This is a genomic window from Desulfuromonas sp. (assembly GCF_002868845.1).
In the GTDB taxonomy this organism is placed as follows: domain Bacteria; phylum Desulfobacterota; class Desulfuromonadia; order Desulfuromonadales; family BM501; genus BM501.
Genome location: NZ_PKUB01000038.1, coordinates 1 through 106,328, shown reverse-complemented (window position 1 = coordinate 106,328; position 106,328 = coordinate 1). Strand labels below are relative to the sequence as shown.

Below are 106,328 nucleotides of genomic sequence, written 5' to 3'. Positions count from 1 at the left end.
AATCCCCCTGAAGGGATCATCTTGACATGATTACCCAGCCCTTCATCGGCCTGCTCAACAACGCCGCCCTGCTCCTGGTTCTGGGCGTCCTCTACGGCACCCTGTACCACCGCTCCGACAGCACATGGTGGCGACTGCTCCGCGGCTTCTTCCTCGGCGCCATCGCCGTCGGGGTGATGATGAACCCGTGGCAGCTGGCACCGGGGATGATCTTCGACACCCGCACGATCGTGCTCAGCACCGGCGGGATGTTCCTGGGCTCCGTTCCGACCGCCATCGCCGTCGTCATGGCCGGCCTCTACCGGTATCATGTCGGCGGCGTCGGCACCCTGACCGGGATCATCTGGGTCGTCGTCTCGGGCGCCTCTGGACTGGCATGGGCCAGGGCCCGCAAGCGGCCGCCCGTCCAGTTGTCCTGGCGGGAGTTCTACCTCCTGGGCCTCGTCGTGCACCTGGTCCTGCTGGCACTCATGTTCACCATGCCCGACGGGCTGGCCCTGCCCATTCTCGAGAAGATCACCCTGCCGGTTCTCCTCATCTTCCCAGTGGCCACCGTCCTCCTGGCCAAGCTCCTCTCCAGCCAGGAGATTCAGGCCCGCGACAAGGCGGCCCTCGATGCCAGCGAACGCAAGTACAAGGAACTGGTGCAAAACGCCCGGGCGGTCTTGCTGCGTATCGACACCCGCGGCGACATCACCTTCTTCAACGAGTATGCCCAGGAATTCTTCGGCTACAGCGAAGAGGAAATTCTCGGCGAAAACGTGGTCGGAACGATTGTCCCCGCCAGAGACACGGCGGGGAGGGACCTGAAGGAAAAGATCCAGTCGATTCTGAGAAATCCCGACCGGTTCTTCGAAAATGAAAACGAAAACCTCTGCCGTGACGGGCGACGGGTCCGGATTCTTTGGAAAAACACTCCCCTGTGCGACGATTCGGGGAAGGTCGTCGGCATCCAGGCCGTCGGGCATGACATCACCGAACTGAGAAGAGCGGAGGGCGTCCTGCTGGCCAGGGAAGAAGAGTTCCACCGCCTGGTCGAGATGTCCCCCCTCCCCCTGGTGATCGTAGAGCAGAATCACGACATCGTCTTCCTCAACCGCAAGTTCACCGAACTGTTCGGCTACACCCACGAGGACATCCCCACAATCGAGAAGTGGTGGCCCCTGGCCTACCCCGACCCCGAGTACCGGAAAACGGTCATGGACCGCTGGAACGCCGCCGCGGCAAAGGCCATAGAGGAGAAATCGGATATCGCGCCGCAGGAAGCTCGAGTGACCTGCAAGGACGGCTCGGTCCGCGACGTGGTCGGCAGACTTGCCTCCATCGGAGAGAAGGAAATCGTCGTGCTGACCGATATGAGCCGGGAGAGGGCGTTCGACCGGATAAAGAGCGAGTTCATCGCCACCGCCGCCCACGAACTGCGCACTCCTCTCACGGCCGTCAGGGGGTTCACCGAACTCCTGCTCAACGAAAAAGACCTGGACCAGGCCCAGCGGGACGAGTTCCTCTCCATCGTCAATGACAAGACCGAGGTTTTGGAACGGATTATCGACGACCTGCTCGATCTCGGCCGCGTGGAGTCGGGGCGGGTGATCCACCTGGAGACGGAACCTTCCGACGTCGGGGCCCTGGTCGCCTCCGCGGTCGCCTCCTACCGGAAGGCCTTCCCCAAGCGCCAGATCGACCTGGCCTGGCCCGAGGCGGGGCCGGGAAAGATTTCCGCAGATGCGGGAAAGGTCGGGCAGGTCATGGAGAACCTGCTCAGCAACGCGGTGAAGTTCTCCCCGGCCGACGCCCCGGTCAGGGTCAGCGCCACCACCGCGGAGGGCGAACTGCAGGTCGCGGTGCGGGACGAAGGGGCCGGCATGAGCCCGGAGCAGGCGGCCCGGATCTTCGACAAGTTCTACCGGGCCGACAGCTCGAACACGGCGGTCCCGGGACTCGGCCTGGGAATGGCCATCGTCAAGAACATCGTCGAGGCCCACGGCGGGCGCATCTGGGTCGAGAGCGAGAGGGGAAGGGGCACGACGGTCACCTTCACCCTCCCCCTGAAGGCGAAAGCCTCCTGACAGGAACTCTCGAGAGCCCCCCTCCCGAGAAGTCTCGCCCTGCCTGCCCCCCTAAAGAGAGCACTTGCTGTCGCACACGTTGAGCACCTGGCTGCGCCGGCTCCGATCCCGGTAGACCGTCAGGCCCTTGCACCCCAGCTCATAGGCGAGCAGGAAGGCCTCCTTGACCTCCTCCACCGTCCCTCCCGCGGGAAAATTGATGGTCTTGGAGACGGCGTTGTCCACGTACTTTTGAAAGGCCGCCTGCATTCTCACGTGCCACTTCGGGGCGATCTCCCGGGCGGTGACAAACACCTCGGGGTCGAGCTGCCGCCCCCCCTGTCGGCACCGGCTGTAGAGGGGGTGGACCTCCTGCAGGACGGTGCCGAGCACGTGGCGCTCGTATTCAAAGGCAAAGACAGGTTCGATACCGCTGGAGACCCCGGAGATGAGGCTCAAGGTCCCGGTGGGGGCGATGGTGTTGACCGTGGCGTTGCGCATCGGCGCCCCCCCCTCGCGCTGGCGAAGGCTTCCTCCGAACCCCGGATAAGGGCCGCGCTCCCGGGCCAGTTCCTCGGAGACGGCCACCGACTCCTGGCGAATGTAGGCCATGACCTCCTCGGCCGCCTCGAGGGCCGCATCGCTGCCGTAGGGCACTCCGCGGAGCAGGAGCAGGTCGGCAAATCCCATGACCCCGAGGCCGATCTTCCGGGTGCGGCGGGTCGTCTCAGCGATGGCCGGCAGGGGGTAGCGGTTAACCTCGATGACGTCGTCCAGAAAACGCACCGCCCAGCGCACCGCCTCGCCGAGGCGGTGAAAGTCGATTCGCCCCTTTGCATCCGCGAGCTTCACCAGGTTAAGGGAGCCGAGGTTGCACGACTCGCAGGGCAGCAGCGGCTCCTCGCCACAGGGGTTGGTGGCTTCGATCTGCCCGAGGTGGCTGGCCGGGTGGTCGGCGTTGACCGGGCCGAGGAAAATCACCCCGGGTTCGCCGTTTTTCCAGGCCTGCTCGGCGATCGCCCCGAACACCTCCTCCGCCTCCAGCCTCCCCGCCTCGAGGCCGGTTCTCGGGTTGACCAAGGGATAGTCCTCCCCTGCCGAGAGGGCTTCCATGAAGGCATCGCTGAGCGCCACCGAGATGTTAAAGTTGGCCAGCTCCCCCTCCCCGTCCTTGGCACAAATGAACTCCAGGATGTCGGGATGGTCGACCCGCAGAACCCCCATGTTGGCGCCGCGCCTCGCCCCCCCCTGCTTGACGGCCTCGGTGGCGGCGTTGTAGACGCGCATAAAGGAGACCGGCCCGGAGGAGATGCCCATGGTGCTGCGCACCTGGTCCCCTGCCGGGCGAAGCCGTGAGAAGGCAAAGCCGGTCCCGCCGCCGCTCTGCTGAATGAGGGCCGCGTCACGCAGGGTGTTGAAGATCTCGGGGAGGGAATCGCCCACCGGGAGAACGAAGCAGGCCGAGAGCTGTCCGAGGCCGTTGCCGGCGTTCATCAGGGTGGGGCTGTTGGGAAGGAAGGCCAGAGAGGCCATCAGGTCGTAGAAGCGCTTCTCGGCCCGCCGCACCCCCTCCTTGCCGGTCCAGCGCTCCTCGGCGGCGGCAATGCTGCGGGCCACGCGGCGCAGCATCCCCTCGGGGGTTTCGATCACCCGCCCTTCGGGGTCCTTGCGCAGGTAGCGGGCCTGAAGAGCGATGAGGGCGTTTGGGGAAAGGTCGAGAGACATGGCCACCTCGTCGGGAGAGGGTCTGTCACAAGCATAGCAAAACCTGGCCGACGGGCCTTCGGGGGGTTCTGAAAAATAAGCGGAGGAGTCCGACGATAACTTTTTTCAGTCCGAGCGTTTCAGAAAAGGGGGGACCTTGGGGGGGGGGGCGTCATGGGGGGGGCACGGCGCCACAAATAAAATCCAATAATTTCAAGCACTTCATCAGGAACCGCTAGGGGTAGCAGGCAGCGGCCCTGCTCTCGATTGATCCTGTTGCCGCAGGCCACGGGTGTCCCCGCCCGGCTGGCGGGCCGCCTCAGACCACCCGGATGATGAACTCGGGGCAGGCGGCGGCGCAGTAGCCGCAGAGGATGCACTTCTCCTCCAGCACCCGGGCCTTGCCATCCTCGATGACCAGGGCGTCGTTGGTGCAGGCCGGGACGCAGGCCCCGCACCCCTTGCAGAACCGGTCCATGATGCGCAGCCGGCGCCGCCTCTTGGAGAGTTCCTCCCAGAGCGCAACGTCCGGCTCTTGGTCCGCAAAGAGGGCGAGGTTGGCCTCGATTTCGGCCTCGGAAAGCATCCCCACCGCAACCCCGTCGACCCCGGGCAGACCGCGCACGTAATCGAGGCTGGCCAAGGCTTCGGAAATGAGATTGCCCCCGGCGAGGGCCTTCATTGCGTAGACCCCTTTGCCCGCCCGGGAGAGGGCGGCGATGGCCCCGGCCATCTCGGATGCGTCGCCGTCGAGAATCCCCATGCCTTTGCGGTTGATCAGAGGGTGGACGACGTCGATGTCGGGGTGAAGCGCCGCCTTGCGCACCGCGCAAATGTAGTGGGAGGAGAGCCCGACATGGAGGATTTTGCCCTCATCCCGGAGCCGCAGCAGTTCATCGAGAACCGCCCCGCGTTCGACGAAGGGGTCGGCCAAGCGGGCGCCGTGCAGAAGGACGATGTCGAGTCGGTCAACGGCCAGTTCGCGCAGGGCCCGCTCCACGTGGCTCCGGGCGGTTGGAGCGTCGGAGGCGTGGGTCTTGGTGGCAATGCGCACCTCGCCCCGGTAACCGTCAAGGCCGGCGCGGATATGGGGATAGGTCTCGTAGAGTTCCGCCGTGTCGAGCAGATCGACCCCGCGCTCGAGGGCGTGGCGGATCAGAGCCCCCCCCTGCGCCGGAGAAAAGTTGGCCTGCAGAGGCCCGAGCGGCAGGGTCCCGAAAACCAGTGGGCAGACCCGCATTTGCGTACTTCCCAAACTCACCTTTTTCATGCTATCGTCCCGCGGCTCGATACGGCCCCCGCCGGTTCGGCAACCCCGAAAATCCGGCCCGGACCACTTTCAAAGAGGGAATAACCCGCTAAAATTCTTAGCAGATACCCGCGGGTGGCGCAAGCATTTTCAATCCCGGCTGTTATAATGGGGACATCTTGGAGTTGCTATGAAAAAAGAATTCAAGGACCGAGTCAAGGAGCAGTTCGGCCGAAGCGCCGAGGGGTACGTCCGCGACCGGGGTTTTGCCGGGGGAGAGGACCTCGCCTACGCCGCACACCTGCTTCAGCCGACCCCCGAGGACCACCTCCTCGACGTGGCCTGTGGCGGCGGTCACACCGCCCTGTACTTCGCGCCGATGGTGCGAAGCGTAGTCGCCTCCTACCTGACCATGCAAATGCTCAATAAAGCCCAGGAGTACATCGCCGAAGAGGGGGGGGTTGACAACGTTACCTTCCGTGAGGCCGATGCAGAGGACCTTCCCGTTCCCGCCGGCTCCTTCACCCTCCTTACCTGCCGCATCGCCCCTCATCACTTCCCCGACGTTCCCCGCGCCCTGCGGGAATTCCACCGGGTCCTGCGGCGGGGCGGGCGCATGGTGATCATCGACACCCTTCGACCAGAGGACCCGGAAATCGCGGACTGGTCCCAAGAAATGGAAAAGATGCGTGACCCGACTAACGTCCGCTCCTTCAGCGAGAAGGAATGGGTCGACATGGTCAAGGAAGCGGGCTTCGACCTCCACGAGACAAAGGTTTTCCCAAAAACCCACGATTTCCGTGAATGGGCCCTGCGCGCAGGCCTGAACCAGAAGACCAGCCAGGAACTCATCCGTCATTTCCTCGAGGCTCCGGCCAAGATCCAAGACCACTTCCATGTGGAGACCTTCGCCGGTGAGATCGAAAGCTACACCGACCAGAAACTGCTCATCTACGCCACCCGGCCGGAAAAAAAGTAGGAAAATCCGACACCAACATCCTACGGGGCCGCCACGCGGCCCCTTTTTTTTTTCTCCGGCGGCTCGTTCACAGTCTTATACCCCAGCCCCGGTACCTGTCCTGCCCCTTCTTCAGGGTCCCTTAACCCCGGACAAATAAAAAAAGGGGGCACCCAATGGGTACCCCCGTAATCAAGATAAAAACGTGATGTAGCAGATGACTCTGTTTACTTGATGCCGGCAGCGTCTTCGAGCATGGCAGTGGTGACGGACTTGGGACGCTCGATGCCGTAGCCCAGAGCGCGGTCCCAGGTGATGTTGGCGAGGCAGCCGAGGGCGCGGCCAACACCGAACAGAACGGTGTAGAACTCGTACTGGGTGACGCCGTAGTACCACTGGATGACGCCGGACTGGGCATCGACGTTCGGCCAGGGGTTCTTGGCCTTGCCATGCTCGGTCAGGACGTCGGGGGCAACTTCGAAGATCATCTTGACGAGCTGGAAGAGCGGGTAGTCTTTGAGACCTTCGGTCTTCATGCAGAATTCACGCTGCGAGGTGTAGCGGGGGTCGGTCTTGCGCAGAACGGCGTGACCGTAACCGGGGATGACCTGACCGCTGTTGAGGGTGTCCCACAGGGCTTTCTTGAGACCTTCTTCGGTGGGCACTTCGCCGCCGAGCTTGGCCATGAAGTTCTGGGTCCAGCGCAGCACTTCCTCGTTGGCGAGGCCGTGCAGGGGGCCGGCGAGGCCGTTGATGCCGGCGCTGTAGGCGTAGTAGGCATCAGAAAGGGCCGAGGCGACCAGGTGAGTCGTGTGGGCAGAGACGTTGCCGGACTCGTGGTCGGAGTGGAGGATGAAGTACATCCGGGCGACATCGTCGTAGGGAGCGGGGATGCCCATCATGCGGGCGAAGTTGCCGCCCATGTCGAGGTTGGGATCGGCCTCGATGTGGGTGTCGCCCATGTACTTCATGCGGTAGATGTAGGCGCCGATCGGGCCGAGCTTGGCCATCAGGTTGTTGGCGTCCTCGTACATCTCTTCCCAGCAGGTCATTTTGTTGAACTTGCCGGAAGCGTATTTGGCGGCGAAGACGGAGTCGCGCTGCATGGCGACGATGGCGGCGGAGAACATGGCCATCGGGTGGCTGTCGCGGGGCAGGGCGCGCAGCACGTCGATGACGTACTGGGGAACCTGGGAGCGCTCTTTACAGTCTTCGACGACCTCGAGAGTCTGCTCCATGGTCGGCACGTCGCCGGTCAGCAGCATGTACCAGAAGCCTTCGACGTAGGGATAGTCAGAACCGGGAACCTTGGGCAGTGCAGCGAAGGTCTCGGGAATGGTCTTGCCGCGGAAGCGGATGCCTTCCATCGGGTCCAGGTAGGAGATATCGGTGACAAGGCACTTGATGCCACGGGCGCCGCCGATGGCCTGAGCCATGGTCACATCACCTAACTTCGTGTCGCCGAATTCTTTGACGAGGCGGGTGGTGCGGGGACGATGCTCTGCGATCTTCTGGGCCAGGACTTGCTTCAGTGTCGACATACTCTCTCTCCTTTAGTGAAATGAAAATAGGCGGAACGGGTGTCCCGCCAGCCGAAATACCATTTGCCCCCCGAAGGGAAAAATACACCGCCCCCTCTTCCGGCGGGCCCAAGGGCCCTCTTTATGGCTTTTTTACCGGACGGGTATCGGCGCTGGCCTACCGGGTAGAAGCTTCTGGAACGACCATGCCATACATGAAATATCAAATATTGTTCTAACAAAACGGGGGAAAAAGTCAAGTATTATTTTGTATACAGTATTCATCCAAAGGCCCTTATTTCCTTTTGCTTCTCGCCCTGCCCCATGCTAAAATGCGCAAAATTTATGCAACCCTGCCTCGAGTCATCGAAACCCGCTGGCGCCCCTTCGCTGCCACACATCACGGCTCGGGCAGTCCCGACTCCCGCCGGGACAGGACAATTGATTCCCCGGAAAATTCCGATGCGCATCGCCAATCTGACCATAGACAACAACGTGATCCTCGCCCCCATGGCGGGAATCACCGACCTGCCCTACCGCCGGCTCATGAAAGGGTTCGGAGCGGGCCTGGTCTTCACCGAGATGGTGAGCGCCAACGGCCTGATTCGGGCCGGCCGTCGCACCCGGGAACTGCTGCGTTCCCGGCCCGGCGAACGCCCCCTCGGCATCCAACTGTTCGGGGAGGACCCCGAAGTGCTCGCAGAGGCGGCCCAGCAGGTCAACGCCGACGGCGAACTGCTCGACCTGAACCTGGGATGCCCGGTCCCCAAAGTCGTGCGCAACGGCGCGGGCAGCGCCCTGCTGCGCGATCCCGTCAAGGCCGGCAAGGTCGTGGCGGCAGTGCGACGCGCCACAGACCTACCGCTGACGGTGAAGATCCGCTCCGGGTGGGACCACCAATCGGTCAACTTCCTCGAGGTCGGCCGCATCGCCGCCTCCGAGGGGGCCGACGCGGTCACCCTCCACCCGCGCACCCGCAGCCAGGGTTTCAGCGGGCAGGCCGACTGGGAGCACATCCGCCGCCTCAAAGAAACTCTGGCGGTCCCCGTGATCGGCAGCGGCGACATCTTCAACGCCGAAGACGCCCTGGCGATGCTTCGGCAGACGGGCTGCGACGCAGTTATGGTCGGCCGGGGCGCTTACGGCAACCCCTGGCTTATCCGGGACATCCTGGCCCTGCAAAGGGGCCTGAAGCCGGCGCCTCCCTCCCCGCCGGAACGGCTGCAGGCCGCCCTGCTGCACCTGAACCTCTTCCTGGAATCCTTCGACAGCAAAAAAGCGGTGCTGGACATGCGCAAACACCTGGCCTGGTACTCCCGCGGCCTGCCCGGAGCCACGGCCTTCCGCACCCTGATCAACCGACTGCAGACCGTCGAGGAGGTTCGTCAGGCCATGGAGGATTTCTTCTCCGGCGCGACCCCGCTGGCGGAGGAGCATCCGTGAAAAAAACCAGCATTGCCCCAGACCCCCAGGTCTACATCCGAGTCCTGGAAAGCCTCGATCGCGGAGTGGTGGCCATCGGCAGGGACGGGCGCATCGCCCTGTTCAACCCGGCGGCACAGTCGTACACGGGCCTCTCTGAGCGCCAGTGCCTCGAACGTCCCTACGAGGAGTTGTTCATCGGCCAGGAGGCCCTGCTCTACCTTGTCCGAACCGCCATCCGGGAGGGCCGCTCCATTTCCGGCCACGAGGACCTCCTGCTGAACCGCCCCGCCGCCCCGCCCCTGCCGGTGAACATCTCGGTTTCGCCGATTTTCACCGCCGAGGGCGAACAGGAAGGGGCGGTCCTGATCATTCGCGATCTGTCCCGGGTGCGGGAACTGGAATCCGCGGTGCGGCGAGCCGACCGCCTCTCCATGCTCGGGACCCTTGCGGCCGGTCTGGCCCACGAGATAAAAAACCCCCTCGGGGGCATCAAGGGTGCCGCCCAGCTTCTGGCCATGGAACTACCCGGACAAAGCGCTCTGCAGGAATACACCGAGGTGATGATCAAGGAGGTGGAGCGGGTCAACGGCATTATCGAGGAGCTTATGGATCTGGCCCGTCCGCGCCCTCCCGAGTGGACCGAAGTCAACCTGGCAAAAATCCTCGACGACATCGTCCTTTTCCAGCGAGAGGCCCACCGAGGCAAGGAGATCAGATTCCAGCTCAACCTGGATCCGAGCATTCCGCCCATCCACGGAGACGAGAACCTGCTCACCCGGCTCTTTCTCAACCTCATCAAGAACGCCGCCGATGCCATCGAGCAGAAGGGCGTGGTCGAGATCGTCACCAAGGTCGCCTCGGAACTCCATTTCAATCACCCGGGGGGACGCCCCGTTCCCCTTATCGTGGTGCAGGTCCGCGACACCGGGCGAGGGATACCGGCCGAGGAAATCGACCAGATCTTCACCCCCTTCTATACCTCCAAAACCAAGGGGAGCGGCCTGGGGCTGGCCACCTGCCAGAAAATCGTCAGCGAGCACCGCGGATTTCTCAAGGTCGAAAGTTCCCCGGGAAGGGGAACGGTTTTCGCCGTCTCCCTCCCCTTCCTGCGCCCCGGGTCGACCCCGGCCAAAAGCGCCGGGAAGACCAATACCTGAGCAAAAGGAAAGGCACACCCGAACATGTCCATTCGACGCATCTTGGTAGCAGACGACGAAGAGAGCATCCGCTGGGTCCTCTCCAAGGCCCTTTCGAAAAAAGGGTTCACCGTGGACCTGGCATCCAACGGCAACGAAGCCCTCGCCCTCTCCCGCCAGCACTCCTACGACCTGGCTGTGCTCGACATCAAGATGCCGGGCCTGACCGGGCTGGAACTCCTATCGCGCCTGCGCGAGGAGCGGCCCGACGTCCTCGTCGTCATCATGACCGCCGAATCCTCCATGAAGAACGCCGTGGAGGCAATGAAGCGGGGTGCCTACGACTACATCACCAAGCCCTTCGACCTGGACGCCCTCGATGCCATCATCCTCAAGGCCCAGCAGGCCTCGGAGATCACCCACGAGGTGCACCGCCTCAAGGATGAACTCAAAGAACACTACCAGCTCGACAGGACCATTATCGGCAAGAGCCAGCCGATGCAGGAGGTCTACAAGGTGCTCGGCAAGGTGGCCCCCTCTGACGTCACCGTCCTCATCACCGGCGAGAGCGGCACCGGCAAGGAACTGGTCGCCCGCGCCATCCACTTCAACAGCCCGCGCCTCGGCAAACCCTTTCTGGCCTTGAACTGCGCTGCCATCCCCCGGGAGCTTCTCGAGAGCGAACTGTTCGGCTACGAAAAAGGGGCCTTTACCGGTGCCACCGACCGCAAGGCCGGCAAGTTCGAGCACGCCAACGGCGGCACCCTGTTCCTGGACGAAATCGGCGACATGCCCCTGGAGCTTCAGGCCAAACTCCTTCGGGTCCTGCAGGAGAGAGAGATCACCCGCACGGGCGGGTCGAACACCATCGCCGTGGACGTGCGCATCGTCGCTGCCACCAACCAGGACCTCAAGGAGAAGGTGCGGGCCAAGGAGTTCCGGGAGGATCTTTTCTACCGCCTCAACGTTGTCCCCATCAACCTGCCCCCCCTCAGGGAGCGTCGTGAAGACATCCCCCTGCTGACGGAATTTTTCGTCCAGCGATCCCACGAGGAGTTGAAAGTCCCCGTCCAGGGGTGCACCGAGGATGCCATGGCCATGCTGAAGGCCTTTGAGTGGCCGGGCAATGTGCGAGAGCTTGAAAACGCCATTCAGCGCGCCGCCCTCCTGTCTCCGGACCAGCTGCTGACTCCGGGCGATTTTCCCGGCCTGATCGAGGAAGGGGCCCGGGAGGAGGGTGAGGATTCCCTGGAGGCTTTGATCGCCAGGAAGCTGAGCAGTTCCCTGGCCAAGATGGACGTGCAGGAACTGGACAATCTCTACGAGATCGTCCTGCACCAGATGGAGCGCCCCCTGATCAACATCATCCTGGAGAAGACCCGGGCCAACCAGGTTCGCGCCGCCGAGATTCTCGGCATCAACCGCAACACCTTGCGCAAAAAGATCCAGACCCTGGGCATCGAGGTCAAGAAGGACTGATTCCCGGCGGCACAACCGGTGTTCAAATGCACAGTCCCGCCTTGTCCCTTCGGCCCTCCATTGATACGGCGATCCACGTACCCCGGGAGGTCCGGGGGGGCTATGGTAGGAGCCGTAGACGGGACATTCTCGGGGCCTCCCCTGAGCCCCTGCATTTCCACCGGTCACGCCCGAAGTTCAAACATTCTATTCCCAAAGGCGGGTAGAGCATGCCAGAATCAAAATCCAGACGGAACCCAACCAGGGAACGCAGTTTCCTCGACTACCTCCTCTATGCCATGGCCGGAAGCGTCGTTGTCGCCCTCAGCTTCTCGGTCCTGCTCTGGCTGAGATTCTAGACAGCCCCATTGGGCGGACTGCAGCCGCCTTCCCTTTCCGCCGAACCCGCCGCCCCCTCCTTGCCTTGACCGAAAGCCCGATTATACTTGACCCCGGAGATCACCGAACCGGAGGAATCAATCATGATCGAGCCAACCCGTTCCCGTCGTGCCCCCCTGAGCGCCTTTCTGTTCGGGTGCCTCTTCCTGCTTCTCGGCGTCGCGCCCGGCTGCGCCCCCAAGGCCGAAAAGCACCCGACCTGGGACCCCATCGCATCCACCTGCCCCCACTGCTCCCTGCTGGAAGCCAAACCGGCCAGGGCCAGCCCCTGCGCCAACTGCACCCTGCGCCCCACGCCAAGCACAGAGAACCTGGAAGATCTTTTCCACTAGGCCCGCCCGAAACCTGCAGCACTGCTAAAAGCGAGAGGCCCCCGCGAACTGGTTCGCGGGGGCCTCTTTTATGCCTTCCCCCTTGGCATCAGGGAGAAATATCCTTAAAAGGCAGCCCACCCTGCCCGTATTATTGCGCCAAGACTTTCTTGTGGGTGATCTGAAGACAAGATGTCGGGAGAGGAAAGAAGGGGAGGGAATCGAGGGTTTTAATTTCACGCAGAGACGGCGGGCCCGGCATTTTTCCCAGGCCCGCCGCCTGACACATCAGAAGCTACTCGAAGCTGTCGCGGGACGGGATGCCAGGCAGAAAGCCGTTGTTGTACGCATCCAAGCACAAGTAGATATTCTCACCGTGGCTGAACTGCCACATTTCGCTATTGGCCCGGACATCCGTACCCACACCGTAAGCGGCGAGCCAAAGATTCGCTTGTTCGATAGGACGGCACTCCCCATTGGGCCAACATTGTGTTTCTGTGAGCGGCGGGCAATCAGGAGGAGAAGGAGGAGGAGGACAGTTGTTTTGAACATTCAGCATGGCAGCTACCACCGCAGGAAACAAGGTTAAGGACTTATCCCCTTTGACAGGTAGTTTCATAATGTCAATAGCCTCATTGACAGTATACGTTACACCTCCTACTGTGATATTCATAACTCCCCAGGCCTCAGGATGATTCTTCCAATAGCCCGGCGAACCTGTGCCGCACTCTTCCGCTGTCGCGGTTGTGATTCCAGCAAAAGTAAGTCCAAACAGTGCAATCATGGCCAAGACAAAAAGTTTCTTCATAAAACTCTCCTTCCCTGAACTTAGTTTACCCACAGTTCAAAAGCTCCAATGACCCTGAGACCCAAAACTCTCTTATTGCGTGGAAGCACCAAATACTTAGGCCCACCTCCTTTCGTCATCGTTTTTGATCGATAGACCACCAATATTAACTTCCAGACGACCATGGCCCAAGACATTGTTCTCTTACTCAAAGGGAAAGCAGTAACCCTTGAAAGGTTTACATTATCCTAATAATTAGACAGAGTTTGTCAATCTGCTCCTTTGCATTTTTTGACCGCCCCCTGAAATTCCACCATTTTTCTGCATCAGCATCAACCTTTGGCTTAATTTAAACCAATATCAAAGTCGGTTAAATTTAATCTACTCCAAAGGAAACTTCCCGTGCCATAAACAGACACCATTCCAGCTTTATCACGCTGCACGCTCTTATTAAAGGATTGCTGCCAGGGTAATATCTTAAAGAAAAGGAGGCCGAGGCCTGCAAGTGGGATAGATTCAAGCAATCAGCGTAAAAGATGCATACGATGGCCCTGAAAAAGCAACTCGAAGCTGGTCGATCTAAACACGTCAAGCCCCGGGAAGAGAAGATCCTCCCGGGGCTTGACGTGTTTCAATTAAGGATAGCGACTCGAGCGATCGTTACTCCAGCGCCTCGGCCACCACCTCGGCGACGTCCTTGACCCGCACGTTTTCGGCCCCCTCGTCCTTGAGTCCGTCCTCCAGCATGGTCATGCAATAGGGGCACGCCACGCAGACCGTGTCGGGCTGCTCCTGCAGAGCTTCCTTGACCCGCTCCAGGTTGATGCGGGTTCCGGTCAGCTCCTCCATCCACATGCGACCGCCCCCGGCGCCGCAGCAAAAGCCTTTCTCGCTGTTCCGGACGAACTCGCCGGGCTCCTTGCCGGTGGCCGCCGTCAGGGCCTCGCGCGGAGCGGCATAGGTGTCGTTGTGGCGCCCAAGGTAGCAGGAGTCGTGGAAGAGCAGCTTGCCCTGGGGGGCGGTCCCCTCAAGACGCAGCCGGCCGTCAGCGAGCAGGCTCTGGATCAATTCGCTGTGGTGCACCACTTCGACCTCCAGGCCGTACTGACGATAATCGTTCTTCAGGGTGCTGAAGCAGTGGGGACACTGGGTGATGATCTTCTTCACCCCCCGCTTCTGAAACAGCGTCACGTTCTGCTCGGCCAGACGGTCAAAAACATACTCATTGCCGAGCCGCCGCAGGCTGTCGCCGCAACACAGTTCATCCTTGCCGAGAATCCCCCAGGAGATCCCGGCGGCATCGAGGATCATGGCCACCGCGGCGGTGACATGCTTGCTGCGGTTGTCAAAGGCACCGGCGCAGCCTACGAAAAAAAGGTACTCTGTCTGGCCGGACTCGAAGGGGCGCTCGCCGAATGGGTCGCACCACTTGGCACGCTCGCCAGGGGCGATCCCCCAGGGATTGGAGCGCTGCTCGGTGTTCTCGAAGAGGTTGAGAAGTTCCTCCGGAAACCGGGCCTGCTCCTGGACGAGATAGCGGCGCATCTTGACGATCTTGGGCATCTGCTCGATGAGGACCGGGCACGCCTCAAGGCACGCCCCGCAGGTCGTGCAGTCCCAGATCGCCTCCTCGCTTGCAGCGCCCTCGACCTCCCCTTCGACGATAAGCGGCTTGCGGGGGGCCCCCGGAACTTTCAGGGCTGCGCCGTTATCCATCAGGTTGACCTTGATGTTGTGGACGATGCGACGGGGGTTGAGAGCCTTGCCGGTGTTGTGCGCCGGACACAGGTCCTGGCAACGGCCGCACTCGGTGCAGGTCAGGCTGTCCAGAAGGTCCTTCCAGGAGAGGCGCTCGACCTCGCCGGCACCGAAGCGCTCCCCCTTCTCGAAAGTCTCCCGGGGCTGGGTGTTCGGTTTTCCCAGGGTCGTCAGGTAGGTGTTGGGAATGGCGGTGAGGATGTGCATGTGCTTGCTGCGCGGCAGCAGGTTCATGAAAACGAGAAGGACGATGGCATGCACCCACCAGGCGGCGACCGCCACACCTTCCAGAGAGGCCGCCGAAAGCCCGGCGAGGGAGTTGCCGGTCAGGGCGGAGAGCGGCCGCCACGGCTCGGGGCCGTGCAGGGCGATGAGCGCCCCGTGCAGAACAAAGAAGGCGATCATGAGGACGGCGATCATCCCGAGAATCAGCAGCCCCTCGCCGCTACGGGGGGAAGTGTAGTCGGTTCCGAGGTAGTCGGGGGGGAAAAAGAGGCGCCGAGCGAGGGCCACGCCGACGCAGACCAGGGCGAGAAGTGAGACCGCGTCGAAGATGAAGCCAAGGCCGTGGTGCAGGGGGGTCGGGAGCTGGGCGAGGGTCAGGGCGGGGTGAAGCCCCTCGAGGAGGAACTCGCCATTGGCTCCGAGCAGGAAGAGAAAGGCCCAGAAAAGCACGAAATGATTCACTCCGAAGGGGCGCGCGAGCACCCGCTTCTGCCCAAAGGCGTAGGTTAACATCGCGGCGAGGCGCTCTCCGGGCCGGTCGAAGCGGTCCTCGGGCTGGCCGAGGGCGACCAGTTGCAGGCGCCGGTAGCAGCTGTAGCAGAAGAAGAGGATCGCGAAGAGAAAGATGGGGACGAAGAGCGTATGGTTGATCGGCATGTCAGACCTCGTTGCGTTTCATGTCAGGGGAGGCGTTCAAACGGCGGCCCGGGCAGCACCGGCCTTGCCGCGCTGCTGCTTCAGTTCACGGATGCGGCGGGTCAGCGCCGGCACGACCTGGAAGAGGTCGCCGACGATGCCGTAGGTGGCCACCTCGAAGATCGGCGCCTCCGGGTCGCGGTTGATGGCGATCACCACGTCCGAGTCCTGCATCCCGACCTTGTGCTGGATCGCCCCACTGATGCCGCAGGCGATGTAGATCTGGGGCCGCACTGTCTTGCCGGTCTGGCCGACCTGCCGGTTGTGCGCCATCCATCCGGCATCGACCGCGCTGCGCGAGGCGCCTACGATGGCGCCGAGCTCATCGGCCAACTCCCGAAGGATGGCGAAATTCTCCCCGTTCATCAGCCCCCGGCCCCCGGAGACGATGATCTCGGCCCCGGCAATATCGACCTGGTCCTTGCCGTCCTTGTCGCTGATCACCTCCAGGACCTTGACCAGGATATCCTCCTCGCGGGGAGCGAAATCCTCCCGGACGATCGTGCCCTCACGCCCTTCGCGCCTCTCGGGCATCGCCATGACATGCGGACGGACAGTTGCCATCTGCGGGCGGAAGCGATCGCACATGATGGTCGCCATGATGTTGCCGCCGAAAGCCGGCCGCGTCTGGGCGAGGTTGCCGTGCTCGTCGATGGCAAGCCCGGTGCAGTCGGCGGTCAGACCGGTCTTGACGACGGTCGCCACAGCCCCGGCGAGGTCGCGCCCCTGGCCGGTCGCGCCCATGAGGATGATCTCGGGCCGGTGCTTTTCGACGAGGTGGACGAGGGCCTCGGTAAAGGGCTCGGTGCGGTAGTTGGCATAGACCGGGGCGTCGAGAAGGTAGACCTTGTCCGCCCCGTGGGCGAAGGCCTCGGCGCAGAGGTGCTCCACGTCCTGGCCGATCACGACCGCGGCGAGTTCGACGCCGATGGCGTCGGCCAACTCGCGACCGCTGCCGAGCAGTTCCCAAGAAACCTTGGCCGTCTCTCCGGCGTATTGCTCGACGATGACCCAGACTCCCTTGTAGCGCGCGAGCATCTCCCGCCTCTGGCGCTCCTCGTCGTCGACCTCCTCCTCCGCGGAGCCGTGCTGCGCCTCCCACTGGCGGAGGAGTTCCTGTTCCTCGGGGGTGTAAAACATCTCCAGGGCCTCGGCCGGGCAAACCTTGATGCACTTGACGCAACCGATGCACTTTTCAGGGATGATCTCGGGCTCGCCGGCTGCGTTCATGCAAATGCCGTCGACGGGGCAGACTGACAGACAGCGCTCGCCGCAGGCGATGCAGCGCCCCTCGATGAGCCGGGCCTTGCCGCGGGGCTTTTTCAGTTTCTTCTTCTCTTCCATATCCATATCCCTTTGGAAACCGGGCCCTAAAGGGCCAGCAGGTCCTTGCTCAGAAGCTTGTCGATCAACAGTTGCGCCGTCCCCTCCGGGTCGTTCGCCCCGTCGCCGATAATCTCGCCCTGATCGCGCTCTGGGGAAAAAATCTTGCTCACCCATGTCGGCGAGCCCTTCAGACCGACCGTTTCGGGATCGAGTTGCAGGACGCCGTTGTCCCAGGTCTTCACATCGACATCCCGGGCGGTCAGGCGCATCGGCACGGTCGGGTACCGGGGGCGGTTCAGTTCCCGAACGACGGTGATCATCACCGGCAAGGGCGCCTCGACGACCTCGTGGCGCCCTTCGAGCTTGCGCCGCACCCGAATGGTCTTCTTCTCCAGATCGAGTTTCTCGATACGATCGACGAGGGTCAACTGGTGCAGCCCGAGACGCGAAGCGATGCCCGGGCCGACTTGGGCCGTGTCACCGTCGATCGTCTGCTTGCCGCAGAAGACAATGCCGAGGTCCTCCTCTGCCGCGAGGCGCTCGATAGCGGCGGAGAGAACCTTGCTCGTGGCGAGGGTATCCGCTCCACCGAAACAGCGATCGGAGAGGAGGATCGCCTCGTTCACCCCGAGGGCGCAGGCCTTGCGCAGGGTCGCCTCTGTATTGGGAGGGCCCATGGAAAGGGCGACCGACCGCAGGCCGAAGCGGTCCTGCAGGGCGAGGCTCTCCTCCAGGGCATGGGTGTCGTAAGGGTTGACGATAAAGGGGATTCCTTCCCGGATCAGGGTATTGGTTTCGGGGTCGATCTGAACCTGTGTGGTGTCGGGAACCTGCTTGATACAGGCAATGGCAAGCATAGGCATTCCTTCGTTTAAGGGCGGCGGCCGAAGGGGACGACCTGACAACGGACATTTAGTGACGAAATATTAAGCAATTTCTCAATTTTTTTCCACAAAAAAAGCCCCCGGGATAACAATCCCGCGGGCCGCCTCGCCCAAATCGGATTCACGCCGTCGTGTCCGATCTGTTTACATTTTGGTAGATTAGCAGGTTTCGTGCCGGTTCGGGGAGGCCCTATCGACCCCCCTTTCCCAACGGTTTCCCGGTCCATTGTGTTCCTCTCAACCCCGTGACTCGGACAATATTTGCCCACCATATAGGCACAATGTGATGAATCTTTAAACACACCATGCGGGCCACTGCCCCGAGAGGCTCCCCGTCCGAAAAAAGAAGGGCAGGCCAAGCCCGCAGACCTTCGAAAGGCGAAGCTCAGTCAAAAAAACCCCGGCGGCTGAAGAGACGAAGATCACGGTTGCTTTTGATTTCCGAATGCAGGCAGCCGATTCGTTGGCAAATCCCGATGCAATTGCCGAAGTCAACCTTGGGGGAGGAGAAAAACGCGACGAGGTCGGCCCCGCAGACGCACTCGTTGTAGACCGGCAACGGCTCGGAGCATGTGGGGCAGCAGATCTCGACGATCTCCCCGGCCTCACCCTCGAAATTGAAAAAGGACCGCCCCGTGTCGCCGATGAGGGGACTCAGGCAGAGGAGCCCCTCCTGCCGGCTGTTGCGCAACGTGATGGTAATCCCGTTGAACCCGTCGAAGGTCGCCAGGTCACTGGTGAGGTTGTGGCCATTGGCGCAGTAGCAATCGGTCACCAGGGTCAGCTCCTGACCCTCTTCCTTGGGCTTGTCGACACGTTTGCCCGCCCTGTTGTCCTTGCGACTAAAGACCCCCATGAGACACCCCCTTTTCGCCGGCCCTTTCAGGACCCGGCAACATCCCCACGACCCCTTGTCTGGGCCAGTCCTCTTTCGCCCCGGCAGACCTTCTCGGCATACCGGGCAGACTGAAACCCTGTCAACATTCTACTGGGGATCACCAGGTACACAACCCACCCGGGCCGCCGCAAGTCAAGTCAGTGAGCGAACCCCTGTTTCACAGATTTGCACATTATCCGATGCTTTTCAAACAAAAAGCCCCGCGGAAAAATCCACAGGGCCCTGGAGGGCGGCGGCATACACCACTCTGGCAAATCGCTTTCTCTAGAAATTATCTTCGCGGCGGGACTGGTTCTCGAAGCGAGTAAATTCGCCGCGAAAGGTCAGGTTTACGGTGCCGATGGGGCCGTTACGCTGTTTGCCGACGACGATCTCGGCGTCCTTTTCATGCCCCTTGTCGCATGAACCGTCCCGTTTTTTGCAGACCTCGCAGTAGACCGACTCGCGGTAAACAAACATGATGACGTCGGCGTCCTGTTCGATGGCGCCGGACTCACGCAGATCGGCCATGATCGGCCTTTTGTCGGTTCGATTCTCCAGGGAACGGTTGAGCTGAGAGAGAGCCACCACGGGGACACTCAACTCTTTGGCGAGGGCCTTGAGGGAACGGGAGATCTCGGATATCTCCTGCTGCCGGCTCTCGGGATTGCTGCCCTGCATCAACTGCAGGGAATCGACCACGATCAGGCCGAGGTTCTTTTCAGCCTTCAGCCGCCTCGATTTGGCACGGACCTCAAGGACCGAGATCGCGGGAGTGTCGTCGATGTAGATCGGCGCCTCGGAGAGAATGCCTGCTCCGTTGGTGAGCTTGGGCCAGTCAGAATCCCCGAGGTGCCCGGTGCGCAGACGACTGGCATCGACTCGGGAGACGGAGCAGAGCATGCGCTGCACCAGCTGCTCCTTCCCCATCTCCAAGGAGAAGACGAGCGTGGGCACCGGCGTCTCGGGATGAACCGCGGCATACTCCACCAGGTTGAGACAGAATGCGGTCTTGCCCATGGAGGGACGGCCGGCGAGGATCACCAGATCGCCAGGCTGGAGCCCGGCGGTCATGTGGTCCAGGTCGGTAAACCCGGTAGGCACCCCCGTCACCAACTCCTTGCGGTCAAAGAGCTTTTCGATGGTCTTGAAGGTGTCCTTGAGGATCTCTTTGGTGGAAAAGTAGGAGGGCCGGGTACGCATCCCGGTGATGTCGAAAATTGACTTCTCGGCCCAGTCGAGGGTCTGTTCGACCTCGCCGCCGCCGTAACCGCGCGAAGCGATCTCTGTGGCGACATTGATCAGGCGCCTGGAGACGGCCTTTTCCTTGACCATCTTGCAGTAGTAGACGATGTTGGCGGCGGTCGGAACGAAATCGACGAGGGTGGCCAGGTAGGTACTGCCGCCGACGGCCTCCAGCTCCCCCTGGCCCTTGAGGGCGGAGGTCAGAGTCACCAGATCGGCAGGCTCCCCCTTATCGGACAGCTCGATGAGGGCGGAGAAGATCTTGCGATGGCCTTCCCGGTAGAAATCCTCGGGACGCAGAATCTCAAGCGCCTTGTTGAGGGCCTCATTCTCCAGGAGAACCCCGCCAAGAACGGACATCTCCCCTTCAAGATTCTGGGGAGGCAGGCGGTGAGAGGGTGCTTCGATCATAGATTACATAACTGCTTTAATCGCTAACGATCGGGGAGCGGCGATTCCGCTCCCCGATCGAAGAGATTACTCTTCTGAGGCAACCACGGAAACCTTTATCGAGGCGGTCACCCCGGCATCGAGTTTGACCTCGACCTGGTGGTCGCCGAGGGTCTTGATCGCCTCGTCAAGCTGGATCTTCTTGCGGTCGATTTCGATGCCAGCTTCTGCGAGCTTGGAGGCGATCTCCATGGAAGTCACGGAGCCGAACAGTTTCCCCTCCTCGCCTGCACGATGGGCAAAGACACAGGTAGCCGCCTCGACCCGGCCCTTGAGAACCTCAGCGGCCTGCGTCACCCTTTGCAGCTTGCGCTCCATCTGGCGTTTCTGGTGCTCCATTTCCTTGAGATTGCGGGAATCGGCCGCTACGGCAAAGCCACGGGGAACCAGATAGTTGCGGGCGTAGCCCGGCTTGACTTTGACCTGGTCACCGATGTTTCCCAGGCCGTCCACGTTTTCGGTCAGAATGATATCCATTGATCTCCTCCACAAAAGATCTAGGTATTCCTGATACGGGGTTTCCGGAAATCAACCCACAGATCAAACACACCAAGCCCGGTAACAATCAAGGGCAGTGGGTTAAGTATTGCGATCAGCACATACCCCATGGCCCTGAGGGCCGGGGAAATGCCTTTCTTACGAAAGAAATAAGTTACGATCGCCAGTCCCTGCAGAAAATATATCGGCAGAAGAACGACCAGCACGTTCAGGGCGACATGTCCCGCCAGTCCGTCGCCAAAGGCGACGCCTAAACCGGCCGCGATAAGTGGCCAGACGAGAACCTCGGACGCCTTCCACCGAGCGAAGTCTGGGCCCGCCAGGACATATCTCCCCCTAGCGAACGCCGAGAGAAACAGGACCATGAGAAAAAGCAGACCGCCCGTCACCACCACAACCAAGCCGGGGTAGGCAACAAGCAGCAACTCGGCCATGCGCTGAGCCACTTCGGTCAGCTCCTGAATCTGGGCCTCGGGCAGATCGGCAGCCTCGTAGATAGCCAGAGCCCTGTCGACCTCCCCCTGCACATACTGGCTGGCCAGTTCGGAGACCGGGAGACCGCGCGATGCGGCATAACCTCCCACCGTCAGGGCAACAACACCGACCACCACCGCCAGGGTGGCGACCACCGCCCGATCCCATGACCAGCCCCTGCGCAACAAAGCGGGGAGCACCAAGGAGGCAAGACCGAACTGCAGCAGGTATGCCGTTGCCCCTGCGGCCTCGCCAAGGGCGAAGAGCGCCCCCGTTGTCAGCGCCACGACTCCGGCGCCGATCGCAGGACCGCCCCGCAACAGGGCGTAGGCAGCCGGCAGAGGGACAGACAGATTGACAAAGATCCCGGCGGGTCCGAGGCCCGCGGCGGCCCATTGCAGCAACAGGGTCAGGACTATCCCGACAACCAGGAAGCCAGACTGTTGCCGCACAGGAGCCTTTGACGACTGAACAGAGGAAGCGTCCACCGAGTACAGTTCTGCCCCTAGTCGACGGCGTGGCTGGCGGTGAAGGGCAGCAGCGCAATATTGCGCGCCCGCTTGATCGCTTCACAGACCTTGCGCTGGTGTTCGGCGCAGTTGCCGGAGATCCGGCGAGGGATAATCTTGCCCCGCTCGGAAACGAAGTAGCGCAGGTTCCTGATTTCCTTGTAGTCGATCTTCATCGTCTTGTCGGCACAGAAGCGGCAGCCCTTGCGACGGGTGAAACGGCGACGCTGGGGAGCACCACCCGATCTTCCAGCAGGTTTTCTTTGAAAAGCCATGGTGAATATCCTCCGTGAAAATGGTCGATTCGGTCTACGCGGTCTCTGCGGGAGTCTCTGCGGGAGTCTCTGCGGGAGTCTCTGCGGGAGTCTCTGCGGGAGCTACCACTTCGAAGCCCTGCTCGAGAAGCACGGTCTGGAACTTCATGATGCTCTCGTCCAGACGCAGCCGGCGCTCAAATTCGCCGATAATCTGCGGCTCGCCATCGAAGATCACCAGGACATAGCTGCCCCGGGTCTGCTTCTTGACCGGGTAGGCCAGCTTGCGGGTTCCCCATTCATCGACCTTGAGAACCTCGGCCCCCTGCTCGGTCAGGACCCCCTTGAACTTCTCGATCACGCCCGCGTACTCATCGCCGACCTTTTCAGGGTGGACAATGAAAATCGCTTCGTAGGTACGCATTGTCTTTCTCCTCTCGGGTTTTTAGCCCCGGAACAATCCGGAGCAAGGAGCGGGCCCTAGGCCCCGTCCAAATGAATTACACTTTTTAGCACGATTCACATTCAAATTCAATCGATTTTCCTGTCAGACGTTGAACCGGAAGTGCATGACGTCACCGTCACGGACCACGTAGTCCTTGCCCTCCAGGCGCATCAGACCCTTTTCCTTGGCAGCCGCCTCCCCTCCGACCCGGACAAAGTCCTCGTAACCGATGACATCGGCCCGAATGAACCCTTTTTCGAAATCGGTATGGATTACCCCGGCGGCCGCCGGAGCTTTGGCCCCGAGAGGAACGGTCCAGGCCCGCACCTCCTTGACCCCGGCCGTAAAGTAGGTGATCAGGCCGAGAAGGTGGTAGCCGGCATGGACCATCCGGTCCAGCCCGCTGGCTGAAAGGCCGAGCTCTGCCAAAAACTCCCCCTTTTCCTCGGCGGGAAGTTCGGCGACTTCCGCTTCGATCTTGCCGCAGATCACGACGATTTCGGAACCTTCCGCGGCGGCATGCTCCTTCAACAAGCCAACGAAGGGATGCTGGCCTTCGAGATCGTCCTCGGAGACATTGCCCACGTACAGAACCGGCTTGGAGGTGATCAGATGCAGGTCATCCAGGACCCGGCGCTCCTCGTCTGCAAGTTGGGCCGAGCGGGCGGGGCGCCCTTCGTTCAGACACTCGCGGACCTTGAGCAGCACCTCCACCTCAGCCTTCAGCTTCTTGTCGCCGCTTCGGGCCTGCTTTTCGGAACGGCTGATGCGCTTTTCCACCGTCTCCAGGTCGGACAGGTTCAACTCGGTCTGAATCACCTCCACGTCGCGCAGAGGATCGACCGAGCCGTCGACATGCACCACGTTGTCGTCCTCAAAGCAACGGACGATATGGGCGATGGCGTCGACCTGACGGATGTGGCCGAGAAACTGGTTGCCCAGCCCCTCTCCACGGCTCGCCCCCTTGACCAGCCCGGCAATGTCAACGAATTCCATGGTCGTGGGGAGGACCTGCTGAGGGTTGACGATCTCGGCCAGCGTGTCAAGGCGATTGTCGGGAACAGCGACCACCCCCACGTTCGGCTCGATGGTGCAAAAGGGGTAGTTGGCCGATTCAGCCCCCGCGGAGGTGATGGCGTTGAAGATGGTCGACTTGCCCACATTGGGCAACCCGACGATCCCGCATTTGAAACCCATAGGTCCTACTCTCTTGAAAAATGCGATAGCCGGGGACCAGCCCCGGCTATCACGTTCAGGTTGATTCAGCGGTATTTAAAACTCAGACCAGCAGAGGGGCGATGACCAGGGACACAACGCTCATCAGCTTGATGAGGATGTTCATGGCCGGGCCGGAGGTATCCTTGAAGGGGTCGCCGACGGTGTCGCCGATGACGGCCGCCGCGTGGGCGTCGCCACCCTTCTTCTCCCCGTCCAGTTGACCGCTTTCAATGTACTTCTTAGCGTTGTCCCAGGCGCCGCCGCCGTTGGACATCATCAGGGCCAGCAGAACACCGGCCAGGGTCGCGCCGGCAAGCATGCCGCCAATGGCCTCTTTGCCGAGCACGAAGCCAATCAGGACGGGGGCAATCACGGCGACCATGCCGGGCAGCACCATCTCCCGCAGGGCGGCGCGAGCAGAGATATCGACACACTTCTCCGGCTCGGGCTTGACCCCCGGCTTGCCTTCGAGAAGACCGGGAATTTCCCGGAACTGCCGACGGATCTCGTCGACCATTTTGCCGGCGGCGCGGCCGACGCTGGTCATGGTCAGGGCGCCGATGAAAAAGGGCAGAGCTCCACCGATCAGCAGACCGATGACGACCATCGGGTTGATCAGGTTGATCACCTCGAGCTTGACCGTCGTGGCGTAGGCGGAGAAGAGGGCCAGGGCGGTCAGCGCCGCGGAACCGATGGCGAAACCTTTGCCGATGGCGGCGGTGGTGTTGCCGATGGCGTCGAGGCCGTCGGTGATTTTGCGCACGTCGGGGCCGAGTCCGGCCATCTCGGAGATGCCGCCGGCGTTGTCGGCGATGGGGCCGTAGGCGTCGACGGTCATGGTGACCCCGACGGTGGCGAGCATGCCTACCGCGGCGATGCCGATGCCGTAGAGGCCGGCGCAGTAGTTGGCGACGAAGATGCCGACGCAGATGATCAGGATCGGCAGAGCGGTGGACTCGAGGCCGACCGCCAGGCCGTGAATGATGTTCGTGGCGGGGCCGGTTTTGCTCGCCTCGGCGATGCGGGCCACCGGGGAGTGTGCGGTATAGTACTCGGTAACCTGACCGATTGCGATGCCGGCGAGGGTTCCGGCGAGAATCGCCCAGAAGACACCGGTGTTGATACCGAGCGTCTGGATAACGAAGAAGGCCGCGACCAGGAAGCCGCCGGCGGCGACGAAGGTGGTGTAGTGAAGAGCCTTGGCAGGATCGAGCCCCTTGAGGACCTTCATCGAACCGATGCCGACAAAAGAGAAGAGCAGGCCAACAATGGCCAGAGCCAAAGGCAGCAGCATGGCGTTCGACTGAATATCGGTACCGGAGCCGAGCTTAGCCAGGAGTTCGGGGCCGGCGGCTGCGGCGATGGCGATGGTCGCGATGATCGAGCCGACGTAGGACTCGAAGATGTCGGCGCCCATTCCGGCGGTATCGCCGACGCAGTCGCCGACGTTATCCGCGATAACCCCGGGGTTGCGGGGGTCGTCTTCGGGAATGCCGGCCTCGACCTTGCCGACAAGGTCGGCGCCGACGTCGGCAGCCTTGGTGTAGATCCCGCCGCCGACACGGGCAAAGAGAGCGATGGACGAAGCGCCCATGGCGAAGCCGTTGATGTATTTGGAGGTCTCAGGGTCGCCGCCGAAAAAGATGTAGGCGACACCAACCCCGACCAGGCCGAGGGAGGCAACGGCAAGGCCCATAACGGCGCCGCCATTAAAGGAAACCTCGAGGGCCTTGGCCTGACCGGACTGGCGGGCCGCCTCGGCGGTCCGCACGTTGGCCCGGGTCGCGGCCTTCATGCCGATAAAGCCGCAGGTCATGGAGCAGATCGCCCCGCCGAGGAACGCGAAAGCGGTCTCAAAGCTCATCCCTATGGCGATGAGGAAGAACACCAGTACGATGAAGATGGCGAGCACCCGGTACTCACGGCCGAGAAACGCCATGGCGCCGGCGTGAATCTGCTCGGAAATGTCTTTCATCTTCTCGTCGCCAACAGGTTGAGCCTTGACCAGGTTGTACATCACGATCGCGATGACGAACCCGACGGCGCCCAGAATCGGTGCGAACATCTGCAGTTCCATTAGCCTTTTTCCCCCTCTTTTCCTTTTAAATGTCGATCGCGCGGTTGTTGAATTCGTTCATCGCCTTCTGGGGGCCCAGGGCAACAATCGCCTCAACAGCTTCCACCGCAAGTTCCAGAACCTTCTCCAAAACCTTCCTCTCCGCAGCCGAAAAGGGATTCAGCACAAAACCGGCCACATCCCCTCCCCCCGCGGGTCGTCCTACCCCCAGTTTGACCCGGACGAATTCTCCGGTGCCCAGCACTTCGCGGATACAGCGAATGCCGTTGTGCCCCCCGTGCCCCCCACCGACTTTGATCCGGAGGGTGCCGAAGGGCAGGTCGATATCGTCGTGCAACACAACCAAATCCCCCGGAGAGATTCCGAGGGATTTGCACATGGAGCCGACGCTGGACCCGCTTCGGTTCATGTAGGTCTGAGGCAGGAGGATAGTGGTTTCCTCCCCGCAGGCCCGGCCGAAACCATAGACGCCCTGGTGGCCCTGTTTCTTCAGGGCGATACCGGAGCGCCCAGCGAGCAGCTCTGCCGCCATGAAACCGATGTTGTGCCGGGTTCCGGCATATTTTGGCCCGGGGTTTCCCAGGCCGGCAACCAGTTTCAAGGAATCCTCGCCTAGACCTCTTCTTCGCCCTCTTCGCCCTCTTCACCCTCTTCGCCCTCTTCCTCTTCGGCCTTGTGGCCGGTGAGGGTGATGACGGTGAAGTTCACATCGTGAGGCGCCTCGACCCCTTCGGGCAACTGAAGCTCATCAACATGGACGACGTCTCCGATGGTCATAGCGGCTACATCGACCTCGATGGAACTGGGGATTGCGGTCGGCAGACAGACCACCTCGATCTCCTTGCGGATGACCTGGAGGCTGCCGCCGAGCTTTTCACCTTCGGACTTGCCCACCGCCTGGACCGGCACCATGACATTCACCTTCTTGTTGACGTCAATGGCCTGGAAGTCGGCGTGATGGGTATCCCGCCTGATCGGGTCGACCTGCATGTCCTTAAGGATGACAACCTGGCCGTCGAAAGCCCCCTCACCCTTGAGGGTGATCAGGGTGTTCCATCCGGCCTCGGTGGCAATCGCCTGGGAAAGGGCCTTCGGGTCCACGGTCAGGGGGCAGGGTTCCATCCCCTTGCCGTATACAACGGCCGGGACCAATCCCTGGCGACGCAGACTGCGAGCGGCCCCCTTGCCGACCTCGTCTCGCGAGACGACTTTCAGTTCTGTCTGAGCCATATATCTATTCCTCCATTCTCGGGGTGACTGGGCAGTGCCGGACCCTGCGGGGCCGGCAGATATCTACACGAACAGGGAGCTGACCGATGCGTTGTCGTGGGTACGACGAAGGGCCTCGGCCAGCAACTCCGCCACCGACAGCACCCTCAACCTTGAACACTTCTGGGGCTTATCGACTGCCGGAATGGTGTTGGTCACCACCACCTCGTGCATGCAGCTTTGCTCGATACGCTCCAGGGCCGGCCCGGAGAGGACGGCATGGGTTGCAAAAGCGTGAATTTCCTTGGCCCCTTGTTCCTTAAGAGCCTGAGCGGCCTGACAGAGAGTGCCCGCGGTATCGATCATGTCGTCGACGATAATGCAGGTTTCCCCGGAGACATCACCGATGATGTGCATGACCTCGGAAACGTTGGGACCGCTGCGCCGCTTGTCGATAATCGCCAATCCGGCGTCGAGACGCTTGGCGAAAGCCCTGGCCCGCTCAGTCCCCCCCGCATCTGGAGAAACCACAACAACCCGGCCTTCGAAACGCTTCTTGATATCGGCCAAAATAACCGGGGCAGCGTAGAGGTTGTCCACCGGAACGTTGAAAAAACCCTGGATCTGACTGGCATGCAGGTCCATGGTCATCACCCGGGTTGCCCCGGCAGTGACAAGGATATCGGCGACCAACTTGCTGGTTATCGGGGTCCGCGGAGCGACCTTGCGATCCTGCCGGGCATAACCAAAGTAGGGAATGACCGCAGTGATGCTGGCCGCCGAGGCCCGCTTGAGCGCATCGATCATGACCAGCAGTTCCATCAGGGTGTTGTTGGAGGGGGCGCAGGTGGACTGGACGATGTAAACGTCCGTCCCCCGCACATTCTCTCCGATCTCCACCATGATCTCGCCGTCGGAGAATGTGCGCACGGTGGCGCTGCCGAGAGGAACTGCCAGGTGACCACAGATCTCCCGGGCCAGCGGGATGTTAGAGTTGCCGGAAAAGATCTTAAGCTTGTCCACGGACTATCCTCACTAAAAGCTTGGAAAAACTGTAGGCCATGGATATCCATGACCTAGGCGAAAAGAGAACACCTCTCGCCGAAGGGGCCCGTCGATCGAGCGGCCCTGCGAACGATAGGTTGTTTTTGATGGCTGGGGCGCCAGGATTCGAACCTGGGTATGCCGGAATCAAAATCCGGTGCCTTACCGCTTGGCGACGCCCCATCAAATTCATTCAACGCCTCGGCAGCTTAGCGTCCCTAAAGGGGCCGGACCCCGAAGGTCCGCCACCCGGGAGTTTGCCCGAGAGCCTCCAGCGCCCCCTGGGCCGCCCCCTCCGAAGCAAAAACCCCGAACACCGTAGGTCCGCTGCCGGACATGAGGGACCCCTCGGCTCCGAGATCGAGCAAACGTCCTTTGATTTCGGCAACCTGCGGGTGGCGTGCGATGGTCACACGCTCAAGGTCATTGTGCAGCAGACGCACAAGCTCCCCTGATGTCCTGAAAAACCTTGGCATTTTAGCCACCCCCCCCGTCGATGTCAACCCCAAATTTCGGTAAACCCAGGCCGTGGAAACGCTGATCCCGGGGTTCACCAGAACGTACCAGACCGGGGGCAGACCGGGCAGCTTTTCCAGAACGTCCCCAACCCCCGTAGCCCAGGCGGCGTCCTGAAAAATAAAGAAAGGCACGTCGGCGCCCAACTCGCCCCCCATCGCCATAAGCTCTTCCCTCGTAAGGCCGGCACCGAGCATTTCGTTGAGCCCCATGAGCACGGCGGCCGCATCGGATGACCCCCCCCCCAGACCTGCGGCAGCGGGGATATTCTTCTCAACGAGGATATCGACCCCCGATGCGCTGCCGACACGTTTGAGCAGGAGGCGGGCAGCGGAGGCTGCGATATTCTCCCCCCCTTCCGGAAGGACCAGCCCCGGACAACTCGCCCGGACCCCGGGATGCTCGCTCAGGGCTAACTCGACCCGGTCATAAAGCGACACCCTCTGCATGACCATCGCCAGGTCATGATAGCCATCGGTACGCCTGCCAAGAACATGCAGGCAAAGGTTGATCTTGGCCGGGGCCAGGAAAGTCCGTCTCCGCTCCTTATCCACCGTCAACTCCGAAAGAAAGGGGTTTGTTCCCTGAAGGGGTGAACTGTGCATGACCGGCCCCATGTTTATTCAATATGACAGGCCGGTGTCAAGGGCAAATGCACCGCGCGAAAGGGGCTCCGAATGGCCGCCCCCGCAGAGATGAAAAAAACAATACCTCGTTATACCCTTTCCCCACCACCTCCAACGGGGGGGCTTTTTTTCGCCACTTGTGGCGACTGGCGGCCAGAAAACTATTCATAAAGTTTTGAATTTATGCCTCTAAAGCCTTGCAAACACTCAAATCAATGTTTGAGTTATTAGATAAAAACGCCTTTTTAGCACTGGCATTCTTTTTGCGAAGAAGGAGCTACATGCCATTAATTGATGTTTTTCCTTTTCAACCACCATTCTCTCAGAGGAGGCAAAGAAGATGAGCAAAGCAAAACGCATTCTGTCCCTGGTCGGATGTTTCGCAATGGCCGCAACCCTGACTCTCTCCGCTGGCACCAGCGAAGCCGCCAAGACCCGCCTCGGCTTCTCCGGAGGCCCCGAGGGGGGCACCTTCCAGTATTTCTCTAACGGCATGGCCGCCCGCCTGTCCAAGGACCTGCCCGGCGTCGAAGTCTCCAACATGGCCTCGGCCGGCTCGGTGGAGAACGTCCGCCGGGTCAACTCCGGTGACGCCGACTTCGGCATCGCCTACTCGGGCGACACCTACCTGGCACGCAACGGCCGCCTCACCAAAGACACCCGCACCTACGAAAACGTTCATGCGGTGGCCTACCTCTACGGCGCCCCCGGCCATCTGATCGTCCTCGACGGCAGCGGCATCGACAAGGTGAGCGACCTGGCCGGCAAGCGCGTGGCCGTAGGCGGTGCCGGCTCCGGCGCCGCGGCGGCTGCCCAGCGTTACTTCGGAGCCCTCGGCCTGTGGGACAAGATGAATGTGGAGTTCATCGGCTACAGCAAAGCGGCCTCGGCCCTGGGCGACCGCCTCATCGACGCAATGTGGGTTTTCGCCGGGTTCCCCAACTCCTCCGTCATCCAGGCGGCGGCGAGCAACAAGATCAAGATCCTCTCCACCTGGGAGGCCGGCGAGAAGGGCGGCGCCTTCGCCCAATACCCCTTCTATGCCACGGTCACCATTCCCGCAGGGACCTACAGCGGGGTCGACTACGACGTCACCACCTTCCAGGACAGCGCCCTCTGGGTCGCCGGCAAGCACGTCAATCCGGATCATGTCTATAACGCGGTGAAGGACATCTTCACCCCCGAGGGCCTCTCCTACATGGTCAAGGTAAAGAGCACCGCCAAGTCCATGTCCGTCGATGGCGCCCTGACCGGCATCGTCACCCCGGTCCACGAAGGTGCCGCCAGGTTCTGGCAGGAGAAGGGGCTGACCCTCACCGCCGACCAAGCGCCCAAGTAACCAAAACATTTTGTCGTCACCAGGAAGCGGGACCCCCGGTCCCGCTTCCCACGTCAAGGCCTTTACGCCCGGCCGACCAGCATCGCGACTTTATCTCCAGGCAGGTAACGCATGTCCGAAGAGCTTAACGAAGAACTGGAAGACCTCTCCCCCGAGGAGCAGGAGAAACTCAAAAAACTGATGGAGAAGGACTCCAAGTCCTATCGGTCGCCCACCGGCTTTTTCAAATGGCTGGTGGCGCTGCTCGGTGGCGGCATGGTCCTTTTCTATTTCTACACCGCGGGGCTTGCCACGGTGGCAACCCAATACCACCGCGGCGTCTATGTCTTCGCCACGTACGTCCTCGTCTTTCTCCTCTACCCGGCAGGCAAGACCCGAATCCGCCTTCCCCTCACCCTGGTCCTCGGGGCGATCCTCTCCACCGTCGCGACCGCCCTCTTCTTCGATGACACGGCGGCCTTCCACGCCCGCCTCCTGGAGGTCGGGGACGCCTGGACAGAGGGTGGGCTCTCCCTGGCCCTGGGTAGCGCCGCCGGGCTTTGGCCCATCGCCGTCGGCACTGTGGCGCTTACCCCCCTGCTGATGTGGGCCGACTCCCGGATGATGGCCCGCGGGGAGAAGAACCCCACCCTTTCGGACATTCTTTACGCCGTCGTTTCGGCGGCCTGCGTCTACTACTGGATGCACGAATTCGAGAACCTCAACTACCGGGCCGGGGCCGAAAACGAGCTCGACGCCATGATCAGCATCGTCGGCATCATCCTCTCCCTGGAGGTCTGCCGCCGGGTCCTCGGCTGGTCGATGACCCTGATCGGCATCTTCATGCTCTGCTACTGCTACTTCGGCCCCCATTTCCCTGACATCATCGCCCACCGCGGCTTCGGCCTCGAACGCCTCTGCACCGCCCTCTACCTGACCACCAACGGGGTCTTCGGTGTCATGGCCAATGTCTTGGCGACCTACGTCATCCTGTTCATTTTCTTCGGCGCTTTCCTGCACAAATCGGGAGCCGGCAAATTCTTCATAGACCTGCCCCTGGCCATCGCCGGCCGCTCCACCGGCGGCCCGGCCAAAGTCGCTGTCATCGCCTCGGCTCTCTTCGGTTCGGTCTCCGGCAGTGCCATCGCCAACACCGTCTCCACCGGTGCCTTCACCATCCCGCTTATGAAACGAGCCGGCTTCAAGCCCCACGTCGCCGGGGCCATCGAACCGAGCGCCTCCATCGGCGGCATGTTCCTGCCGCCGATCATGGGCGCGGGCGGCTTCCTCATGGCAGAGCTGACCAACACCCCCTACGCCTACATCATGATGATCGCCATCTTCCCGGCGCTCTGCTACTTCTTCTCCGTTTTCTGCATGATCCACTTCGAGGCGAAGAAGCAGGGGCTCAAGGGGATCGCCGACGAGAACTTCCCCCACTGGAAACAGGTCCTGAAGAAGGAATGGTATTTTTCCCTCCCCCTGGTGATCATCACGGTCCTCATGATCCTGGGCCGCTCCCCCGGTTTCTCCGCCTTCTGGGCCACGATCACCTGCGTCGTCATCAGCTGGTTTCGCGCCGACACCCGCATGGGCCCGAAAGAGATCTGGGAAGCGATCCTCACCGGCGCAAACAACACCCTGATCATCGGCGCCACCCTCGGGGTCATCGGCATCATCGTCGGCACCATCAGCCTGACCGGCATTGGCCTCAAATTCTCCGACATCATTATCTCCCTGGCCGGAGGAAACCTCCTGCCGGCGATCCTGCTGGTCGCCCTGGCATCCCTGGTCCTTGGCATGGGGGTTCCGGTCACCGCCGCCTACCTGATCACCGCCGTGCTCGCCGTGCCACCGCTGGCCGAGATGGGCGTGCCGATCCTCGCCGCGCACATGATCGTCTACTGGTTCAGCCAGGACTCCAACATCACCCCGCCGGTCTGCGTCGCCGCCTACGCCGGGGCCGCCATCGCCGGGGCCGACCCCTGGAAGACCGGCTGGACGAGCTTCAAGTTCGCCAAGCTCCTCTACGTCATGCCGATCCTTTTCGCCTTAACACCGGCGATCCTCTTCCAGGGCCACACGGCGAACGTCAACGCCGAGTTCCAGAGCGAGATACCCTTTGCCCAGGTCCTCAAGGTGAACGTGCAGGAGGGACAGCCCTTCGCCAAAGGAGATGTCCTCGCCGAACTCATGGTGGATGACAAAATCGTGAAGGTCGAAGCGCCGATGGCCGGCAATGCAGTGACGGTCAAGGCCATCTCCGGCGGACTGATCAACCTGGGCGATGCCATCGTCGAAGGGGAGATCCCGGCGACTCCCGGCAAGGTCTTCTCTTCAATGTTCTCGGCAATCCTTGGGACGATCGCCTTCTCGGCCTTTACCATGGTCTTCTGGATTCGCAAGACGACTCTCATCGAATGGCTGCTGCTGGGGGCCGCCACGATCCTGCTCTACTGGCCGACCTTCATCACCGACGGCGCCGGACTGGTGATCGTCGCCGCCGTCTGGTTCATGCAACACAGCAAGAACAGGAGAGATCTGGCGGCCGCCGCACCGGCCTGACCTGGAAGGAGCGCACCATGAAAGAACTGAGGACCATCCTCTACGCCACTGACTTCTCAGAGAGTTCGGCCGCCGCCTGCGAGACAGCCTGCTACCTCGCCGAACTGGCCGGGGCAAAGGTCCACGTTCTGCATGTCTTGGGGGAACTGGCCGACCAGCGCAAGGCCAGGATTCCGGCCGAGGCCTTCGCCATCTTCGAAAAAGAAGTGGAGGCCCAGGCAATCAAGGAGATGGCCACCTTCTGCCGGGACAAGTTCGCCCCTCCGCTGGAGCACACCACCGAGATTGTCGTCGGCACCCCCTTCGAAGCGATCCTGGACAAGGCGGCGCAGGCCGGGGCTGACCTCATCGTGATGGGCACCCATGGCCGGACCGGGATCGAACACGTGCTCCTCGGCAGCACCGCCGAACGGGTGGTGCGGCGTTCCACCATCGCGGTCCTCACCGTACGCAGCGCTCCCTGATTCAAGGAACCGGCTGACGATCCGGAACCTCCCCCATGCACGCAAAAAGGGCCCTGTGTTGACCACGGGACCCTTTTTGCGTTGCAGGCTTTGATTTTAAGGAGGGTTTATCCTTCATCACGGCCGAAGTTGTAGAATTCGCCCAGGTTGCTGAACTCACCCCATGCAAGGAATTCATTGGGAGCATTGACGAAGTCGTAGACCCTGCGGATGTTGTCCAACTCCCGCCTTTCCTCTTCGGCGATTTTCAGCAACAGCCCTTTGACATCCCCATTGGTCTCTCGCTCTGCGGCCTTCAGGTACAGGCTGTAAATATCCTTCTCCACTTTCATGACGTAGTTGTAGGCTTCGAGGCTATTGTCGATCTGAAGAGCCTCATACTCGTTCAACCCTTCCTGAAAAACGTTCTTCGCGTACTCCAAAGCCCAGGAATCCTCCATGGTGCTGGCTTGGGTGGAGACCCGCATCGCCTGGAATTTTTCAAGCAACTCCTGTTCGTCCTCGGCCATCATGGCGAAAATAGTCCGCACCCCTTCGTGCTCTGACTTTTCTGCAAGCTTTTGGAAAAATTGGCGTCCACTGCGCTCCAGGTCTATGGCGAAATCGAACACGTTCATCGCTGGCTCCTTTCCTTTCCTTACCGCTCCTGCCAAACCTTCAAAACCTCTAACTTCAAACCTCAACAAAACCTCTATTTCTCGGGCAGTTACGGCTCTCAATTTCAGTCTACCCCCCGGATGAGGGACCGTCAAGGCGGCCCGCCTTCAAAGCACACTCCATGGAACCCAAAATGCCGGCCGCTGGCCAGGCTCCACAACGGCTCCAACGACTCACTCGGGTCAAGGAATCCCGCTTCAAGGGACAAAAGCACTGGACCGGTACGTGGCCCCGCCCAGGGGGCTAGCATTTCCCGCAGAGAGCAAGAAAGCACGGCTTGGCGTTTCTCACGATAAACTCTTTGATTGACGCCCTGCGCCGACAAGTGCTACACAAAAGATAAACATTTCCACATTTCGAAAAAAGCGAAACCAGAGCAATCTGGTGACGCAAAGCTACGGGTCCATGATGAATGGACAGCCGAGCTGCCGAAGGTGAGTGAAGGTCCCCGTCGTCGCGACAACCGCCCACCTTTTGCAAAAGGACGGCGCTTTTTTGTTTCGCCGCCGCCCTTGCGCCCCCAAGCAGCTCCATCCGGACGGTTCCGGGTCACCTCCGATGCGGGTCCACGCCCATAGGGAAAAATGAAGAACCCTGTTGCCAGACTTCCCATCCGGAACAAAATCGCCGGGATCATCCTGATGATCGAAGCGGCCCTTCTCGCCCTTCTGCTGGCCAGCACCCACCTGGCCATCGGGAAGGGCATGGAAGAGGACCTGCAAAACAATCTCCGGCAGACAACGGCTCTTCTGGGCGCCGCCCTCGGCTCCAACCTGGTCGAAAATAGACCTGGACACGCACAAGACCTCCTGGACGGACTTCAAGGTGAAGACCTGCCGTACCTTGTCCTACTCGACCAGGCGGGCCGCCGGCTCGCCTCGGTCGGCTGGCCGGAGGGCGAGCCCCTTCCGGAACCGCTCCTTTCGCCATTCCAGCCCGACGCCCTGTCCCTGAATATCGTCCCCGTTCGCAGTACGGTCAGGTCTGAAGGGCGAACTTTGGGTTTTCTGCACTACGGCTATTCCACCGACTCTCTCCACCGGGTCCAAGAGGAGATTCTGCAACGCACGATCCTGATCGGCGGCCTGGGCCTTGTCGTCACCTTCGCTCTCGTCCTCGCCGTGGGAATGCGCCTCTCACGGCGCCTGGACACCATGGCAATGGTCAGCCGGCGAATTGCCGAAGGGGACCAGGAATGCCGGGTCCCCCCCATGGGAGAGGACGAGATCGGCCTGCTCGCATCGAACCTCAATGCCATGGCCCAGGCCCTCCAACACCGCCTCAGGACCTTGGGGGAGAGCGAGGAACGCTTCCGGACCCTTGTGGAACAGGCGGCCGGGGCCTTTTTCGTCCACGACATGACCGGACGCATCGTCGATGTCAACCGCCAGGCCTGCGTGATGCTGGGCTACTCGCGGGAAGAGTTGCTGGAGCTGTGCATCGGGGACATCGAGACCCGGTCCCGGGAAATGGACGTCGAGTCGACCTGGAAGCAGATGAGGCCCGGCGAGCCGTTTCTGGTCGACGGTCTGGCCCGGCGCAAGGACGGCACCGAACTGCCCGTGGAGGTGCGCATCTGCCAGTACCGGCTTCAGGGCGAACTTTTCATCTCCGCCATGGTGCAGGACATCTCCGAGCGCAGAGCCTCCGAAGAGCAGTTGCGTCAGGCCCTCGATGTGACCGAAAAGGCCCTGCTCCAGGTGGAGAACGTCATCAAATCCGACCCCAACGGGCTGGTGGTCACCGACGAGACCGGCCGGGTCACCCTTATGAATCGCAACGCCGAGTCGATTCTCGGCCTCGACGCCGCCCGGGCCCAAGGGCTCCCGGCAGAAGACCTCGCCCAGATGTCCCCGAATCCTGAGCAGGTCCGCTCGTTCCTGACAGGACCCCTGGAGGCGATGCGAAGCGCCGACCTGACCTTTGCCTCCACCGGCTCTCCCCACCCGTGCATCGCCCGGGCCACCCTCACCCCGATGCAGGGCAAAGACGGCAAAAGCAAGGGGAGCATCATCGTCCTGCAGAACGTGACCCGTGAGCGGGAGACAGACCGCATGAAGGACGAGTTCATCTCCACCGCCGCCCACGAACTGCGCACCCCCCTTGCGGCCATCATGGGATATGCCGAGTTGCTGCTCAACGCCCGGGAACAGGGCGGATTCACGCCCGAGCAGGAGAAGGAATTCCTGAGTGTGATATTTGAAAAGTCCGTGTTTCTCGATCGGCTGACCGACCAGTTGCTGGACCTGAGCCGCATCCAGGCGGGCAGGGCGATTCCACTGGAGAGATCTGACTGCGACCTCAGCCAGATCCTGACCAAGGTGGTGAAGAACTTCCCCCTCGACTCCGAAAAACACCGTCTCAACCTCTCGGTCCCCGAAGGAGAGAACCTGCATGGGCATCTGGACGGCCACAAGGTCGAGCAGCTCCTGGAGAACATCCTCGGCAATGCCGTCAAGTACTCCCCGGAGGGGGGGACCGTCGCCATCACCGGATTCGGTGCCGGCAACAGGGTCCGGGTCTCGGTTCGGGACGAGGGGATCGGCATGACGCCAGAGGAGGCGGAGCGGGTCTTCGAGAAGTTCTACCGAAGCGAGAGATCTCAGGAGGCGGCCCCAGGGCTGGGCCTGGGGATGAACATCGTCAAGCACATCATCGACCAGCACGGGGGGGAGATCGAGGTGAAGAGCGCCCTCGGAGAGGGAACCACTGTAACAGTCAGCCTCCCCAAGGGATTCTAGAAAACTGAAGGTCTTTGGAAGAACCTGCTAACGGACGGGACAAATCGGGCCATTCCCTCTCCCATCTGACAAAAACTGTTCCCGATCTGCCCATTTCTCGTGACGATCCCCGAAGTCGGGAAGTCCCCGAACTGCCTTTATCCCCAGCGCCCCCCAGGGCCCCGGCGCAGCTCGATGTACTCGATGCGGCCCCGTTCGTTAACGAAGGAGCTCAGCCCCCAACTGACCAGGCTGACGACCAGCGAGCCGAAGACCGCCGACCAGAAGCCGCGCACCTCGAACCCGCCGATCACCCCGGAGACCATCATCAGCATCAGGGCATTGATGACGAAGGTGAACAGACCGAGGGAAAGGATGTTGATCGGCAGGGTCAGAACCAGCAGGACGGGCCGCAGCAGGGCGTTGAGAACGCCGAGGATGGCAGCGGCGAAGAAGGCGGATGAAAATCCCGCGACCTCGATCCCCTCCAGCAGGTAGGCGGCGGCGATGATCGCCGCGGTCAGTATCAGCCATCGAATGAGAAGTCCAGGCACGTTTATGCTTTCCCCGGGCGCAGAGCGGCCCGGCTATTCCTTGTCCTCGTCCCTGCCGCGCCCGAAGCGGTGCAGTGTTTCGGCCATCTCCCGCAGCCTCCGGTCGACGAGGAAGTTCACCGTCCCCTCGGGCCAGCTGCCCTTCTCCTGCGGTTCTCCTGCGGGGACCCCGGTCAGAACCTCGACCCCCTCGTCCACGGTGGCCACCGCCCAGATGTGAAAGCGGCCCTCCCGCACCGCCTCGACCACCTCGTCCTGAAGCATGAGGTTCCTCTCGTTGGAGGCGGGAATCATCACCCCCTGTTCCCCGGTCAACCCCCGCGCCTTGCACACCGCGAAGAACCCCTCGATCTTCTCGTTCACCCCGCCGATGGCCTGGATCTGGCCCCGCTGGTTGACCGACCCGGTCACGGCCACGCCTTGGCGCAGGGGCAACCCGGAGAGGGAGGAGAGCAGGCCGTAGAGTTCGGTGGACGATGCGCTGTCCCCCTCAACCCCGGAGTAGGACTGTTCAAAGCAGATCGAGGCTGCCAGCGAGAGGGGCTTGTCCTGGGCGAAGCGCTCTCCCAGGAAGCCGGCCAGAATCATCACCCCCTTGTCGTGCACCGGGCCGGAGAGCTTGACCTCCCTCTCGATATTGATGACCCCGCCCTTGCCCAGGTAGGTTCGCACCGTCACCCTTGAGGGTTTGCCAAAACTGTAATCTCCCATCAGGTAGACGGACAGTCCGTTGACCTGCCCAACCACCGCCCCTTCGGTGTCGACCAGAAGAGTGCCGTCCTCGATGAGTTCCTGAAGGCGCTCCTCCAGTTTGTTGGAACGAAAGATCTTGGTCTCGATGGCGAGCTGGACATGTTTGGAGGAAACAGCCTCCCGTCCCTCCCTTTCGGCATAGAAAGCTGCCTCCCGGATCAGGTCGGCGATGTCGAGAAATCGCGAGGAAAGACGGTTCTTGTCCTCGATGAGGCGGGCCGAATACTCCATCACCCTGGAGACCCCCCCCGGGTCGAAATGCCGAAGCCCCTCCTCCTGGCACTTGGCGCCGATAAACAGGGCGTACTGCTGAACATTCTCCCAGGTGTTCTTCATCATCCGGTCAAAATCGGCCTTGACCTTGAAGTACTTGCGGAAGTCGGTGTCCAGCTGGTAGAGCAGGTAGTAGAGCAGGGGCGTTCCGATGAGGACGATTTTGCACTCCAGGGGAATCGGCTGAGGCTTGAGGGAGACGGTCGCGATGAGCCGGAACTGCTCAGCCATGTCCTCGATCTTGATCTCCCCCTTGCGGATGCATCGCTTGAGGGCCTCGTAGGTAAAGAGATTGATCAGCACCTCACGACAGTCGAGAATCAGGTAGCCGCCATTGGCCCGGTGCAGCGCCCCGGGCTTGATCATGGTGAAATCGGTGGTGGCGCCCCCCATCTGGATGATGTGCTCGATGCGACCGAAGAGGTTGAAATATGTAGGGTTGGGTTCGTAGACCACCGGCGCGCCCTCCTGCTCGCTGGTGTCGAGAAAGAGGTTGGTCCGATAGCGGTCGAAGGAGGGACCCTGCCCTCCCATCTTCATCCCCGGAAGACTGATTTGTGGCCCCTGGGAGGGGCGAAACTCGTCAATGCGCTCGAGTATGTCCTTCTTGCATTTTTCGAAGTGGGACAGAACCTTTTCATGCTCCCGGTATTTGCTCTCCAGTTCCTCGAACAAGTGCCCCACTGTGGAGAGGAGAAGGTCCTTTTCCATTTGGGCGGTCGCCGTGCGCATCTCCTTCTCCAGTTCCCGCACCTGGCGCAGCACCTCGTTGAGGTGCCCCTGAAGTTCAGTCCCCTTCTCGTCCAGGGCGGAACGCTCCCCTTCGGCGAGGTCCTCGTATTCCTGCTGGGATATGGGGTGACCGTCCTTGGTGGGAACGAGCACCAGTCCGCTGACGCTGCGCTGGAGGATGAACCCCTCCTGGTTGACCACCACCTCCAGGTCCTGAAAAAGCTTCTTATTCTTCTCCTGGTATTCGCCCGCGATGCGGTTCTTGTGCTGCTCGTATTCCTTGCTCTCGAAGACCTTGGGGATATCCTCGGCCAACTGCCCGACAAGGGCCTCCACGTCCCGATGCAGGGTTTTGCCAAGGCCAGGGGGCAAGGCCAGGTAGGATGGGCGGGTCCCGTCGTTGAAATCATGGACGTAGCACCAGTCGTTGGGCACCGGCTCTCCCTGGGCACGCCCCTGAAGAACCTTCTTGACCGTGGAAGATCTCCCGGTCCCCGGCTCGCCGAGGATGAAGATATTGAACCCGCTGTCCCGGATGCCGAGCCCGAATTCGATTGCGGTCAGGGCACGGTCCTGGCCGATGGTCCCCTCCAGGCCGGGCAGCTCTCCAGTCGTTTCGAACTCGAACTGGGCGGGATCGCAGCGCCAGGAGAGGTTTTCAGGGGCTAGGCGGAATTGCTCCAAGGTCTAGCTCCTTCCCGTTTCGTCCTCGCAGGTGACCAGGGTCACTGGCGCCTCGAGATAACTCTTGAGGGTCGCCAGGAAATCGGCGGCGTCGGCCCCGTCGAGAACCCGGTGATCGGCCGAGAGGGTCAGGCGCAGCAAGGGTGCGATGCCCGGCTCTCCCTTCTCGTCCACCACCACTTCCCCCTTGACCGTTCCGACTGCCAGCACCGCGGCCTGGGGGGGGGTGATGATGGCGCTGAAGGACTCCACCCCCAGCATCCCCATGTTGGTGATGGTGAAGGTGCCACCCTCCAGGTCCCCCGGTCGCAACTTGCCCCGGTGCGCGCGATCGGCCAGATCCTTGGCCCTGGCACTGATCTGTCGCAGACTGAGAGATCCGCAGTCCCGGAGGACCGGGTTGTACAGGCCCCGATCGGTGGCGACGGCCATGGCGATCTCGATCTCCTTCTGCGCCACCGATTCGCCCTCAACCCAATGGCTGTTGACCCAGGGGTGCTCCTGAAGGGAGTGGGTTGCGGCGGCGAGGATGAAATCGTTGATACTGACTCTCAGGTCCTTGCGGAAACGAATAACGTCGGTCATGTCCACGGCCACGGTGACGTAGAAATGGGGAATGTTCTGCCAGCTCTCCACCATCTTGCGCTCGACGATTCGACGGACCTTGACCGACTTCTTGACCGGAGGCTGCCCTTGGGCTTCTCGCTCCCCTTCAGACCCTCCAGCCAGCGATGGCCCGCCGGTAACAGCGGCGCGCTCCACGTCGGCCATGATGATGCGCCCGCCGGGTCCGCTTCCCCGCAGCCTTGCGAGATCGACCTCCCTTTCCAGGGCCAATCGGCGCGCCGCGGGCGAGGCCGCAGGCCGCAGGCTGGAAAGAACATCTTCGGAAGGTCCCTTCACCGCAGTCTCCTCTTCGACAGTCTCCTCTTCGACAGTCTCCTCTTCGACAGTCTCCTCTTCGACAGTCTCCTCTTCGACAGTCTCCTCTTCGACAGTCTCCTCGAGGGGGACCTCGCCAGAGGCCTCCCCCGGGGGGGAGAGAACGGCGATCACCGTCCCCACCGGAACAGTATCCCCCTCCTTGGCCTTGAGGTCGGTCACGGTCCCGTCTTCAAAGGCCTCCATCTCCATCGCCGCCTTGTCGGTCTCGACCTCGGCAATGACCTCCCCCCGGGTCACCCGGTCGCCGACCTTGATGCGCCATTTAAGAATGGTCCCCTCCTCCATGGTGTCGCTCAGCTTGGGCATGGTCATTTCAGTCGTCATCGTCCTGCTCTCTCCTGTCTCTCATTATAATGCGATGGGGCAGCCCCGAAAACCGGAAGGGGCTGCGCGGCATGGTGGCAAATATCCGAAGCGCTCAAAGGATTTCCCTGACCCGGGCCACAACCTGTGCGGCGTCAGGGATGGCGGCCTGTTCCAGGTGCTTTGCATAGGGCATGGGGACATCGGCCCCGCCGACCCGGAGCATCGGTGCGTCCAGGTCGTCGAAAGCCTCCTCGACGACCCGTGCCACGATCTCGCCTCCCCAGCCCCCGGTCAGCCATGACTCCTCCACGGTCACCGCCCGGCGGGTTTTTCGCACCGAATCGAGAACCGTCGCCATGTCGAGTGTGTTGAGGCCCCGCAGGTCCACCACTTCTGCCTCGACCCCCTCCCGGGCCAACCGCTCGGCGGCCTCGAGGCAGACGTAGACCATCCGGGAAAGGGTGACGAGGGTGACATCCGTGCCGCTCCGCTTGACCTCCGCAACCCCCAAGGGGACGGTGTAGTCGCCCTCGGGCACCTCGCCCTTGACGGCGTAGAGCCCCTCGTGCTCGATGAACATCACCGGGTCATCCGAACGGATGGCGCTCTTGAGCAGTCCCTTGGCATCGGCGGGGACCGATGGAACCACCACCCGCAGGCCCGGACAATGCATGAAGAGGGGCTCCAGGGAATGGGAATGCTGCGCGCCGAGCTGGTGCCCCGCCCCGCCCGGGGTGCGAATGGTCAGAGGGACCTTGACCTGCCCGCCGAACATGTAGGGGATGACCGCCGCGTTGTTCATGATCTGGTCCAGGGCCACGACGGCGAAATTGATCGTCATCAACTCGGCCACCGGGCGCAGGCCGGTCATCGCCGCGCCGACCGCGAGGCCAACGAAGCCGGCCTCTGCGATGGGGGTGTCGAGGACCCGCCGCTCGCCGAACTTGGCCAACAACCCTTTGGTGACTTTGAAGGAACCCTCGTAAAGCCCCACGTCCTCGCCCAGGATGAAGACCGACTCGTCCCGCGCCATTTCTTCACGCAACGCCTGGTTCAGGGCCTCGCGACAGGTCATTTCTGGCATGGCTTTCCCCCGTTCAGGATTCGACGTAGACGTCGGTCCACAACTCTGAGAGATCGGGATCAGGGCTCTGCTCCGCGAAGCGGACCGCCTCGGCAATCACCTCCCTCTGCTCGGCATCGATATCCTCGACTTCCCCACGGTTTGCGTGGCCCTCCGAGATCAGCCATGCGGCGAAGTTTGGAATGGGATCGCGCTCCAGCCAGATCTTCTTCTCCTGCTCGCTGCGGTAGGTCCCCGGGTCCGAGATCGAGTGCCCTCGGAAGCGGTAGGTCAGGGCCTCGATGTAACTCGGCCCCTCCCCCTCCCGGGCTCGCTGCACCGCCCGGCGAACCGTTTCGTAGACGGCCAGGACGTCCATCCCGTCCACCTTGACACCGGGGGTCTCGTAGGCGCAGCTTTTTTTATACAGCTGCTCCACGGCACTGGCCCGCAAACCGCTCGTGCCGATGCCGTAGCCGTTGTTCTCGCAGAGGAAAACCACCGGCACCCGGTACAGGGCGGCCATGTTCATGGCTTCGTGAAAGACCCCCTGATTGGTTGCGCCGTCTCCGAACAGGCAGACCACCACCTCGTCGCCCTGCCGATAGAAGATGGAATATCCGATGCCGACCGCTATGGGCAGATGCCCTCCGACAATGCCGTAACCGCCCAGAAACCGCCTCTCGGCATCGCAGAGGTGCATCGACCCGCCCTTGCCCTTGCTCACCCCCGTAGCCTTCCCGAAAAGCTCGGCCATAACCCCGCCGGGGTGGGCTCCCTTGGCAAGGAGCAGGCCGTGTTCCCGGTAGGCGCCGATCATGTAGTCGTCGCTGTGAATGGCATGGGCCACCCCGACGGCGACGGCTTCCTGACCGCTGTAAAGGTGCAGGAACCCCCCCATCTTGCCCTGGCTGTAGAGCTTGGGACAGGCCTCCTCGAACTCCCGGATACGTACCATGTCACGATACATGGCCAGCAGTTCCCGCGGCTCGAGCCGGGCCCTTTCCGTCTTCGCTTTCATCTCTATTTGACCGATCCGTTATGTAGGGCAATCCTTGTGTAAACCCATTAAATACTAACAACTACGCCTCGGATGGCAAGCAGGCCCCGGCCTTCGGACAAAACCGGCCGTTCCCCCTTGCCCACTCTCAGGCATGCGATATCATTAAAATATATATCAACCCTCACCGGGAGGAGCCATGGGCCGTCATATCCTCATCACCGTAGAAGAAGGCATCGCCCGGGTCACCCTGGACGCGCCGGAGGAAAAGGTCAACATCCTCAATGCCGCCTTCCTCGCCGAGTTCGATTCCATCGCAGGAGAGCTGGCCGCCCGCAGGGACCTGCAGGGCGCGCTCGTTCTCAGCGCAAAAAAGGGTGGATTTATCGCCGGGGCCGACATCGGGGCCATCGAAGGTGTCACCGACCCGGCGGCAGGGACCGCCCTGGCCCGGGAAGGGCAGCGCATCTTCGACCGCTGGGCCGCCCTGCCCTTTCCGGTGGTAGCCGCCATTCACGGCCACTGCATGGGGGGGGGCACTGAATTCGCCCTGGCCTGCCACGGGCGCGTTGCCGCTGACGACGCGGCCATCGCCCTGCCAGAGACCCGCCTGGGGATCCTGCCGGGCTTCGGCGGCACCCAGCGCCTGCCCCGGCTGATCTCCGTCCAGAAGGCCCTCGACATGGTGCTCAGCGGCCGAACGATGGGCGCTGAAGAGGCGTCCCGAACCGGCCTGGTCGATGCCGTTGTCCCCAAGGACCGTCTGCTGGAGCGGGCAACGGAGTTGGTCCGCGAAGCGGCCAACGACAGGCGACGGATTGAGGCTGCCCGAAAAACAAAACGGGGAGGGCTGCGAAACCTTCTCCTTGAAAGGACCGCCCCGGGACGAGCGCTCCTGTTCAGGGTTGCAGAAAAGAATCTCCGACAAAAGATAGGGCGCCACTACCCCGCCCCCCTGAAAGCCCTGGAGGTCATGCGCAAGGGTCTCGGCATGCCCCTGAAACAGGGCTTGGAACTGGAGGCCCTGGAACTCGGACGCCTGATCATCACCCCCGAGTGCAAGAACCTCATCAACGTCTACCATCTGTCCCAGCGCCCCAAGAAGGGGGCGGAGCTTGCAGCCGAACCACTGGAAATTCGCAAGGCGGCCGTCCTCGGAGCCGGAGTCATGGGGGGGGGCATCGCCCAGCTTATCGCCTCGAAAAAAATCTCCGTCATCCTCAAGGACATCCGCCCCGAGGCTGTGGAGAAGGGGTTGGACCACGCCCGGGAGATTTTCACCCGCAAATTCGCAAAGAAAGGCCTGGGGGAGGAGGCGGTTATTAAAAACATGGGTTTCATCACCGTAACAACCAGCTACCGGGAGTTCGAGGGTGTCGATCTCGTGGTCGAGGCGGTGGTCGAGAACATGGGGGTGAAACAGGCGGTCCTTAAGGAGGTAGAGGAAACGCTTTCGGAAGCATCCCTGATAGCGACTAACACCTCAGCCCTCTCGGTCACTGAGCTGCAGAAAGTTTCAGCCCGCCCTCAGCGGGTCGGGGGCCTGCATTTCTTCAACCCCGTTGACCGCATGCCGCTGGTGGAAGTGGTCCGCGGTGAACAGACCTCGGAACAGACCGCTGCCACCCTCTTCGCAACGGCCGTGAGGCTTGGGAAAACCCCTATCATTGTCGCCGACCGCCCAGGGTTCCTGGTCAACCGCCTGCTTGTCGCCTACCTCCTGGAAGCCGTTATGCTGGCCGAAGCGGGGGTGGAACGGGTCTCCCTGGACAAAAGGGTCAAGGACTTCGGACTGCCCATGGGGCCTTTCCGCCTCATTGACGAAGTAGGAATCGATATCGCCGCGGAGGTGGGGACAACACTCGCAGGGGCCTTTCCATACCTGGCAACCTGCCCCTTGCTGGAGCGGGCTGTCGAAAGCGGCCTTGTCGGCAAGAAAGGGGGGGCGGGTTTTTACCTCTACCACGGAGAGCACAGCGCGGGATCGAACCCGGAGGCCGACATTCTGCTTGGCCTGCGCCCCGAAAGAGAAGCCACTGGAGAGGACGTAGAGAGGCTGCTTTACCTCATACTCAACGAGGCGGGCCGCTGTCTGGAGGAACAGGTGGCCATCGCCCCGGAGGACGTCGATACCGGAATGGTCTTCGGAGCCGGTTTTCCGCCGTTCCTTGGAGGACCCTGTCGCTGGGCGGACAACCGGGGCCTACAGGGAGTCGTTCTGTCTCTGTAAAAACTCGCCAAGACCCTGGGTCCGCGGTTTGAACCGTGTGAATATTTGAAACGAAGGGAGCGTTTTTATTCCTGAAAAACTGAAAGCGCCGGGACAGGACCCGGCGCTTCGCATCAATGGTATTGTACGTGGGGCATCCCTGACAGGTTCAGATCACCCGAGGAAAAGGTTGTGGTTGCGGGCTCTGTTGGTCAGGATTGTGGGGTCGACCACCTCCCCGCAGGCGCAACATTTCCAAGCATCGAAAGAGCGAACGAAATCATAGTACTTCTCGGCGTACATTCTGCCTCGGCATTTGGGACATTTCATGATTTTTCCCCCTTTGATATGTTATTCGGCAACAGATGATCTTTGTTGTCTGTTTCATCGTTAACAACTACACATGTCGTGCCAGATCTTGCCGCCGGAAGGAAAAACCCCCGAGCCAAACCCTCCTTATTCCATTTTTTGAAACAATATCGAGCCTTTACACAATTAAAACAATTTGTTAAAAATACATTTTCCAGCGTTCAAGGCGCTTAGGGCCGACCCCCTTAACCCTTTTTACCCCCTCAAGGGCGCCGAAATCGCCATTTTTTTGACGATCCTCTTCGATCCTTCGGGCCAGACTCTCCCCTATTCCGGGCAATGCCTCCCAGTCCTCCAGTGTCATGCGTTCGGGATGCAAGGGGATATTGAGAGCGATACGCTCTGTCGCACTCATCCAACCCCTCTTAACTGCGACAATTTCCCCTTCCACGACTCGGATATCCAGGGTCGCCCCCGCTTGCAGGGGGAAGTCCAGGCAGGGATCCCCAACGATGTCGAACGCCAGGGGAAGACCCGTCACTTTAATGACGCTTCGGATCGACGAACCGTCAGAAATTTGGTGAATTCCTTGCGAAGGAAACCCCTCCCTAAATTTCACCCATACCTCACCCTGTGGTTCCACGAAAAAAGCCGGGGGACCTTCACTTTGGAAGGTCCCCCGGCCGCCGATCCAGGCAAACAGGGACAAAAGAATAAACACCAGCAGGGTCGTCCCGCGGGGAGACGTCAATTTCAGCTCTCCTGGTCCTTAAGAAGCTTGTAGTGCAGGGCATCGACCAGGGCTTGATAGGAGGCGTCGATGATGTTGTCACTCACCCCCACCGTTCCCCAGCGGGATGTCTTGTCCCCGGACTCGATCAGAACCCGGGTAATCGAAGCCGTCCCCTTGCCGGCTGGCAGGACCCTGACCTTGTAGTCGAGCAGGCGCATCTGCTTGAGTTGGGGGTAGAAGTTTTCCAGGGCCTTGCGCAGGGCGTTGTCCAGAGCATTGACCGGACCGTGTCCCTCTGCGGCGGTGTGTTCGATCTTGCCCCCGACCTTGACCTGCACCGTGGCTTCGGACATGGGTATCTCGTCCTCGTGCCTCTTGGTGTCGATGACCCGGAAGCCGATGACCGAGAAGTAGTGGCGGAGGGTCCCCAGGGCGCGGCGCATGAGCAGGTCGAAGGAGGCCTCGGCCCCCTCGAACTGGTAGCCCTTGTTCTCCATCTCCTTGATGTCCTCGAGGATCTCCAGGGTGACGGGGTCTTTGCTGTCGAGGTTGATGTTGAACTGCTCGGCCTTGGCCAGGATGTTGGCGCGCCCGGAGAGATCGGAAACCAGGACCCGGGTGACGTTCCCCACCCGTTCCGGCCGAATGTGCTCGTAGGTTTCGGGATGGCGCTGAATGGCCGAAACGTGAACCCCCCCCTTGTGGGCGAAAGCGGAGTTGCCGACATAGGCCTGGTGTTTGTTGGGGACCAGGTTGGCCAGCTCGTAGATGGTGCGGGAAATCTCGCGCAGCCGCTGCAGTTGTTCGTCGGTGACGCATTCCTTGCCCATTTTGAGGCGCAGAGCGGGAATGATGGAGCACAGGTTGGCATTGCCGCAGCGCTCGCCGAAACCGTTGATGGTCCCCTGGATATGAACGATGCCGCAGTCCACCGCCACCAGGGAGTTGGCCACGGCACACTCGCCATCGTTGTGGGTATGGATTCCAAGGGGAGTGGAGATGGTCTTTTGCACCTCGGCGATGATGCCGGGGATTTCATAGGGCATGGTGCCGCCGTTGGTGTCGCACAGCACAATGCAGTCGACCTTGGCCTCCTGGGCCGCCTGCAGGGTCTTGATGGCGTACTCGGGGTTGGCCTTGTACCCGTCGAAGAAGTGCTCGGCGTCGTAGACGACCTCGCCCACGTGGCTCTTCAAATACTCCAGGGAGTCGTTGATGAGTTCCAGGTTCTCCTCGAGACTGATGCGCAAGGCTTCGCGGACGTGAAAGTCCCAGGTCTTGCCGAAGATGGTGACCGTGTCCGGGTCGGCCTGGATCAGGGTCTGGATATTGTTGTCCTTGTCCGGCGTCGACTTCGCCCTCCGGGTGGAACCGAATGCTGCGATTTTGGCCTGGTTCAGGGAGACTTTCTTGATCTCCTTGAAAAAGGCGATGTCCTTGGGGTTGGATCCGGGCCAGCCGCCCTCGATGTAGTGAATCCCCAGTTCGTCCAACTTCTGGGCGATGCGAATCTTGTCGGCCACCAGGAAGGAAACATCCTCGGCCTGGGTCCCGTCCCTCAGGGTCGTGTCGTACAGTCGGATCAGGTTCATGGCACCACACCTTCATTGAGTCGCGGGGATGGCTTCTCCCCCGGCAGGATGAACTACTCGGGCTTCACGTCTTTCTTCGCCAAACCGAAAGCCTCGTGCAGGACGCGCACGGCAAGTTCGGTGTACTTGGCGTCGACGACGCACGAAACCTTGATCTCGCTGGTGGAGATCATCTGAATGTTGACCCCCTCCTGAGACAGGGTCTGGAACATCTTGCTGGCGACACCCGAGTGGGAACGCATGCCGACCCCGACGACGGAGACCTTGGCGATATCCTCGTCGCTCTACACGCCGCCGGCGCCGATCTCCCTGGCATTCTCCTCGACGATCTTGAGGGCCTTTTTGAAATCGGCCTTGGGAACGGTGAAGGTCATGTCAGTGAACCCCTCGTGGGAGACATTCTGAATGATCATGTCCACGGTGATGTTGGCGTGGGACAAGGGGGAGAAGAGCTGAGCGGCGATCCCCGGCTTGTCGGGAACCCGCATCACCGAAATCTTGGCCTCATCCTTGTTGAACGTAATTCCTGAAACCAGAACGGTCTCCATATCAGCATCCTCCTTCATCACCAGGGTCCCTAGATTGTCGTTAAAACTGGAACGAACGTGGACCACCACGCCGTATTTCTTGGCGAACTCCACAGAGCGGATCTGCAAAATCTTCGCCCCGAGAGAAGCCATCTCCAACATCTCATCGTAGGAGACCTTCTCAATTTTCGAGGCTTCTGGAACGATGCGGGGATCGGTGGTGTAAACCCCGTCCACATCGGTGTAGATCTCGCAGACATCGGCCTTGAGCCCGGCAGCAACGGCCACCGCAGAGGTATCGGAACCGCCCCGGCCGAAAGTGGTGATGTTCCCTTCCTTGTCCGCCCCCTGGAAGCCGGCCACCACGATGATGGTTCCCTTCTTCAGGTCTTCGCGCACCTTTTTGTCTTCGATCTTCTCGATGCGCGCCTTGGAGAAGGTGTTGTCGGTGCGAATCGCGATCTGATGACCGAGATAGCTTTTGGCCTTGTAGCCCATCGACTGCAGGCACATGGAGAGCAGGGCAATGGTCACCTGCTCGCCGGTGGATACAAGCACGTCATATTCGCGCTCGCTGGGAAATTCGGATATCTCGTTGGCCAGGGCCACCAGTTTGTTGGTCTCCCCGGCCATGGCGGAGACGACCACGACAACGTCGTTGCCTTCGTCGTAGGTTTTGGCCACCCGCCGGGCGACATTGCGAATCTTTTCAATCGACCCGACGGACGTTCCGCCGTATTTCTGCACAACCAATGCCATGGTTTTGGATTCCTCCTTTTGCCTGAACCGGACGCCGAGGCGGCCGCAGTTTCATCATGCCTTCTTTGCCGGGGCCCGTCCCGCTTTACGCCCCACCTTGTGCACGGCGCGCCCTGCTGTGTCCTCGGCGGCCTCTTTTATCATCTCCGGCAGGGTGGGATGGGAATGGATCACCTCCCCGAGTTCGACGGCGGTCATCCAGCCGCTCATGGCGGCAGCGACCTCGGCGATCAGGGTCGACGCCTCGTCCCCGACGACCGCAGCCCCGAGAATTTTTCCATCCCCCCGGTCAGACACGACCTGCACCGACCCCCGCACCTCTCCGGCACACAGAGCCTTGCTCGATGCCTGGTAGGCGAATCGCCCGACCCGGGTCTCGATCCCCTTCTCCTTGCAGGCGGCCTCGCTCAAGCCGACCTGGCCGATTTCGGGAAGGGTGAAAAGAGTGCTGGGAACGACACGGTAGTCGGCCCGGGCATCCCCCCCCAGGGCATTGGTGACGGCCACCCCGGCCTGGTAGGAGGCCACGTGAGCCAGTTGAATCCCCCCGGTGACATCCCCGATGGCATAAACCCCTTCGGCGGATGTCGCCATGCGGTCATCCACAGCCACGGCGCCATTTTCGAGGCGAACGCCAGACTCCTCGAGACCGAGGCCATGACTGTTGGGCACCCGGCCAACGGCCACCAGAGCCTTCTCGACAACCAGACTCTCACCGCCGCCGAGGCGAACCTTGACCCCTCCCTCGACCACGTCCAGAGCCTCGACGGCCGTCCCTGTGTGAACGGCAACCCCGGCCTCTCGCAGGGACTTCTCCACTTCCCGCACGGCCAGCCGGTCGGTATGGCCCAGCAGAGTCGGCAACAACTCGACAACGGTGACCTTGGTGCCAAAGGCGCTAAAAATACTGGCAAACTCGCACCCGATATAACCGCCGCCGACAACAAGCAGGCTGCGGGGCAGATCCTTCATAGCAAGAATTTCATTGCTGGTCAAAACATTTTTCCCGTCCACGGGAAGGCCCTTCGGACGGGCAGGGAGTGACCCCGTGGCGAGGATGATACGCCTGGCCCGGATATGCCCCACGACCTCGGCCCTGCGGATGCGAATCCTCCCCTCGCCCTCGAGGGAGGCGCGGCCGCGGAAGACCTCGACCCCGTGTCCCTTGAGAAGTTGTTCCACCCCGCGGACCAGCTTCTCCACCACCTGGTCCTTGCGACGGGCGGCCTGGGGAAAATCGAATCCAAGCTCGCCAACCCGAATGCCGTGCTCGCCCGCCGAACGGATATGGTGCATCAGACGGGCGGTACTGTAGAGAGCCTTGGTCGGAATGCACCCCCGATTCAGGCAGGTCCCGCCGACCTCGTCGTCCTCGATCAGGCAAACGCAAGCGCCCGCCTGGGCGGCGCGAATGGCGGCCACGTATCCGCCGGGGCCGGCCCCGACAATGGCAACATCGAACTCTTTCATTGCGCAGCTCTCCCCTGCGTCCAATGGGACGCCAGTTGCTCCAGCAAGCTCTCCGCCCCCACCCCCCGCGCCCGGAAGATCAGACTCCGGGCACATTCATCCTCGTATTCCAAATCGACCATGAGGCCTTCCTGGTCCGAACCGGGCATCCGCTCCGCCCACTCCACCACCGCCACCCCGGTTCCGTGCAGATACTCGGTCAAGTCCAAGTCTTCCAGGTCCTCGGGATGGGCGAGGCGATAGAGGTCGAAGTGAAAAAGCTGCAGACGACCGCTATACGCATTCATGAGGGTGTAAGAGGGACTGGTGACGGGTTCAGCGGGAGAAACCCCGAGGCCCCGGGCCAGCCCCTGAACAAAGCAGGTCTTGCCCGCGCCCAGGTCACCGCGCAGATAAATGCGTTGCGGCCCGGCTATCAGCTCACCAAGCAGTTGCCCGAGACGGCGCGTCTCTTCCGGCGATGCCGTTTCATGGGCCCACTGCCGCATGGCCTAGGCGCCCATGGCGCGAATGATGTCCAACCTGGCCACCACCCCGACCAGCTTCTTTCCCTCGACCACCGGGATGAGGTGGGCCTTCTTTTCCACCATCAGTTCGGCGATGGCGCTCACCGAAGTCTCAGGCGTACAGGTGGCCACGTCCCGGGAGCAAATATCGCCAACCTTTTGGGCGGTAATGCGTTTGACCTCCTCGCGGAAACTCTTTTCGCTCTCCAGGTAAAGAACCCAGTCGAAAAGTGAAATCACCGTCGGGATGTGGAGGGGCTTGTCCTGGGCGACCAGATCGGTTTCCGTAACCACCCCCCGCAGCCCCCCGGCGTCGTCGACAACAGGCAGGGCGCTGACGCCCTTTTCCTGAAAGAGGCGAGCCAATTCCTCCACCCCCGTCTCTTCGGTCACCGTGTGAACCGCTTTTGTCATGATGTCCTTAGCTTTGCGCATGCTTCCCTCCATGGATGAGTAGTTGCTTTCGGGCGGCAGGAATTTCCGCCAGCAGATCGCCGGCCAGCATCCCGGCATCGCCCATGCGGGACAGGATGCGGTCGGCGGCCAGGCCGTGCAGAAAAACCCCGAGGGTGGCCGCCTCTTCAACCTTCATGCCCTGGGCAAGCAGGCCCCCGATCACCCCGGTCAACACGTCCCCCATGCCGCCGCTGGCAAGCCCCGGGTTGCCGCTGCCGTTGATGCGAACCCTGCCGTCGGGAAATGCGACCACGGTCCGCGCCCCTTTGAGAACCAGCACCACCCCGTACTGCCGGGCAAAATCCCGGGAGACGCCAAGGCGGTCCGCCTCGACCTCGGCCACGGTGCCGCCAGTCAGGCGGGCCATCTCTCCCGGGTGGGGGGTCAGGACCGCCGGCCGGCCGCTGCGCTCCCCGAGAGGGGAAGGATCTGGCGCCAGAGCGTTGATCCCGTCGGCATCCACAACCAGAGGCAGGGGACATTCCCGGACCAGGCGTCGCACCAGGTCCCGGACCTCTTCGGTCTGCCCCAGGCCGGGACCGAGAGCGACAGCCTCCTTGCCGGCCCAGTGAAAGCGAAGCGCCTGCAGTGCCTGAAGACTGACCGCCCCGTCCACCTCCGGCAGGGGAGCGGTCATGGCCTCGGTGAGCTTGGTCTCGAGAACCCCGTGCACCCCTGCCGGGCAGGCCAAGGTCACCAGCCCCGCCCCGGCCCGCAGCCCGCCCTCGGCGGTCAGCGCCGCAGCGCCTGATTTTCCGGTGGAACCTGCCACCACCAACAGGTGGCCGAAGGTCCCCTTGTGCCCGGAGAACGGTCGGGGCGGCAACAGGGCTGCCGCCTCGGCGCTCTCCACGAGAAGCAGGGCGTCCCCCGCGCCATCGGCCACGGTGGCGGGAATGCCGATGTCGACCGTAAGCAGTTCTCCGCACAGCCCGGCGCCCGGGAAAACCGCGTGACCGACCTTGGCGAAGGCGAATGTGACCGTGCTGTCAGCCCGTACCGCCCGACCGAGGATACACCCCGTGCTTCCGTCGAGCCACGAAGGGATGTCGACCGCCAGGACCTGGGCACCGGAGTCGTTGATCCAGTCGATGGCCAGGGCGTAGGCGCCGCGGACTTCCGAGGTCAAGCCGGTCCCGAGCAGGGCATCGACCACGAGGGTGTCCCCCCGGCCTTTATCAAGAGCCGCCCGTAGTGCCCCCTCGTCCTCGGCGAAGTCAATGTCTCCGCCGCTGTTGCGCAGTGCCCGCAAGTTGACGCCGGCATCTGCGCCGACAGACTCGGCCGAGGCGAGCACCACGGTGCGAACCTGCCAGCCCCGATCAAGCAGGTGGCGGGCGATGACGTAGCCGTCGCCGCCGTTATTCCCCTTGCCCGCAAGGACCAGAACGGGCCCCGGCTTCAGGGACGCGAAGCGCCGGCAGAGATGCTCTGCGGCGCCGCGCCCGGCATTCTCCATGAGTACGACGCCGGGGATCCCGACCTCCTCGATGGTGCGCCGGTCCAGTTCGCGCATCTGGTCCGCTGTGACCAGTCTCATGCTCCCTCCAGGATGACGCTGGCCATGCCGTACTGGCCCTCGTGGCTGTAGGAGAGATGAACGGCCAGCAGGGACCGCTCGCGGAATATTTCGGCGGCCCGCCCGGAAAGGTGCAGCGACGGACAGCCCAGCTCGTCCTTCACCACTTCCATGTCCTGCCAGCTGAGGCCATCCCGCAAGCCGAGACCGAGGGCCTTGAGAAAAGCTTCCTTGGCAGCGAAGCGCACCGCCAGAAAAGGGGCCGGGTCCTTCCGGGCCAGGGCGTAGGCCTTCTCCCCCTCCGTAAAGATGCGGTCGATAACACCCGTCTTGCCTTCGGCCAAAAAACGGCGAAACCGCTCGATCCGGGCCAGGTCCACGCCGTGGCCGGCGATGGGGCTCAAAACACTCCGCCCCGAACGAGACCCAGCATCTCCCCCACGGCGCGCTCCAAGCCGACCAGGACGGCCCGGGATACGATGCTGTGACCGATATTGAATTCCTCCACCCCGCCGAGGGCGACCACGGGCTGAATGTTGCGGTAGTCGAGGCCGTGCCCGGCGTTGACTCCCAGGCCCTGCCCACGGCCCTCCCGGATCGCCGCCTCCAGCTTGGCCAGTTCGGCGGAGCGCTCCGCCGCCCCGGGAGCATCGCAATAGGTCCCGGTGTGGATCTCCACCAGGTCCGCCTCCACGTCCCGGGCTGCCCGGATCTGAGCCGGGTCGGGATCGACGAACAGACTGACCGGCAGCCCCTCCGCGCGCATCCGCCCGATCGCCTCCTGAAGGTGGGCGCGGTGCTGAAGGACGTCAAGCCCACCCTCGGTGGTCAGCTCCTCCCGCTTCTCCGGCACGAGGGTGACGCAGTCCGGCCGCACCCGCAGGGCAATCGCCACCATCTCCTCGGTAGCCGCCATCTCCAGGTTGAGCCGCGTCTTGACCGTCTGCCGCAACAGCTCCACGTCCCGATCCTGGATGTGGCGCCGGTCTTCGCGAAGATGGACGGTGATGCTGTCGGCCCCGGCCAGTTCCGCCAGGGCGGCGGCGGTCACCGGGTCTGGCTCCACGGTCCCCCGGGCCTGGCGCACGGTGGCGACATGGTCCACATTGACTCCCAGCATAGCCACGGCTACTTACCCTCCCTCTTGCCGCCCATGTGCTTTTCGATGGCCAACCCGATCTCGTGAGCCAACTCGGTGACCTGGTACTTGTCCTGGCCCTCCAGCATGACCCTCAACAGCGGTTCAGTCCCCGAGTAGCGCACCAGAACCCGGCCTTCGGAACCGAGCTTCTTTTCAGCAGCCTCAATAACCTTTTGCACCTCGGGAACTTCCTTGAGATCACGGCGTTCGGCCACCCGCACGTTGACCAGCACCTGGGGCAGAGCGACCATCACCCTGGCCAATTCAGAGAGGGGTTTTCCGGTCTGCTGCATGATGGCAAGAAGTTGCAGGGCGGAGATCATCCCGTCGCCGGTGGTATTGTGGTCGAGGAAAATCATGTGCCCCGACTGCTCTCCACCGAGATTATAGCCGTGGCGGCGCATCTCTTCCACCACGTAGCGGTCGCCGACCGCCGTTTTGACAACCTTGCCCCCTGCCTTGCGAAGAGCGATATCAAGGCCCATGTTACTCATCACCGTGGCCACGAGAGTGTTTTTGTGCAGTCGCTTCTCGGCCAGCATGCGCGTTGCACAGATAGCCATGATGTGGTCGCCGTCGACTTCACTGCCGAACTCGTCGACGAAAATCACCCGGTCCGCATCCCCGTCGAGGGCCATGCCCAGGTCCGCCCGGTACTCCTGGACCGCCTCGGCGATCACATTGGGATAAAGGGAACCGCAGCCGGAATTGATGTTGGTGCCGTTGGGGGAAATCCCGAAGCGGATGACCTCGGCACCGAGTTCCTCGAGAACCGCCGGCGCCACCTTGTAGGCCGCCCCGTTGGCGCAATCCAGAACGATGCGCAACCCTGTCAGGTCGAGGTCTCGGGGAAATGCATGTTTGAGAAAGACGACATAGCGCCCCTGGGCGTCGTCGATGCGAAAAGCCTTGCCCACCTCCGCAGCCGTAGGACGCAACGAATCGATCTTGTGGGAGAAGATCAGTTCCTCGATCTCCAGCTCGGTTTCATCGGGAAGCTTGAACCCGTCCCGGGAGAAGAACTTGATCCCGTTGTCCTGGTAGGGATTGTGGGAAGCGGAGATCACCACCCCGGCGTCGGCGCGCATGGAGGAGGTGATGAAGGCGATCCCCGGCGTCGGCAGTGGGCCGACCTGGAGGACATCGACCCCCATGGAGCAGATGCCGGCGGCCAGGGCATTCTCGATCATGTATCCCGAAAGCCGGGTGTCCTTGCCAATGACCACCCGGTGCCGCTTATTTTCCTTCTTGAACACGTAGCCCGCGGCACGCCCCAACTGCATGGCCATCTCGGTGGTCATGGGGTGGATGTTGGCCACGCCCCTGACCCCGTCGGTGCCAAAAAGCTTCTTTTTCATCACTCGATTTTCCCTCCTTGTTCTCCCGGATCGACTGGTTCGACCGACTCAATAGTCACCTGAACCTCCGCCGTCTTTTGTTCCTTTAGGGAGGTATAGCGCCCTTCGTAGTTGAAGGGGACCATGAGGGTGAAACTCTCCCTGACTTGTGCCAGATCCACAACTTCGGTAACCACCTCGGCCACATCCTTCAGCTCACTCTCGGCACCCAGCACCGTTGCCGATTTCGGCTCGGTCCGCACCGAGATGACCTGAAAGCCCTCGGCGGGGGCCCCCGCCAGAACAACCCGGATCGGAACCGACTTTTCCTTGACCCGCTCCAGCTTCACATCAACGAAGGAGGGCGAGAGCCGGGTGACCTTCAGAGCGCGGGGAATATTGAGACGCTCCTCCAAGCGCTTGAAGGAGGTCAGGCCCGGTTGCAGATCCTTCAGGTCAACGGAGATCCCGATATCGGCCGGGCTCAGATTTGCCAGTATTGTGCGTGGACCGCTGATGCGCACATCGACCAGGCGGGGCACCTCGTTGGAGACCATCATCCCCGAAGGAACGTTCTGCAGTTCGAGCTGCACTGCATAACCGACCTCAAGGTTCTGCTCCCCCATGACGAAAAACCACATCACCAGGGCGAAGACGAGGGACAGCAGTTTCAGCAGCCAGTTTTCGGTCAGTAGCTTGAGCATGGTCAGGTACTCTTCTTCTTGGCGGGGCGGGGCTCGAGCAGCCGCTTCAAAACCCGCTTCAGGGTTGTGGAGTCGAGATCCCGGGTGATGCGTCCCCCGACCACCACCGAGATCTTGCCCGTCTCCTCCGACACGACGATGGCCACCGCATCGACCAGTTCGGTCAGGCCGATGGCAGCCCGGTGCCGGGTGCCGAGGGCCTTGCTGACATTGGGATTCTGGGTCAGGGGCAGAAAACAGCCGGCCCGCTTGAGGCGGCCCTGCTGGATGACCAGGGCTCCGTCGTGAATGGGTGAGTACGGCAGAAAAATGGAAGCGATCAGGTCGCTGGAGACTTTGGCGTCGATCTCCACCCCGACCTCGAGAAAATCCTTGAGGCCGGTCTCGCGCTCGATGACGATCAGGGCGCCGATGCGCTTGTTGGCCATGTTGACGCTGGCCCTGACCAGCTCCTCCATGACCTCGGTCTCCTCGCGATAGGAGAGATCGGCAAAAAAGGGATTGCGCCCCACGTGCATGAGGGCGCGGCGGATATCACTCTGGAAGATGACGATGATGACCAGAATGATGGAGGAGAGGAAGTTGTCCAGCAGCCAGCGCAGGGTGTAGAGCCCCGTCGCCTGGGAGATCACGTAGACGATCAGGATAACCGCCAGGCCGAGGAGCATCTGGACGGCGCGGGTCCACTTGATGAGCAGGATGATGCGATAGATGATGTAGGCGACCAAGGCGATGTCGAGCAGGTCGAGCAGCCACCGGAAGTCTTTGAGAAAGTCGAGCAGTCCGCTCATCGCACCCAGGCCTCAGTCAGAATCAACCCCGCCCGGCCGATTCGGTCCGGGCAATCTCTCCGCATCCTGCTCATCCGGCAGCTGCCTCGAACCACCCAGCCGGTTCGAATCCTGCGTCACTCCCCGGCCTGTTCCTGCCAGCAGACCGCCGAGGCCATCAGCGCCGCCTCCCGGGCCGGCCCCACGTCATGGACCCGGAAAATCCGGGCGCCTTGGGCCACGCCGAGAGCGACGGTGGCCAGCGTCCCGGAGAGGCGATCCCCGGGCTCCTTGCGGCCGAGCACCGTGCCGACAAAACTCTTGCGCGACGTTCCCAGCAGAATCGGTCGTCCCAGAGCCCGCAACTCGCCGAGGCGGCGTAGGATTTCCAGGTTTCCCTCGAGGTCCTTGCCGAAACCGATGCCGGGGTCGAGGGCGATCTTGCTCTCCGACACCCCCGCCTCCCGGGCCAGCTTCAGACTATGCTCCAGGTAGTCGCATATCTCCCCGAGCAGGTCGCCGTAGCGCGTGTCACTTTGCATCTGCTCGGGACGCCCCCGGGTATGCATCAGGAACAGCCCAGCACCGCCTCGCGCAACCGTCTCCGCCATCTCGGGATCAAAGCGAAGACCGCTGACATCGTTGACGAATTCGGCACCTGCGGCAACAGCCTCCCGGGCCACGACGGCTTTGGTGGTATCGACGGAGACGGGAACATCGAGATCCCGGCGCAGGGCCTTCACGATCGGGACCACCCGGTCCAGCTCCTCATCGAGAGCCACGGGCGGCGCCCCGGGACGGGTGCTCTCCCCGCCGACGTCAATGATATCGGCCCCTTCCTCCACCATCTGACGGGCCCTTTGCAGGGCCCGCTCCGGGGAGGCGAAGCATCCGCCGTCGGAGAAGGAGTCGGGGGTGACGTTCAAGATCCCCATGACCAGCGGCCTCTGCAGGCTCAACCGGCATGATCGCCCCTCGAGATGCAGCGGGGGATGATCCAGGCGCTGCAGCAACCGACCGATGTCAGCAGCGAGTTCCGCCAGACCGAAAGGTTGACTGGGCAGGCGCCGGCACAACTGGCGGAGCGTCTTGAGGGACCCGATGAGAATAACGTCGGTCTCGGGAATGGCGCAGGACACACTGCCCCTTGCCACGGCCGCATCCCCGCCGATTGCAAGCATCTCCTGTTTGAGGATATTGGCCGCCCGACAGGAAACCCCCTGGATCTTGATCAGGGTCCGCACCATCTTGGCGGCCATGCGCTCGGCTCCGGAGGGGTCGGCTCCGATCCGAAGGATTTCCCGGTGTCCCTGGCGCTCGTCCTCGATACAGAGAAGGCGCGGCGTGAAGGCCATCTATTCCGTCGGGGAAACGGATTCTTCGACGCAGGGACCGGCACCGGGCGCCACGGTTTCGCCGCCGCCGTCTCCCGATGCTGCAGACGCTTCGCCGAAGACCATCCGGCGGATCTCCGCACCGTCCAGGTTTTCCCGCTCCAGCAGGGCCTCGGACACCTCGACCAGGCTGTCCTTGTGGGCAGTGAGGATGTCGCGGGTGCGGTCGTAGTTGGCCTTCACGATGTCGCGAATCTCGCCATCGATCTCGATGGCCGTCGCCTCGCTGTAGTTTTTGACGTGTCCCATGTCGCGCCCCAGGAAGACCTCCCCTTCTTTCTCGCCGAAGGTCACCGGGCCGATTTTGTCGCTCATCCCCCACTCGCAGACCATCTTGCGGGCGATAGCCGTCGCCCGCTCCAGATCGTTGCTCGCGCCGCTGGTAATGGTCGAGAAGCTCAGTTCTTCGGCCACCCGCCCGCCGAGCAGGGTACAGATCTTGGTGTGCAGCCCCTCCTTGGTCTCGTTGTACTTCTCCTCCTCGGGCAGGTACATGGTTACCCCCATGGCCCTGCCGCGAGGGATGATGGACACCTTGTGAACCGGGTCGGCCCCGGGGATGAACATCGCCACCAGGGCATGGCCGGCCTCGTGGTAGGCGGTGACTTTCTTCTCTTCCTCGGTGATGACCATGGAGCGTCGCTCGGCACCCATCATCACCTTGTCCTTGGCCGCATCCAGATCCTCGTTCTCCACCTGGGTCTTGCTCCGCCGCGCCGCAAGCAGGGCCGCCTCGTTCACCAAGTTGGCAAGATCCGCGCCGGAGAAGCCGGGAGTCCCCTTGGCAACCACCTCAAGATCGACGCTCGGATCGAGGGGCACCTTGCGCGCGTGAACCTGAAGGATCTTGGACCGCCCCTTGATATCGGGACGGGGCACCACCACCTGCCGATCGAATCGCCCGGGGCGCAGCAGAGCCGGGTCGAGGACATCGGGACGGTTGGTGGCGGCGATAAGGATCACCCCCTCGTTCGACTCGAAGCCGTCCATCTCGACCAACAACTGATTGAGGGTCTGCTCCCGCTCGTCATGGCCGCCGCCCAGACCGGCGCCGCGGTGGCGGCCGACAGCGTCGATCTCGTCAATGAAGATGATGCAGGGAGCGTTTTTCTTGCCCTGGACGAAGAGATCCCGGACCCGGCTCGCGCCGACCCCGACGAACATCTCCACGAAATCGGAGCCCGAGATGGAGAAGAAGGGCACCCCCGCCTCCCCTGCGATGGCCCGGGCCAGAAGGGTCTTGCCGGTTCCGGGCGAACCGACCAACAACACCCCCTTGGGAATGCGCCCGCCGAGGCGGGTAAACTTCTTTGGATCCTTGAGGTAAGAGACGATCTCTTCCAACTCGTCCTTGGCCTCGTCAATACCGGCTACATCCTTGAAAGTGACTTGCCCCTGGGTTTCGGAGAGGAGCTTGGCCTTGCTCTTGCCGAAACTCATCGCCTTTCCGCCGCCGGACTGCATCTGCCGCATGAAGAAGATCCAGACCCCGATCAAAAGAAGGATCGGCCCCCATGAGACCATCAGGGTAAACCAGAAGCTCCGGTCCTCCTGGGGTTTGGCCTGAATGACAACCCCCTTCTCGCGAAGCTCGACGATCAAGCTGGGGTCTTCGGGCGTGTAGGTTTTGAACGACTCATCGTCCTGATACTTCCCCTCGACGGTAGAGCCCTGGACCGTAACCTCGCGGACCTTCCCCTCATCCACGGCTTCCAGGAAAGCCGTGTAGGTGATGGGCACCTGATCGCGGTCCTTCTGGGTCATCATGTTGAAAAGCAGGATCATCACCAGTGAGATGACCAGCCACAGCGCGAGATTTTTATAGAACTGATTCACATTTCCCCCTAAAGCCGGTAGTTTTTGCGGTCGCGCCAGCCCCCATTAAAAACTGCGACGGCACGTTGACCAGAACGAAATCTATCACAAACCCCGTGATTTCACAACCGAATTGTCGAAACTCCCTGACGGTTCAAGACCATCCTCAACACAGTGCCTGAAGCGTCCTCGGGGCGGGCTCCCTCGCATCGCCTCACCCCCGCGACCCACAAGATTTCTCCGAATGCCTCTACCAGGAGAATCCGGCCGCGCGCCTCGGTATCGACCTTCTCATCGACAAAGAAATCCTTGAGCTTTTTCCTGCCCTCCATCCCCGAGGGACGGAACCGGTCGCCGGGGCGAACGGTCCGAACCAGAAGGGGGAAGGAAACCTTCGCGGCGGCGAATTCAACGGCATCACGGCCTTCGCCCCAAGCACCGTCCTCCAGACTGACGGCCAGTTCATTGCCATCCGGCAGGCGATAGCGCCCCGGGCCGGGAATGGACAGTGAAACGACCGGTGCTGGCCCGGGAGGACTCCGTCGCAACCACAGCCGGTCGTAGCGGCGAGCTGCCCAAGCCCCCGGCAGGTGGCATTCGGCCTGGGGGCGCCGGCCGGACAGGACCTCATCCAGGGCTTCGATGTGCGCGGCGCAGATCCCCATGGAACTCCCGCGCACCTGCGCCAGGGCACGGCGCAGCACCCGACTGCGCAGTGCGGGGTGAAGGGCCAGAAGACCCTCCCGCTCCAGCCAGAGTTCGCCGGCCTCGACGCGGCCGACCCGCTCCAGGGCCCGCAGTTCCTCGCCGCGCCAGAAATCCTCCTCCCCGGCCAAGCGCTTGCTGAGCCGGGCAAAGTGCTCTTCGATCCGGGGATTGAACTGCCTCAAAAGGGGCAGAAGTTCATGGCGGATTCGATTGCGGGTCAAGGCAAGATCAGCATTGCTGCCGTCTTCGACGTGGCCGAGGCCGTGCCGGGCGAGATAGTCTAGAATCTGGGCCTTCGACACTTCCAACAGGGGGCGAATGAAGGGGCCGCTCTTCGGCTGCATGGCCGCCAGACCGGTGGTTCCACTCCCTCTCACCAGGCGGTGAAGAAAGGTTTCGGCCTGATCCCCCCGGTGGTGCCCGAGAGCGATCGCAGCGCTCCCCTCCCGTCCCGCCACTTCCAGCAGAAAGCTGCGGCGCACATCCCGGGCAGCCTCCTCCAGCCCCTGACGCCGCTCCCGTGCGAGGCTGGGGAGATCCACCCTCTCGACAGTCAGGGAAACGTCCAGGTCACGACAGAGACGGCGCACGAAATCGGCGTCGTCAACGCTTTCTGGGCGAATTCCGTGATCGAGGTGAGCGACGGACAGGACAAGGTCGAGTTGATGGCCAAGGGAATGAAGCAAGTGCAGCAGGGCCACCGAATCGGCTCCGCCGGAAACCGCAACAAGGACCCGGTCTCCGGCGGAGACCAGGCCTTCTTCCAGCAGTTTCCCACGAACCGTCTCGATCATGGCGCTTTCAGGGATGGGAGGCGCGGGGCACAAACGCAAAACCCCCTCCGGAAACCGGAGAGGGTTTTGCGTCGAAATGGTGGCGGTGCAGAGATTCGAACTCCGGACACTGCGGATATGAGCCGCATGCTCTAACCAACTGAGCTACACCGCCGTGGATGTATGAAGCAGACCTCCCCCGGGGGAGATCGTGACACCTTGGTTGCGGGGGAAGGATTTGAACCTCCGACCTTCGGGTTATGAGCCCGACGAGCTACCAGACTGCTCCACCCCGCGTCAGGGACTTGGAAATTTACCCAGATGGCCGGGCAAAGTCAAGACATTTTTTCGCCTTCTTCCGGAGCCTGCCGATGGGATCGAAAAGGCGAATCGCCGCCCGGGCGAACGGCAAACTCAACCGCGGCTGCCGGCGCCCTGATGTCCTCAGCGCTTTTTGACGATACCGGAGAGCTTGTCCTGCTTCTGAAGTCGTTCAACGGTCCGAACCGCATCGTCGGTCTTGGCGAAGGGGCCGACCAGAACCCGATGCCAGGTTCCCTTTTCGCCGAGGTCGGCCTCCTGGGTATAGGCCGCATAACCGCCACCGAGAAGACGTTGGCTGAGCTTGTGGGCCTCCTCGGCTTTGCGGAAGGAGGCAACCTGCACGACGTAGTCTCCATCGGGGGCCGTCCCGGCATCCTCGACGGCCCTGGTGGAGACCACCTTAGGAACAGCCGGCGATTCGGTCCGGGATGACTCCGCGGCTGTGGGCTTCTTGACGCCGCTTCCCTGGGGGGGGAGGTTGATTCCGCTGCCCAGAGGAGGCTGCTGCCCCTGAGGCAGGGTGTCGAAAAAGGTCAGCCCTGCGTTGGCAGGCTTGGCCGGCGCAGGCTTCTCCGCGGGGGCCACGGCCTGCGGCGCCTTTTTCTCCACCGGTACGCGTTCCCGCTCGGCGGCAGGCGGAGGGGCGGGAACTTCGGGATGGCCGCTTTGACCCACCAGAACCCCGAGGCCGAAACTCACAAGGGAAACGGCGAGGATCAGCCCCAGCAGGACCAGTGCGCTCTTCCTCTCCATGCGTCGCTCGCTGCGCGTGACGACCCGTTTTACCATGGCGATACTCCCCAGCTACATCTGCTCGGGGGCGGACACCCCCAGCAGGGTCAAGGCGTTTGCAAGGACGGTGCGAATGGTATTCACCAGGTAGAGCCGAGCCCGGCTCGTCTCGAGGTCCTCCCCGAGGACCCGGTGGAGGTTGTAGTAGCTGTGGAACTGGGCAGCCAACTCCTGCAGGTAGAAGACAACGCGGTGCGGCTCAAGGCTGCGGGCGGCGCCCTCAACCGTCTCCGGATAACGGGCAAGGCGCCTAGCCAGAGCCAGCTCCTCGTCGAGGAGCAGCTTGTCGAAGTCGACCTCGCCAAGGCCGGGCACCGCCACTCCCGCCTCTGCGGCGTTGCGATTGACGCTGCAGACCCGGGCGTGGGCATACTGCACGTAGTAGACGGGATTGTCGGAACTCTGTTCCTTGGCCAGGTCGAGGTCGAAAGTCAGCTGGGCGTCGGTGCGACGCATGAGGAAGAAGAAGCGGGTGGCGTCGCGGCCGACCTCGTCGATCAGGTCGCGCAGGGTGACGTAGCTGCCGGCGCGCTTGGATATCTTGACCTCCTCGCCGCCACGCAGCACGGTCACCATCTGGTGCAGCACGTAGTCGGGCCAGCCCTTGGGGATGCCGGCTTCGAGCCCCTGCAGCCAGGCCCGCACACGGGTCACGGTGCTGTGGTGGTCAGAGCCCTGCTCGTTCACGACCCGGGTAAAGCCCCGTTCCCACTTACCGAGGTGATAGGCAACGTCGGGAACGAAGTAGGTGTAGCTGCCGTTCGCCTTGCGCATGACCCGGTCCTTGTCGTCGCCGAAGTCAGTGGTGCGCAGCCACAGGGCGCCGTCCGCCTCGTAGGTGTGCCCCTGCTCGGTGAGCCGCCGGACCACGGCTTCGACACGCCCCTCGGCGTAAAGACTTGACTCGAGGAAATACCTGTCGAAGCGCACGTCGAAGGCGGCCAGGTCTTGGTCCTGCTCACGGCGCAGGTAGGCAACGGCAAAGCGGCGGATCGCTTCAAGGTCGTCGGGGTCGGCGGCTGCGGAGACCTGCTGATCACCGGCCACGACCGCCTCGCCGGCGAGGTAGGCGCTGGCGACGTCGCGGATGTAGTCCCCCTGGTAGCCGTCGGCCGGCCAGCTCGGGTCGTCCGCCTCGATGCCGCGGCAGCGCGCCTGCACCGACAGCGCCAGGTTGGTGATCTGGGCGCCGGCATCGTTGTAGTAGAACTCGCGGGTCACATCCCAGCCGGTCGCATTGAGGAGGCGGCAGAGACAGTCGCCCACCGCCGCGCCCCGCCCGTGGCCGATGTGGAGGGGGCCGGTGGGATTGGCGCTGACGAATTCCACCTGGACCTTTCGTCCCTCACCGAACCGACCGCGCCCGTACTCGCTTCCGCCCCGAAATACATCGTCGAGCACCCCGTACCAGCAGCGCCGGGAAAGGAAGAAGTTGACAAACCCGGGACCGGCGATTTCGACCCGGTCCCAGAAACCGTCCCCGGGCCCCAGGGCGTCCACCAGGGCCTCGGCGATCTTGCGGGGCGGCTTCTTTTCGGCGCGGGCCAGGAGCATCGCCGCGTTGGTGGCAAAATCACCGTGCTCCGGATTGCCGGGGACTTCCAGGGTGAACTCGGGGATCACTCCGGAGTGAAGGGTCTGTTGGCGATAGCAGGTCTGAAGGGCCTGCTCAATGACGGTTCTCAAACGATCTTTCATAATCAATCGGCGTTTTCCGCGGAATCTTCCGCATCGGTGGGTTGCATGCCCTTCGCCTTGCGCAGGGCGACGTCCTCGCTAAAATCCGGGCAGTGCAGGGTGGAGTCGTCGCCCATGGAAAAACGCTTGACGCAGTTGGCGCGCCAGGCACAGAGGGGGCAAATCTTGCGGGCGTCGCAGGTCATGGGACCCTCCAGAGATTTTTCGGCCAAAATAGCGCTGTATGTTATCCCCTCTTGAGCGCGGCTGTCAAGAAAAGGGCGGGACGAAAAAAGCCCCGGCCGGGGCCGGGGCTCATTGCAATGAAAAACATAATCAAACGGAATTCAAGGGGAGGAGGTTGACCAATTACGGGCCGGTCAATCCTCCTGCGGACTTTCCTTTGGGCCACCGGGACTCTTCGAAGCGTGGGAACCGCCCTGCCCCTTCTCGAGATCCTTCTTACCCGAGGAGAACTGGTAAACAAGTTCATCCTCTTTGACCATTCCCAACTCCCTGCGCGCAATGCTCTCGATGTGCCGACGATCGGAACGCAGCGCCTCGATCTCGCGGCGCAAGGCGTCGTTGGCCTCTTCCCCCCCCTGCACCTCACGTTGAAGGGCATCGCGCTGGCGACCGGCCTGCAGGGCCCGCAGGACCCCCTTGTCGCCGAACAGAGCCAACCCGATCAAAACCAGAACGAGAAGAACCGGAAAGAGGGACCATCTTTGGGGCAAAAGCGATTTCCAGGTGAATCCTGCCTCAGTCATGGGAACAAAAAAAAGGACCTCCTGAGCCCCGGGAAGCGGAGCCTGACTATTTTACCGAGACCAGATACCTGATCTTCTCGAGGGTCTTCTCACCGATCCCCTTGACATGGACCAGGTCATCGGGAGTCGCGAAATCCCCGTGCTCGGAGCGGTAGGCGACAATCCGCTCTGCCGTCACCTTGCCGATGCCCGGCAGGCTTTCCAGTTCTTCGGCGCCGGCGGCATTGACGTTGAGGGTCGCGATCGACTCAACGACCTCGGACTTCTGGGGGGCGGCGAAAGAAGCCGCCGGGCCGGCGAGAGCCGCCAGAAGCAACATAACACACATGCAGATCAGCTGTTTCATTTTTCTCCCTCCTGTGGATGAAAAGGTTGCCGGCAAATATTTGCCAGCGCTAATTGGTGAACTATAACTAATATAAGAAAGACCCAATGTCAACAAAAAAACCGCCATCCCACATCATGCGGTACGGCGGAACGAAAAGACACAACGGGGGAAAGACTGTCCTTATTCGAGGCCCTCTTCGTCCCCCTGGCTGAGTGTTCCCCCGAAACGGGCCACCTTGCCGAGCCCGGCCAGGGCGAAAGAGACAAGGTACTCCCTGTCCTCCAGACGATCCCGGATGCTCAGGCGGACGCTCCAGCACTGGGCCCGGAACTCCAGGTCGACAACGTTCTCCAGCCGGCGCCGCTCTTCCAGGTTGAAGCGGTGACGAAGGCCCAGGTAAAGAGGCTGGAGCCAGGTCAGCTCGAGCTTGCCGCCCAGGTACTCCAGGTCCTTCTCCCGATAACGGTATTCAAGGGACAGGGCATTTCCGGCCCCGTCCTGAAGCTTGCCCCGGGCATTCATATCGGTGAAGCCGCTGTTTTCAGAATAGGGGTTGAAGCGTCCGTCCAGATCGAGAAAACTCCAGCGGTTGGGACGCAGAATCAACTCTCCGCGCAGGGCGGAAAAGGGGCGCAAGTTATCCTGGGGGTTGAGAAGGTTCCTGCGGGACTCGCGCAGGTCATAATCCTGGGAGAGGCGCAGGTAGAAAACCTCGTGATAACGGGGCGCTCCGTCGGGGTCCTCGTAGCGGGCGGTGAGACGGTTGGTAATCCCGTAGCTGATGGTGTTCTCCGAGGCGATGTCGTCCACGGTGTCGAACTGGGGCAATCGACTCTGGTCGCTGGAGGGAATGTAGAGATAAAGGACGTCAGGCTCTACACTGTGCTGGAGCCTCTTTACGGTCTTCCATTCCGGGGCGTAGACACGAGAGAGGCGGGAGGAAAGGCGGGCGGAGACATCTGGCAATCCCTTGCGCTCGAAACCCGAGGAGGCCCAGTAGACCCGTTCCCTGTAGCCCACCTCGGGAACAAACTCGAGAACCCTTCCGGGCCGGAACACGGCGGACAGGGCCGGACGCAGGTCGAGCCTCTCTCCCCTCTCCCCCTCTTCGCGCCAAAAGTAGGTGCTTGCCCCGTCGAACTGAAGGTAAAGGGGTGTTTCCCCAAGGCGCCTGCGCACTTGGACCAGACGCACCTCGGGCAGACGCTGGAGGGTCTGGTCGCTGCCCTGTTCCAGATCCTTTGTGTATTTGAACTGACCGGCCAGGTTGAGCTTGGCCCAATGACGACTGGCATAGACCACAGACTGGGCCTGGTCGCGAGTATACTCCTCAGCCTCCTCGCCGAAATCCATAAAATAGTCCCGGCTGCTTACGTGCTCAACGTCGGCGGAAAACCAACCCTCTCCGGGCAACGGGCCGGAATGCTTCCACTCGAGGGCATACCGGGCCTTCTCCCCCTTGAGGCCGTTCACATGATAACCGTACAGGGTGCCGGCCCCCTCGTCCCCCTGAAGATAGCGGAACTCGAGGCCCTTCCCGACCCCCAGGTCGGAGAGGTAGTCGAGATAGAAGGTGGCATCCCGGTGCGGGCCGAAGGTCTTGTAGTAGGCCAGGGACAGGGAGGTCCCCCGCTTCTGGGAGTAGCCGTAGCGGGGCAGCAGAAACCCCGATTGCCGCTCCTGCTTGGCGGGGTAGATGAGATAGGGAACGTAAAGGACCGGTATGTCCCGCAGATACAAAAGCAGGTGCTTGGCCCGGGCGTAACCCTCGAGGGTGACGTTGAACTCGCCCGCTCCGAACTTCCAGGAGGGCACCGCGCCCTCGCAGGTGGTGAAGGTGCCCCGCCGGATGCGGTAGGTATCCTCCCCCAGCCGTTCGATGTCCTCCCCGGCGATGTGAAAATTGGAATCCCGGAGGGTCACCCGCCCTTGCTCAAGACGGCCGCTGCCGGACTCGAGATCGACGGTCAAGGCCTCCCCCTCCAGGACACCCTGGGGCTCGGCCAGGCGAACCCCGCCGCGGGCGGTCGCCGTCCCGGTGGCTGAGTTCCATTGCAATTGGTCGGCCTCGAGGGTGACAACCCCCTTCGTCAGGCGCACCTGCCCCGTCGCCTGGTAGGTCGAGGTACTCTCGTCGAGGGAGAGCTGGTCCGCCTCGAGGGTCACCGCCCCGCCCGCCTCCATGCCTTCGACCACTTCCAGGGCAGCGGCGTCCGCCACCGGAAGGGTCAACCCCAGCAGAAGGACAAGGCCGCCCGTTATGCTCCACAGCAAAAATCGCATCACACAGTCTCAGAAAGCCCCGCCGAAGGGGCGTAATCGTCTTTCGAAACCTCGCCGTCAGCGGCGCGACGGCGCAGGTGCTCCCGTGCCGCGGCCACAAGGAAGAGGGAGCCAGCCACCAGGACGACCTCCCCCTCGCCGCGCTCGGCCAGAGCCGCGTCCAGGGCCGCCTCTGGCGAGGCATAAACCTTCGCGGGAACCCCGGCCCGGGCCGCCTCCTCGGCCAGCCTCTGACGGGGGACCGTCTCCTCGGCCGGGGGCTCCGTGCAGTAGAGGGCGTCCACATGGGGCAGAACGGGACCGAGGATGTCCCCCACCTGGCGGACTCCCTTGATGCCCACCACCCAGCGCACCTTTGCCGCGCCGAGTTCGGCGAGGTATTCGGCCAGGGCCCGGGCTCCCCCCTCGTTGTGGGCGCCGTCGAGCAGCACATCCCGGCCATCCCGGCCATCCCACCATTCCAGCCGACCGGGCCAACGGACCCCCTCGACCCCGCCACGCAGGGCGGCCTCGGAAATTCGTTCGCCCTGCCGCCGCAGCACTTCGGCCGCCGCCAAGGCCAGGGCCAGATTCTGGCGCTGATGGGCGCCGGCCAGACCGGGATGCAGTCCGTCCATGGCGAGTTCGAGTCCCCGGTAGGCAAACCCGCCTGCGGCGGGACCGGATGTAAAATCCCGCCCCAGGAGATAGGCCGGAGCCTTTTGCCGGCGGGCCCGTTCCAGAAGGACCTCGAGCGCCGCGGGCTCCTGGCGCCCGAGAACGACGGGGATCCCCTCCTTGATGATGCCCGCCTTCTCTACGGCGATGGCGGCCAGGTCGGCCCCCAGGTGCTCGGCGTGGTCTCGGCAGATGGAGGTAATGACGCTCACTCGCGGCAAGACGGCATTGGTGGCGTCGAGACGCCCCCCCATCCCCACCTCGAGGACGGCGAAATCGACCTTCCGCTGCTGAAAGTGCCAGAGGGCCAGGGCGGTGGTGAACTCGAAAAATGTGGCGGGGATATCCGCGGCGCGCTCCCGGAGCATGTCGGTGAGCCGCGCCACCTCCTCTTCCGCGGCGGGGACGCCGTCTATTCGGATGCGCTCGGTGAAGGAATGCAGATGGGGGGAAGTGTAAAGACCGACCCGGCATCCCGCCTGCCGAAGAACCTCCGCCAGGCAGGCGCTGACCGATCCCTTGCCGTTTGTCCCCCCCACATGAACGATGCCGTAGCCCGACTCGGGATGCCCAAGGCGCTCAAGCAGGGCCCGGATGTTATCCAGGCCGAGCTTGATCCCGAACCGCTGAAGGCCGTAGAGGTATTCCAGGCTCTGCCGAAAATCCACCGCCTCAGGACTTGGTGAAAATGCGCAGGATCTGGGAAAGGCGGGCCTTCATCTCCTGGCGGGGGACGATCATGTCCACCATGCCGTGCTCCAGGAGATACTCCGAGCGCTGGAACCCTTCCGGCAATTTCTGGCGAATGGTCTGCTCAATGACCCGCGGGCCGGCGAAACCGATCAGGGCCCGGGGCTCGGCCATGTTGATGTCTCCGAGCATCGCGAAGCTGGCCGTCACTCCCCCCGTGGTGGGATCGGTGAGGACAGAGATGAAGGGAACCCCGAGTTTCTTGAGCTTAGCCAGGGCGGCGCTGGTCTTTGCCATCTGCATCAGGGAAAGGATGCTCTCCTGCATGCGGGCCCCCCCGGAGGAGGAAAAGACGATCACCGGAATCTTCTTCTCGATCCCCGCCTCGATGGCACGGGTGAGCTTCTCGCCGACCACCGACCCCATGCTCCCCCCCATGAAGGAGAAGTCGAACACCCCGACCGCAACCGGCATCCCCTCCCGGGTCCCCTCCCCGCAAATCACGGCGTCGCCGCCGCCGGCTTTTTTCACCGAGGCCTTGATCCGGTCCTTGTACTTCTTGGAGTCCTTGAAGTCGAGAAAGTCAACGGACTGCATGGCGGCGTCCATTTCCACGAAAGAGCCCTCGTCGAGCACCAGGGCGATGCGTTCACGGGCGTCAATGCGAAAGTGGTAGTCGCACTTGGGGCAGACCTTCAGGTTGCGCTCGATCTCCTTGGTGTAGATGATCTAGTTGCAGTTCTTGCACTTTGTCCAAACCCCTTCGGGCATCTGGACGTTTTTCTTTTCCGCGGGCGCGATGGGCGCCTTCTTTTTTTGAAACCAGCCCATATCGTAACCTCGTCTTTTAAAAATTTCGAGTCACCTCTTTGTGGTGGCCCGGTCAAAATACGCCCCACGATCGCTCCGGGGGCGGAACATGGTCCTTCACCGACAGGTCAAACTTCAGCGGGCATTGCCCGGGGAGAGATCAGTCACCCTTGCCGACGATGGCCTCCTTCAGGGATCGGACGAAACGCCCCACCTCGGGCAGCAATTGTGCCGAGGTGCCGTGTGCCTCGATGATCTTCACCAGGGCGCTGCCCACCACCACAGCATCGGCGAAGCTGGCCACCGCCGCGGCGTCGGCCGGAGTCGAGATCCCGAATCCCACGGCCACCGGAACCGGGCTCTGGGCCCTCAGCCGGCCGACTTCCTCGCCGATGGCGCCGGCATCGACCCGCTGGGCCCCGGTGACCCCCGTCATGGAGACGAAATAAAGGTATCCCTCGCTGACGGCGGCCAGGCGCGCCGCGCGCTCCGGCGGCGTGGTGGGGGCGAGCAGGGTGATCAAGTCGACTCCTTCGGCCTGCAGGGAACTGTGAATCTCCCCAGCTTCCTCGGGGGGAAGATCGACCAGCAGCAGGCCGTCCACGCCCGCCGCCGCGGCATCGGCGGCGAATCGCTCGGGGCCGTAACGGAACAAGGGATTGAAGTAACCCATCAGCACGATGGGAACGTTGGTGTGGAGGCGCACCCGGGCGATCATATCCAGGATCGCAGACAGGGTCGTCCCGGCCGCAAGAGCCCTCTCCGATGCCGCCTGGATGGTGGGGCCGTCGGCCATCGGGTCGGAGAAGGGAAATCCGAGCTCGATCAGGTCGGCCCCGTTCTCCACCAGGCTGTGGATAAGAGCCTCGGTGGTCGCCAGATCCGGGTCCCCGGCAGTCAGAAAAGGCACCAGTGCGGTCTCCCCCTCCTGGCGCAGTCTTTCAAAGATCGCTTTGATGCGTCCCATGCATTACCCTCTAGTCTAACTAAAAAATTTCAGCTTAATTGAAAAGGCCGTCCCGTTCAACCGCTTTCCGCCGCGGCCAACCGGCGAACCTGCGAGAGCAGGTCCAGAAACATCCCCTCGGTCATGCGACCCGTCTGGACATTATAGCGGCTCGTATGATAACTGGCCACCAACTGCGGCCCGCGAGCGGGCCGATAGCTGGCCCCGTGGGCAAAGGGGTAATCGGCGAGGCGGCCGATGACCCCCTGGGCCCGAAGCATGCGAAGGTAACTGGTAAAGGCCCCCTGTCCCAGGAGGATGACCACCCGCAGCCGGCAGAGGTGGTTCAGTTCCGCCTCCAGAAAGGGGCGGCAGTTCTCGAACTCGGCCAGCTCCGGCTTATTGCCAGGGGGGACGCACTTGACGGCGTTGCTGATATAAAGGTCCCGCAGCTGAAGGCCGTCGGCGGCGTCGTTTGCCTCAGCCTGGCTGGCATACCCGGCCCGGTGCAGCAGGGGGTACATAAAATCCCCGGCGCCGTCACCGGTAAAGGGCCGTCCGGTGCGATTGGCGCCATGAGCCCCGGGAGCCAGCCCGACCAGGCAGACCCTCGCCCGGGGATCTCCGAAACCGGGCACCGGCGCGTTCCAGTAGTCTTCCCGCCGATAGGCCCGCTTGGGCGCCAGGGTCTCGATATAGCGGACCAGGCGCGGGCACTTGCGGCACCCGTGAAGCCCGGGCAGGTCGGCCCCCAGCACTAAGGCGTCCCTCCCGAAACCGGCCCGCCGCCGTCGAGACGGAGCTCCAGGCGGGTCAGCACGGCGCGGTGGTACATGGCGAATTCCTCCTTGCCGGTGAGACCGGCCATGAAAGCCTGGGGCCCGTGAATAGTGCTCTTCAGCGTCACCCGGGTCTCCCCGCCGAGCGGTTCCAAATCAAGGGAGGTGCGGGTGAGGCTTCCCAAGACTCCGTCCCGCACCCATGACATCCGTCGCCCGGCAACAACCGCCTCGATCCGGGCCGGCCGCCTTTCAGGGGTCCCCTTGAGTACCAGTGCGAGGGCCGCGCCCGGCCGCCACCCGGACTCGAGACGTGCCTCCTCGACCCCAGGCCACCATGCGGGCCAGCGATCCACATCGGCAAGCACCGCCCAGACCGAAGCGGCCGGATGGGCAACGACCTGGCGGTTGTCCACTTCGAAGGACCTCTCCGCCGTAAACAGCATCATCGCCCCGAAGGCGATGCCGAGACACGCCAGCAGGCCGGCAAGCTTTTTCAGCATTCCGATCTCCCGGGCAATGGATCGCCCGGCCTGCCTTCGGCCCCCCTCGACGCCTTCACCGCGCCCCTTCTATTTCCTGTGACCGCCGCCGCTCGGCCGCCGGGGGGGACGGCGGCGCCTTCCCGCCCCGCCGGGCTTCTCCTGGCCGACCGGCTTCTTGAGCTTCTTACGGGGAGGAGATGTACGCTTGTAGTCCCAGAAAAAATCGTCGTCCTCGGGAAACGTGCTCGGGATCTTGCGCCCGATGAATTCCTCGATCTCGGGGAGGTGAAAGACCAGGTCCTCGTCGGCGAAACTGATCGCCTTGCCAAACGCCCCGGCCCGAGCGGTGCGCCCGATGCGATGCACATAGTCCTCCGAGTCCTGGGGCAGGTCGTAGTTGATGACGTGGGTGACCCCCTCGATGTGGATGCCCCGGGAGGCGACGTCGGTGGCCACCAGGAAGGTCAGCCGCCCGTCCTTGAAGTCCTGCAGGATGCGCATCCGCTTGTTCTGGGGGATGTCGCCGGAGATGACCGCGGCCTTGAACTCGTTGGCCTTGAGGCGATCGGTCAGGTGCTCGGCCTCGCGCTTGGTGTTGACGAAGACCAGCACCCGCTCGACCCCTTCCTCCTTCTTGAGGAGCCCGAGCAGCAGGGGGAACTTCTCGCGGCGTCCGGCGTGGTAGAGGACCTGCTCGACCCGCTCGGCGGTGACCTGCTCAGGTTCGATGCTGACCTTCTCGGCCAGGTCCATGAACTCGTAGGCGAGCTCCATCACCCGGTGGGAAAGGGTGGCGGAAAAAAGCATTGTCTGGCGCTTGTCGAAGGGGGGCAGTTTGCGCATGATGTAGCGCAGGTCCTTGATGAAGCCCATGTCGAACATGCGGTCGGCCTCGTCGATAACCAGCGCCTCGATGCGGTCGAAGGTGAAGACCCGCTGCTTGGCGTAGTCGATAAGCCGCCCCGGGGTCGCGACAATGACATCGACCCCGTCCTTCAGAGCCTGGCGCTGCTTGTCGTAGTCCATGCCGCCGAAGATCGCCTGCACCTTGAGGGGGCAGTGGGCGCCGAGCCCCTTGGCGTCCTCGCAGATCTGCACCACCAGCTCCCGGGTCGGCGCCATGACGAGAGCCCGGGGGTTGTTGCTGGTGCGCTTCCCGCTCTTGAGCAGGTGGGTAAAGAGTGAGATCAGAAAGGCGGCGGTTTTCCCGGTGCCGGTCTGGGCCTGGGCGGCCACGTCCTTGCCCGCCAGGGCCAGGGGAATCGATTGTTCCTGCACCGGGGTCAGGTCGGTGAAACCGACCTCCGAGACCCCCTTCAGGACCTCCGCAGGCAGGTTCAGTTCGGTGAATTTCATCTTTTCCTTTCATCTAGCAGGCTTCAGGATTCAGGAGGCGGGCTCAGACATCGTGAGCCCTCAGGATGACACCTGACAGCTGCCCCTGCGTCCTTTAAAGTTCCACCCCGATGGCCTCGGCCACGGTGTGGATGTCCTTGTCCCCACGCCCCGACAGACAGACGACCACAACGGCGTCCTTGCCAAGGGAGGGAGCGAGCTTCATTACCTGGGCCACCGCGTGGGCGCTCTCCAGAGCCGGGATGATCCCCTCCAGTTCGGTGAGCAGCCGAAAGGCGTCCAGGGCTTCGGCGTCAGTGACCGAGACGTATTCGGCGCGGCCGATCTCGTGCAGGTGTGCGTGCTCGGGGCCGACCCCCGGGTAGTCGAGGCCGGCGGAGATCGAATGGGCGTGCTCGATCTGCCCCTCGTCGTCCTGGAGCAGAAAAGTCTTGTTGCCGTGCAGCACCCCGACCTCGCCGGCGCCGATGCTGGCCGCGTGCTTGCCCGTGTCCACCCCGAGCCCTGCGGCCTCGACGCCGAGCAGACGCACCTCTTCGTCGTCGATAAAGGGGTAGAACATCCCCATAGCGTTGGAGCCGCCGCCGATGCAGGCCAGCGCCACGTCGGGCAGGCGCCCCTCGGCGGCCAGGATCTGCTCCCGGGTCTCCCGGCCGATGACCGCCTGAAAATCCCGCACCATCTCAGGATAAGGGTGAGGGCCCGCCACCGTACCGATGACGTAGAAGGTATCGCGCACGTGGGTGACCCAGTGGCGCAGGGCGTCGTTCATGGCGTCCTTGAGGGTCGCCGTGCCACTGGTCACCCCGTGGACCTTGGCCCCGAGCAGCTTCATGCGAAAGACGTTGAGGGCCTGGCGCCGGATGTCCTCGGTCCCCATGAAGACCTCGCACTCCATGCCGAACAGGGCCGCCACGGTGGCGGTGGCCACCCCGTGCTGGCCCGCGCCGGTTTCGGCGATCACCTTCTTCTTCCCCATCCGCCGCGCCAGCAGAGCCTGGCCGACGGTGTTGTTGACCTTGTGGGCCCCGGTGTGGTTGAGGTCCTCGCGCTTGAGGTAGATTTTGGCCCCGCCCAGGTGCCCGGACAGGCGCTCGGCATAGTACAGGGGGCTGGGCCGCCCGACGTAATGCTTCAGGTAGCCTTCGAACTCCTGCTGAAAACCGGGGTCCGCCTGCGCCTCGCGGTAAGCCTGCTCCAGTTCCTGAAGGGCCGGGATCAGCGTCTCGGCCACGTAGCGGCCGCCGAACTGGCCGAAGTGGCCCCGCGGGTCGGGATATCGGTACATGTCTACTCCGTCATCTTCTTGGCGTTGCGGATAAAAGCAGCCACCATGTCCTGGTCCTTGCGCCCCGGAGAGGATTCGACGCCGCTGGAGACGTCCACGCCGTAGGGCTGGACCGCCGATACGGCGGCCGCCACGTTGCCGGGGTTCAGCCCGCCGGCAAGGATGGTCCGGTGCTGTCGTGCGGCCAGAGCCGCCAGTTCCCAGCTGCAGGTCTCTCCCGTCCCGCCGTAGATGCCGGGGACCCAGGCGTCGAGAAGCAGGGCGCTGACCGGGAAGTCTTCGGCGCCCTCAAGGCTCGAGGCGTCCATCAGGCGCAGCGCCTTGACGGTCCGCGCACCGGCGACGCGGCAGGCATCAGGCCCCTCGTCGCCGTGCAGTTGCACCACGTCGAGCCCGCAGAACTCGACGGTCCGGCGCACCCGCTCGGGTTCCTCGTTGACGAACAGGCCCACCGTGGAGACGAAGGGGGGCAACTCGGCGATGATCGCCCGGGCCGCCTCGGGAGTGACATGCCGCGGACTCTTGGCGAAGAAGACGAAGCCGAGAGCGTCCGCCCCGCTGGCGGCTGCATTCAGGGCGTCTTCGACGTTGGTGATTCCGCAGATTTTGACCCTGACCACCTACTCCACCTTGGGCAGCTGGGCCAGCGACTCCTCGATCGCGGCCTCGGGGTAATCGTAGTCGGTGAGCAGATCGGCAAAGTAATCGTCGTAGGCGGCCATGTCGACGTGGCCGTGGCCCGAGAGGTTGAAGAGGATCGTCTTTTCCTTCCCCTCCTCCTTGGCCAGCAGCGCCTCGTCGACCGCTCCGCGGATGGCGTGACTCGACTCGGGCGCCGGGATGATCCCCTCGCTTCGGGAGAAGAGGACCGCCGCCTCGAAGCAGGCGAGCTGGTGCACCGCCTTGGCCTCGACGACGCCCGCATGGACCAGCTGCGAAACCAACGGCGAGGCGCCGTGGTAGCGCAGGCCCCCGGCGTGGATGCCGGGGGGCATGAAGTCGTGGCCGAGGGTGTACATCTTCGACACGGGGGCCATCTTGGCGGTGTCCCCGTAGTCGAAGGCATAGGTCCCGCGGGAGAGGGTCGGGCAGCTCGCCGGCTCCAGGGCCAACACCCGCACGTCCCTGCCGGCCGCCTTGTCGGAGATGAAGGGGAAGGCGATGCCGGCGAAGTTGGAGCCGCCTCCGTGGCAGCCGATGACGACGTCGGGATAGTCGCCGGCCAGGGCCATCTGCTCCTTGGTCTCCAGGCCGATGACTGTCTGGTGCAGGCAAACATGGTTGAGCACGCTTCCCAGGGCGTACCGGGTGTCCTCCCGGGTGGCGGCATCCTCCACCGCCTCGCTGATGGCGATGCCGAGGGAGCCGTTGCTCTCCGGGTCTTCGGCCAAAATCGCCCTGCCGGCGTTGGTGCGCTCTGACGGCGAGGCGATGACATCGGAGCCCCAGAGCTGCATCATGCTCTTGCGGTACGGCTTCTGTTTGAAGGAGACCTTGACCATGTAGACGGTGCACTCGAGGCCGAACATCTGGCAGGCCAGGGAGATGGACGAGCCCCACTGGCCGGCGCCGGTTTCGGTGGCGATGCGCTTCGTGCCAGCGACCTTGTTGTAGTAGGCCTGAGGTATGGCGCTGTTCGGCTTGTGGGATCCGGCCGGCGAGCCCCCTTCGTACTTGTAGTAGATCTTCGCCGGGGTGCCGAGGGCCTTCTCCAGACGATGGGCGCGGAAGAGGGGCGAGGGACGCCAGAGCCTGTAGATCTCGCGCACCTCCTCGGGAATCTCGATCCAGCGCTGGGTCGAGACCTCCTGCTCTATGAGACCCATCGGAAAGAGGGGCAGCAGGTCGTCCGGGGCGACCGGCTGCATGGTCCCGGGGTGGATGACCGGCGCCAGCGGGCCGGGCATGTCGGGGATGATGTTGTACCACTCTTTCGGGATCCGGTCTTCCGGCAGCAGAATCTTGGTGTCCATCGGTTCTCCTCTCCAAACCTGTCTGGCCCGAAAGGCCCTGAAAACAATGCCCTCTGGATGCCTGTGGCCCCTTTCGGTGGCCCGGCTTCCCCGAGACTAACCCTCTTCGCCCAGCAATTCCCGGAGCGTGCCCGCCACGTCGTCCTGCCGCATCAGGCTCTCGCCGACGAGAAAGGCGCCGGCTCCGGCCTTCTGGAGGCGCAGGATGTCTGACCGGCAGCCGATGCCGCTTTCGGAGACCACCAGGCGCGCGGCCGGGATGCGGGGCAGGAGCCTCTCGGTGGTCGCAAGGTCGGTGGCGAAGGTCCGCAGGTTGCGGTTGTTGATGCCGACAAGCTCCACCGGCACCCGCAGGGCGACCTCCAACTCCGCCTCGTCGTGAACTTCGAGAAGAACGTCCAGCCCCAGGTCCCGGGCCAGCCCGGCGAAGGCCTTCAGCTCACTCTCTTCCAGGGCCGCGGCGATAAGGAGCACCGCGTCGGCGCCGAAGGCCCTGGCCTCGACGATCTGGTAGGGATCGACGACGAAGTCCTTGCGCAGCAGGGGCAGCGGCACCTCCCGGCGAATCTGCCCCAGGTAGTCCAGGTCGCCAAAGAAGAATTTCCGGTCGGTGAGCACCGACAGGCAGGCCGCCCCCCCGGCGAGGTAACTGCGGGCGATGGCCACCGGGTCGAAATCGGCGCGGATGATCCCCTTGGAGGGGGAACCTTTCTTGACTTCGGCGATGACCGCTGTACCCCTGTCGGCCTGCCCGCGCAGGGCCGCCGCGAAGCCCCGTGTCGGCTCCAGGCCATCAAGGCGTCCCTCCAGTTCGGACAGGGGGGTACGGGCCTTGGCCTCGGCCACCTCAAAGCGCTTGTGTTCGAGAATGTCGTCGAGAATCATAATAAGAACCTGGCTGTAAGCTGCAAGCTGTAAGCTGCAAGTTTCAAGCTTACAGATTCCAGCTGATTTTATCCGTTCGTCACCCGGGCCAGCCCCTCGAGCCTGGCGAGAGCCTCGCCGCTGTCGATAGCCGAAGCTGCCCGCTCCAGGGCGGCGGGCAGGTCGGGCGCGAGGTCGGCTGCGACCAGGGCGAAAGCGCTGTTGAGCAGGACCACGTCCCTGCGCGGCCCCTTCTCCCCATCGAGGATCGCCCGGACGATGGCCGCGTTCCGGGTCGCATCGCCCCCCTGAAGGTCGGAAAGCTTGCAGCGGGTCAGGCCGAAGTCCTCCGGCTCCACGGTGGAGAGCGTCACCGCCCCGTCCCTGATCTCGCCGACCCGGGTCGGCCCGGTAAGGGTGACCTCGTCCATGCCGTCCATGCCGTGAACGACGAATCCCTTGCGACAGCCGAGTTCCACCAGGACGTTCGCCATGACCTCGACCAGATCCTCCTGGTAGACTCCCAGCACCTGCCGGTCGGCCCCGGCAGGATTGGTCAGGGGGCCGAGGATGTTGAAGACCGTGCGGATGCCGATCTCCCTGCGCGGCCCGATGGCGTGTCTCATCGCACCGTGCAGGGCCGGCGCGAAGAGAAAGCCGACCCCGACCTCGGCGATGCAGCGCTCCACCGTCTCCGGCGTCACGTTCAGGTTGACGCCCAGCTTCTCCAGCACGTCGGCGCTGCCGCAGGCCGAGGAGACGCTCCGGTTGCCGTGCTTGGCCACCTTGCCGCCGCAGGCTGCGACCACGAAGGCCACCGTGGTGGAGATGTTGAAGCTCTTGGTGCCGCTCCCCCCCGTCCCGCAGGTATCGAGGATCGTCTCCCGGTCGAGGTTGATGTCTTCCCGGTCGAGGTCGACCGCCTTGCCGACCCGGATCGGGGTGGCCCGGTCGCGCATCACCCGGGCGGCCCCGGTGATCTCGGCAACCGTCTCTCCCTTCATGCGCAGGGCGGTGATAAAGGCGCCGATCTGGGCGTCCGTCGCCTCGCCGCCCATGATCTGGTCCATGACCTCGATCATCTCCGCCTCGGAGAGATCCTGCTTCTCCACGATCCTGGCTGTCGCCTCTTTGATCATTCTACCCCCCGTATCCTGAATCGAGGAGCCAAAACCATATTTATCCTGGCTCCCGGCTCCTGACCCTACGTCATTTCAAGAAAATTCTTCAGCAACGCCTTCCCCTCGAGACTCAGGATCGACTCGGGGTGGAACTGCACCCCCCACACGGGCAACTCCCGGTGCTCGAAGCCCATGATTTCCTCCTCCTCCGTCCAGGCCGTGACCCGCAGGGATTCGGGGAGGCTCTCCCGCTCAACGATCAGGGAGTGGTAGCGGGTCGCCTCGAAGGGGTTGGACAGGCCCGCGAAGAGGCCCTTGCCGTCGTGGTGGATCGGGCTGGTCTTGCCGTGCATCAGGTTCGCGGCGCGCACCACGCGCCCGCCGAAGGCGTGGCCGATCGACTGGTGTCCAAGGCAGACCCCGAGGAGCGGGATTTTGCCCGCCAGACGCCGCACCGCCTCCACCGAGATTCCGGCCTCGGCGGGCGAGCAAGGTCCCGGCGAGACCACGAGGCGCCGCGGAGCCTTCTTCTCGATCTCCCCGACGCTGATCTTGTCGTTGCGGTGAACCTCCACCTCCGCTCCCAGTTCCCTCAGGTACTGAACCAGGTTGTAGGTGAAGGAGTCGTAGTTATCGATCATCAACAGCATCAGTCGAGTCCCTCACGCGCCATCTCGATGGCCTTGACCACCCCGCGGGCCTTGTTGAGGGTCTCCTCGTACTCCGCCTCGGGGTCCGAGTCGGCCACGATGCCGGCGCCGGCCTGCAGGTGGATCCTGTCGCCCTGAACCACCAGGGTGCGGATGGCGATGGCCATGTCCATGTTGCCGGAGAAGGAAAGGTAACCGACCGCCCCGCCGTAGACCTCCCGGCGGCACGGCTCGAGCTCGTCGATGATCTCCATTGCCCTCACCTTGGCGGCGCCGGAGAGGGTCCCCGCCGGGAAGGTGGCCCGAAAGACATCGATGGCGTCGCGCTCGGCGTCGAGGATTCCGCGGACGTTGGAGACGATGTGCATGACGTGGGAGTAGCGCTCGACGATCATCAGCTCGCTCACCTCCACGCTGCCGGTGTGGCACACCCTTCCGAGGTCGTTGCGCCCCAGGTCGACGAGCATGATGTGCTCGGCCCGCTCCTTGGGGTCGGCCAGCAGTTCCTGCTCCAGGCGCAGGTCCTCCTCGGAGGAGGCGCCCCTGGGCCGGGTCCCGGCGATGGGCCGCACCTCCACCCGGGTCCCCTCCTTGCGCACCAGCACCTCGGGGGAGGCGCCGACAACGAGGGTCTCCCCGAAGCGCAGGAAGAACATGTAGGGGGACGGGTTGATCGTGCGCAGGGCCCGGTAGATGTCATAGGGATCGACCCCGGCGAGGGGGCCGGAGAGTCGCTGGGAGAGAACCACCTGGATGATGTCACCGGCCCGGACGTACTCCTTGCACTTCTCCACGGCCTCCATGAAGCCGGCCTTGGAGAAGTTGGGTGTCAACTCGGGTTCGCCAACATCGGCGTCCCCCCCGAGACGGGGCAGAGGCAAGCGCAGTTGTGCGATGAGCGCCTCTATCTCCTCGGTCGCCCTCCGGTAGGCGCTCTCCGGGTCGTCCCCGTCGCGGAGGTGGACGTTGCAGACAACCTTGATCTTCTGGCGCATGTTGTCGAAGATCAGCAGTTTCTCGGTAAGGAGAAAACAGGCGTCGAAGGCGCCGATCTCCCGGGGGTTGGCATCGGGCAGGTCCTCGATGAAGCGAACCATGTCGTAGCCGAGGTAGCCGACGGCGCCCCCGAAGAAGCGGGGCAGCCCCTCGGTCTGAACCGGGCGGTAAGGCGCGAGAAAGGCGCGCAGTTCGTCGAGCGGGTCGGCGCACTCGCCTCCGGCGACGGCCCGGCCGTTTTCCAGGATCTCGAAATGGTTGTCCCTGCAGCGAAAGACCTTGCCGGGTCCGCTGCCCAGAAAGGAGAAACGGGCCCATTTCTCCCCCCCCTCGATACTTTCGAGGAGAAAGGAGGTCTCCCCGTCGTCGATCTTGCGGAAGGCGGAGACGGGTGTCTCCATGTCCGCGAGGATCTCCCTGTAAACGGGGATAAGGTTGCCCTTTTCGGTCAGGGCGACGAATTCTTGAAGGGTCGGGAAAACCATCGAAACTCCAGGCGCAAAAGTGCGTAAGGCTAGCACAAACGAACGGGAACCGTCAAGGTTGGCCGTCCCCCGTGTCGGGGCCGAAATCCCGGCCGAGACCACCGCCCGGAGGGCGCCGGGAGGGCCGAAAACGAAAAGAAGGCAAGGGAGCTGACCCCTTGCCTTCTCGTTCATCAAGAGTCCTGGGCTGAAGCAACTACTCGTCCGCCAACTCCAGGCCGATACTAACACCGGACAACTCGACCCCGGCGGGATCGAAGGCCTGAACCTCTTCGGCGGCAAAATCTTCGGCACCCACCTCGGCACCCATCACCAGGGCGAGCTCAACCGTCGCCACTTCACCCGAGCCGAGCCCCTCCAGGCTGAGCAGAAGCATGCTGATGGTCCCTTCCTCGGGGCCGTAAAAAGCGGCGGAAAAGGGATCGCTCCCGGCCACCATGGTCACCGCGGCCGCGCCCTCTCCGTCGAAGACCGCGAAGGCCTCTTCAGGGAGCACCAGAACTAACTGCAGACCGCCGACGCTGCCGGGGGGCAGATCCCCCGCCACGGAGAGGGTCAGGGTCGCCGGGACACGCCCCACCCAGGGCAGCCCGGTGCCCGCCGCGCTCGCAAGCCCGGTGGCGTTGGCCGGGTTCTCAGGATCGAGCAGTGCTGCGGCCGCCGCGTCGAACCCGGCCAGGGTCGCGGCGCTAAGAACCCCCTCGGCGGCCAGTTCATCGGCCAGCTCGGCAAGGAGGACATCGAAGTCCAGGTTCCAGTCGAAGGCGAGCTGGGAGAGGGTCGCCAGAGTCAGGGCGTAGTCGACCTCGTCCTCGCTGGCGCCAGCCAGGGCGGCGGCCACCGGAGCGACCGGCGCCGTCGTCACGAGATCGAAGCCGAAGACCTCGGAGAGCTGTTCGGAGGCCTCCGCGACCGTCCCGGCGGAGAGGCCAGCGACCTCGGCGACCCGCACCGCCAGCTCGGTAAGCCCGCTCACATGCAGGGTGACATCCCCGCTGGCCGCCGGGTGGACCGCACGGAGGGGGGCGTCCTCGGGGATGCTCAACGTCTGGCCGCTCCCCTCGTCGAGGTAGCTGCCGCCGCTCGCCTCGGCCAGGATCGGGCCTTCGTAGTCAGTGAGTTCAGCGAGGTAGGCGCCGCCTTGGTCGGTGGTCGCCTCGGCGAGCAACTCCCCCTTCGCGCCCGTCTCCTCCATGGCGTAGATCGCCACGGTCGCGCCGGCCACGGGGCCCTTGGAGACGGTGCCGGTGACGGTGGAGACAACCCCGTCTCCGGAGCCGTCTCCGTCCCCGCCCCCTCCCCCCCCGCCCCCACAAGCGGTGAGGAGGGAGATGCAGAGAAGGATCATGAGGGTCAGCAGCTTTTTCATTCCTTTATGCTTCATGGCGTGGCGTCCTTGTCGTGTCGATTCGTTGCATAGCGAACCTCGGGGCTCATTTCATTCCATCCCGGGGTCAGGAGTCAAAAGGCGGGTCAATGCCAAGAATGACCTTGCGGATTATTATCATATCCAGAGTCGTTATCACTCCGTCGTCGTTGACGTCTGCTGCGACCTTCTGCCGCTCGGTCAGGGTATCGACGCCAAGAATAAATTTCGAGATGAGGATCAGATCCCAGGTCGTAAGCTGACCGTTGCCGTCGATGTCGCCGAGAGGCGGCGGGTCGAAGATGACGTTGCGCACCGCGCTGACGGTCTCCCCGGAGGCGTCCGTCCCGGTGACGACGACGGCGTAGGTCCCCTTCTCGGCGAAGGTCAACGCCTGGGTGAAGGCCCCCTCGCCGTTCAGCGCCGGCGTGAAGGTCTCCTCGCCGAGGGCGATGGCCACAGAGGCCGGATCGGGGCTGTCGAAGACCCCCTTCAGGGCCAGGTTCTTGCCGTAAGCGATCCGGTCCTGCGCCGGTTCGGTGATCGTCAGGCTGAGCTGGTTCTCTCCCAGGGTGACCGTGCGCTTGGCGACGCTAGCCTTGTCGCCGGCTACCGCTACGACCCCGATGGTGTTCAGCACCGGCTTCAGGGTAACGGAGGCGGCGAAGGCCTCCCCGTCGCGCTCGGCCAGCAGCGGATCGCCGCCGTTGAGGGCGACGCTGACCGTCGCGCCGGCATCGGCGGTGCCGGTCACAGTGAGGGTCGCGCCGTCGACCACGCTGCCGTCGGCCGGTGCGGTGACGGCCAGCTTCGGCGCGCCGGTGTCCCGGCTGACGCTGAAGGTCTCCGTCGTCGCCCGGTCGACCGCATCGGTGGCGACCACGATGACCTCGTTGGCGCCCACCTTCAGGGCGACCGCGGTGCTGAAGCTGCCGCCGGTGCCGACGGGAACCGTCTCGCCGTTGACGGTCAGGCTCTTCACCCCCACATCGTCGGTGACGATCCCCGAGACGTTGAGGACTTCCTCGGTGGTGACGACGCCGACCAGGGTCGAAAGGACAATAACCGGGGAATCGGTGTCGATGGTAAAGACCGCCTCCTGCGTGTCGCTCCGGTTGCCGTCGGCGTCCTCGGCGGCATAGCGCAGGGTCAGGCTCTCCTCGATGGTGAGCGCGGCGCCATAGGGTGTCGTCGGAGCGCCGCCGTCGAGGCTGTAGGTGATGGTCGGGTTGGGGTCCTCGTTGTCCTCGGCGGTCAGGACCACGCTCACTTCGTCCTTGAAGACTCCGCCTGCCGGATCTGCGGCGACGGTCGGGGGGTTGCCGTCGACGACGGTGACGATCACCTCGAAAGGCGAACTCGCGGTGGTGCCGTCATGGACGGCCACGGAGACCCTCAGGGTGCCGAAATAACTGTTGGCGGCGGTGACCGTGTTGCCGTTGACGGTATAGTGCAGTCCGGGCCGAACCCCGAGGGTGAAGACGGTGTCGTCGGGGTCAACCACGTCAAGGTCGGAAATATCGAAGGTGAAGCTGCCGCCCTGGGGTACGGTGAAAGCGGCGTTCTGCCCGGTGATGACTGGCGGGTCGTTGACGGCGGCAACGGTGATGCTCGCCGTGGCGCTGTCGGTCGCCTTCCCGTCGCTGTTCGTATAGGAGAAGGTGTCGGAGCCGTTGTAGTTGGGCGCAGGGGTATAGGTGACGGTGCGGTTCCCGTTGTCGGTCACGCGACCGTGGGCAGGGTTGGTGACCGCCACGATGGTCAGGACGTCGCCGTCCACGTCAAAGTCGTTACCCAGGGGCGAAAAGGTGATGCTGTTGTCCTCCCGGATGGAGATGCCGTCGTCCGTCGCCACCGGCGCGTCGTTGACCGCGGTGATGGTCACGGTGCCGCTCTGCTCGCCACACTCCTCGGGGGTGCCGCCGTCGCAGACCCGGATCGAAACCAGGCAGTCGGTCGCCGGGGCGTCTCCGGGGGTGAAGGCGTAGCTGCCGGCGGCGAAGGCGCCGCCGCAGGTGTCGGCGGCGAGGACGCTCCAGGTCGTGCCGTGCCCGTCGGGATCGGTGACGGCCGGCGTGTAGCTGTATTCCACGTTCTCCGTCGCCGCGGCCGGAGGCGCGCTGTCGATGGTCGGCGCGTCATTGACCGCGGTGATGGTCACCGCGCCGCTCTGCTCGGCGCACTCCTCGGGGGTGCCGCCGTCGCAGACCCGGATCGAAACCAGGCAGTCGGCCGCCGGGTCGTCTCCGGGGGTGAAGGCGTAGCTGCCGGCGGCGAAGGCGCCGCCGCAAGTGTCGTCGCCAAGCACGCTCCAGTTCGCCCCCGGCCCGTCGGGGTCGGTGACGGCCGGCGTGTAGCTGTATTCCACGTTCTCCGTCGCCGCGGCCGGCACAGCGCTGCCGATGATCGGGGCGTCGTTGACCGCGGTGATGGTCACCGCGGCGCTCTGCTCGGCGCACTCCTCGGGAGTGCCGCCGTCACAGACCTGCACCGACACGACGCAGTCGGCCGGCGGGTCGTCGCCGGGGGTGAAGGCGTAGATACCGGCGGCGAAGGCGCCGCCGCAGGTGTCCGCGGCGAGGACGCTCCAGGTCGCCCCCGGCCCGTCGGGATCGGTGACGGCCGGCGTGTAGCTGTATTCCACGTTCTCCGTCGCCGCGGCCGGAACGGCGCTGTCGATGGTCGGCGCGTCGTTAACCTCGGTCAGGTTCACGACGGCGGTCTGGGCCGCAGAGGTGTTGACCCCGTCGGAGACGGTCAGGGAGACGGTCAGACTGGGGTTGCTCTCGTAGTCGAGGTCGCCCGGATCGTTGACGGTGATGGCGCCCGTCGCCGGGTCGATGGCGAAGGCCAGATCGCTGTCGCCGTCCGGGTTGGGGTTGACGGTGATCGCCCAGCCCTGGAAGGTCGTGGGGCTGGTGTCGCCGTCGGTGGCGGCGGCGGTGCCGACGGCTGTCGCCTGCGGGCTGTTCTCCGGCACCGTGAAGGTCTGGGCCGCGGTCACCTCCGGGGCGACGTCGTTGACGTCGGTGATGTTGACGGTAAGCGTCTCGGGAGCCGAGGTGTTGGCGCCGTCGGAGACGGTCACCGAGACGGTCAGGCTGGCGTTCGTCTCCCGGTCGAGGTCGCCGGCGTCGTTGACGGTGATCGCGCCGGTCGCAGGATCGATGGCGAAGGCAAGGTCGGCGTCACCGTCCGGGTTGGCGTTGGTGGTGATGGTCCAGGCCTGGAAAGTCGTGCCGGCGTCGCCGTCGGTGGCGGCGGCGGTGCCGACGGAGGTCGTCGCCGCGCTGTTCTCGGCCACGCTGAAGGACTGTGCGGCGGTCACCACCGGGGTCTCGTCGTCGTCCAGGTTGGTCGCCGGAACGTCGGAGGGATCGACGGTGTTGTATTTCCCGTCGGTCGAGACGGCTGCGGCAAGGACGACCGTGTAGTCCACGTCGCCGTCGTCGAGGTCGTCGTCCGCCCCGGTGACGGTCACGGTCTGGGGGGAAAGGGCGTTGGCCGGGGTGAAGATCAGGCTCGTCGGGGAGACCGTCCCCTCGGCCGTGTTGGAACTCGACACCGCCACGGTCACGTTCGCCGTCGGGACCGTGTCCAGGACCACGGTGAAGGTCGCTGTCGTGCCGTCCTCTGCGGTGTCGCCGGAGACGGCTCCGACGGTGATCCCGGCGGTGTCGTCGTCGAGGTTGGTCACCGCCACGTCGTCCGGGTCGAGAGTATTGTAGTCCGTATCAGACGAGGAGGCCGCGGCGAGGACGACCGTGTAGGCCGTGTCGTCGTCGTCCACGGTGTCGTCGACCCCGGTGACCGTCACGGTCTGGGGGGTGAGGGCGTTGGTCGGGGTGAAGGTCAGGCTCGCCGGTAAGACCGTCCCCTCCGAGGTGTCAGAGCTCGACACCGCCACGGTCACCTCCGCCGTCGGGGTCGTGCCGAGGACCACAGTGAAGGTCGCCGTCGTGCCGTCCTCTTTGGTATCGCCGGAGACGGCGCTCGCGACGATTTCGATGATTTCGTCGTCGACGTTGGCCAGCTCCACATCGGCGGTGTCCCGCCCGGAGAAGGCCGTGTCTGCCGAGACCGCAGGGGCCGTCACGATCGTGAAGGCCACGTCGCCGTCATCGACGGTGTCGTCCACGCCGGTCACGGTCACCGTCTGGGGGGTTTCCCAGTTCGCAGGAGTGAAGGTCAGCTCCGCGGGGGAGACGATCCCCTCGGAGAGGTCCGAGCTCGACAGGGCGATGCTCACGTCCGCCGTCGGCGCCTGGCCGAGGACCACGGTGAAGGTCGCCTGGGTGCCGTCCTCGGCGGTGTCGCCGGAGACGGGGCCGACGGTGATGAGCTCTGCGGCGGCGTCCCGGTTGGTCAACCCCACGTCGGCGGGGTCGATCCCGGCGTAGGCCGCATCAAGCGAGACCGCCGGGGCGAGGATCACCTTGTAATCGATGTTGCCGTCATCGAGGGCGTCGGCCACCCCGGTCACGGTCACCGTCTGGGGGGTGTCCCAGTTGCTGGAGGTGAAGGTCAAGGTCGCCTTGTCGACGGTCCCCTCGGTCAGGTCGTTGCTCGTCACCCCGATCGTCACGTCCTCAGAGGGCGCGGTGTCGAGAACCACGGTGAAGGTCGCCGTCGCGCCCTCCTCCGAGGTGTCCCCGGAGATTGCGCCGACGGAGATCCCCGGCATGAGGCCGGGCGCTTCGTCGTCGACGTTGGTCACGAGAACGTCGGCGGGGTCGATCCCGCCGTAAGCCGGATCCATGGAAACCGCCGGGGCGAGGATGATCGTGTAGGCTACGTCCCCGTCGGCAATGGCATCGTCTGCGCCGGTCACGGTCACTGTCTGGGAAGTGGACCAGTCGGCGGCGGTGAAGGTCAACTCTTCCGGGGAGACCGTCCCCTCGGTGGTGTCCGAGCTCGTCACGCCAATGGTCACGGGCTCCGTCGGCGCGGTGTCGAGGGCCACGGTGAAGGTCGCCGTCGTGCCGTCTTCCCCGGTGTCGCCGGTGATGGGAGTGAGGGTGACCCCGGACAGCTCGTTGTCCTGGTTAGTCACGGTGACGTCCGGAAGGAATAAATTGTCGTAGTTCGCATCGCCCGAGGCGGCCGTGAGCGTGAGGGTGTAGGTCACGTCGCCGTCGAGGACATCGTCGTCCACCCCGGTCACGGTCACCGTCTGGGGGACGGTCCCGTTCCCGGGGGTGAAGGTCAGCTCCGTCGGTAAGACCGTCCCCTCTGTGGGGTCCGAACTCGCGATGGTGATGGTCACGTCCGCCGTCGGCGCCGAGTCGAGGACCACGGTGAAGTCAGTGCCGAGGAAGGGGTTCTCAGTGGTGCCCCAGGCATTGTTAAGGAAAGTCAGCCTCACGGCGGAGCCCGGCTCGCTCCCTTCGCCGGAGGCGTCCGCAATTATGCCGAAAGTCCCGTTCCCCAGGGTGACCCCGGCCACTTCGTCGTCGGCGTTGGTCACCGAGACGTCGTCGGGGTCGATGCCGGCGTAGGCATTGTCGTCGGAGACCGCCGGGTCGAGGCGCACGTCGTAGGTCACGTCCCCGTCCTTGAAGGTATCGTCCACCCCGGTCACCGTCACCTCCCGTGGGGTGTCCCAGTTCTCGGGGGTGAAGGTCAGGCTCGGGACGTCGACCGTCCCCTCGCTGGTGTCGAGGCTGGTCACGGCCACGGTCACCTCGGCGGAGGGCTCGGTGTCGAGGACGACGGTGAAGGTCGCCGAAGTGCCTCCCTCGGAGGTGTCGCCGGAAAGGGCGCCCACCGTGATGCCGGGGAAGGGCTCGTTGTCGAGGTTGTTCACCGCCACCTCGGCGGGGTCAATGGCGGCATAGACAACATCGGTCGATCCGCCCGGATCGAGGACGATGGTGTAAACCCGCTTGCCGTCGGAGAGGGCGTCGTCTACCCCGGTCACGATCACCGTCTTGGGGATGTCCCAGTCATCGCTGGTAAAGGTCAGCTGCGAGACGTCGACGGTCCCCTCGGAGAGGTCGGAACTCGACACGTCGATGGTCACGGCCGCCGTCGGGGCGACCTTGAGCACCACGGTGAACTCCGCCGTCACCCCGTCCTAGGTGGTGTCTCCGGAGATCTCCCCCACCACGATTCCGGGCACATCGTCGTCCAGGTTCGTCACGGTCACGTCGAGGGGGTCGAAATCGGCGAGGGGCTCAGTAACAAACTGGCCAAATGGGGCAACCAGCGGTTCAGTGACCACGGTGAACGCCACGTCGCCGTCGACCTCGAAATCGTCGACCCCCGTTACGGTCACGGTCTGGGGCCTGTTCCAGTTGCCAGTGGAGAAGATCAGGACCTCCGGGGAGACCGTCCCCTCGGCGGGGTCCGAGCTCGACAGGTTGAGGTCCAATCGAATGGCGGGGCTCTCGGTCAGCACCACGGTAAAGGTCGCGCTGGTGCCGTCCTCCCCGACAGTCAGGGAAAGGGGGGTGATCACGACCGGGTTCGCCTCGTCGTCGAGGTTGGTCACAGCCACGTCGTCCGGGTCGAGGTCGTTGTAGTCCGGGTCGTCCGCGCTCGCCGGGCCGAGGTCGACCGTGTAGGCGACGTCGCCGTCGACCTCGGCATCGTCCAAACCGGTCACGGTCACCGTCTGGGGGACATTCCAATCAGCATCGGAAAAGGTCAGGGAGGTGACGTCACCCAGGTCCCCCTCGGTCGTGTCCGAAACGGAGAGGGGAATCTCCACCACGCACCCCGGGTGAGCCTGGAGCCTCTGCGGCGCCCTCGCACTCATGTTAACCGGCACGGGATCGCACACCGGCGCCTTGCTCAGCACCACGGTGAAGGTCGCCGCGGTGCCGTCCTCGGCGGTGTCTCCGGAGATGGCGCTGACCCGGATTGCTGCGGTCTCGTCGTCGCGGTTTACCACGGTGACATCGCCGGGATTCCGGCCGTCGTAGGCCGGATCACCGGAGACGGTCACGGCGGTCACGATGGTGAACTCCACGTCGCCGTCGGCCTCTGCGTCGTCCACCCCGGTCACGGTCACCGTCTGGGGGGCGTCCCAGTCGCTGGAAGTAAAGGTCAGGCTCGCCGGGGCGACCGTCCCCTCGGACAGGTCGGAACTCGACAGGCCGACGAACACGTCCGCCGTCGGCTCCTGGCCGAGGACCACCTCGAAGGTCGCCGCCGTGCCGTCCTCGGCGGTGTCGCCCGAGACGGGCCCGAGAAGGACCACCGGCGCGCCGACGTCGATGTTGGTCAGCTCAACGGAGACGGGGGCCACCTCGCTGTAGGACGTGTCGGAGGGCACGTTGTCCGTGTTAGGCCCGACTGACACCGTGACCGAGTAGGTCACGTCCCCGTCGACCATGTTGTCGTTGAATCCGGTCACGGTCACCGTCTGGGGGGTGTCCCAGTCACTCGGTGTGAAGGTCAGCAGGGCGGGGGAGGCCACCCCCTCGGTGGGGTCCGTGCTGGCGACGGTCAGGTAGACATTTCCGCCAAAAGTCGGCGCCGCGTCGAGAACGACGGTGAAGGTTGCGGTCGTGCCGTCCTCGCCGGTCTCCAGCCCGGAGGCGGGATCCACGGTGATCCCCGCAACCTGGCCGGTCGTGACGGCCAGGGCCGCCCCGCAGGGGGCCAGCAGCAGTCCGAAAGCGACCAGCAGAGCGAACAGCGGCAGGCACAGGGTCAGGCGGCGCGACGTGTCTGTCTTCAACATCGGATGTTCTCCTCCTCGAGGGGCAGAGCGGGGATGTATATGTCCATACCAGTGAGCATTGCGTTTTCCTCCCGGCCCCAGGCAAGGTCGCATGGGGTGGATGGAAGGACCTGTCCCTCCCTGGGACAGGAAGCCACGGCCGTTTCCGGCGCAGGGGCGATCCACCAGGGATCACGGGCCTTTATTGAGGGTCGCTTTGAATAAGGGAAGGGGTTTATCCCACCGAAGGGGGGACAGGGTTTCCTCCATAAATCCAAGCATTCCCAAAACAGGTCAAATCAAAAAGCATTAAAGTGGGTCATTATTATCAGAATTAAACGACGTTTTCAAATCATTTCCTTGACCAGCATCAATCTTCCGCTTTTGCCTAACGGACTTCCCTCTCCCCGGGGGAGAGAGTCAAGGCGGGGGCGGCGGCATCATCGCCCCCGAGCCCCCCTCGTCCGGCCTTCGACCAGTGTCTCCCCCGGGAAGAAGGGAGCAGAAGATCAGTGCTCACCTGAAAACATTTAAGCGGGTCGCCCCAACCGCCCCAGGACGGGGCGGCCGAAACGGCCGGAGGACCATCGCCTCGCCTTGAGGGTTGAAGACCCTTTGGCCCTCAAGTCCCCCCAATACAAAAAGGGCAGGAAGCTGCGCTTCCTGCCCTTAAATCGCTCTGTCCGGGGTTGTCTCCGGTGTTACTCTTCTTTCTTGTCCTCGGCTTCGGCGGCGGGGGCCTCTTCGGCGGCAGCCTCCTCGACCGGGGCCTCTTCGACGACCGGTGCGGGAGCCGCGGCCTTGGCCGGCGCGGGAGCCTTCTTCTTCGGCTTTGCGGTGAACTCCTCTTCGACCAGTTCGATCAGGGAGAGGGAGGCGTTGTCGCCGGCGCGGTGACCCAGCTTGATGATGCGGGTGTAGCCGCCGGGGCGATCCTTGTAGCGGGGAGCCACCATTTCGAAGAGCTTGCCGACGACCTTGCGGTCCATGATCACCTGCAGGGCCTGGCGGCGGGCATGGAGGTCGCCGCGCTTGCCGAGGGTAATCATCTTCTCGGCGAGCTTGCGCAGTTCCTTGGCCCGGGCGTCGGTGGTCTTGATCTGCCCGAGATAGAGCAGGGAGGTGACCATGTTCCGCATCATGGCTTTGCTGTGACTGGAGTTGCGGCCGAGCCGTCTTCCGGATTTATTGTGGCGCATCTTGTTCTGGTCCTTTCTCTCTCTATCCTATCGAAGAGCAGGTCGATCAGATATCGTCCTGGCCTTTCTGAATAATCTTGAGGTACTCGGGGTCGGGGAAATTTTCGAGTTTCATCCCCAGGGTCAGGCCCATCTCGGCGAGAATGTCCTTGATCTCGTTGAGGGACTTGCGACCGAAGTTCTGGGTTTTGAGCATTTCCGCCTCGCTCCGCTGCACCAGATCGCCGATCAGCCTGATGTCGGCATTCTTGAGACAGTTGGCGCTGCGCACCGAAAGCTCGAGTTCCTCAACACTGCGATAAAGGTTCTCGTTGATCTTGCGCGCCTCTTCGGCGGCCTCCTCTTCGGCCGGCTCGCCTTCTTCATCGAAGTTGATGAAGATCTGAAGCTGGTCCTTGAGGATTTTAGCGGCGAAGGCCACGGCGTCGTCGGGGCGCACACTCCCGTCGGTGACAAGCTCGAGGTTGAGTTTGTCGTAGTCGGTAATCTGCCCGACGCGGGCGTTGGTCACCGTGAAGTTGACCTTCCTGATGGGCGAGAAGATGGAGTCGATGGGGATGGTCCCCACCGGGGCCTTCTCGTCCCGGTTGCGCTCGGCGGCAACGTAACCCTTGCCGAGGGCCACGACCATGTCCATCTCCACATCGGCCTCGGCGGAGCAGGTCGCGATGTGCAGGTCGGGATTGAGAATCTCGACGTGGGGATCGGTCATGATGTCCCCGGCGGTGATGACCCCGGCGCCCTTCTTGACGATGCGGACGTTGCGCTGGTCCTGCCCGTGCAGCTTGATCAGAACGCTCTTGAGGTTGAGGATGATGTCAGTGACATCCTCGGTCACACCCGGGATGGTGGAGAACTCGTGGAGCACGCCCTTGATGCGCACCGAGGTGATGGCGCCACCCTGCAGCGAAGAGAGCAACACCCGGCGCAGACCGTTGCCCAAGGTTGTGCCGAAGCCGCGCTCGAAAGGCTCGGCGTAGAACTTGCCGAAGGTGTCGGTCAGGGTATCGGTATCAACCTGGAGGCGCTTGGGCTTGATCAGGTCTCTCCAGTTTTTGTACATTCGGTCTCCCTCCGTGGTTGTGGTTTCGCCGACTGCTCCCTAGGCTACTTGGAGTAGAGCTCGACGATGAGGTGTTCCTGGAAGGCCGGAGTGGTCATCTCAGCGCGCACCGGCAGGGTCTTGACGGTTCCCTTGAAGGCGGTCCGGTCAAGCTCCACCCAGGAGGGAACGCCCCGCCGCATGACCCCGTCGAGGGCCTCGTTGATGCGGGCCACCTTCTGGCTCTTCTCACGCAGTTCAACGGTATCCCCGGGACGCACAAGATAGGAGGGGACGTTGACCTTGCGCCCGTTGACCAGGAAGTGCCCCTGGCGGACCAGCATGCGGGATTCGGCGCGGGAGGTGCCGAAACCGGTGCGGTAGATGATGCTGTCGAGGCGCCGCTCGAGAAGGACCAGCAGGTTCTCGCCGGTGACCCCCTTCATGCGGTCGGCCTTCTGGAAGTAGCTGCGGAACTGTTTCTCCAGCAGGCCGTAGGTGCGCTTCACGCGCTGCTTCTCGCGCAACTGGGTGCCGTAATCGGACACCTTGATGCGGCCCTGGCCGTGCTGGCCGGGCGCGTAGTTGCGCCGCTCGACGGCACACTTATCGGTATAGCATCTGTCCCCTTTCAGGAACAGCTTCATGTTCTCCCTCCGGCACTGCCGGCAGACGGGACCACTATATCTAGCCAACGTTCTTCCTCCTTATGGGGTTAGACTCTTCTGCGCTTGGGCGGGCGGCAGCCGTTGTGAGGAATCGGGGTGACATCCTTGATCACGCTGATGCCGAGGCCGACTGAGGACAAAGCGCGCAGCGCCGACTCGCGACCGGAACCCGGTCCTTTGACCCGAACCTCTACGGAGCGCATGCCGTGCTCTTGCGCCCGCTTGGCGGCATCCTCGGCGGCCATCTGGGCGGCGAAGGGGGTGCTCTTGCGCGAGCCCTTGAAACCCTTGCCCCCGGCAGTAGCCCAGGAGATCACGTTGCCGTTAACGTCGGTAATGGTGATAATGGTGTTGTTAAAGGTCGCCTGGATGTGGGCGATCCCATTGGCGACGTTCTTCTTTTCCGTCTTTTTCCTAACGACTCTTTTGCCTGGCTTAGCCATCGTTCCTCCAATTATTTCTTCTTACCGGCCACGGTTTTGCGGGGTCCCTTGCGGGTACGGGCGTTGGTCTTCGTCTTCTGCCCCCGCACCGGCAGCCCGCTGCGATGGCGCAGCCCGCGATAGGCGCCGAGGTCCATCAGTCGCTTGATGTTCATGGAAATCTCGCGACGCAGATCGCCCTCGACCTTCTCTTCCCGGTCGATGATCTCGCGGATCTTGGCGACTTCGGCCTCGGTCAGATCGTCCGACCGGGTGCTCCGGTCGACCCCGGCTTTTCCCAGAATGCTCTGAGACGAGGAGCGTCCGATGCCATAGATATAGGTAAGTGCAATCTCTATCCGCTTATTCCTCGGTAAATCGATACCTGCAATGCGTGCCAATGTCTGATCCTCCTAATCCCGTTATCCCTGTCTCTGCTTATGCTTGGGGTTTTCACAGATGATCCGGACGATCCCCTTGCGCTTGATGACCTTGCACTTGTCGCAGATGGCCTTGACCGAAGCTCGGACTTTCATGGATGCGTTCCTTTGCGTGAAGCGATGAATTTGACCTTGAAAACAAAATAAAAACCTCGCCGGACCGGCCCCGCAGAGCGTAAGCCCGGAAATTCTATCAACCCAGGGTCAGGATCTCGGGCCCCGCCTCGGTAACGGCCACAGTGTGCTCGAAGTGGGCCGAAGCCTTTCCGTCGAGGGTCACCGCGGTCCAGCCGTCCTTGAGTATCTTGACCCCCGGCCCGCCGGCGTTGATCATCGGCTCGATGGCCAGGGTCATTCCGGCCTTGAGCCGTGGCCCCTGACCCGCAGGGCCGAAGTTGGGGATCTGCGGCGCCTCGTGGAGTTGCCGACCGATGCCGTGGCCGACAAACTCGCGGACCACGCTGAACCCTTCTTTCTCCGCGTGGCTCTGAACCGCGTGGGAAATGTCGCTGAGCCTGCCGCCGACGACCGCCGCAGCGATAGCCTTTTGGAGCGATTCCTCAGTGACCCGCAGCAGATGCTGCTTGTCGCGGTCGATGTAGCCGACCGGAAGGGTCACGGCCGCGTCGCCGTAAAACCCCTTGTAGATCACCCCGAAGTCGATGCTCAGGATGTCCCCCTCGCGCAGGGGCTGCTCATTCGCGAACCCGTGAACCACCTGCTCGTTAGGCGAGGAACAGATGGTAAACGGAAACCCACCGTATCCCTTGAATGCCGGCTTGGCCTTGCGCCTGATGCATTCGGCTTCGGCAATCCGGTCCAGCTCGGCAGTGGTAACGCCGGGCGCCACCCTCTCCCGGAGGATCTCCAGAATCTCAGCGACCATCCCCCCGGCGTCCCGCATGCGATCGATTTCTTCGCGGGACTTGAGAACGATCACCTCAGCTGGCCTGGAGGGCCGACAGGAGTTTTTCCTGAACGGAACCGATCTCCTGCATGCCGTCGATGCACGTCAGCAGCCCCCCCTCGCCGTAGTAGGCGATAAGTGGCGCGGTCTGCTCATCATAAACATGAAGACGCTTTCGAATTGTCGACTCCTGATCATCATCGCGCTGAATCAGGTCACCGCCGCAGCTGTCGCACTTGCCCTCCTCGGCAGGAGGGTCGAACTTGACATGGAAACCCTGTCCGCACTCGCGGCAAGTCCGCCGACCGGTCAGTCGTTCGACCAGGGCCTCGGCGTCAACCTCCAGAGCGAGAACCGCGTCGAGATCCTTGTCGAGGTCCTGAAGCGTGCCCTTGAGGGCGTCGGCCTGACCAACGGTACGGGGGAAGCCGTCGAGGATGAACCCGGTAGCGCAGTCGTCCTTCTGGAGCCGCTCGCGGACAATCCCCACAACGACCTCATCGGGAACCAACCCTCCGGCATCCATGTAGGACTTTGCCTTGACCCCCATGGGAGTCCCCTCTTTAACGGCGCCTCGCAGAATATCGCCAGTGGAAATCTGCGGAATCCGGAACCGCTCGGTCAGCATCTTGGCCTGGGTCCCCTTGCCGGCGCCGGGGGGGCCGAGCAGAATCAACTTCATAACAAGTCCCTCGTAAACTATCCGCGCCGCCCTTTGATGGTGACGCCTTTCATAAATCCTTCATAGGATCGAGAAATCAGGTGCGCCTCGATCTGGGAAGCCAGGTCGAGTCCGACCCCAACGACGATCAGCAGCGAGGTGCCTCCGAAATAGAAGGGCACGCTGAACTGCCCGATGAGGATCGTCGGGAGCACGCACACGGCCGAGACGTAAATCGCCCCGGCAAAAGTCAATCGGCTGAGCACGGTGTCGAGGTACTCGGCCGTCGCATTGCCCGGGCGGATACCGGGAATGTAGCCCCCCTGTTTCTTGACGTTTTCCGCCACGTCTGCGGGGTTGAATGTGACAGCCGTGTAGAAATAGCAGAAAAAGACAATGAATGCAACGAATAAAACGTTGTAGAGCCAATGACTGGGGGTCATCATCGAGGCAACGGTTTGCACCCAGGGCACATCGACAAGGTTCGCCACGGTCGCCGGGAACATGATGATGGAACTGGCGAAGATGGGCGGAATAACGCCGCTCATGTTGATTTTCAGGGGCAGGTGGCTGGATTGGCCGCCGTAGTTGCGCATCCCCACCACGCGCTTGGCGTAGTGAATGGGGACCCGCCTCTGGGCCCGTTCCATGAAAATAATCGCCGCCACGACCGCCACCATGACGAGCAGGATGATGATCATCACGAAGGGCGACAGGGCGCCGGTGCGCAGAAGCCGGATGGAGTTAACCAGCGCCGCGGGCATGTTGGCCACGATGCCTGCGAAGATAATCAGCGAAATGCCGTTGCCGATGCCGCGCTCGGTGATCTGCTCGCCGAGCCACATGATAAAAGCGGTACCGGCTGTCAGCGTGATCACGGTCAGCAGGATGAAACCAACCCCCTGATCGGGAACGACCAGTTCACCGGCAGGGCCGCGCATGGTCTGCAACCCGACGGCGATGCCCGTCCCCTGAACCACCGACAGAATGATGGTTCCGTAGCGGGTCCATTTGGTGATCGTCTTGCGCCCCTGTTCCCCCTCCTTGGCCAGCCGCTCGACCGGTTCGAAGACCACGGTGAGCAGCTGCAGGATAATCGAGGCGCTGATGTAGGGCATGATACCCAGGGCAAAGACCGTCATGCGCTCAAGCGCGCCGCCGGTAAATGCGCTCACCAGACCGAGCAGGGTCCCCTGGGTTCCCTCGAAGAACTTGGCGAGAACCTGGGCGTCAACCCCGGGGGTCGGCACATGACAGCCAATGCGATAGACCGCAAGCATGCCAAGGGTGAAAAGAAGGCGCCGCCGCAGTTCCGGGATGCTGAAGATGTTTTGGATGCTTGCGATCAATTTAGAGGACCTCGCCCTTGCCGCCGGCAGCCTCAATCTTCTCAAGGGCCGACTTGCTGAATTTGTGGGCCTTGACGGTCAGAGCCTTGGTGAGGTCACCGTCGCCCAGAATTTTCACGCCATCGTACACCTTGTTGATCAGGCCGGCTTGGCCCAGGGCGGCGGTGTCAACCACCGACCCGGCCTCGAAGGCCTCGAGGTCGCGCAGGTTAACCAGTGCGTAGACCTTCTTGTTAAGGGGGGTAAAGCCGCGTTTGGGCAGGCGCCGCTGCAGGGGCATCTGTCCGCCCTCGAAGCCAGGCTTGACGCCCCCGCCGCTGCGGGAGTTCTGCCCCTTGTGGCCTTTGCCGGAAGTTTTGCCGGTCCCGGAGCCATGGCCGCGGCCGATCCGTTTCCTGTTTTTTGTCGAACCGATTGCCGGTGTGAGATTGCTCAGATCCATGTCCCTCTTCCCCTATCGAATCACTCTTCGACCGAGACCATGTGGGCCACTTTGCGGACCATACCCCGGATCTCCGGGGTGTCCTGCAGAACCACGGTCTTGTGAAGCTTGGTGAGCCCCAGTCCCTTGAGCACTCGGGTAAAATATGCTTTGCGGCCGATGCCGCTCTTTTTCAGGGTAACCTTGATTTGTTCGGCCATCTTCGTCTCCTTGTCCGCCCCTAACTCAGGCGACCTCTTCTGCCTTGATCCCACGACGCGCCATGATTTCTTCGGCGCTCTTGAGCTGTCCAAGGGCATTCAGGGTCGCTTTGACCACATTGTGGGGGTTGTTTGAGCCAAGGCACTTGGACAGGATGTCTCCGACACCGGCCACCTCAAGGACGGCGCGGACGGGGCCGCCGGCAATAACGCCGGTACCTTCCGATGCGGACTTGAGCAGCACCTTGCCGGCGCCGAACTTGCCCACCACGTCAAAGGGAATGGTGCTCCCCTTGAGCGGAACACTGATCAGGCTCTTTCTAGCCTTCTCAACGCCCTTACGGATGGCCTCGGGAACCTCCTTGGCCTTACCAAGGCCGAAGCCGACGTTACCTTGGCCGTCGCCCACCACCACAAGGGCGGAGAAGCTGAAACGGCGACCACCTTTGACGACCTTGGAACAGCGGTTGATGTGGATCACCCGGTCGTTCAAATTCAGCTCATTGGGATCGATGCGAAGCAAAGACATCCTCCTTTGACTAGAAAGACAGGCCAGCTTCTCTGGCCGCATCGGCGAGCGCCTTGACGCGGCCGTGGTAGAGAAAACCGTTGCGGTCGAAGACCACCTGTTTGATGTTCTTTTCCAGGGCTTTCTTAGCGATGGATTCGCCCACCGCTTTGGCCGCCTCAACGTTGCCAGTGTACTTCAGCTCTTCGCCGACCCCCTTGGAGATGGTCGAGCTGGAGACCAGAGTCTTTCCAGTGACATCCTCGATGATCTGGGCGTAGATATGCTTGGCGCTGCGGAAGACGCAAAGCCGGGGTCTCTCCTCGGAGCCCTGCACCTTGAACCGTACCCGCACCTGCCGCTTGATGCGTGCCTGACGCCTCTCTTTTGCGACGCTCACAATCTTTCTCCTTGCCCTTTATTCGACAATTACTTGCCAGTCTTGCCGGCCTTGCGGATAATCCGCTCGTCGAGATATTTGATGCCCTTGCCCTTGTACGGCTCGGGACTGCGAAAGGAGCGGATTTTCGCCGCAGTGGCTCCGACCATCTCCTTGTCGATTCCGCGCACCGTGATCCGGTTGGCCTTCGGTTCGACCTCGGCGCTTACCCCCTCGGGCAACGGGTACTCGATGGGGTGAGAGTAACCAAGGGCGAGGTTCAGAGCCTTTCCCTTGAGCTCTGCACGATAACCGACGCCGTTGATCTCCAGGACCTTCTCGAATCCCTTCGAGACCCCTTCGACCATGTTGGCGATGAGGCTCCGGGTCAACCCCTGTATAGCGGTGGTCCGCTCTTCCGGGTTGGGCCGGATCAGAATCTGGTCAGCCTCCACCTCGACCAGGGCCCGAGAAGGGAGTTCCCTGCTCAGATTGCCCTTGGGACCCTGCACAGTGAGGGTGTTTCCGTCCAGGCCCACCTTGACCCCCGAGGGGATTTCCACGGGTTTTTTCCCAATTCTGGACATCGTATTATATACTCCTTAAGACTTTCCGTCTTACCAGACAGTGCAGAGAACCTCTCCGCCCACCTCAGCTTTACGGGCGGACACATCGTCCATGACACCTTTGGGGGTAGAGAGAATTGCGCAACCAAGGCCGTTCTTCACCCTGGGGATCTCGTCCTTGCCCACGTAAAGCCTGCGACCGGGAGTGGAGGCCCGCTTGATCTCATGAATGACGTGCCTCTCGTCGCTGTCGAACTTGAGGTAGATCCGCAGCACGCCCTGTTTGTCGTCGCTGATGGTCTTGTAATTCTTGATATAGCCAAGATCCTTAAGCACCGTGGCCACGGCCACCTTGAGGTTGGACGAAGGCATGTCCATCTTCGGGTGCTTAGCCATCCCCGCGTTGCGAATGCGAGTCAGCATATCCGCGATCGGATCGGTCATTGCCATGGATGCAACTCCTCTTTCTTCGTTACCAGCTCGATTTGATCACGCCGGGGACTTTCCCCTCCGACGAATACTTGCGCAAGCAGATCCTGCACATGTCAAACTTCCGATAGTAGGCCCGGGGACGTCCGCAGATGGGGCAGCGGTTGTACTTCCTGACCTTGAACTTCTGAGGCCGGGCGGCCTTGATTTTCATTGATGTCTTTGCCACGGTTCTCCTCCGCTATCCTTCCGGCTATTTCCTGAACGGCATGCCGAGGGAACCCAGCAACGCGCGCCCCTCTTCGTCGGTCCGGGCGGTTGTGACGATCGTCACGTTCAGGCCCTTGACCTTGTCGATCTTATCGAGGTCGATCTCGGGGAAGATCAACTGTTCCCGAATCCCCAGGGTGTAGTTACCGCGGCCGTCAAAGGCCTTGGGCGAAATCCCCTTGAAGTCGCGAACGCGGGTCAGGCCAACGTTGATCAGCCTGTCGAGAAACTCGTAGGCCCTATCGCGGCGCAGGGTGACCATGCAACCGATAGGCATCCCCTCGCGCAGCTTGAACTGGGCGACAGATTTCTTGGCCTTGGTGATTACCGCCTTCTGCCCGGTAATAAACCCCAACTCCTCAACGGCCGACTCCAGCACTTTAATGTTCTGGATGGCTTCCCCGAGGCCCATGTTGACTACAACCTTCTCAACGCGAGGAACTTCCATCACGTTCTTCAACTGCAGGTCCTTCTGAAGCTGGGGAACCAGCTCGGACTTGAATTTTTCCAGCAATCGGGCCATGGAAATCCTCCGTTACTTATCCACTATCTCGTTGCACTTCTTGCAGAAGCGGGCCTTGCTACCATCTTCCAGAACGCGGGTGCCGGTGCGAACAGGCTTGTCGCAGGAACCGCACAGCAGCAGGACGTTGGAGGCGCTCAGGGGGGCTTCTTTCTCAATGATTCCGCCCTCCTGATTGGCCTGGGTGGGCCGGGTGTGGCGTTTGACCATGTTGAGGCCCTCCACCACAAGGCGACCCTTGTCGGCCAGGACCCGGGAGACCTTGCCGGTCTTACCCTTCTCCTTGCCCGCTATGATCATCACCATGTCATCTTTTTTGACATGAAGTTTCTTCGCGGCCATCGCTGAATCTCTCCCAGTGTGCTGTATTAGAGAACTTCGGGTGCCAGGGACACAATCTTCATGAACCGGCGTGCCCGAAGTTCACGGGCGACCGGACCGAAGATTCGCGTTCCGACGGGCTCGCCGGCGGCGCTCACCACCACGGCCGAGTTCTTGTCAAAGCGGATAAACGACCCGTCGGGACGGGGTACTTCTTTGGCCGTCCTGACGATGACGGCGCGCACCACGTCGCCCTTCTTCACTTTGGAGTTGGGCAGGGCTTCCTTGACGGAACAGACGACGATGTCGCCAAGGCCGGCATATTTACGCTTGGAGCCGCCGAGCACTTTAATGCAGCGGAGTTTCCGAGCGCCGGAGTTGTCCGCCGCATCAAGCATCGTCTGCATCTGAATCATGGGTTATATCTCCTAAACAATTACGTTCTTTTCAAGGATCTCACGGACCCGCCAACGCTTGTCGCGAGACAACGGGCGGGTCTCAGTGATGAGGACCTTGTCGCCGACGCCGCACAGGTTCTGCTCGTCGTGCGCCTTGCAGGTCACCCGACGCTTGATGTATTTCTTGTAGACAGGATGCTTGACCAGTCGATAGACCTTGACCACGATGGTCTTGTCCATCTTGTCACTGACCACGATCCCGACACGGGCCTTCCGTTTTCCACGCTCAATCGCCATATCTGTCCTCGCCAATCCTCGCTATCCCAGCTTTTCCCTCAGTAGGGTTTTCACCCGTGCGATATCCTTGCGGGCCTGGGAGATCCGGGCAGTGTTCTCCAAGTGCCCGGTGTGCATCTGAAATCTCAGATTGAACATCTCCTGGCTCAACTCGTCGGATTTCTTCTGCAACTCCTCTACGCTGAGATCCTTGAGTTCGCTAGCCTTCATGTGTAGATTCCTCCCTGGTCACGAACTTGGTCTTCATGGGGAGCTTGTGGGCGGCAAGGCGAAACGCCTCACGGGCCACTTCTTCTTCGACACCCTGCATCTCGTAAAGCACATTGCCGGGGCGAATGACGGCGACCCAACTCTCCGGGGACCCCTTGCCCTTGCCCATGCGGGTTTCTGCGGGCTTACTCGTCAGGGATTTGTCCGGGAAGACCCGGATCCAGATGGTCCCGCCACGCTTGATGTAACGGGTCATGGCACGACGGGCGGCCTCGATCTGCCGAGAGGAGAGCCAACCGCAGGCGGTGGCCTGCAACCCGAAGTCACCGAAGTTGAGTTCGGTCCCTCGATCGGCAGCCCCCTTCATGCGCCCCTTGAACTGTTTCCTATGCTTAACCTTCTTGGGCATTAACATAAGCGGACACTCCTATACAAACTCTTTACTTTTCTTTGGCAAGCACTTCGCCCTTGAAGATAAGCACCTTGACGCCAATAATCCCGTAGGTGGTCTTGGCCTCGGCGAATCCGTAGTCGATATCGGCACGCAGGGTGTGCAGGGGCACCCGCCCCTCGCGATACCATTCTGTGCGGCTCATCTCGGCACCGCCGAGTCGGCCTGCACAGTTGATCTTGATCCCCTTGGCGCCGAACTTGAGGGCCATGCTCACGCTCTTCTTCATGGCGCGGCGGAAGGCCACCCGGCGTTCGAGCTGCAAAGCGACGCTCTCAGCGACAAGTTGGGCATCAACCTCAGGCTTGCGAACTTCCTGAATGTTAATAAAGACCTCTTTATCGGTGAGTTTGGCCAGCTCCGCTTTCAGAGCCTCCACCTCCGAACCCTTCTTGCCGATAATAATACCGGGACGGGCTGCGAAGATGTTGATCTTGGCCTTGTTGGCCGCGCGCTCCATCTCAATTTTCGAAATGCCCGCGTGGTACAGCCGCTTCTTGAGGTATGCCCTGAGTTTGATGTCCTCGTGGAGCAGTTCGGAGTAATCCGACTCGGCGTACCACTTGGAGTCCCAGGTCCGGTTGATTCCCAAGCGGAATCCTATTGGATGAACTTTCTGGCCCAAACTATCACCTCCTCAGGCAAACTACTTTTTATTTTTCGTCAAGAATGACTGTAATGTGACTAGTCGGCTTGCGGATCTTCGTAGCGCGGCCCTGCGCCCGGGGAAGAAAGCGCTTGAGCGCCGGTCCCTGGTCGACAGTGACGACTTTGACATAAAGTCGGTCAATATCGGAGACCCCCTTTTGTTCCGCATTGGCCACGGCGCTGCTCACCAGCTTGGACACGACAGCGGCGGCTTTCTGGGGCGAAAAGCGAAGGATGTTCAAGGCGTCCTGAACTCCCTTACCACGCACCATGTCCACAGCTAAGCGGGTCTTCTGCGGGGAAAGCCTCGCATATCTCAGTTTGGCTCTGGCTTCCATGGACTATAACTCCTTAAGCGCAAATGCTATTTTCTCTTAGTCTTTTTGTCGTAACCGTGCCCGTAGTAGGTGCGGGTCGGAGCGAACTCCCCCAACTTGTGCCCCACCATGTTTTCGGTAACGAAAACCGGGATAAACTTCTTGCCGTTATGGACGGCGAAGGTGTGTCCGACAAACTCGGGGATGATGGTGGAACGCCGGGACCAGGTCTTGATGACCTTCTTGGAACTGGCGCCCCCCTCCATGTCGACTTTGCGCAGGAGGCTCTCCTGGATGTACGGCCCTTTTTTGATCGATCTCGCCACTGCCGTCTCCTCTTATCGAAAAATCTCTTATTTCTTCCGCCGCCGCACAATGAAGCGGTCGGTACGCTTGTTGGAACGGGTCTTGTAACCTTTGGTCGGAACGCCCCAGGTAGTGACCGGATGCCGGCCGCCCGAGCTGCGCCCCTCACCGCCGCCGTGAGGGTGGTCGACTGGGTTCATCGCCACGCCACGACTCTGAGGTCTCTTGCCAAGCCAGCGATTCCGGCCAGCCTTGCCGATTTTGACGTTCTCATGGTCTGCGTTGCCCACCTGCCCGATACTGGCGCAGCAGTCCTGGTGAATCAGGCGAACCTCGCCCGAAGGCATGCGCAGCTGGGCGTACTTGCCCTCCTTGGCCGCGATCATGGCGTAGGTACCGGCGCTACGAGCGAGCTGCACGCCCTTGCCGACCTTCATCTCCACGTTGTGCACCCAGGTGCCCAGAGGAATGGAGCGGATCGCCAGAGCATTGCCGGGCTTGATATCAGCCTGCTCGCTGGCCACCACGGGGTCGCCCACCTGAATCCCGACCGGGGCGAGAATGTAGCGCTTCTCTCCGTCGGCGTAATTCAGCAGTGCGATGCGCGCCGAACGGTTGGGATCGTACTCGATGGTCACCACCTGCGCCGGGATATCCTTCTTGTCCCGTTTGAAGTCGATGACCCGGTACTTGCGCTTGTGCCCCCCGCCGGTGGCCCGCTTGGTGATGCGCCCGTAGTTGTTGCGCCCGCCAGAATTCTTGATGGGCTCAAGCAGGGATTTCTCAGGGGTCGATGTGGTGATTTCCTCGAATGTGGAAGAGGTCATCCCACGCCGACACGGCGAGGTCGGCTTATACTTTTTGATAGCCATTATCGTAACTCCGTAAGGCTTTGATTACAGTCCGCTAAACTCCGAAGAAGTCTATATTGCTTCCCTCTGCGAGGGTGACATAGGCCTTCTTGTAGTTGGAACGCTTGCCGAATCGGCGACCAACACGTTTCACCTTGCCTGCGATGAGGGCGGTGTTGACCTTCTCGACCTTGACATCGAACGCTTTCTCGATGGCCTGCCTGATCTCGATCTTATTGGCATCGACAGCGACTTCGAAGGCCACCTGCTGGCCGGCCTCTTTCTGCAAGTTGGTCTTTTCGGTGACCAGCGGCTTTTTGATGATTTGATGCAGCGGTTTCATCAGCCCAATGCTCCTTCCAGCCGCGAAACGGCTCCCTCGGTGAGAATCAGGTTCTTGTATTTCATCACGTCGTAGACGTTGACTCCCTCGGCGCGCAACACCTTGACAAAAGGCAAGTTGCGGGCGGAGAGCTCCACCTTGGAGTCTGCCTCCTCGATGACGACTAGAACGTTGGAAACATCGAATCGTCCGAGCACCTCATTGAACCCCTTGGTGCTGATTTTCTCCAAATCGAGGGCATTGAGCACGGTCATCCGCTCTTCCTTGAAGCGCACGGAGAGAGCGCTCTTAAGAGCAGCCAGCTTGACCTTGCGGTTAAGCTTGAAGCTGTAGTCCCGCGTAGAGGGGCCGAAGGCCACGCCGCCGCCAACAAAGTGGGGCGCACGGACCGTACCCTGACGGGCATTACCGGTTCCCTTCTGCTTGTACGGCTTCTTACCGCCACCAGCGACCGCACTGCGGTTCTTGACCTGAGCAGTACCCTGACGGCGAGCCGCCAACTGGTAGCGCACCATGTCGTGGATCAGGTAGCCTCGGACGTCCGCATTGAAGACCGAATCGGCCAACTCGCGCTCGGAAACCTGCTTGTTATTTGTGTCATAGACTGCGATTTTTGCCATGGTCCTTCTCCCAGGTCGGTATTATCAGGGCTAGCCCGCGACTTTAACCCCGCGGCGGATCATCACCATGCCGTTCTTCGGCCCGGGGATTGCCCCTTTGACCAAAATCAGGTTCTGCTCTGCGCGGACCTCAACGACCTGCAGATTCTGAATGGTCACCCGCTCGTTGCCCATCTGACCGGCCATCTTCTTGCCCTTAAAAACTCGGGCAGGCCAAGCACTGCATCCGATGGCTCCGGGGGCGCGGTGGAACTTGGAGCCGTGAGTGGATCGACCGCCGGCGAAACCCCAGCGCTTGATGACCCCCTGAAAGCCCTTGCCCTTGCTCGTAGCGGTCACATCGACAATATCACCGGCGTCGAACATCTGATCGCAGGTAATCTCGTCCCCGACCTTGTACTGGTCCAGGTCCTCGCCTTTAAGTTCACGCAGAAAGGCGAATGCGCCCTTGCCGGCCTTTTTGAAATGGCCCATTTCCGGCTTGTTGGTCCGGTGGGTTTTCTTGGCCCCGAAACCGATCTGGAGTGCTTCGTAACCGTCGCTCTCCACCGTCTTCTTCTGCAACACCACGCAGGGACCTGCCTCGACGACTGTCACCGGGGTGCGTCGGCCGTCCACGGCAAAGACCTGGGTCATGCCCAGCTTCTTACCCAAGATTCCCTTTATCATCGTACGTACCCTTAACTTTAGAAAAGGTCTCAGAGCTTGATTTCGACGTCGACACCAGCCGAGAGGTCGAGCTTCATAAGCGCGTCCACGGTCTGCTGGGTCGGCTCAAGAATATCGAGAAGGCGCTTATGTGTGCGCATCTCGAACTGCTCACGGCTCTTTTTATCGACGTGGGGACCACGCAGAACACAATACTTGTTGATCACCGTGGGCAGCGGAATGGGCCCAGCGACCCGAGCGCCAGTGCGCTTTGCGGTATCAACAATCTCGCTGACCGACTGATCGAGCAGTTTGTGGTCATAAGCCTTTAAACGGATTCTGATCTTCTGGCTCGACATGGAAGCTATCCTCTATTACTCGATGATTTCACTGACGACGCCGGCGCCGACGGTCCGACCGCCCTCACGAATGGCGAACCGCAGTTCCTTGTCCATCGCGATCGGGGTGATCAGGCTCACGCTCATGGCGATGTTGTCGCCGGGCATGACCATCTCGGTACCC

103 protein-coding genes, 3 tRNA genes, 3 pseudogenes and 1 riboswitch are annotated in these 106,328 nt (G+C 62.6%); of the genes and pseudogenes, 12 read left to right on the top strand and 97 right to left on the bottom strand.

The window, feature by feature from the left end:
• Positions 1–26: 26 nt before the first annotated feature.
• Positions 27–2,069: an ATP-binding protein gene (locus C0617_RS11320; RefSeq protein ID WP_291317131.1), complete on the top strand. Its 2,043-nt coding sequence runs from the start codon at positions 27–29 to the stop codon at positions 2,067–2,069.
• Between the two features lie 51 nt (positions 2,070–2,120).
• Here the strand turns inward: C0617_RS11320 and C0617_RS11315 are convergent, their stop codons facing one another.
• On the bottom strand, positions 2,121–3,773 hold the full coding sequence (locus tag C0617_RS11315) for an adenosylcobalamin-dependent ribonucleoside-diphosphate reductase (protein ID WP_291317130.1): 1,653 nt from the start codon (positions 3,771–3,773) through the stop codon (positions 2,121–2,123).
• A gap of 298 nt (positions 3,774–4,071) precedes the next feature.
• The gene (locus C0617_RS11310) at positions 4,072–4,992 is read right to left on the bottom strand and encodes an aldo/keto reductase (protein WP_291317129.1); all 921 of its coding nucleotides are present in this window, start codon (positions 4,990–4,992) and stop codon (positions 4,072–4,074) included.
• 199 nt (positions 4,993–5,191) lie between these two features.
• Between C0617_RS11310 and C0617_RS11305 the strand changes: the two genes are divergently transcribed.
• Positions 5,192–5,980: a methyltransferase domain-containing protein gene (locus C0617_RS11305; protein ID WP_291317128.1), complete on the top strand. Its 789-nt coding sequence runs from the start codon at positions 5,192–5,194 to the stop codon at positions 5,978–5,980.
• A gap of 206 nt (positions 5,981–6,186) precedes the next feature.
• On the opposite strand, the gene C0617_RS11300 is transcribed toward C0617_RS11305, so the two are convergent.
• Positions 6,187–7,500, bottom strand: coding sequence for a citrate (Si)-synthase (locus tag C0617_RS11300; RefSeq protein WP_291317127.1), 1,314 nt, complete (start codon positions 7,498–7,500; stop codon positions 6,187–6,189).
• 441 nt (positions 7,501–7,941) lie between these two features.
• On the opposite strand from C0617_RS11300, the gene dusB reads away from it, so the two are divergent.
• The 5 genes from dusB (at position 7,942) to C0617_RS11275 (ending at position 12,229) form a co-directional block, all read left to right on the top strand.
• The gene (dusB, locus tag C0617_RS11295; RefSeq protein ID WP_291317126.1) at positions 7,942–8,922 is read left to right on the top strand and encodes a tRNA dihydrouridine synthase DusB; all 981 of its coding nucleotides are present in this window, start codon (positions 7,942–7,944) and stop codon (positions 8,920–8,922) included.
• Complete coding sequence (locus C0617_RS11290) at positions 8,919–10,061, top strand: ATP-binding protein (protein WP_291317125.1); 1,143 nt, start codon at positions 8,919–8,921, stop codon at positions 10,059–10,061. Before dusB ends, C0617_RS11290 begins: the two co-directional genes overlap by 4 nt.
• 24 nt (positions 10,062–10,085) lie before the next feature.
• Positions 10,086–11,519: a sigma-54 dependent transcriptional regulator gene (locus C0617_RS11285; protein ID WP_291317124.1), complete on the top strand. Its 1,434-nt coding sequence runs from the start codon at positions 10,086–10,088 to the stop codon at positions 11,517–11,519.
• A gap of 209 nt (positions 11,520–11,728) precedes the next feature.
• The gene (locus tag C0617_RS11280; protein ID WP_291317123.1) at positions 11,729–11,857 is read left to right on the top strand and encodes a hypothetical protein; all 129 of its coding nucleotides are present in this window, start codon (positions 11,729–11,731) and stop codon (positions 11,855–11,857) included.
• A gap of 123 nt (positions 11,858–11,980) precedes the next feature.
• On the top strand, positions 11,981–12,229 hold the full coding sequence (locus tag C0617_RS11275; protein ID WP_291317122.1) for a hypothetical protein: 249 nt from the start codon (positions 11,981–11,983) through the stop codon (positions 12,227–12,229).
• A gap of 274 nt (positions 12,230–12,503) precedes the next feature.
• Here the strand turns inward: C0617_RS11275 and C0617_RS11270 are convergent, their stop codons facing one another.
• The 17 genes from C0617_RS11270 to ispE form a co-directional block, all read right to left on the bottom strand.
• Positions 12,504–13,016, bottom strand: coding sequence for a hypothetical protein (locus C0617_RS11270; protein ID WP_291317121.1), 513 nt, complete (start codon positions 13,014–13,016; stop codon positions 12,504–12,506).
• 639 nt (positions 13,017–13,655) lie between these two features.
• The gene (locus tag C0617_RS11265; protein ID WP_291317120.1) at positions 13,656–15,635 is read right to left on the bottom strand and encodes a (Fe-S)-binding protein; all 1,980 of its coding nucleotides are present in this window, start codon (positions 15,633–15,635) and stop codon (positions 13,656–13,658) included.
• A 36-nt stretch (positions 15,636–15,671) separates the two neighbouring features.
• On the bottom strand, positions 15,672–17,018 hold the full coding sequence (locus C0617_RS11260; RefSeq protein ID WP_291317119.1) for an FAD-binding protein: 1,347 nt from the start codon (positions 17,016–17,018) through the stop codon (positions 15,672–15,674).
• A gap of 26 nt (positions 17,019–17,044) precedes the next feature.
• The gene (locus C0617_RS11255; RefSeq protein WP_291317118.1) at positions 17,045–17,857 is read right to left on the bottom strand and encodes an electron transfer flavoprotein subunit beta/FixA family protein; all 813 of its coding nucleotides are present in this window, start codon (positions 17,855–17,857) and stop codon (positions 17,045–17,047) included.
• Between the two features lie 412 nt (positions 17,858–18,269).
• On the bottom strand, positions 18,270–18,740 hold the full coding sequence (locus C0617_RS11250; RefSeq protein ID WP_291317117.1) for a hypothetical protein: 471 nt from the start codon (positions 18,738–18,740) through the stop codon (positions 18,270–18,272).
• A 306-nt stretch (positions 18,741–19,046) separates the two neighbouring features.
• Complete coding sequence (gene dnaB, locus C0617_RS11245; protein ID WP_291317116.1) at positions 19,047–20,417, bottom strand: replicative DNA helicase; 1,371 nt, start codon at positions 20,415–20,417, stop codon at positions 19,047–19,049.
• Between the two features lie 66 nt (positions 20,418–20,483).
• Entirely contained in the window at positions 20,484–20,933 is a 450-nt protein-coding gene (gene rplI, locus C0617_RS11240) for a 50S ribosomal protein L9 (protein WP_291317115.1), read from the bottom strand.
• Positions 20,934–20,953: 20 nt separating this feature from the next.
• A complete protein-coding gene (locus C0617_RS11235; protein WP_291317114.1) occupies positions 20,954–21,880 on the bottom strand; it encodes a DUF2232 domain-containing protein in 927 nt (308 codons plus the stop codon).
• A 53-nt stretch (positions 21,881–21,933) separates the two neighbouring features.
• On the bottom strand, positions 21,934–22,212 hold the full coding sequence (rpsR, locus tag C0617_RS11230; RefSeq protein ID WP_291317113.1) for a 30S ribosomal protein S18: 279 nt from the start codon (positions 22,210–22,212) through the stop codon (positions 21,934–21,936).
• 34 nt (positions 22,213–22,246) lie between these two features.
• The gene (gene rpsF, locus C0617_RS11225) at positions 22,247–22,615 is read right to left on the bottom strand and encodes a 30S ribosomal protein S6 (protein ID WP_291317112.1); all 369 of its coding nucleotides are present in this window, start codon (positions 22,613–22,615) and stop codon (positions 22,247–22,249) included.
• A 123-nt stretch (positions 22,616–22,738) separates the two neighbouring features.
• Entirely contained in the window at positions 22,739–23,833 is a 1,095-nt protein-coding gene (gene ychF, locus C0617_RS11220; protein ID WP_291317111.1) for a redox-regulated ATPase YchF, read from the bottom strand.
• 82 nt (positions 23,834–23,915) lie between these two features.
• Entirely contained in the window at positions 23,916–25,931 is a 2,016-nt protein-coding gene (locus C0617_RS11215; RefSeq protein ID WP_291317110.1) for a sodium-translocating pyrophosphatase, read from the bottom strand.
• Between the two features lie 25 nt (positions 25,932–25,956).
• Positions 25,957–26,532 carry an aminoacyl-tRNA hydrolase gene (gene pth, locus C0617_RS11210; RefSeq protein WP_291317109.1) on the bottom strand — a complete coding sequence of 192 codons (576 nt, stop codon included), beginning with the start codon at positions 26,530–26,532 and terminating at the stop codon, positions 25,957–25,959.
• A gap of 11 nt (positions 26,533–26,543) precedes the next feature.
• A complete protein-coding gene (locus C0617_RS11205; RefSeq protein WP_291317108.1) occupies positions 26,544–27,161 on the bottom strand; it encodes a 50S ribosomal protein L25/general stress protein Ctc in 618 nt (205 codons plus the stop codon).
• Between the two features lie 63 nt (positions 27,162–27,224).
• Complete coding sequence (locus tag C0617_RS11200) at positions 27,225–28,163, bottom strand: ribose-phosphate pyrophosphokinase (RefSeq protein WP_291317107.1); 939 nt, start codon at positions 28,161–28,163, stop codon at positions 27,225–27,227.
• A 129-nt stretch (positions 28,164–28,292) separates the two neighbouring features.
• Positions 28,293–28,367 (bottom strand) — tRNA-Gln (locus C0617_RS11195).
• A 35-nt stretch (positions 28,368–28,402) separates the two neighbouring features.
• Positions 28,403–29,254: a 4-(cytidine 5'-diphospho)-2-C-methyl-D-erythritol kinase gene (gene ispE, locus C0617_RS11190; RefSeq protein ID WP_291317106.1), complete on the bottom strand. Its 852-nt coding sequence runs from the start codon at positions 29,252–29,254 to the stop codon at positions 28,403–28,405.
• A 412-nt stretch (positions 29,255–29,666) separates the two neighbouring features.
• On the opposite strand from ispE, the gene C0617_RS11185 reads away from it, so the two are divergent.
• From C0617_RS11185 to C0617_RS11175, 3 genes are all read left to right on the top strand, one after another.
• The gene (locus tag C0617_RS11185; RefSeq protein ID WP_291317105.1) at positions 29,667–30,665 is read left to right on the top strand and encodes a TAXI family TRAP transporter solute-binding subunit; all 999 of its coding nucleotides are present in this window, start codon (positions 29,667–29,669) and stop codon (positions 30,663–30,665) included.
• 111 nt (positions 30,666–30,776) lie between these two features.
• On the top strand, positions 30,777–33,209 hold the full coding sequence (locus tag C0617_RS11180; RefSeq protein ID WP_291317104.1) for a TRAP transporter fused permease subunit: 2,433 nt from the start codon (positions 30,777–30,779) through the stop codon (positions 33,207–33,209).
• Between the two features lie 17 nt (positions 33,210–33,226).
• Positions 33,227–33,673, top strand: coding sequence for a universal stress protein (locus C0617_RS11175; protein WP_291317103.1), 447 nt, complete (start codon positions 33,227–33,229; stop codon positions 33,671–33,673).
• 107 nt (positions 33,674–33,780) lie between these two features.
• Here the strand turns inward: C0617_RS11175 and C0617_RS11170 are convergent, their stop codons facing one another.
• The gene (locus C0617_RS11170; RefSeq protein WP_291317102.1) at positions 33,781–34,290 is read right to left on the bottom strand and encodes a ferritin family protein; all 510 of its coding nucleotides are present in this window, start codon (positions 34,288–34,290) and stop codon (positions 33,781–33,783) included.
• 394 nt (positions 34,291–34,684) lie between these two features.
• A riboswitch (cyclic di-GMP riboswitch) is annotated at positions 34,685–34,763 on the top strand.
• Between the two features lie 151 nt (positions 34,764–34,914).
• Between C0617_RS11170 and C0617_RS11165 the strand changes: the two genes are divergently transcribed.
• Positions 34,915–37,071, top strand: a complete 2,157-nt coding sequence (locus C0617_RS11165; protein WP_291317101.1) for a PAS domain S-box protein — start codon at positions 34,915–34,917, stop codon at positions 37,069–37,071.
• 137 nt (positions 37,072–37,208) lie between these two features.
• Here C0617_RS11165 and C0617_RS11160 read toward each other — a convergent pair whose 3' ends face one another.
• From C0617_RS11160 to pdhA, 5 genes are all read right to left on the bottom strand, one after another.
• Positions 37,209–37,604, bottom strand: a complete 396-nt coding sequence (locus C0617_RS11160) for a phage holin family protein (protein ID WP_291317100.1) — start codon at positions 37,602–37,604, stop codon at positions 37,209–37,211.
• 33 nt (positions 37,605–37,637) lie between these two features.
• Positions 37,638–40,046 (bottom strand): ATP-binding protein, encoded by a 2,409-nt coding sequence (locus C0617_RS11155; protein ID WP_291317099.1) that lies wholly within the window; start codon positions 40,044–40,046, stop codon positions 37,638–37,640.
• Between the two features lie 3 nt (positions 40,047–40,049).
• A complete protein-coding gene (locus tag C0617_RS11150) occupies positions 40,050–41,315 on the bottom strand; it encodes a dihydrolipoamide acetyltransferase family protein (protein ID WP_291317098.1) in 1,266 nt (421 codons plus the stop codon).
• A 94-nt stretch (positions 41,316–41,409) separates the two neighbouring features.
• Positions 41,410–42,381: an alpha-ketoacid dehydrogenase subunit beta gene (locus C0617_RS11145; protein ID WP_291317097.1), complete on the bottom strand. Its 972-nt coding sequence runs from the start codon at positions 42,379–42,381 to the stop codon at positions 41,410–41,412.
• A 13-nt stretch (positions 42,382–42,394) separates the two neighbouring features.
• Positions 42,395–43,381: a pyruvate dehydrogenase (acetyl-transferring) E1 component subunit alpha gene (gene pdhA / locus C0617_RS11140; RefSeq protein WP_291317096.1), complete on the bottom strand. Its 987-nt coding sequence runs from the start codon at positions 43,379–43,381 to the stop codon at positions 42,395–42,397.
• Positions 43,382–43,559: 178 nt separating this feature from the next.
• On the opposite strand from pdhA, the gene C0617_RS11135 reads away from it, so the two are divergent.
• A complete protein-coding gene (locus C0617_RS11135; RefSeq protein ID WP_291317095.1) occupies positions 43,560–45,590 on the top strand; it encodes a 3-hydroxyacyl-CoA dehydrogenase NAD-binding domain-containing protein in 2,031 nt (676 codons plus the stop codon).
• A 153-nt stretch (positions 45,591–45,743) separates the two neighbouring features.
• Here the strand turns inward: C0617_RS11135 and C0617_RS11130 are convergent, their stop codons facing one another.
• The 71 genes and pseudogenes from C0617_RS11130 to tuf all read right to left on the bottom strand — a co-directional run.
• Entirely contained in the window at positions 45,744–45,899 is a 156-nt protein-coding gene (locus C0617_RS11130; RefSeq protein ID WP_291317094.1) for a hypothetical protein, read from the bottom strand.
• Between the two features lie 178 nt (positions 45,900–46,077).
• The gene (locus C0617_RS11125) at positions 46,078–46,629 is read right to left on the bottom strand and encodes a helix-hairpin-helix domain-containing protein (protein ID WP_291317093.1); all 552 of its coding nucleotides are present in this window, start codon (positions 46,627–46,629) and stop codon (positions 46,078–46,080) included.
• Between the two features lie 2 nt (positions 46,630–46,631).
• Positions 46,632–48,203 carry a citramalate synthase gene (gene cimA, locus C0617_RS11120; RefSeq protein WP_291317092.1) on the bottom strand — a complete coding sequence of 524 codons (1,572 nt, stop codon included), beginning with the start codon at positions 48,201–48,203 and terminating at the stop codon, positions 46,632–46,634.
• Between the two features lie 53 nt (positions 48,204–48,256).
• A pseudogene (locus C0617_RS11110) lies at positions 48,257–49,489 on the bottom strand (aspartate kinase).
• 54 nt (positions 49,490–49,543) lie between these two features.
• The gene (gene lpdA, locus C0617_RS11105) at positions 49,544–50,959 is read right to left on the bottom strand and encodes a dihydrolipoyl dehydrogenase (RefSeq protein ID WP_291317090.1); all 1,416 of its coding nucleotides are present in this window, start codon (positions 50,957–50,959) and stop codon (positions 49,544–49,546) included.
• Positions 50,956–51,447 carry a tRNA (adenosine(37)-N6)-threonylcarbamoyltransferase complex ATPase subunit type 1 TsaE gene (gene tsaE / locus C0617_RS11100; RefSeq protein WP_291317089.1) on the bottom strand — a complete coding sequence of 164 codons (492 nt, stop codon included), beginning with the start codon at positions 51,445–51,447 and terminating at the stop codon, positions 50,956–50,958. Before tsaE ends, lpdA begins: the two co-directional genes overlap by 4 nt.
• A 3-nt stretch (positions 51,448–51,450) precedes the next feature.
• Complete coding sequence (locus C0617_RS11095) at positions 51,451–51,900, bottom strand: CBS domain-containing protein (protein ID WP_291317088.1); 450 nt, start codon at positions 51,898–51,900, stop codon at positions 51,451–51,453.
• Entirely contained in the window at positions 51,887–53,461 is a 1,575-nt protein-coding gene (locus tag C0617_RS11090) for an NAD(P)H-hydrate dehydratase (RefSeq protein WP_291317087.1), read from the bottom strand. The genes C0617_RS11095 and C0617_RS11090 overlap by 14 nt, the downstream gene beginning before the upstream one ends.
• Positions 53,458–53,844 (bottom strand): holo-ACP synthase, encoded by a 387-nt coding sequence (gene acpS / locus C0617_RS11085; RefSeq protein ID WP_291317086.1) that lies wholly within the window; start codon positions 53,842–53,844, stop codon positions 53,458–53,460. The genes C0617_RS11090 and acpS overlap by 4 nt, the downstream gene beginning before the upstream one ends.
• A complete protein-coding gene (locus C0617_RS11080; RefSeq protein ID WP_363324400.1) occupies positions 53,841–54,566 on the bottom strand; it encodes a pyridoxine 5'-phosphate synthase in 726 nt (241 codons plus the stop codon). The genes acpS and C0617_RS11080 overlap by 4 nt, the downstream gene beginning before the upstream one ends.
• A 2-nt stretch (positions 54,567–54,568) precedes the next feature.
• The gene (glmM, locus tag C0617_RS11075) at positions 54,569–55,939 is read right to left on the bottom strand and encodes a phosphoglucosamine mutase (protein WP_291317085.1); all 1,371 of its coding nucleotides are present in this window, start codon (positions 55,937–55,939) and stop codon (positions 54,569–54,571) included.
• Positions 55,939–56,622 (bottom strand): CdaR family protein, encoded by a 684-nt coding sequence (locus C0617_RS11070; RefSeq protein ID WP_291317084.1) that lies wholly within the window; start codon positions 56,620–56,622, stop codon positions 55,939–55,941. Before C0617_RS11070 ends, glmM begins: the two co-directional genes overlap by 1 nt.
• 2 nt (positions 56,623–56,624) lie before the next feature.
• Positions 56,625–57,413, bottom strand: coding sequence for a diadenylate cyclase CdaA (cdaA, locus tag C0617_RS11065; RefSeq protein WP_291317083.1), 789 nt, complete (start codon positions 57,411–57,413; stop codon positions 56,625–56,627).
• Between the two features lie 116 nt (positions 57,414–57,529).
• Positions 57,530–58,747, bottom strand: coding sequence for a dihydropteroate synthase (folP, locus tag C0617_RS11060; protein ID WP_291317082.1), 1,218 nt, complete (start codon positions 58,745–58,747; stop codon positions 57,530–57,532).
• The gene (ftsH, locus tag C0617_RS11055; RefSeq protein ID WP_291317081.1) at positions 58,748–60,622 is read right to left on the bottom strand and encodes an ATP-dependent zinc metalloprotease FtsH; all 1,875 of its coding nucleotides are present in this window, start codon (positions 60,620–60,622) and stop codon (positions 58,748–58,750) included.
• Between the two features lie 101 nt (positions 60,623–60,723).
• Positions 60,724–62,142, bottom strand: coding sequence for a tRNA lysidine(34) synthetase TilS (gene tilS / locus C0617_RS11050; protein WP_291317080.1), 1,419 nt, complete (start codon positions 62,140–62,142; stop codon positions 60,724–60,726).
• Between the two features lie 38 nt (positions 62,143–62,180).
• A tRNA-Met gene (locus tag C0617_RS11045) sits at positions 62,181–62,257 on the bottom strand.
• Between the two features lie 45 nt (positions 62,258–62,302).
• Positions 62,303–62,379 (bottom strand) — tRNA-Met (locus C0617_RS11040).
• A gap of 147 nt (positions 62,380–62,526) precedes the next feature.
• Positions 62,527–63,195 (bottom strand): SPOR domain-containing protein, encoded by a 669-nt coding sequence (locus tag C0617_RS11035; RefSeq protein WP_291317079.1) that lies wholly within the window; start codon positions 63,193–63,195, stop codon positions 62,527–62,529.
• Positions 63,196–63,210: 15 nt separating this feature from the next.
• The gene (argS, locus tag C0617_RS11030; RefSeq protein WP_365889206.1) at positions 63,211–64,896 is read right to left on the bottom strand and encodes an arginine--tRNA ligase; all 1,686 of its coding nucleotides are present in this window, start codon (positions 64,894–64,896) and stop codon (positions 63,211–63,213) included.
• 2 nt (positions 64,897–64,898) lie between these two features.
• Positions 64,899–65,081 (bottom strand): hypothetical protein, encoded by a 183-nt coding sequence (locus C0617_RS11025; RefSeq protein ID WP_291317077.1) that lies wholly within the window; start codon positions 65,079–65,081, stop codon positions 64,899–64,901.
• A gap of 174 nt (positions 65,082–65,255) precedes the next feature.
• On the bottom strand, positions 65,256–65,612 hold the full coding sequence (locus tag C0617_RS11020; protein ID WP_291317076.1) for a septum formation initiator family protein: 357 nt from the start codon (positions 65,610–65,612) through the stop codon (positions 65,256–65,258).
• Between the two features lie 79 nt (positions 65,613–65,691).
• Complete coding sequence (locus tag C0617_RS11015) at positions 65,692–65,991, bottom strand: helix-hairpin-helix domain-containing protein (protein WP_291317075.1); 300 nt, start codon at positions 65,989–65,991, stop codon at positions 65,692–65,694.
• Between the two features lie 162 nt (positions 65,992–66,153).
• Entirely contained in the window at positions 66,154–68,256 is a 2,103-nt protein-coding gene (gene lptD, locus C0617_RS11010; RefSeq protein WP_291317074.1) for an LPS assembly protein LptD, read from the bottom strand.
• The gene (locus tag C0617_RS11005; protein WP_291317073.1) at positions 68,256–69,581 is read right to left on the bottom strand and encodes a folylpolyglutamate synthase/dihydrofolate synthase family protein; all 1,326 of its coding nucleotides are present in this window, start codon (positions 69,579–69,581) and stop codon (positions 68,256–68,258) included. Before C0617_RS11005 ends, lptD begins: the two co-directional genes overlap by 1 nt.
• 4 nt (positions 69,582–69,585) lie before the next feature.
• Positions 69,586–70,434 (bottom strand): annotated as a pseudogene (gene accD, locus C0617_RS11000) (acetyl-CoA carboxylase, carboxyltransferase subunit beta).
• 139 nt (positions 70,435–70,573) lie between these two features.
• On the bottom strand, positions 70,574–71,380 hold the full coding sequence (trpA, locus tag C0617_RS10995; protein WP_291317072.1) for a tryptophan synthase subunit alpha: 807 nt from the start codon (positions 71,378–71,380) through the stop codon (positions 70,574–70,576).
• 56 nt (positions 71,381–71,436) lie between these two features.
• A complete protein-coding gene (locus C0617_RS10990; RefSeq protein ID WP_291317071.1) occupies positions 71,437–72,117 on the bottom strand; it encodes a uracil-DNA glycosylase in 681 nt (226 codons plus the stop codon).
• Positions 72,117–72,641, bottom strand: coding sequence for an SRPBCC family protein (locus C0617_RS10985; RefSeq protein WP_291317070.1), 525 nt, complete (start codon positions 72,639–72,641; stop codon positions 72,117–72,119). The genes C0617_RS10990 and C0617_RS10985 overlap by 1 nt, the downstream gene beginning before the upstream one ends.
• A 69-nt stretch (positions 72,642–72,710) precedes the next feature.
• On the bottom strand, positions 72,711–73,979 hold the full coding sequence (locus tag C0617_RS10980) for a DEAD/DEAH box helicase (protein ID WP_291317069.1): 1,269 nt from the start codon (positions 73,977–73,979) through the stop codon (positions 72,711–72,713).
• A gap of 94 nt (positions 73,980–74,073) precedes the next feature.
• Entirely contained in the window at positions 74,074–75,267 is a 1,194-nt protein-coding gene (gene trpB, locus C0617_RS10975) for a tryptophan synthase subunit beta (protein ID WP_291317068.1), read from the bottom strand.
• Between the two features lie 2 nt (positions 75,268–75,269).
• Complete coding sequence (locus C0617_RS10970) at positions 75,270–75,887, bottom strand: phosphoribosylanthranilate isomerase (RefSeq protein ID WP_291317067.1); 618 nt, start codon at positions 75,885–75,887, stop codon at positions 75,270–75,272.
• The gene (locus C0617_RS10965) at positions 75,888–77,240 is read right to left on the bottom strand and encodes a TrpB-like pyridoxal phosphate-dependent enzyme (protein WP_291317066.1); all 1,353 of its coding nucleotides are present in this window, start codon (positions 77,238–77,240) and stop codon (positions 75,888–75,890) included.
• A gap of 96 nt (positions 77,241–77,336) precedes the next feature.
• On the bottom strand, positions 77,337–78,125 hold the full coding sequence (gene trpC, locus C0617_RS10960) for an indole-3-glycerol phosphate synthase TrpC (protein ID WP_291317065.1): 789 nt from the start codon (positions 78,123–78,125) through the stop codon (positions 77,337–77,339).
• Positions 78,126–78,193: 68 nt separating this feature from the next.
• Positions 78,194–79,243 (bottom strand): anthranilate phosphoribosyltransferase, encoded by a 1,050-nt coding sequence (gene trpD, locus C0617_RS10955; RefSeq protein WP_291317064.1) that lies wholly within the window; start codon positions 79,241–79,243, stop codon positions 78,194–78,196.
• A 65-nt stretch (positions 79,244–79,308) separates the two neighbouring features.
• A complete protein-coding gene (locus C0617_RS10950; protein WP_291317063.1) occupies positions 79,309–79,875 on the bottom strand; it encodes an aminodeoxychorismate/anthranilate synthase component II in 567 nt (188 codons plus the stop codon).
• Entirely contained in the window at positions 79,875–81,356 is a 1,482-nt protein-coding gene (trpE, locus tag C0617_RS10945; RefSeq protein WP_291317062.1) for an anthranilate synthase component I, read from the bottom strand. The genes C0617_RS10950 and trpE overlap by 1 nt, the downstream gene beginning before the upstream one ends.
• Before the next feature lie 196 nt (positions 81,357–81,552).
• Positions 81,553–82,740, bottom strand: a complete 1,188-nt coding sequence (locus C0617_RS10940; RefSeq protein WP_291317061.1) for a hypothetical protein — start codon at positions 82,738–82,740, stop codon at positions 81,553–81,555.
• 70 nt (positions 82,741–82,810) lie between these two features.
• Positions 82,811–88,792 (bottom strand): Ig-like domain-containing protein, encoded by a 5,982-nt coding sequence (locus tag C0617_RS10935; RefSeq protein WP_291317060.1) that lies wholly within the window; start codon positions 88,790–88,792, stop codon positions 82,811–82,813.
• 6 nt (positions 88,793–88,798) lie between these two features.
• Positions 88,799–90,412 carry a hypothetical protein gene (locus C0617_RS10930; RefSeq protein ID WP_291317059.1) on the bottom strand — a complete coding sequence of 538 codons (1,614 nt, stop codon included), beginning with the start codon at positions 90,410–90,412 and terminating at the stop codon, positions 88,799–88,801.
• Between the two features lie 680 nt (positions 90,413–91,092).
• Positions 91,093–91,590, bottom strand: coding sequence for a 50S ribosomal protein L17 (gene rplQ, locus C0617_RS10925; RefSeq protein ID WP_291317058.1), 498 nt, complete (start codon positions 91,588–91,590; stop codon positions 91,093–91,095).
• 46 nt (positions 91,591–91,636) lie between these two features.
• Positions 91,637–92,653 carry a DNA-directed RNA polymerase subunit alpha gene (locus tag C0617_RS10920; protein ID WP_291317057.1) on the bottom strand — a complete coding sequence of 339 codons (1,017 nt, stop codon included), beginning with the start codon at positions 92,651–92,653 and terminating at the stop codon, positions 91,637–91,639.
• A gap of 44 nt (positions 92,654–92,697) precedes the next feature.
• The gene (gene rpsD, locus C0617_RS10915; RefSeq protein ID WP_291317056.1) at positions 92,698–93,327 is read right to left on the bottom strand and encodes a 30S ribosomal protein S4; all 630 of its coding nucleotides are present in this window, start codon (positions 93,325–93,327) and stop codon (positions 92,698–92,700) included.
• Positions 93,328–93,347: 20 nt separating this feature from the next.
• Positions 93,348–93,743, bottom strand: a complete 396-nt coding sequence (gene rpsK / locus C0617_RS10910; RefSeq protein ID WP_291317055.1) for a 30S ribosomal protein S11 — start codon at positions 93,741–93,743, stop codon at positions 93,348–93,350.
• A gap of 11 nt (positions 93,744–93,754) precedes the next feature.
• A complete protein-coding gene (rpsM, locus tag C0617_RS10905; RefSeq protein ID WP_291317054.1) occupies positions 93,755–94,123 on the bottom strand; it encodes a 30S ribosomal protein S13 in 369 nt (122 codons plus the stop codon).
• Between the two features lie 21 nt (positions 94,124–94,144).
• Positions 94,145–94,258: a 50S ribosomal protein L36 gene (gene rpmJ / locus C0617_RS10900; protein ID WP_291317053.1), complete on the bottom strand. Its 114-nt coding sequence runs from the start codon at positions 94,256–94,258 to the stop codon at positions 94,145–94,147.
• Positions 94,259–94,355: 97 nt separating this feature from the next.
• Entirely contained in the window at positions 94,356–95,102 is a 747-nt protein-coding gene (gene map / locus C0617_RS10895) for a type I methionyl aminopeptidase (RefSeq protein WP_291317052.1), read from the bottom strand.
• A gap of 1 nt (position 95,103) precedes the next feature.
• On the bottom strand, positions 95,104–95,751 hold the full coding sequence (locus C0617_RS10890; RefSeq protein WP_291317051.1) for an adenylate kinase: 648 nt from the start codon (positions 95,749–95,751) through the stop codon (positions 95,104–95,106).
• Between the two features lie 17 nt (positions 95,752–95,768).
• Positions 95,769–97,079: a preprotein translocase subunit SecY gene (secY, locus tag C0617_RS10885; RefSeq protein WP_291317050.1), complete on the bottom strand. Its 1,311-nt coding sequence runs from the start codon at positions 97,077–97,079 to the stop codon at positions 95,769–95,771.
• A gap of 1 nt (position 97,080) precedes the next feature.
• Entirely contained in the window at positions 97,081–97,521 is a 441-nt protein-coding gene (rplO, locus tag C0617_RS10880; protein ID WP_291317049.1) for a 50S ribosomal protein L15, read from the bottom strand.
• A gap of 20 nt (positions 97,522–97,541) precedes the next feature.
• Positions 97,542–97,721: a 50S ribosomal protein L30 gene (gene rpmD / locus C0617_RS10875; protein ID WP_291317048.1), complete on the bottom strand. Its 180-nt coding sequence runs from the start codon at positions 97,719–97,721 to the stop codon at positions 97,542–97,544.
• 25 nt (positions 97,722–97,746) lie between these two features.
• Positions 97,747–98,244 carry a 30S ribosomal protein S5 gene (gene rpsE / locus C0617_RS10870; RefSeq protein WP_291317047.1) on the bottom strand — a complete coding sequence of 166 codons (498 nt, stop codon included), beginning with the start codon at positions 98,242–98,244 and terminating at the stop codon, positions 97,747–97,749.
• Positions 98,245–98,260: 16 nt separating this feature from the next.
• Positions 98,261–98,629, bottom strand: a complete 369-nt coding sequence (gene rplR / locus C0617_RS10865; RefSeq protein WP_291317046.1) for a 50S ribosomal protein L18 — start codon at positions 98,627–98,629, stop codon at positions 98,261–98,263.
• 29 nt (positions 98,630–98,658) lie between these two features.
• The gene (gene rplF, locus C0617_RS10860) at positions 98,659–99,195 is read right to left on the bottom strand and encodes a 50S ribosomal protein L6 (protein WP_291317045.1); all 537 of its coding nucleotides are present in this window, start codon (positions 99,193–99,195) and stop codon (positions 98,659–98,661) included.
• A gap of 30 nt (positions 99,196–99,225) precedes the next feature.
• Positions 99,226–99,624, bottom strand: coding sequence for a 30S ribosomal protein S8 (rpsH, locus tag C0617_RS10855; RefSeq protein ID WP_291317044.1), 399 nt, complete (start codon positions 99,622–99,624; stop codon positions 99,226–99,228).
• A 22-nt stretch (positions 99,625–99,646) separates the two neighbouring features.
• Positions 99,647–99,832, bottom strand: a complete 186-nt coding sequence (locus C0617_RS10850) for a type Z 30S ribosomal protein S14 (protein ID WP_291317043.1) — start codon at positions 99,830–99,832, stop codon at positions 99,647–99,649.
• 24 nt (positions 99,833–99,856) lie between these two features.
• Positions 99,857–100,396, bottom strand: coding sequence for a 50S ribosomal protein L5 (gene rplE / locus C0617_RS10845; RefSeq protein ID WP_291317042.1), 540 nt, complete (start codon positions 100,394–100,396; stop codon positions 99,857–99,859).
• 12 nt (positions 100,397–100,408) lie between these two features.
• Positions 100,409–100,738 (bottom strand): 50S ribosomal protein L24, encoded by a 330-nt coding sequence (rplX, locus tag C0617_RS10840; RefSeq protein WP_291317041.1) that lies wholly within the window; start codon positions 100,736–100,738, stop codon positions 100,409–100,411.
• A 26-nt stretch (positions 100,739–100,764) separates the two neighbouring features.
• Positions 100,765–101,133, bottom strand: a complete 369-nt coding sequence (rplN, locus tag C0617_RS10835) for a 50S ribosomal protein L14 (RefSeq protein ID WP_291317040.1) — start codon at positions 101,131–101,133, stop codon at positions 100,765–100,767.
• Positions 101,134–101,145: 12 nt separating this feature from the next.
• On the bottom strand, positions 101,146–101,412 hold the full coding sequence (gene rpsQ / locus C0617_RS10830; protein ID WP_291317039.1) for a 30S ribosomal protein S17: 267 nt from the start codon (positions 101,410–101,412) through the stop codon (positions 101,146–101,148).
• A gap of 21 nt (positions 101,413–101,433) precedes the next feature.
• Complete coding sequence (gene rpmC, locus C0617_RS10825) at positions 101,434–101,622, bottom strand: 50S ribosomal protein L29 (RefSeq protein WP_291317038.1); 189 nt, start codon at positions 101,620–101,622, stop codon at positions 101,434–101,436.
• On the bottom strand, positions 101,612–102,037 hold the full coding sequence (gene rplP, locus C0617_RS10820) for a 50S ribosomal protein L16 (protein ID WP_298040091.1): 426 nt from the start codon (positions 102,035–102,037) through the stop codon (positions 101,612–101,614). The genes rpmC and rplP overlap by 11 nt, the downstream gene beginning before the upstream one ends.
• Before the next feature lie 25 nt (positions 102,038–102,062).
• Positions 102,063–102,698, bottom strand: coding sequence for a 30S ribosomal protein S3 (gene rpsC / locus C0617_RS10815; RefSeq protein WP_298040089.1), 636 nt, complete (start codon positions 102,696–102,698; stop codon positions 102,063–102,065).
• A 28-nt stretch (positions 102,699–102,726) separates the two neighbouring features.
• Complete coding sequence (gene rplV, locus C0617_RS10810) at positions 102,727–103,059, bottom strand: 50S ribosomal protein L22 (RefSeq protein ID WP_291317037.1); 333 nt, start codon at positions 103,057–103,059, stop codon at positions 102,727–102,729.
• Positions 103,060–103,085: 26 nt separating this feature from the next.
• Entirely contained in the window at positions 103,086–103,364 is a 279-nt protein-coding gene (gene rpsS, locus C0617_RS10805) for a 30S ribosomal protein S19 (RefSeq protein WP_291317036.1), read from the bottom strand.
• Between the two features lie 27 nt (positions 103,365–103,391).
• Positions 103,392–104,216, bottom strand: coding sequence for a 50S ribosomal protein L2 (rplB, locus tag C0617_RS10800; protein ID WP_291317035.1), 825 nt, complete (start codon positions 104,214–104,216; stop codon positions 103,392–103,394).
• A 34-nt stretch (positions 104,217–104,250) separates the two neighbouring features.
• On the bottom strand, positions 104,251–104,538 hold the full coding sequence (locus C0617_RS10795) for a 50S ribosomal protein L23 (RefSeq protein ID WP_291317034.1): 288 nt from the start codon (positions 104,536–104,538) through the stop codon (positions 104,251–104,253).
• Positions 104,538–105,158 (bottom strand): 50S ribosomal protein L4, encoded by a 621-nt coding sequence (gene rplD, locus C0617_RS10790; protein ID WP_291317033.1) that lies wholly within the window; start codon positions 105,156–105,158, stop codon positions 104,538–104,540. Before rplD ends, C0617_RS10795 begins: the two co-directional genes overlap by 1 nt.
• 30 nt (positions 105,159–105,188) lie before the next feature.
• Positions 105,189–105,827, bottom strand: coding sequence for a 50S ribosomal protein L3 (gene rplC / locus C0617_RS10785; RefSeq protein ID WP_363324399.1), 639 nt, complete (start codon positions 105,825–105,827; stop codon positions 105,189–105,191).
• A 29-nt stretch (positions 105,828–105,856) separates the two neighbouring features.
• A complete protein-coding gene (rpsJ, locus tag C0617_RS10780) occupies positions 105,857–106,165 on the bottom strand; it encodes a 30S ribosomal protein S10 (RefSeq protein WP_291317032.1) in 309 nt (102 codons plus the stop codon).
• A gap of 15 nt (positions 106,166–106,180) precedes the next feature.
• Positions 106,181–106,328: pseudogene (gene tuf / locus C0617_RS10775) on the bottom strand (elongation factor Tu); the annotation flags it as partial.

Excerpts from the sequence above, each read along its gene's own strand:
- C0617_RS11320 (WP_291317131.1), top strand. The coding sequence starts at position 27 with ATGATTACCCAGCCCTTCATCGGCCTGCTCAACAACGCCGCCCTGCTC.
- C0617_RS11315 (WP_291317130.1), bottom strand. The coding sequence starts at position 3,773 with ATGTCTCTCGACCTTTCCCCAAACGCCCTCATCGCTCTTCAGGCCCGC.
- C0617_RS11310 (WP_291317129.1), bottom strand. The coding sequence starts at position 4,992 with ATGCGGGTCTGCCCACTGGTTTTCGGGACCCTGCCGCTCGGGCCTCTG.
- C0617_RS11305 (WP_291317128.1), top strand. The coding sequence starts at position 5,192 with ATGAAAAAAGAATTCAAGGACCGAGTCAAGGAGCAGTTCGGCCGAAGC.
- C0617_RS11300 (WP_291317127.1), bottom strand. The coding sequence starts at position 7,500 with ATGTCGACACTGAAGCAAGTCCTGGCCCAGAAGATCGCAGAGCATCGT.
- dusB (WP_291317126.1), top strand. The coding sequence starts at position 7,942 with ATGCGCATCGCCAATCTGACCATAGACAACAACGTGATCCTCGCCCCC.
- C0617_RS11285 (WP_291317124.1), top strand. The coding sequence starts at position 10,086 with ATGTCCATTCGACGCATCTTGGTAGCAGACGACGAAGAGAGCATCCGC.
- C0617_RS11280 (WP_291317123.1), top strand. The coding sequence starts at position 11,729 with ATGCCAGAATCAAAATCCAGACGGAACCCAACCAGGGAACGCAGTTTC.
- C0617_RS11275 (WP_291317122.1), top strand. The coding sequence starts at position 11,981 with ATGATCGAGCCAACCCGTTCCCGTCGTGCCCCCCTGAGCGCCTTTCTG.
- C0617_RS11270 (WP_291317121.1), bottom strand. The coding sequence starts at position 13,016 with ATGAAGAAACTTTTTGTCTTGGCCATGATTGCACTGTTTGGACTTACT.
- C0617_RS11265 (WP_291317120.1), bottom strand. The coding sequence starts at position 15,635 with ATGCCGATCAACCATACGCTCTTCGTCCCCATCTTTCTCTTCGCGATC.
- C0617_RS11260 (WP_291317119.1), bottom strand. The coding sequence starts at position 17,018 with ATGGAAGAGAAGAAGAAACTGAAAAAGCCCCGCGGCAAGGCCCGGCTC.
- C0617_RS11255 (WP_291317118.1), bottom strand. The coding sequence starts at position 17,857 with ATGCTTGCCATTGCCTGTATCAAGCAGGTTCCCGACACCACACAGGTT.
- C0617_RS11250 (WP_291317117.1), bottom strand. The coding sequence starts at position 18,740 with ATGGGGGTCTTTAGTCGCAAGGACAACAGGGCGGGCAAACGTGTCGAC.
- dnaB (WP_291317116.1), bottom strand. The coding sequence starts at position 20,417 with ATGATCGAAGCACCCTCTCACCGCCTGCCTCCCCAGAATCTTGAAGGG.
- rplI (WP_291317115.1), bottom strand. The coding sequence starts at position 20,933 with ATGGATATCATTCTGACCGAAAACGTGGACGGCCTGGGAAACATCGGT.
- rpsR (WP_291317113.1), bottom strand. The coding sequence starts at position 22,212 with ATGGCTTTTCAAAGAAAACCTGCTGGAAGATCGGGTGGTGCTCCCCAG.
- rpsF (WP_291317112.1), bottom strand. The coding sequence starts at position 22,615 with ATGCGTACCTACGAAGCGATTTTCATTGTCCACCCTGAAAAGGTCGGC.
- ychF (WP_291317111.1), bottom strand. The coding sequence starts at position 23,833 with ATGGGTTTCAAATGCGGGATCGTCGGGTTGCCCAATGTGGGCAAGTCG.
- C0617_RS11215 (WP_291317110.1), bottom strand. The coding sequence starts at position 25,931 with ATGGAACTGCAGATGTTCGCACCGATTCTGGGCGCCGTCGGGTTCGTC.
- C0617_RS11205 (WP_291317108.1), bottom strand. The coding sequence starts at position 27,161 with ATGGCTCAGACAGAACTGAAAGTCGTCTCGCGAGACGAGGTCGGCAAG.
- C0617_RS11185 (WP_291317105.1), top strand. The coding sequence starts at position 29,667 with ATGAGCAAAGCAAAACGCATTCTGTCCCTGGTCGGATGTTTCGCAATG.
- C0617_RS11180 (WP_291317104.1), top strand. The coding sequence starts at position 30,777 with ATGTCCGAAGAGCTTAACGAAGAACTGGAAGACCTCTCCCCCGAGGAG.
- C0617_RS11175 (WP_291317103.1), top strand. The coding sequence starts at position 33,227 with ATGAAAGAACTGAGGACCATCCTCTACGCCACTGACTTCTCAGAGAGT.
- C0617_RS11170 (WP_291317102.1), bottom strand. The coding sequence starts at position 34,290 with ATGAACGTGTTCGATTTCGCCATAGACCTGGAGCGCAGTGGACGCCAA.
- C0617_RS11165 (WP_291317101.1), top strand. The coding sequence starts at position 34,915 with ATGAAGAACCCTGTTGCCAGACTTCCCATCCGGAACAAAATCGCCGGG.
- C0617_RS11150 (WP_291317098.1), bottom strand. The coding sequence starts at position 41,315 with ATGACGACTGAAATGACCATGCCCAAGCTGAGCGACACCATGGAGGAG.
- C0617_RS11145 (WP_291317097.1), bottom strand. The coding sequence starts at position 42,381 with ATGCCAGAAATGACCTGTCGCGAGGCCCTGAACCAGGCGTTGCGTGAA.
- pdhA (WP_291317096.1), bottom strand. The coding sequence starts at position 43,381 with ATGAAAGCGAAGACGGAAAGGGCCCGGCTCGAGCCGCGGGAACTGCTG.
- C0617_RS11135 (WP_291317095.1), top strand. The coding sequence starts at position 43,560 with ATGGGCCGTCATATCCTCATCACCGTAGAAGAAGGCATCGCCCGGGTC.
- C0617_RS11130 (WP_291317094.1), bottom strand. The coding sequence starts at position 45,899 with ATGAAATGTCCCAAATGCCGAGGCAGAATGTACGCCGAGAAGTACTAT.
- cimA (WP_291317092.1), bottom strand. The coding sequence starts at position 48,203 with ATGAACCTGATCCGACTGTACGACACGACCCTGAGGGACGGGACCCAG.
- lpdA (WP_291317090.1), bottom strand. The coding sequence starts at position 50,959 with ATGAAAGAGTTCGATGTTGCCATTGTCGGGGCCGGCCCCGGCGGATAC.
- tsaE (WP_291317089.1), bottom strand. The coding sequence starts at position 51,447 with ATGCGGCAGTGGGCCCATGAAACGGCATCGCCGGAAGAGACGCGCCGT.
- C0617_RS11095 (WP_291317088.1), bottom strand. The coding sequence starts at position 51,900 with ATGCGCAAAGCTAAGGACATCATGACAAAAGCGGTTCACACGGTGACC.
- C0617_RS11090 (WP_291317087.1), bottom strand. The coding sequence starts at position 53,461 with ATGAGACTGGTCACAGCGGACCAGATGCGCGAACTGGACCGGCGCACC.
- glmM (WP_291317085.1), bottom strand. The coding sequence starts at position 55,939 with ATGAAAAAGAAGCTTTTTGGCACCGACGGGGTCAGGGGCGTGGCCAAC.
- C0617_RS11070 (WP_291317084.1), bottom strand. The coding sequence starts at position 56,622 with ATGCTCAAGCTACTGACCGAAAACTGGCTGCTGAAACTGCTGTCCCTC.
- cdaA (WP_291317083.1), bottom strand. The coding sequence starts at position 57,413 with ATGAGCGGACTGCTCGACTTTCTCAAAGACTTCCGGTGGCTGCTCGAC.
- folP (WP_291317082.1), bottom strand. The coding sequence starts at position 58,747 with ATGGCCTTCACGCCGCGCCTTCTCTGTATCGAGGACGAGCGCCAGGGA.
- C0617_RS11035 (WP_291317079.1), bottom strand. The coding sequence starts at position 63,195 with ATGGTAAAACGGGTCGTCACGCGCAGCGAGCGACGCATGGAGAGGAAG.
- argS (WP_365889206.1), bottom strand. The coding sequence starts at position 64,896 with ATGAAAGATCGTTTGAGAACCGTCATTGAGCAGGCCCTTCAGACCTGC.
- C0617_RS11025 (WP_291317077.1), bottom strand. The coding sequence starts at position 65,081 with ATGACCTGCGACGCCCGCAAGATTTGCCCCCTCTGTGCCTGGCGCGCC.
- C0617_RS11015 (WP_291317075.1), bottom strand. The coding sequence starts at position 65,991 with ATGAAACAGCTGATCTGCATGTGTGTTATGTTGCTTCTGGCGGCTCTC.
- lptD (WP_291317074.1), bottom strand. The coding sequence starts at position 68,256 with ATGCGATTTTTGCTGTGGAGCATAACGGGCGGCCTTGTCCTTCTGCTG.
- trpA (WP_291317072.1), bottom strand. The coding sequence starts at position 71,380 with ATGGGACGCATCAAAGCGATCTTTGAAAGACTGCGCCAGGAGGGGGAG.
- C0617_RS10985 (WP_291317070.1), bottom strand. The coding sequence starts at position 72,641 with ATGCTGAAAAAGCTTGCCGGCCTGCTGGCGTGTCTCGGCATCGCCTTC.
- C0617_RS10980 (WP_291317069.1), bottom strand. The coding sequence starts at position 73,979 with ATGAAATTCACCGAACTGAACCTGCCTGCGGAGGTCCTGAAGGGGGTC.
- trpB (WP_291317068.1), bottom strand. The coding sequence starts at position 75,267 with ATGTACCGATATCCCGACCCGCGGGGCCACTTCGGCCAGTTCGGCGGC.
- C0617_RS10965 (WP_291317066.1), bottom strand. The coding sequence starts at position 77,240 with ATGGACACCAAGATTCTGCTGCCGGAAGACCGGATCCCGAAAGAGTGG.
- trpC (WP_291317065.1), bottom strand. The coding sequence starts at position 78,125 with ATGATTCTCGACGACATTCTCGAACACAAGCGCTTTGAGGTGGCCGAG.
- trpD (WP_291317064.1), bottom strand. The coding sequence starts at position 79,243 with ATGATCAAAGAGGCGACAGCCAGGATCGTGGAGAAGCAGGATCTCTCC.
- C0617_RS10950 (WP_291317063.1), bottom strand. The coding sequence starts at position 79,875 with ATGCTGTTGATGATCGATAACTACGACTCCTTCACCTACAACCTGGTT.
- trpE (WP_291317062.1), bottom strand. The coding sequence starts at position 81,356 with ATGGTTTTCCCGACCCTTCAAGAATTCGTCGCCCTGACCGAAAAGGGC.
- C0617_RS10940 (WP_291317061.1), bottom strand. The coding sequence starts at position 82,740 with ATGAAGCATAAAGGAATGAAAAAGCTGCTGACCCTCATGATCCTTCTC.
- C0617_RS10930 (WP_291317059.1), bottom strand. The coding sequence starts at position 90,412 with ATGTTGAAGACAGACACGTCGCGCCGCCTGACCCTGTGCCTGCCGCTG.
- rplQ (WP_291317058.1), bottom strand. The coding sequence starts at position 91,590 with ATGCGCCACAATAAATCCGGAAGACGGCTCGGCCGCAACTCCAGTCAC.
- C0617_RS10920 (WP_291317057.1), bottom strand. The coding sequence starts at position 92,653 with ATGTACAAAAACTGGAGAGACCTGATCAAGCCCAAGCGCCTCCAGGTT.
- rpsK (WP_291317055.1), bottom strand. The coding sequence starts at position 93,743 with ATGGCTAAGCCAGGCAAAAGAGTCGTTAGGAAAAAGACGGAAAAGAAG.
- rpmJ (WP_291317053.1), bottom strand. The coding sequence starts at position 94,258 with ATGAAAGTCCGAGCTTCGGTCAAGGCCATCTGCGACAAGTGCAAGGTC.
- C0617_RS10890 (WP_291317051.1), bottom strand. The coding sequence starts at position 95,751 with ATGAAGTTGATTCTGCTCGGCCCCCCCGGCGCCGGCAAGGGGACCCAG.
- rplO (WP_291317049.1), bottom strand. The coding sequence starts at position 97,521 with ATGGATCTGAGCAATCTCACACCGGCAATCGGTTCGACAAAAAACAGG.
- rpmD (WP_291317048.1), bottom strand. The coding sequence starts at position 97,721 with ATGGCCGAACAAATCAAGGTTACCCTGAAAAAGAGCGGCATCGGCCGC.
- rplF (WP_291317045.1), bottom strand. The coding sequence starts at position 99,195 with ATGTCCAGAATTGGGAAAAAACCCGTGGAAATCCCCTCGGGGGTCAAG.
- rpsH (WP_291317044.1), bottom strand. The coding sequence starts at position 99,624 with ATGGCAATGACCGATCCGATCGCGGATATGCTGACTCGCATTCGCAAC.
- rplE (WP_291317042.1), bottom strand. The coding sequence starts at position 100,396 with ATGGCCCGATTGCTGGAAAAATTCAAGTCCGAGCTGGTTCCCCAGCTT.
- rplX (WP_291317041.1), bottom strand. The coding sequence starts at position 100,738 with ATGGCCGCGAAGAAACTTCATGTCAAAAAAGATGACATGGTGATGATC.
- rplN (WP_291317040.1), bottom strand. The coding sequence starts at position 101,133 with ATGATTCAGATGCAGACGATGCTTGATGCGGCGGACAACTCCGGCGCT.
- rpsQ (WP_291317039.1), bottom strand. The coding sequence starts at position 101,412 with ATGGCGATTGAGCGTGGAAAACGGAAGGCCCGTGTCGGGATCGTGGTC.
- rpmC (WP_291317038.1), bottom strand. The coding sequence starts at position 101,622 with ATGAAGGCTAGCGAACTCAAGGATCTCAGCGTAGAGGAGTTGCAGAAG.
- rplP (WP_298040091.1), bottom strand. The coding sequence starts at position 102,037 with ATGTTAATGCCCAAGAAGGTTAAGCATAGGAAACAGTTCAAGGGGCGC.
- rplV (WP_291317037.1), bottom strand. The coding sequence starts at position 103,059 with ATGGAAGCCAGAGCCAAACTGAGATATGCGAGGCTTTCCCCGCAGAAG.
- rplB (WP_291317035.1), bottom strand. The coding sequence starts at position 104,216 with ATGGCTATCAAAAAGTATAAGCCGACCTCGCCGTGTCGGCGTGGGATG.
- C0617_RS10795 (WP_291317034.1), bottom strand. The coding sequence starts at position 104,538 with ATGAAACCGCTGCATCAAATCATCAAAAAGCCGCTGGTCACCGAAAAG.
- rplD (WP_291317033.1), bottom strand. The coding sequence starts at position 105,158 with ATGGCAAAAATCGCAGTCTATGACACAAATAACAAGCAGGTTTCCGAG.
- rplC (WP_363324399.1), bottom strand. The coding sequence starts at position 105,827 with ATGATAAAGGGAATCTTGGGTAAGAAGCTGGGCATGACCCAGGTCTTT.
- rpsJ (WP_291317032.1), bottom strand. The coding sequence starts at position 106,165 with ATGTCGAGCCAGAAGATCAGAATCCGTTTAAAGGCTTATGACCACAAA.